General features: G+C 58.9%; 99 protein-coding genes, 2 tRNA genes and 1 pseudogene (1 of these 102 running past the window's edge). 45 read left to right on the top strand and 57 right to left on the bottom strand.

All coding sequences use genetic code 11. The features are described 5' to 3' along the window. From D0N36_RS09430 to D0N36_RS09455, 6 genes are all read left to right on the top strand, one after another. Nucleotides 1-233 (top strand): hypothetical protein (locus tag D0N36_RS09430; RefSeq protein WP_190242598.1); only part of this gene is annotated, 233 nt, incomplete at its 5' end. A gap of 6 nt (nt 234-239) precedes the next feature. Then, on the top strand, nt 240-506 hold the full coding sequence (locus tag D0N36_RS09435; RefSeq protein ID WP_116941148.1) for a hypothetical protein: 267 nt from the start codon (nt 240-242) through the stop codon (nt 504-506). Then, complete coding sequence (locus D0N36_RS09440; RefSeq protein ID WP_116941149.1) at nt 503-955, top strand: N-acetylmuramoyl-L-alanine amidase; 453 nt, start codon at nt 503-505, stop codon at nt 953-955. Before D0N36_RS09435 ends, D0N36_RS09440 begins: the two co-directional genes overlap by 4 nt. Before the next feature lie 27 nt (nt 956-982). After that, nucleotides 983-1,300: a hypothetical protein gene (locus D0N36_RS09445; RefSeq protein WP_116941150.1), complete on the top strand. Its 318-nt coding sequence runs from the start codon at nt 983-985 to the stop codon at nt 1,298-1,300. A gap of 31 nt (nt 1,301-1,331) precedes the next feature. Continuing rightward, on the top strand, nt 1,332-2,015 hold the full coding sequence (locus D0N36_RS09450) for a hypothetical protein (RefSeq protein WP_147320818.1): 684 nt from the start codon (nt 1,332-1,334) through the stop codon (nt 2,013-2,015). Further along, nucleotides 2,016-2,261 (top strand): hypothetical protein, encoded by a 246-nt coding sequence (locus D0N36_RS09455; protein WP_116941152.1) that lies wholly within the window; start codon nt 2,016-2,018, stop codon nt 2,259-2,261. A 110-nt stretch (nt 2,262-2,371) separates the two neighbouring features. On the opposite strand, the gene D0N36_RS09460 is transcribed toward D0N36_RS09455, so the two are convergent. The 6 genes from D0N36_RS09460 to mltG all read right to left on the bottom strand — a co-directional run bounded on the left by D0N36_RS09460 (nt 2,372) and on the right by mltG (nt 7,050). Beyond that, the gene (locus D0N36_RS09460) at nt 2,372-3,670 is read right to left on the bottom strand and encodes a site-specific integrase (protein WP_116941153.1); all 1,299 of its coding nucleotides are present in this window, start codon (nt 3,668-3,670) and stop codon (nt 2,372-2,374) included. A 227-nt stretch (nt 3,671-3,897) separates the two neighbouring features. Beyond that, a tRNA-Ser gene (locus D0N36_RS09465) sits at nt 3,898-3,982 on the bottom strand. A 113-nt stretch (nt 3,983-4,095) separates the two neighbouring features. Next, nucleotides 4,096-4,182, bottom strand: a tRNA-Ser gene (locus D0N36_RS09470). 108 nt (nt 4,183-4,290) lie between these two features. After that, complete coding sequence (locus tag D0N36_RS09475; protein ID WP_116941154.1) at nt 4,291-5,280, bottom strand: YihY/virulence factor BrkB family protein; 990 nt, start codon at nt 5,278-5,280, stop codon at nt 4,291-4,293. A gap of 112 nt (nt 5,281-5,392) precedes the next feature. Further along, nucleotides 5,393-5,878, bottom strand: coding sequence for an acyl-CoA thioesterase (locus D0N36_RS09480; protein ID WP_116941155.1), 486 nt, complete (start codon nt 5,876-5,878; stop codon nt 5,393-5,395). Nucleotides 5,879-5,970: 92 nt separating this feature from the next. Beyond that, nucleotides 5,971-7,050, bottom strand: a complete 1,080-nt coding sequence (gene mltG / locus D0N36_RS09485; protein WP_116941156.1) for an endolytic transglycosylase MltG — start codon at nt 7,048-7,050, stop codon at nt 5,971-5,973. A 133-nt stretch (nt 7,051-7,183) separates the two neighbouring features. On the opposite strand from mltG, the gene D0N36_RS09490 reads away from it, so the two are divergent. Then, nucleotides 7,184-8,164 (top strand): T9SS type A sorting domain-containing protein, encoded by a 981-nt coding sequence (locus tag D0N36_RS09490; protein WP_116941157.1) that lies wholly within the window; start codon nt 7,184-7,186, stop codon nt 8,162-8,164. Nucleotides 8,165-8,432: 268 nt separating this feature from the next. Further along, nucleotides 8,433-9,065, top strand: a complete 633-nt coding sequence (locus D0N36_RS09495) for an L-threonylcarbamoyladenylate synthase (RefSeq protein WP_116941158.1) — start codon at nt 8,433-8,435, stop codon at nt 9,063-9,065. Between the two features lie 108 nt (nt 9,066-9,173). Here D0N36_RS09495 and D0N36_RS09500 read toward each other — a convergent pair whose 3' ends face one another. Further along, nucleotides 9,174-10,088, bottom strand: a complete 915-nt coding sequence (locus D0N36_RS09500) for a lysophospholipid acyltransferase family protein (protein ID WP_242478861.1) — start codon at nt 10,086-10,088, stop codon at nt 9,174-9,176. Next, nucleotides 10,085-10,969, bottom strand: a complete 885-nt coding sequence (locus D0N36_RS09505; protein WP_116941159.1) for a hypothetical protein — start codon at nt 10,967-10,969, stop codon at nt 10,085-10,087. The genes D0N36_RS09500 and D0N36_RS09505 overlap by 4 nt, the downstream gene beginning before the upstream one ends. A gap of 233 nt (nt 10,970-11,202) precedes the next feature. Between D0N36_RS09505 and D0N36_RS09510 the strand changes: the two genes are divergently transcribed. From D0N36_RS09510 to D0N36_RS09535, 6 genes are all read left to right on the top strand, one after another. Then, nucleotides 11,203-11,862 carry a WbqC family protein gene (locus D0N36_RS09510; protein WP_116941160.1) on the top strand — a complete coding sequence of 220 codons (660 nt, stop codon included), beginning with the start codon at nt 11,203-11,205 and terminating at the stop codon, nt 11,860-11,862. A 119-nt stretch (nt 11,863-11,981) separates the two neighbouring features. Continuing rightward, nucleotides 11,982-14,615: an ATP-dependent Clp protease ATP-binding subunit gene (locus tag D0N36_RS09515; RefSeq protein WP_116941161.1), complete on the top strand. Its 2,634-nt coding sequence runs from the start codon at nt 11,982-11,984 to the stop codon at nt 14,613-14,615. A gap of 668 nt (nt 14,616-15,283) precedes the next feature. Continuing rightward, nucleotides 15,284-16,852 carry an acyl-CoA carboxylase subunit beta gene (locus D0N36_RS09520; RefSeq protein ID WP_190242599.1) on the top strand — a complete coding sequence of 523 codons (1,569 nt, stop codon included), beginning with the start codon at nt 15,284-15,286 and terminating at the stop codon, nt 16,850-16,852. A 21-nt stretch (nt 16,853-16,873) separates the two neighbouring features. After that, a complete protein-coding gene (locus tag D0N36_RS09525) occupies nt 16,874-17,194 on the top strand; it encodes a hypothetical protein (protein ID WP_147320819.1) in 321 nt (106 codons plus the stop codon). Between the two features lie 19 nt (nt 17,195-17,213). Next, nucleotides 17,214-18,284, top strand: coding sequence for a M42 family metallopeptidase (locus D0N36_RS09530; RefSeq protein ID WP_116941163.1), 1,071 nt, complete (start codon nt 17,214-17,216; stop codon nt 18,282-18,284). A 180-nt stretch (nt 18,285-18,464) separates the two neighbouring features. After that, on the top strand, nt 18,465-19,274 hold the full coding sequence (locus D0N36_RS09535; protein WP_116941164.1) for a helical backbone metal receptor: 810 nt from the start codon (nt 18,465-18,467) through the stop codon (nt 19,272-19,274). Nucleotides 19,275-19,313: 39 nt separating this feature from the next. On the opposite strand, the gene D0N36_RS09540 is transcribed toward D0N36_RS09535, so the two are convergent. Continuing rightward, nucleotides 19,314-20,516, bottom strand: a complete 1,203-nt coding sequence (locus D0N36_RS09540) for a 3-phosphoshikimate 1-carboxyvinyltransferase (protein WP_242478862.1) — start codon at nt 20,514-20,516, stop codon at nt 19,314-19,316. A 122-nt stretch (nt 20,517-20,638) separates the two neighbouring features. Next, nucleotides 20,639-21,685, bottom strand: coding sequence for a 3-dehydroquinate synthase (aroB, locus tag D0N36_RS09545; RefSeq protein WP_116941166.1), 1,047 nt, complete (start codon nt 21,683-21,685; stop codon nt 20,639-20,641). A 304-nt stretch (nt 21,686-21,989) separates the two neighbouring features. On the opposite strand from aroB, the gene D0N36_RS09550 reads away from it, so the two are divergent. The 7 genes from D0N36_RS09550 to lysS all read left to right on the top strand — a co-directional run bounded on the left by D0N36_RS09550 (nt 21,990) and on the right by lysS (nt 30,618). Beyond that, entirely contained in the window at nt 21,990-22,262 is a 273-nt protein-coding gene (locus tag D0N36_RS09550) for a hypothetical protein (RefSeq protein WP_116941167.1), read from the top strand. Between the two features lie 250 nt (nt 22,263-22,512). Then, on the top strand, nt 22,513-23,700 hold the full coding sequence (locus D0N36_RS09555) for a proline dehydrogenase family protein (protein WP_116941168.1): 1,188 nt from the start codon (nt 22,513-22,515) through the stop codon (nt 23,698-23,700). A gap of 110 nt (nt 23,701-23,810) precedes the next feature. Continuing rightward, on the top strand, nt 23,811-24,191 hold the full coding sequence (locus D0N36_RS09560) for a hypothetical protein (protein ID WP_116941169.1): 381 nt from the start codon (nt 23,811-23,813) through the stop codon (nt 24,189-24,191). Nucleotides 24,192-24,375: 184 nt separating this feature from the next. Continuing rightward, entirely contained in the window at nt 24,376-25,071 is a 696-nt protein-coding gene (locus D0N36_RS09565) for a hypothetical protein (protein WP_317191453.1), read from the top strand. A 315-nt stretch (nt 25,072-25,386) separates the two neighbouring features. Further along, complete coding sequence (locus D0N36_RS09570) at nt 25,387-27,534, top strand: carboxy terminal-processing peptidase (RefSeq protein WP_116941170.1); 2,148 nt, start codon at nt 25,387-25,389, stop codon at nt 27,532-27,534. Nucleotides 27,535-27,771: 237 nt separating this feature from the next. Further along, nucleotides 27,772-28,812: a hypothetical protein gene (locus tag D0N36_RS09575; protein ID WP_242478863.1), complete on the top strand. Its 1,041-nt coding sequence runs from the start codon at nt 27,772-27,774 to the stop codon at nt 28,810-28,812. Between the two features lie 249 nt (nt 28,813-29,061). Next, on the top strand, nt 29,062-30,618 hold the full coding sequence (lysS, locus tag D0N36_RS09580) for a lysine--tRNA ligase (RefSeq protein WP_116941172.1): 1,557 nt from the start codon (nt 29,062-29,064) through the stop codon (nt 30,616-30,618). A 322-nt stretch (nt 30,619-30,940) separates the two neighbouring features. Here the strand turns inward: lysS and D0N36_RS09585 are convergent, their stop codons facing one another. After that, entirely contained in the window at nt 30,941-31,237 is a 297-nt protein-coding gene (locus D0N36_RS09585; RefSeq protein WP_116941173.1) for a YtxH domain-containing protein, read from the bottom strand. A gap of 134 nt (nt 31,238-31,371) precedes the next feature. Continuing rightward, nucleotides 31,372-31,806 (bottom strand): YtxH domain-containing protein, encoded by a 435-nt coding sequence (locus D0N36_RS09590; RefSeq protein WP_116941174.1) that lies wholly within the window; start codon nt 31,804-31,806, stop codon nt 31,372-31,374. A 213-nt stretch (nt 31,807-32,019) separates the two neighbouring features. Here D0N36_RS09590 and D0N36_RS09595 point away from each other — a divergent pair, with 213 nt between their 5' ends. Both D0N36_RS09595 and D0N36_RS09600 read left to right on the top strand, forming a co-directional pair. Then, nucleotides 32,020-32,268 carry a Kazal-type serine protease inhibitor domain-containing protein gene (locus D0N36_RS09595; protein ID WP_116941175.1) on the top strand — a complete coding sequence of 83 codons (249 nt, stop codon included), beginning with the start codon at nt 32,020-32,022 and terminating at the stop codon, nt 32,266-32,268. A 20-nt stretch (nt 32,269-32,288) separates the two neighbouring features. After that, on the top strand, nt 32,289-32,660 hold the full coding sequence (locus D0N36_RS09600; protein ID WP_116941176.1) for a cupin domain-containing protein: 372 nt from the start codon (nt 32,289-32,291) through the stop codon (nt 32,658-32,660). A 12-nt stretch (nt 32,661-32,672) separates the two neighbouring features. Here the strand turns inward: D0N36_RS09600 and D0N36_RS09605 are convergent, their stop codons facing one another. Genes D0N36_RS09605 through D0N36_RS09615 form a run of 3 tightly spaced genes read right to left on the bottom strand, consistent with a single transcriptional unit; the run spans nt 32,673 to nt 35,345 of the window. Then, on the bottom strand, nt 32,673-33,449 hold the full coding sequence (locus D0N36_RS09605; RefSeq protein WP_116941177.1) for a LytR/AlgR family response regulator transcription factor: 777 nt from the start codon (nt 33,447-33,449) through the stop codon (nt 32,673-32,675). Between the two features lie 34 nt (nt 33,450-33,483). Further along, nucleotides 33,484-34,536 carry a sensor histidine kinase gene (locus tag D0N36_RS09610; protein WP_116941178.1) on the bottom strand — a complete coding sequence of 351 codons (1,053 nt, stop codon included), beginning with the start codon at nt 34,534-34,536 and terminating at the stop codon, nt 33,484-33,486. A 29-nt stretch (nt 34,537-34,565) separates the two neighbouring features. Beyond that, nucleotides 34,566-35,345, bottom strand: coding sequence for a hypothetical protein (locus D0N36_RS09615; protein ID WP_116941179.1), 780 nt, complete (start codon nt 35,343-35,345; stop codon nt 34,566-34,568). 177 nt (nt 35,346-35,522) lie between these two features. Here D0N36_RS09615 and D0N36_RS09620 point away from each other — a divergent pair, with 177 nt between their 5' ends. The 5 genes from D0N36_RS09620 to D0N36_RS09640 all read left to right on the top strand — a co-directional run bounded on the left by D0N36_RS09620 (nt 35,523) and on the right by D0N36_RS09640 (nt 46,464). Then, the gene (locus tag D0N36_RS09620) at nt 35,523-36,386 is read left to right on the top strand and encodes a dienelactone hydrolase family protein (RefSeq protein WP_116941180.1); all 864 of its coding nucleotides are present in this window, start codon (nt 35,523-35,525) and stop codon (nt 36,384-36,386) included. 236 nt (nt 36,387-36,622) lie between these two features. After that, complete coding sequence (locus tag D0N36_RS09625; protein ID WP_116941181.1) at nt 36,623-39,799, top strand: SusC/RagA family TonB-linked outer membrane protein; 3,177 nt, start codon at nt 36,623-36,625, stop codon at nt 39,797-39,799. Nucleotides 39,800-39,820: 21 nt separating this feature from the next. After that, complete coding sequence (locus tag D0N36_RS09630) at nt 39,821-41,257, top strand: RagB/SusD family nutrient uptake outer membrane protein (RefSeq protein ID WP_116941182.1); 1,437 nt, start codon at nt 39,821-39,823, stop codon at nt 41,255-41,257. Between the two features lie 407 nt (nt 41,258-41,664). Continuing rightward, complete coding sequence (locus D0N36_RS09635) at nt 41,665-44,799, top strand: SusC/RagA family TonB-linked outer membrane protein (RefSeq protein ID WP_242478864.1); 3,135 nt, start codon at nt 41,665-41,667, stop codon at nt 44,797-44,799. Between the two features lie 12 nt (nt 44,800-44,811). Next, the gene (locus tag D0N36_RS09640) at nt 44,812-46,464 is read left to right on the top strand and encodes a RagB/SusD family nutrient uptake outer membrane protein (protein ID WP_116941184.1); all 1,653 of its coding nucleotides are present in this window, start codon (nt 44,812-44,814) and stop codon (nt 46,462-46,464) included. 264 nt (nt 46,465-46,728) lie between these two features. Here the strand turns inward: D0N36_RS09640 and D0N36_RS09645 are convergent, their stop codons facing one another. The 4 genes from D0N36_RS09645 to lon all read right to left on the bottom strand — a co-directional run bounded on the left by D0N36_RS09645 (nt 46,729) and on the right by lon (nt 52,885). Further along, a complete protein-coding gene (locus tag D0N36_RS09645) occupies nt 46,729-47,454 on the bottom strand; it encodes an SDR family NAD(P)-dependent oxidoreductase (RefSeq protein WP_116941185.1) in 726 nt (241 codons plus the stop codon). Nucleotides 47,455-47,619: 165 nt separating this feature from the next. After that, nucleotides 47,620-49,035 (bottom strand): ATP-dependent protease ATPase subunit HslU, encoded by a 1,416-nt coding sequence (gene hslU / locus D0N36_RS09650; RefSeq protein ID WP_116941186.1) that lies wholly within the window; start codon nt 49,033-49,035, stop codon nt 47,620-47,622. A gap of 117 nt (nt 49,036-49,152) precedes the next feature. Continuing rightward, nucleotides 49,153-50,205, bottom strand: coding sequence for a type IX secretion system protein PorQ (porQ, locus tag D0N36_RS09655; protein WP_116941187.1), 1,053 nt, complete (start codon nt 50,203-50,205; stop codon nt 49,153-49,155). 223 nt (nt 50,206-50,428) lie between these two features. Next, a complete protein-coding gene (lon, locus tag D0N36_RS09660; protein ID WP_116941188.1) occupies nt 50,429-52,885 on the bottom strand; it encodes an endopeptidase La in 2,457 nt (818 codons plus the stop codon). Between the two features lie 353 nt (nt 52,886-53,238). Between lon and D0N36_RS09665 the strand changes: the two genes are divergently transcribed. After that, a complete protein-coding gene (locus D0N36_RS09665) occupies nt 53,239-55,293 on the top strand; it encodes an OmpA family protein (RefSeq protein ID WP_242478866.1) in 2,055 nt (684 codons plus the stop codon). Between the two features lie 163 nt (nt 55,294-55,456). Here the strand turns inward: D0N36_RS09665 and D0N36_RS09670 are convergent, their stop codons facing one another. From D0N36_RS09670 to D0N36_RS09685, 4 genes are all read right to left on the bottom strand, one after another. After that, nucleotides 55,457-55,954 carry a DUF6702 family protein gene (locus D0N36_RS09670; protein ID WP_116941189.1) on the bottom strand — a complete coding sequence of 166 codons (498 nt, stop codon included), beginning with the start codon at nt 55,952-55,954 and terminating at the stop codon, nt 55,457-55,459. Nucleotides 55,955-56,114: 160 nt separating this feature from the next. Next, the gene (gene rseP / locus D0N36_RS09675) at nt 56,115-57,461 is read right to left on the bottom strand and encodes an RIP metalloprotease RseP (protein WP_116941190.1); all 1,347 of its coding nucleotides are present in this window, start codon (nt 57,459-57,461) and stop codon (nt 56,115-56,117) included. A gap of 239 nt (nt 57,462-57,700) precedes the next feature. Further along, nucleotides 57,701-58,879, bottom strand: coding sequence for a 1-deoxy-D-xylulose-5-phosphate reductoisomerase (locus tag D0N36_RS09680; RefSeq protein WP_116941191.1), 1,179 nt, complete (start codon nt 58,877-58,879; stop codon nt 57,701-57,703). A 55-nt stretch (nt 58,880-58,934) separates the two neighbouring features. Next, the gene (locus D0N36_RS09685; protein ID WP_147320820.1) at nt 58,935-59,573 is read right to left on the bottom strand and encodes a hypothetical protein; all 639 of its coding nucleotides are present in this window, start codon (nt 59,571-59,573) and stop codon (nt 58,935-58,937) included. A gap of 141 nt (nt 59,574-59,714) precedes the next feature. Here D0N36_RS09685 and D0N36_RS09690 point away from each other — a divergent pair, with 141 nt between their 5' ends. Next, nucleotides 59,715-60,203, top strand: coding sequence for a hypothetical protein (locus tag D0N36_RS09690; RefSeq protein WP_116941193.1), 489 nt, complete (start codon nt 59,715-59,717; stop codon nt 60,201-60,203). Between the two features lie 105 nt (nt 60,204-60,308). On the opposite strand, the gene D0N36_RS09695 is transcribed toward D0N36_RS09690, so the two are convergent. From D0N36_RS09695 to D0N36_RS09705, 3 genes are all read right to left on the bottom strand, one after another. Continuing rightward, nucleotides 60,309-60,764, bottom strand: a complete 456-nt coding sequence (locus tag D0N36_RS09695; RefSeq protein ID WP_116941194.1) for a 3-oxoacyl-ACP synthase — start codon at nt 60,762-60,764, stop codon at nt 60,309-60,311. Nucleotides 60,765-60,944: 180 nt separating this feature from the next. Beyond that, on the bottom strand, nt 60,945-61,289 hold the full coding sequence (locus D0N36_RS09700; RefSeq protein ID WP_116941195.1) for a hypothetical protein: 345 nt from the start codon (nt 61,287-61,289) through the stop codon (nt 60,945-60,947). A gap of 203 nt (nt 61,290-61,492) precedes the next feature. Beyond that, nucleotides 61,493-63,079, bottom strand: coding sequence for a M28 family metallopeptidase (locus D0N36_RS09705; RefSeq protein ID WP_116941196.1), 1,587 nt, complete (start codon nt 63,077-63,079; stop codon nt 61,493-61,495). 182 nt (nt 63,080-63,261) lie between these two features. Between D0N36_RS09705 and D0N36_RS09710 the strand changes: the two genes are divergently transcribed. The 3 genes from D0N36_RS09710 to D0N36_RS09720 all read left to right on the top strand — a co-directional run bounded on the left by D0N36_RS09710 (nt 63,262) and on the right by D0N36_RS09720 (nt 66,912). Next, nucleotides 63,262-65,073 carry an ABC transporter ATP-binding protein gene (locus D0N36_RS09710; protein WP_116941197.1) on the top strand — a complete coding sequence of 604 codons (1,812 nt, stop codon included), beginning with the start codon at nt 63,262-63,264 and terminating at the stop codon, nt 65,071-65,073. 122 nt (nt 65,074-65,195) lie between these two features. Continuing rightward, on the top strand, nt 65,196-66,197 hold the full coding sequence (locus D0N36_RS09715; RefSeq protein WP_116941198.1) for an SdiA-regulated/phytase-like domain-containing protein: 1,002 nt from the start codon (nt 65,196-65,198) through the stop codon (nt 66,195-66,197). A gap of 70 nt (nt 66,198-66,267) precedes the next feature. Continuing rightward, entirely contained in the window at nt 66,268-66,912 is a 645-nt protein-coding gene (locus D0N36_RS09720) for a DUF3885 domain-containing protein (protein WP_116941199.1), read from the top strand. A gap of 57 nt (nt 66,913-66,969) precedes the next feature. Here D0N36_RS09720 and D0N36_RS09725 read toward each other — a convergent pair. Beyond that, a pseudogene (locus D0N36_RS09725) lies at nt 66,970-67,197 on the bottom strand (SDR family oxidoreductase); the annotation flags it as partial. 145 nt (nt 67,198-67,342) lie between these two features. Between D0N36_RS09725 and D0N36_RS09730 the strand changes: the two are divergent. Beyond that, the gene (locus D0N36_RS09730; protein ID WP_242478869.1) at nt 67,343-68,104 is read left to right on the top strand and encodes an alpha/beta fold hydrolase; all 762 of its coding nucleotides are present in this window, start codon (nt 67,343-67,345) and stop codon (nt 68,102-68,104) included. 99 nt (nt 68,105-68,203) lie between these two features. Here D0N36_RS09730 and D0N36_RS09735 read toward each other — a convergent pair whose 3' ends face one another. From D0N36_RS09735 to D0N36_RS09770, 8 genes are all read right to left on the bottom strand, one after another. Beyond that, nucleotides 68,204-69,025 (bottom strand): enoyl-ACP reductase FabI, encoded by an 822-nt coding sequence (locus tag D0N36_RS09735; RefSeq protein WP_116941201.1) that lies wholly within the window; start codon nt 69,023-69,025, stop codon nt 68,204-68,206. A gap of 263 nt (nt 69,026-69,288) precedes the next feature. Beyond that, entirely contained in the window at nt 69,289-71,025 is a 1,737-nt protein-coding gene (gene recN, locus D0N36_RS09740; RefSeq protein ID WP_317191454.1) for a DNA repair protein RecN, read from the bottom strand. Between the two features lie 277 nt (nt 71,026-71,302). Then, the gene (gene porD, locus D0N36_RS09745) at nt 71,303-72,223 is read right to left on the bottom strand and encodes a type IX secretion system protein PorD (protein WP_116941202.1); all 921 of its coding nucleotides are present in this window, start codon (nt 72,221-72,223) and stop codon (nt 71,303-71,305) included. Then, the gene (locus D0N36_RS20100; protein WP_116941203.1) at nt 72,216-72,869 is read right to left on the bottom strand and encodes a phosphopantothenoylcysteine decarboxylase domain-containing protein; all 654 of its coding nucleotides are present in this window, start codon (nt 72,867-72,869) and stop codon (nt 72,216-72,218) included. The genes porD and D0N36_RS20100 overlap by 8 nt, the downstream gene beginning before the upstream one ends. Nucleotides 72,870-72,952: 83 nt before the next feature. Beyond that, on the bottom strand, nt 72,953-73,510 hold the full coding sequence (locus D0N36_RS20105; RefSeq protein WP_116941204.1) for a flavoprotein: 558 nt from the start codon (nt 73,508-73,510) through the stop codon (nt 72,953-72,955). 152 nt (nt 73,511-73,662) lie between these two features. Further along, on the bottom strand, nt 73,663-73,995 hold the full coding sequence (locus D0N36_RS09760) for a DNA-directed RNA polymerase subunit omega (protein WP_116941205.1): 333 nt from the start codon (nt 73,993-73,995) through the stop codon (nt 73,663-73,665). A 46-nt stretch (nt 73,996-74,041) separates the two neighbouring features. After that, nucleotides 74,042-74,869 carry an outer membrane protein assembly factor BamD gene (locus D0N36_RS09765; RefSeq protein WP_116941206.1) on the bottom strand — a complete coding sequence of 276 codons (828 nt, stop codon included), beginning with the start codon at nt 74,867-74,869 and terminating at the stop codon, nt 74,042-74,044. A gap of 193 nt (nt 74,870-75,062) precedes the next feature. After that, the gene (locus D0N36_RS09770) at nt 75,063-76,688 is read right to left on the bottom strand and encodes an OstA-like protein (protein ID WP_116941207.1); all 1,626 of its coding nucleotides are present in this window, start codon (nt 76,686-76,688) and stop codon (nt 75,063-75,065) included. A gap of 233 nt (nt 76,689-76,921) precedes the next feature. Between D0N36_RS09770 and tilS the strand changes: the two genes are divergently transcribed. Continuing rightward, complete coding sequence (gene tilS, locus D0N36_RS09775; RefSeq protein WP_116941208.1) at nt 76,922-78,250, top strand: tRNA lysidine(34) synthetase TilS; 1,329 nt, start codon at nt 76,922-76,924, stop codon at nt 78,248-78,250. Nucleotides 78,251-78,528: 278 nt separating this feature from the next. Then, complete coding sequence (mdh, locus tag D0N36_RS09780; RefSeq protein ID WP_116941209.1) at nt 78,529-79,470, top strand: malate dehydrogenase; 942 nt, start codon at nt 78,529-78,531, stop codon at nt 79,468-79,470. A gap of 245 nt (nt 79,471-79,715) precedes the next feature. On the opposite strand, the gene D0N36_RS09785 is transcribed toward mdh, so the two are convergent. From D0N36_RS09785 to mutL, 3 genes are all read right to left on the bottom strand, one after another. Further along, a complete protein-coding gene (locus D0N36_RS09785; RefSeq protein WP_116941210.1) occupies nt 79,716-80,630 on the bottom strand; it encodes a rhomboid family intramembrane serine protease in 915 nt (304 codons plus the stop codon). Nucleotides 80,631-80,748: 118 nt separating this feature from the next. Further along, nucleotides 80,749-81,534: a rhomboid family intramembrane serine protease gene (locus tag D0N36_RS09790; protein WP_116941211.1), complete on the bottom strand. Its 786-nt coding sequence runs from the start codon at nt 81,532-81,534 to the stop codon at nt 80,749-80,751. A gap of 231 nt (nt 81,535-81,765) precedes the next feature. After that, nucleotides 81,766-83,838: a DNA mismatch repair endonuclease MutL gene (mutL, locus tag D0N36_RS09795; protein WP_116941212.1), complete on the bottom strand. Its 2,073-nt coding sequence runs from the start codon at nt 83,836-83,838 to the stop codon at nt 81,766-81,768. Nucleotides 83,839-84,283: 445 nt separating this feature from the next. Here mutL and D0N36_RS09800 point away from each other — a divergent pair, with 445 nt between their 5' ends. Together D0N36_RS09800 and bshA are read left to right on the top strand one after the other, a co-directional pair. After that, entirely contained in the window at nt 84,284-87,208 is a 2,925-nt protein-coding gene (locus tag D0N36_RS09800) for a glycoside hydrolase family 3 N-terminal domain-containing protein (RefSeq protein ID WP_242478867.1), read from the top strand. A gap of 140 nt (nt 87,209-87,348) precedes the next feature. Next, entirely contained in the window at nt 87,349-88,485 is a 1,137-nt protein-coding gene (bshA, locus tag D0N36_RS09805; RefSeq protein WP_116941214.1) for an N-acetyl-alpha-D-glucosaminyl L-malate synthase BshA, read from the top strand. A 149-nt stretch (nt 88,486-88,634) separates the two neighbouring features. Here the strand turns inward: bshA and D0N36_RS09810 are convergent, their stop codons facing one another. Together D0N36_RS09810 and D0N36_RS09815 are read right to left on the bottom strand one after the other, a co-directional pair. Next, nucleotides 88,635-89,015 carry a hypothetical protein gene (locus D0N36_RS09810; protein ID WP_116941215.1) on the bottom strand — a complete coding sequence of 127 codons (381 nt, stop codon included), beginning with the start codon at nt 89,013-89,015 and terminating at the stop codon, nt 88,635-88,637. Next, nucleotides 89,015-89,554, bottom strand: coding sequence for a DUF7935 family protein (locus D0N36_RS09815; protein WP_116941216.1), 540 nt, complete (start codon nt 89,552-89,554; stop codon nt 89,015-89,017). Before D0N36_RS09815 ends, D0N36_RS09810 begins: the two co-directional genes overlap by 1 nt. A gap of 222 nt (nt 89,555-89,776) precedes the next feature. Here D0N36_RS09815 and D0N36_RS09820 point away from each other — a divergent pair, with 222 nt between their 5' ends. After that, nucleotides 89,777-90,130 carry a HesB/IscA family protein gene (locus D0N36_RS09820; protein ID WP_116941217.1) on the top strand — a complete coding sequence of 118 codons (354 nt, stop codon included), beginning with the start codon at nt 89,777-89,779 and terminating at the stop codon, nt 90,128-90,130. A gap of 141 nt (nt 90,131-90,271) precedes the next feature. On the opposite strand, the gene D0N36_RS09825 is transcribed toward D0N36_RS09820, so the two are convergent. Genes D0N36_RS09825 through D0N36_RS09835 form a run of 3 tightly spaced genes read right to left on the bottom strand, consistent with a single transcriptional unit; the run spans nt 90,272 to nt 93,156 of the window. Then, nucleotides 90,272-91,621 carry a DUF2254 domain-containing protein gene (locus D0N36_RS09825; RefSeq protein WP_116941218.1) on the bottom strand — a complete coding sequence of 450 codons (1,350 nt, stop codon included), beginning with the start codon at nt 91,619-91,621 and terminating at the stop codon, nt 90,272-90,274. Between the two features lie 17 nt (nt 91,622-91,638). Beyond that, on the bottom strand, nt 91,639-92,175 hold the full coding sequence (locus D0N36_RS09830) for a DUF421 domain-containing protein (RefSeq protein ID WP_116941219.1): 537 nt from the start codon (nt 92,173-92,175) through the stop codon (nt 91,639-91,641). Between the two features lie 24 nt (nt 92,176-92,199). Beyond that, entirely contained in the window at nt 92,200-93,156 is a 957-nt protein-coding gene (locus tag D0N36_RS09835) for a mechanosensitive ion channel family protein (protein ID WP_116941220.1), read from the bottom strand. Between the two features lie 154 nt (nt 93,157-93,310). Here D0N36_RS09835 and D0N36_RS09840 point away from each other — a divergent pair, with 154 nt between their 5' ends. Then, nucleotides 93,311-95,545: a penicillin acylase family protein gene (locus tag D0N36_RS09840; protein ID WP_116941221.1), complete on the top strand. Its 2,235-nt coding sequence runs from the start codon at nt 93,311-93,313 to the stop codon at nt 95,543-95,545. Between the two features lie 216 nt (nt 95,546-95,761). After that, a complete protein-coding gene (locus D0N36_RS09845) occupies nt 95,762-97,330 on the top strand; it encodes a glycerol-3-phosphate dehydrogenase/oxidase (protein ID WP_116941222.1) in 1,569 nt (522 codons plus the stop codon). A gap of 49 nt (nt 97,331-97,379) precedes the next feature. Here the strand turns inward: D0N36_RS09845 and D0N36_RS09850 are convergent, their stop codons facing one another. Next, complete coding sequence (locus D0N36_RS09850; protein WP_116941223.1) at nt 97,380-97,742, bottom strand: winged helix-turn-helix transcriptional regulator; 363 nt, start codon at nt 97,740-97,742, stop codon at nt 97,380-97,382. A gap of 83 nt (nt 97,743-97,825) precedes the next feature. Between D0N36_RS09850 and D0N36_RS09855 the strand changes: the two genes are divergently transcribed. Continuing rightward, a complete protein-coding gene (locus tag D0N36_RS09855) occupies nt 97,826-98,458 on the top strand; it encodes an NAD(P)-dependent oxidoreductase (RefSeq protein ID WP_116941224.1) in 633 nt (210 codons plus the stop codon). A 62-nt stretch (nt 98,459-98,520) separates the two neighbouring features. Here the strand turns inward: D0N36_RS09855 and D0N36_RS09860 are convergent, their stop codons facing one another. The 6 genes from D0N36_RS09860 to D0N36_RS09885 form a co-directional block, all read right to left on the bottom strand. Beyond that, nucleotides 98,521-99,165: a hypothetical protein gene (locus D0N36_RS09860; RefSeq protein ID WP_116941225.1), complete on the bottom strand. Its 645-nt coding sequence runs from the start codon at nt 99,163-99,165 to the stop codon at nt 98,521-98,523. 129 nt (nt 99,166-99,294) lie between these two features. Beyond that, nucleotides 99,295-100,167, bottom strand: a complete 873-nt coding sequence (locus tag D0N36_RS09865) for a ChaN family lipoprotein (RefSeq protein ID WP_116941226.1) — start codon at nt 100,165-100,167, stop codon at nt 99,295-99,297. A 147-nt stretch (nt 100,168-100,314) separates the two neighbouring features. Continuing rightward, entirely contained in the window at nt 100,315-101,700 is a 1,386-nt protein-coding gene (locus tag D0N36_RS09870; protein WP_116941227.1) for an ABC transporter permease, read from the bottom strand. 192 nt (nt 101,701-101,892) lie between these two features. Beyond that, complete coding sequence (locus D0N36_RS09875) at nt 101,893-102,834, bottom strand: ABC transporter ATP-binding protein (RefSeq protein WP_116941228.1); 942 nt, start codon at nt 102,832-102,834, stop codon at nt 101,893-101,895. An 81-nt stretch (nt 102,835-102,915) separates the two neighbouring features. Continuing rightward, nucleotides 102,916-103,530 (bottom strand): hypothetical protein, encoded by a 615-nt coding sequence (locus D0N36_RS09880; protein WP_116941229.1) that lies wholly within the window; start codon nt 103,528-103,530, stop codon nt 102,916-102,918. Continuing rightward, entirely contained in the window at nt 103,530-104,045 is a 516-nt protein-coding gene (locus tag D0N36_RS09885; RefSeq protein ID WP_116941230.1) for an RNA polymerase sigma factor, read from the bottom strand. Before D0N36_RS09885 ends, D0N36_RS09880 begins: the two co-directional genes overlap by 1 nt. A gap of 239 nt (nt 104,046-104,284) precedes the next feature. Between D0N36_RS09885 and D0N36_RS09890 the strand changes: the two genes are divergently transcribed. Beyond that, nucleotides 104,285-105,463 carry a zinc metalloprotease gene (locus tag D0N36_RS09890; RefSeq protein WP_116941231.1) on the top strand — a complete coding sequence of 393 codons (1,179 nt, stop codon included), beginning with the start codon at nt 104,285-104,287 and terminating at the stop codon, nt 105,461-105,463. Nucleotides 105,464-105,932: 469 nt separating this feature from the next. Beyond that, nucleotides 105,933-106,832: a TraB/GumN family protein gene (locus D0N36_RS09895; protein WP_116941232.1), complete on the top strand. Its 900-nt coding sequence runs from the start codon at nt 105,933-105,935 to the stop codon at nt 106,830-106,832. A gap of 110 nt (nt 106,833-106,942) precedes the next feature. Here D0N36_RS09895 and dnaJ read toward each other — a convergent pair whose 3' ends face one another. The 7 genes from dnaJ to D0N36_RS09930 all read right to left on the bottom strand — a co-directional run bounded on the left by dnaJ (nt 106,943) and on the right by D0N36_RS09930 (nt 115,009). Beyond that, complete coding sequence (gene dnaJ, locus D0N36_RS09900) at nt 106,943-108,085, bottom strand: molecular chaperone DnaJ (protein WP_116941233.1); 1,143 nt, start codon at nt 108,083-108,085, stop codon at nt 106,943-106,945. 184 nt (nt 108,086-108,269) lie between these two features. Beyond that, complete coding sequence (locus D0N36_RS09905; protein WP_116941234.1) at nt 108,270-108,812, bottom strand: nucleotide exchange factor GrpE; 543 nt, start codon at nt 108,810-108,812, stop codon at nt 108,270-108,272. A 161-nt stretch (nt 108,813-108,973) separates the two neighbouring features. Then, nucleotides 108,974-109,969 carry a GTPase ObgE gene (obgE, locus tag D0N36_RS09910; RefSeq protein ID WP_116941235.1) on the bottom strand — a complete coding sequence of 332 codons (996 nt, stop codon included), beginning with the start codon at nt 109,967-109,969 and terminating at the stop codon, nt 108,974-108,976. 154 nt (nt 109,970-110,123) lie between these two features. Further along, entirely contained in the window at nt 110,124-110,747 is a 624-nt protein-coding gene (locus tag D0N36_RS09915) for an adenylate kinase (RefSeq protein ID WP_116941236.1), read from the bottom strand. A gap of 121 nt (nt 110,748-110,868) precedes the next feature. Continuing rightward, on the bottom strand, nt 110,869-111,462 hold the full coding sequence (gene hpt / locus D0N36_RS09920; protein ID WP_317191455.1) for a hypoxanthine phosphoribosyltransferase: 594 nt from the start codon (nt 111,460-111,462) through the stop codon (nt 110,869-110,871). Between the two features lie 158 nt (nt 111,463-111,620). Further along, a complete protein-coding gene (locus D0N36_RS09925; protein WP_116941237.1) occupies nt 111,621-113,828 on the bottom strand; it encodes a sodium-translocating pyrophosphatase in 2,208 nt (735 codons plus the stop codon). A gap of 266 nt (nt 113,829-114,094) precedes the next feature. Continuing rightward, nucleotides 114,095-115,009: a M20/M25/M40 family metallo-hydrolase gene (locus D0N36_RS09930; protein ID WP_190242600.1), complete on the bottom strand. Its 915-nt coding sequence runs from the start codon at nt 115,007-115,009 to the stop codon at nt 114,095-114,097. Nucleotides 115,010-115,120: 111 nt separating this feature from the next. Between D0N36_RS09930 and D0N36_RS09935 the strand changes: the two genes are divergently transcribed. Beyond that, on the top strand, nt 115,121-115,343 hold the 5' portion of the coding sequence (locus tag D0N36_RS09935; protein WP_116941239.1) for a tetratricopeptide repeat protein. 1,091 nt of this gene lie beyond the right edge of the window; only the first 223 of its 1,314 coding nucleotides appear in the window; it begins with the start codon at nt 115,121-115,123; the stop codon falls past the right edge of the window.

Raw genomic sequence — 115,343 nt, forward strand, 5'->3', positions numbered from 1 at the left:
GCGACGACTGGAAGGCCAACAAGCTGATGGCCGAACGCGGCTACCAGAGTGCGCTGGCCGTGTTCGTGCGCCGGCCCGGGGGCGTCATTGGCCTGTACGTGCTGAGCTGGCGGGAAATGGAGCTGGTACGGGCTGACCAGACACCCGACCCCGACGTGCCGGTGCGCCCGCTGGATGGGGTGCTGGAGCAGCGCCTGAATCTATACGCCACCGAGCTAAGCTACCTGATGTAACGGCCTATGTTCTCCTTCAAAAACTTCTACAAGTCCGCTACCGCTACCGTGCAGCGCGCGGCCGCCCTGCTCAAAATAGGCGGGGGCGCCCTCTCTACCGCATCCGCTTCGGAGCTGGTACCGGCGCGCTACAAGCTGCTGGCCTTTCTCTGCGGGCTGGTGGTGTGCGCGGTTGCCGAGGGACTGGAAAAGCTCAGCGCCGCCCCGCCACCGGCGTCCGGCCCGGATCCGGCCACTGATTCAACCATGTCACCTCAAGCCCCCGTCGAATGAGAAAGATCAAATACCTCGTCGTTCACTGTACTGCCGGCCACGCTACGCAGTCGCTAGATAGTATCAAGGCCTGGTGGAAAACCCCACCGTCGAAAGGCGGGCCGGGCTTTGGCAGCACGCCCGGTTACCACATCCTGATTGCCGCTGACGGCACCAGTCACCGGCTGCGGGAAGATGCCAGAGGCACCTACGGCGTCGGCGGGCACAACCACCACAGCCTGCACGTGTGCTGGATTGGCGGCCTGAACGGCAAGGACGGCCGAACCACGCAGCAGAAATCAGAGCTGTTGCGCGTACTGCGTCGCTGGAAAGAGGCCCACCCCGACGCGCAAATCGTGGGCCACCGCGACCTGAGTCCGGATAAAAACCAGGATGGCGTCATCACCTCCAACGAGTGGCTGAAGACCTGTCCGAATTTCGACGCCAAGACCGACTACGCCTGCCTGTAACTCACCTCACTTCATTCCATACCTGCCATGAAATCGTTCTTCTCTGTTCAAGTGCTGCTGTTCCTGGCCTGGGTGGCCATCACCACGGCCGTGTTCTACGCCGCCATTCACTTCGGTTTCAGCCGGGGGTGGATATTCGTTCCCCTCGTAGGCGGGCTGGCCTACCTGCTCTGGCCTGCCAAGCGCAAGCCGCTAGTTGCCGTGCTGGCCCTGTTACTGCTGGCCAGCGCTGCCAGCTGCACCCGCGCCACCGTGGCCGATGCGCCCACGCGCACCTACACCGACGCGGAAGGCTTCGAGATACCGGTGCAAACTACCGCCGATTCAGTTCGCGCCCGATGGTAGCTACCTATCTTCCCGGCGCGCTGGCCTTATTGTGCGTGCTACTGAGCACCTTCTTATTGGCCGATATCGGGGCCGGCTCCGGAGCGACGAAATCCGCCGTGGTGAAGATGTGAGCCACCTGTGGGAAGCCCGCACCCGGGCTGCGGCCATCGGCGGCTGCGTGCTGAGCGCCTACGTGATGCTGCTCTTCTACAAGATTCGGCTCACCGACTGGCATTGTTACCTGGTGCTGGCCCCGGTGGCCGCGGCTGGAGCCTGCCTCTGTCTATTCGGGCTGCGCTTCGATATCCGGCTCAATCTTCGCCGCCTACTCGATAGGTTCTACCTGGGCACCGACCCCGAAACGGCGGCTACCGACAGGGCGCTGACGGCACGCGGCATGAGTGGCCGCACCTTCGCCCGGCTGAAGCTACTGGGCACAGTGGTGGGTGCCGTACTGGCTGTGGTGCTGAGCGGGTGCAAGGTCAGCCAGCCCGAACGGCCGGCACCAAATGTGGCAAGCTCCGGCCAAAATGTAGCAAGCTCGGGGCAAAATGTGGTAAGCTCCGACCGAAATGCGGTAAGCTCCCATGGCTTACCTTATAAGCTAACCCCACCCGCGCCCGACGCCCCGGCCAAGCAACACCGGCAGTACCGCCGTAACCTCAGAGCCCAGCCCCGCACCGTGCCGCTGGTGCAGGGCCGCGCCGCCGTGAATGCCCCGGCCGCTACGTAGGTGGCCACCAGCTACAAGAACGAGGCCCCCGTAACGCTGGCCACTGACAGCGCCGTGGTCAACGTAGCCACGGCCGCCAAGAACGGCCAGGCGGCAGCCGGGCCGGGCATCGTGCAGACGCGCACCGACGCCCCGAAGCCCAGCATCTGGCAACGGGTGCTAAGCTACTGGCCCTGGTTGGTTGGTGCCGGGCTGGTGTGGTTCTTCTGGCCGCCTATCCTGGCGTTGCTACGGCGGCTGGTGTAGCTACTTGGCCAAAAATAAAAGCAACACGAAAGAAAGACGAAAGAAAAGCCCCGTCCGGTATCGGTGCGGGGCTTTTTGGAGGCACTGGTGACGAAACAACACGAAAGAAATCACGAGAATATCCCCCAGTCCGCTGCACTCCCATCGGTGCCCGTAGCCAGGTAGTCATTGAACTCCGAGAGAAACGGCCGCGCCACGGCCCCGCTCACCCCCATCGTGGCCATGCCTAGCGCCCGCCCCATTTCGGTGGTAATCGTATCGGCCAAAACGTGCGCGTAATATTTCTCGGTAATGCTGATGGACCGATGGCCCAACACCCGGCTCACGATGGTCATGCTCACCCCGTCCTGCAGCAATATCATGCCGGCCGTCTTACGCCCGACGTGGGTGGTCAGGTGCTTATCGAGGCCCACCAGGTAGGCCACCTGTTTTAAGATGCGGTTGTAGTACTGGTTGCTCGGCACCGGCAGCTGCTGCCCGCCGTAGTTGGCCAGTATCTCGCGCGCCGGCCTCAGTAGCGTAATCATGGCCCGGCTGCCGGTCTTCTGCCGGTCGAGCACCAGCAGCACGCTCCCATCCGGCCGGGGCGCCAGGTGCTCCGAGGCGCGGAAGGCCAGTAGGTCCGCCCACGCCAAACCCGTAAAGCGCTGAAACAGGAACAGGTCGGCCACCTTGCGCAGCGGCTCACTCTGAAACTTATAGAACCAGAGCCGCACCAGCTCCAGCGGGGTCAGGAATACCGGCAGCTCGGGTTGGTCGAACCGAAACTGAAACCCCTCCATCGGATTGGTATCGAGCAGCTCCTGGCGCACGCACCAGCTGAGCACCGACTTAAAGGTCTGGGCCACTTTGAGCGCGTAGTTCTTCTTGCGCTTGCCGGCCCGAAGCCACTGCACGAACTGCTCCACCCGCGCCGCACGTAGCTCCTGGGGCCGCATCTCACTCAGCCCTTGTTCAGCCAGCCACTTTTCGAGCAGATTAAGACGCACCTTATCCGCCTCGATAGAAGCGGCTGGCAGCTGGCCAGCCTCGACTAACTCCTCGCGCTGTTTGATGTAGAGGCCGAACACGCTCAGCAGCGACTGCGTGCGGGCCTGCGGCTTCTGGTAGCAGGCCACCACCCGCTCGGGCGTGATGTAGGTACCCTCGCGTTCTAAGATATTGAAGGCCTCGCGCAAGCCATCGGCCAGCTGCTGGAGCTGCTGGTTGGAAATCCTAGCCTCATCGGAGCGGCCCTTCACTTTTTGGGTTTGGGCATCCCATTCCAGTTTATGCACCCGGACGCTGGTGGCGAAGTTGTAGTCTACCTTATCGACCGTGACGCGGCAGTAGACGGTACCGGGGCGCTCCAGGGCGCGCGTGTTTTTCCGAAACCAGAACAGGACACTCATGTAGTGGCGTAAGAGCATAGGCGTTATAGGCTAAGTAATTTAGCATCAATAACGGCTAATATTGCTAGTTTGGTTGGGATCGGTTACACGAAAAGCGGGTGTGTAACCCCAAGTAGTTTCGGGCGGGCAAATGGGCGACCGGCTTCTTTGGGCCTCTGCTGGCTGTAAGGCGCTGAGGGGCAACAAAAAAGCCCACCGATTTGCATCGGTGGGCTGCTTTCTATCGGGCCTTTGGGGCCATGTTGCAGAGGAGGAGGGATTCGAACCCCCGGAGGTGTAACCCTCAACGGTTTTCAAGACCGTCGCAATCGACCACTCTGCCACTCCTCTAAAAAACAACTGAAAACCAAAAGTGAAGAACTAAAAATATCGTGTCGGAGGCTGCATAAGCACTTACTCCGGAATTTTTAATTCTTCACTTTCAATTTCTACCTTCAAAAAAGCAGAGAAGGGGGGATTCGAACCCCCGATACCGTTGCCGGTATAACGGTTTTCGAAACCGTCGCATTCGACCACTCTGCCACCTCTCTGTAAAGGCCCAAATATGGTGGTTTGGGATGGCAAAAGTAAAGACGATTTGGAAATGAACAAGGTGTAGCGCGAAATTTTTCTTTCAGCGGGCCCTACTCAACTCACAATCAAGCCTTAATTGTTTTGGTATCCGGCCGGCGACGGCGCGAAAAAAAGCCCGGTCGGCTGACGCCCCCCGTTACGGCATCAATGCTCACGTTCACCTCGAAGCCCAGAATCAGGGTCATGCACACGAAATCGAGCCACACCATAAAGCCCACGAGCGTACCCACCGAGCCGTAGAAATGATTATAGCTGTCGAAAATTTTGACGTAGAGGATAAACAGAAACGACACCAGGAAAATGAGCAGCGTGGCAACAATGGCCCCCACCGACACGAACGGCCATTTGTCGTGCACCGGCGGCACATAGTAGTAAATCAGGCTGGTTGTCAGCAAGAACAGAAACACCACCGAGCCGTAGCGTAGCACGGCCGTCATCTGGTCGTTGAGCGCCTCGGGCACAATTTCCTTATATACCAGTGTATCAATGATGTAGGTGCCAAAAAAAATACCCGTAACGGCCACCAGCAGCACCGCCGCCAGCACTATTGTAAGCAGGGTGGCAATTACGCGCTTACGGATGTAGGTGCGCTTCTTGAAGCTGGGGTACTTCTTTTCGAAGGCGTCGAGCAAGGCCATAAGGCCATTGGAACTGAGCACCAGGGCCGTGGCGAAGCCGAATGAGAGCAGGCCGCCTTGCTGAATGGTTACCACATCCTCAATGGTACCCGAAACGGCCTGGTACATCTCCTTCGGAATCAGGTCGGAAAGAAACTGCAGAATGTCTTCGTCGAGGTGGGGTACCGGAATCCAGGGGATGAGCGTGAACAGAAAAATGATGGTGGGAAAGATGGCGATGGTGAAGTTGAAGGCCATGTAGCTGGCCCGCTTGGCAATGCCATCCAGCTTGATTTCCTGCAGCAGCTGCACCACCACGTCGTAGACCGAAGCACGGCCGCGGGCAAACCGCAGCCGCTTCAGCCACACAATGAAGCGGCGGTACGAGCGGCGGCGCTGCACATCGGGCAAATGATACCGGCGCACGGGAGACCTCATGGGCAGAAAAAGGCGGTGATAGATGAGAAAGTTAGGGAAAATCGGCTGTCCTCCCCTTTCCGGCATACTGCGCTTTGTACAAGGAGCTCAGAGTAGCAAACGGGCGCTCACTTCAGCTCAGAAATGCGGCCGGTGCCGGTGCGTCGGTGGGAGCTTCGGAGGGTGTAAGCGGGCCGGCGGTTTCGTCGTCGGAGAAATAAGGGGCCAGCCTGGCGGCGATATCGGCCGGAATGGGCACGGGGCGGCCGGTGGCCATGCTCGCGAATACCATCAGCGTGTGCCCTTCGGTCAGCAATACCTGGGCCTCGTTATAAATTTCGTACTCGAACAGAATCCGCGTACCCTCGGGCGGCTGGCGCAACAGCAGGCGCACAGTCAGCAGGTCGTCGTAGCGGGCGGGGCGGCGGAAGCGGGTCCGGATTTCGCCTACCGGCATGCCCACCCCCTCGGCCTCCAGGGCTTTGTAGCTGATGCCCAGCTGCCGGAAGGCCTCGGTGCGACACACTTCGAAATAGGCCGCGTAGTTACCATGGTACACGTAGCCCATCTGGTCGGTTTCGGCGTACCGTACGCGGATGTGGGTGTCGGAAGAGTACATATTTGGTTGTCATTTGGTAATTCTCAGTTGATAGTCTGTTCCAATAGCCACGGCCATAACAACCTGACAACTAGCAACTGACAACTGGTAGCTTATTTCATAATGCCGGCGCGGCTGAGGGCAGCCTGGTAGCGGCGGGCGTTTAGCAAGTGCTCCTGCTCGTTGCGGGCGAAGGCGTGGTAGCCGCTGAAGTCTTCCTTGGCGCAGAAATACAGGTAGCTGTGCTCCTCGGGGTTGAGCACGGCATCGATGCTGGCAATGCTGGGCAGGTTGATGGGGCCGGGCGGCAGGCCCCCGTACTTGTAGGTATTGTAGGGCGAATCCTTGACCAGATGCTTATTGAGCACGCGCTTAATGGTGAAATCCTGGTTGGCAAACACCACCGTGGGGTCGGCCTGCAGCTTCATACCACGCTTGAGACGGTTAAGGTACACGCCTGCGACCCGGGGCCGCTCGTCGGCGTGCTGCTGCTGCTCGGCCTCCACAATGGAGGCCAGGACGCTCACTTCAGACCGGCTCAGGCCCAGCGCCTGGCGCTTGGCGTCGCGGGTCGGGGTCCAGAACTTTTCGTGCTCCTTCTTCATGCGCTGCATGAGGTTTTCGGCCGAGGTATTCCAGGCCAGGTCGTAGGTATTCGGAATGAACATGGTGAGAATGCTCAGCGTGTCCAAGCCCAGACTTTTAGTGTAGGCCGGCGAGCTGAGCAGCGAGTCGAAGCGGGCGGAGGGGGCATCGATGGCTTCGCCCAGCCGGCGGGCAAGGTCCTGGCGCAGGCGCAGGCTCTGGAAGGTGAGGCGCAGCGGCAGGCGGTTGCGGCCAGTGCGCAGGTCGCCGATGAGCTGGCGGTTGGTGTAGCCGTCTTTAAGCTCGTAGCGGCCGGGCTTTACCAGTTGGTCGTACTTCATCAGCCGGGCCACAAAGCGCAGGCTCAGCCGGTCGATTACCACACCGCGGGCCTCAATCGAGTCGAGCACCTGCCGGCTGGTGTAGCCGGGGCGCACCGTTACATAAGTGGGCCGGCCCTTGGTTTCAATATTGGCCTCGAAGAAAACCTGGTAGAAATAATAGGAAAAAGTGATGAGAATGAGGCCGAAGAAACCGGTCAGGTAAGCAAAACGCTGGCGTCGGCGGTCAGCGGCGGCTTTATACTCTTCAATGCGGGAGGTAGCCATGTAGCGAAACGGGGATTAAATCAATGGTAACATATCCGGGGCCGTTTACGTGTTGCAACCTACGCCTCGAAACTGATACCTTTAGGATTCAAAAGTACGCGTTCTGTTTCTTCACCCTTCAATTTATTGTCCCATGCAACACACTTACACTTCCTCTACCCGGTTCCGCTCGCTTCTGGGCCTGGCACTGGGTCTGGCTGCTACCGCCGCCACTGCTCAAACCGTTACGCCCGTTAGCTTCAACGGCACGGCGCCCTACACCCAGAACTTCGACGTTATGGGCCCGAACGGCGTTGCTTACCCTGCCGGCTGGGGTGCCGTACGCCTTAGCGGCACCGGTGCCGCCAATACGCCCCTCGACCTCACTACCACCACGGGCGACGCCGTTTCGGGTGGTGTATACAACGTAGGTGCCGCCAACGACCCCGACCGGGCATTCGGCTCTATTGCTTCCGGCAGCACGGTACCCGCGTTCGGCGCCGCCTTCACCAACAGCAGCAGCGCAACTATCAGCAGCCTCACGCTTGCTTTCCGCACCGAGCAGTGGAAGTCGGGCTCGAACGTTGACGTTGTTGAAGTACTGGCATTCGAGTATAGCCTCGACGCGACCAACCTGTTCACCGGAACCTGGACGGCCGTGCCCGCCCTTAACGTAGTGGAAGTGGCCAATGCCAACATCTCGGGCACTCCGCTCGATGGCAATCTGGCGGCCAACTCGGCCAACGTAACAGCCGGCATTACGGGCCTGAGCTGGGCTGCCGGCAAAACCATGTGGATCCGCTACAAGGACGCCAACGACTTTGGAACCGATGCGCTGCTGGCCATCGACAACTTCTCGCTGCGCAGCGGAACGGCTACCGGCGTGAGCTCGGCCAAACTGACCGGCAACGTACTGGTGTACCCTAACCCTGCTACCGACCAGCTTACGATTCGGGTGGCCGGCCGCGCTACCAAGGCAGCCGTAACGGTAACCGACCTGCTGGGCCGCACCGTGCTCAAGGGCACGGCCGACGCCGCTGGCAACTTCAGCCTGCGTAGCCTGCCAGCCGGCAACTACGTGGTACTGGTGCAGGATGGCGAAACCCTGACCTCGCACAAAGTAAGCAAGCAGTAAAGCGTTTACCTGTTGCCGTATAGCTCCGTATCCAGCCGGATGCCGGCAATAGGCCACTGCTGACTGATTTTCAAAAACGAGCCCCGGCCCAACAGCCGGGGTTCGTTGGCTTTGTAAGGGAGTACTATTTGGCAGCCAGACAACAAAACCCCTGCTTTTACCGAAAACAGTAGCACCTTACCGCCTTGGCTGTTACCTTGGCAAGTCCATCTGGCCGGTTAGCCAAACCGGCTCCGCTGCTCATTTTTCATTCCCTTACACTCTGCCTATGTCTGCCACGCTGCTCCGCATCCATCCCGACAATCCGCCCATCAGCCGTATTCAGCAGGCGGTGGAAGTCATCCGCAAGGGGGGCGTTATCATTTACCCCACCGACACGGTGTATGGCATTGGGTGCGACATTCATAATGCCAAAGCAGTAGAAAGGGTGTGCCGCATTAAGGGGCTAAACCCCGATAAAGCAAACCTCAGCTTTATCTGTCACGACTTATCCCACATCAGCGACTACGCCCACGGCATCACCACGCCCATCTACAAGGTGCTGAAGCGGGCCCTGCCAGGGCCATTTACTTTCCTGTTCGAGGCCAGCTCAAAAGCACCCCGACATGGCGGCCGGCAGCGCAAAACCGTGGGCATCCGCATACCCGACAACCCCATCATTCTGCAGCTGGTGCGGGAGTTGGGTAATCCGATTATGAGTACTTCGGTGCGCGAAGACGAGAACACGCTGGACGAATACGTTACCGACCCCGATTTGATCTATGAGAAATACCGCTCTATGGTAGACCTCGTTATTGATGGCGGTTTTGGCAACAACATCCCCAGCACCATCATCGACTGCACCAATGATGACTTCGAGTTGATTCGGCAGGGCGCCGGCGACATCGAACAGTATCTGTAGATAATATAGGGGTAAGAGCAGAAAAGCGAGCGGGGAGACTTTTGTGCTGATGGCACCCTGAAAAGCAGGGCCGTCAGTACGAAAGTCTCCCCGCTTACTTCTCTGTCCTTATTTCTGAATTCGTTTGTGCTTCCAGCGCCGATGGCTCCAGAGGTAGTCGGAAGGGCTGGCTTGAATGTCGCGTTCCAGCAGGCGGGCAAAGGCCTCGGTAAGCTGGTGCTCCTCGGGCGGTAGCGTGGTCTGGCCGTTGTGCAGCTCGGTAAGGATGATGCGGTAATAACCGCGCCGGACGCGCCGAATGGTTACATACACGGCCGCGCAGCCAAACTGGGCCGCCAGCTTGTCGGCGCCGGTGTAAAAGGGCGTGTCCTGATGCAGGAAGTTCGTCCAGTAGGGCTGGTCTTCGGGGCCGGCGGCCTGGTCGGAGAGCATGCTGAGGGCGCGGCCCTGGCCCCGGTGGCGCAGCAAATCGCGCAGCGTGCTTTTCATTGGCAGCAGTTTCGGCCCCAATCGGGTGCGCAGCTTCAGCAGGAAGGCCTCGAAGAAGGGGTTCATCAGCGGCTTGTACACGCCCGTCACCCGTCCCGGAAACAGTACTGCCCCCGAGGGCAGAATCCACTCCCAGTTGCCGGTATGCGAGCCAAGCGTGAGCACCTGCCTGTTTTCGGCGAAAAGCCGCTCCAGCACCTCCGGGTTCTCAATCAGCACCCGCTCCCGCATCTCGGCCGCCGAAAGCGTACGCAGCTTCAGAATTTCGACCATAACCTGGGCAAAATGCCAGTAGAAGCCCTTCGCTATCTGGTCGATTTGCGGGCCAGACTTTTCGGGGAATGAGTTACGCAGGTTTTCCAGCACCACCCGCCGCCGATAGCGCAGGCCGTAGGCCATCAGCCAGTACAGCAGCCGGGCAACACCATGGAGCACCGCCAGCGGCAGGCTCGACAGGCCTACCAGGAGCCAGTTGAGGGGCTGGAAATACCAGGGATAAGCGGGAAAAACGGTCGGACTTACTGGGGCGCTCATCGGGGCATAGTAGCCCCGGCGGGGGCGTAATCGGTGGGGTTGCGTTGCACAGAGGCAGTTTGGGTACTCAGAACGCGGTTTTTGGCATCCCGCACTTCCAGCGTGAGGCTGTAGCTGCCGGCCGGCACCTTGCTCAGGTCCAGCTCGCCGGTGAGTACTGTGGGGCGGCCCTCGGCGCCCTGGGCCAGCCCTTTGCCGCTGGCCACGCTGGTTTTGCCAAACGCCGGCCGTAGGCGGTAAAGCACTACCAGCGGCTGGCCCGCCGTGGCGTTGTACAGCTCGGCGTAAAAAAACAGCTTTTCCTGGCCGCGGGCATACAGGCCGCCGGGGGCCCGGGTCAGGCTCAGGCCCTGGCGGATGAAGTTATTGGCCTCGATGCCCGACCGGCTGGCGGGCCGGGCCAGCAGCACCAGAGTACTAAGCTGAGGTTTGGTGGCCTCGAACTCCACTATCAGCGGCTGCTCCACGATAACCGTCGAGGCGGCCCGGTTCTGGTCGCGCAGCTGGCCCCGCAGGGTGTAGCGGCCGGCCGGCAGCAACAGGCGTTTCTGGAAGCTGACAGGATTTTTGATGGCCGCCGTCGTGTCGCGCAGCACCGGGGGCTTCAGCGTAATGGTTTCTTGGTAAGCAGCCGTGCCATCGGGCCGGATGGCTTCGAGCGTAACTAGGGCGGCGGCCTGAAATACTTTCGGCGCGCGCCGCTTATAAGTTAGGTGCTGGCCCGAAACGGTGGCGTACACCTCCACCACACCGCCCTTCACCGCCACATCATCGTTGCGGAAGCTGGCCGCGTCGAGCAGCAGCTGGGCGGCGGCCGGGGCGGCAGCCATGGCCGACAGCAGAAGCAGCAGCGGCAGAAGAAGGCGGAGGCGAACGGGCATTATGTCAGTTTGGCGGTACGGACAGCAGAGTTGGCAGTGGGTTTGCAACGGGCCGCCACAGGTATCGGTAGCAAAATTGCGACTTTTCTAGCGGTGTATCAGGAGCGCGACCAACTACCGTTCAACGACGAGACGCAAAATATTGCGTCTCGTCGTTGAACGGTTATGCCGAATGCTCAACAGCAGCAACACCAAGAAGCAAAATATTGCTTCTCCACGCCGTTCTTTCGCTAATGCCCGACATTCTTTTCGAAACCCAGTACCACCCACCCATTGCCTTTTTTGCTGCGCTGGCCGGGGCCGATGCGCTGTGGCTGGAGGCCCACGACCATTACCGCAAGCAAACCTACCGCAACCGCTGCCTCATCCTCACGGCCCAGGGCGTAAAACCGCTTTCGGTGCCCGTTATCGATGGCAACCGCAGCGAGAAGGTCCTCAGCTCGCTTATAAAAATTGACTACCGCCAGAACTGGCGACACCAGCATCTGCATACGCTGCAAACCGCCTATGGCGGCACGCCGTATTTCGAGTACTACATCGATTACCTGCGCGACATGTACCAGCAAAAGCCGGCCCGCCTCTTCGACCTGAATCTGGCGCTGTTACGCTTCTACTGCCGCTGCCTCCGCTTGCCCCTGCCTATTCACCTCACCACCGAATACCAGTCCCCCGCAACCGACGGAGGACTGCTGCCAGCTCCCGGGTTCCCCTCCTCCTCCCCGCTCGATTTGCGCGACACTCTCTCGCCCAAACACTCCGTAGCGGCCGCCGGACCTGACAGAGCGTCGGTACCGGCTTACGGGCAGCATTTTGGTAAAGATTTTGCACCCGGACTCAGCATCTTAGACCTGCTCTTTATGCAGGGTCCGGCCGCCGGCAGTTTTCTTGCGTAGTGCCTACCAGTGCCCGAACCAACGCCCGACTCAAGCTGTTTCAGTTTACATCGGCCAAATCTGCTCTGTGAACCATTTTTATTGGGCAGCAATCCGTTTTTCTTTTCTACCTTATCTGCATGGAAGCTAAATTCTCAAACAGAGTCAAGGAGGTCATCTCCCTGAGCCGGGAAGAGGCCATCCGGCTGGGGCACGACTATATCGGGACCGAACACCTGCTGCTGGGCATGATCCGCGAAGGGGAAGGTACTGCTTTGGGCTTGCTCAAAAAGCTGGGCGTGTCCATCGATGAGCTCAAGTATGCGCTCGAGCAGGCCACCCGCAACACGGCCACTCAGGGCACCAGCATTACCGGCTCTATTCCCCTGACCAAACAGACCGAAAAGGTCCTCAAGATTACCTATCTGGAGGCCAAAATCTTCAAGAGCGAAATTATCGGCACCGAGCACCTGCTCCTCTCGATTCTGCGCGATGAAGACAATATTTCGTCCCAAATTCTGAGCAAATTCAACGTGAACTACGAATCTGTGCGCGACTCGCTCGACTACCACGGTAACACGGCGAACAACCCAACCTCCGGCCCTGAGGCCGACGACGACGACAACGACCGCCTCTTCGGGGGTGGCGGAGCCGGCCGCGGCGCTGCGGGCGCAACGCCCAAAAAGGGCAACGACAAGTCGCGCACCCCGGTGCTCGACAACTTCGGCCGCGACCTGACCAAGATGGCCGAGGACGACAAGCTCGACCCTATTGTGGGCCGCGAGAAGGAAATCGAGCGTGTGGCCCAGATTCTGAGCCGCCGCAAGAAGAACAACCCGATTCTCATCGGTGAGCCCGGCGTGGGTAAAACTGCTATTGCCGAGGGCCTGGCCCTGCGCATTGTGCAGAAGAAGGTGTCGCGGGTGCTGTTCGGCAAGCGCGTAGTTACGCTCGACCTCGCTTCGCTGGTGGCCGGTACCAAGTACCGCGGCCAGTTCGAGGAGCGCATGAAGGCTGTGATGAACGAGCTGGAGAAGTCGCCCGACGTGATTCTGTTCATCGACGAGCTACACACGATTGTGGGTGCCGGCGGGGCTTCGGGCTCGCTCGACGCTTCCAACATGTTCAAGCCCGCTTTGTCGCGCGGTGAGATTCAGTGTATCGGTGCTACCACTCTCGACGAGTACCGCCAGTACATTGAGAAGGATGGCGCACTGGCCCGTCGTTTCCAGATGGTGATGGTGGACCCCACCACGCCCGAGGAGACGATTGAAATCCTGAACAACATCAAGGACAAGTACCAGGACCACCACCACGTGGTGTACACCGACAAGGCCATCGAGGCCTGCGTAAAGCTGTCGGACCGCTACATGTCGGACCGTTTCCTGCCCGACAAGGCCATTGACATTCTCGATGAGGCCGGCGCCCGCGTGCACATCAACAACATCGTGGTGCCCGAGGATATTCTCAAGCTTGAAGAGCAGATTGAGAACATCAAAGGCGAGAAAAACCGCGTGGTGAAGAGCCAGAAGTACGAAGAAGCCGCCAAGCTCCGCGATACGGAAAAGAAGCTCATCGACCAGCTCGAAACCGCCAAGAAGGACTGGGAGGAGGACACCAAGAAGAAGCGCTACACCGTGAAGGAGGAGAACGTGGCCGAGGTAATTGCCATGATGACCGGCATCCCCGTTTCGCGTGTCGCTCAGAAGGAAAGTGCCAAGCTACTCAACATGGGTGAGGAGCTTCGCGGCAAGGTGATTGGCCAGGATAAGGCCATTCAGCAGCTCGTGAAAGCCATCCAGCGCACCCGGGTAGGCCTCAAAGACCCCAAGAAGCCAATCGGCTCCTTCGTGTTCCTGGGCCCGACCGGCGTGGGCAAGACCGAGCTGGCCAAGGTGCTGGCTACCTACCTCTTCGACAAGGAAGATTCGCTCGTGCGGATTGATATGTCGGAGTATATGGAGAAGTTCAGCATCTCGCGCCTGGTAGGCGCACCTCCCGGCTACGTGGGCTACGAAGAGGGCGGCCAGCTGACGGAGAAAATCCGCCGCAAGCCGTATTCGGTAATTCTGCTCGACGAAATCGAGAAGGCCCACCCCGACGTGTACAATATCCTGCTGCAGGTGCTGGACGACGGTATTCTCACCGACGGCCTCGGCCGCAAGGTGGACTTCCGCAACACCATCATCATCATGACCTCCAACATCGGAGCGCGTGACTTGCAGGACTTCGGCGCCGGTATCGGTTTCGGTACCAAGTCGCGGCAGGAGAACATGGACGAGTTGACGAAGGGCACCATCACCAATGCCCTGAAGAAGACCTTCTCGCCCGAGTTCCTGAACCGCTTGGACGATGTGGTTATATTCAACTCGCTGGAGAAGTCGGATATCCACAAGATTATCGACATCAGCCTGAGCAAGTTGCTCAACCGCATCCAGACGCTGGGCTACAAGGTGGAGCTGACCGATGCCGCCAAGGACTTTGTGGCCGAGAAGGGCTACGACCCCAAGTACGGCGCGCGTCCGCTCAACCGGGCCATCCAGAAGTATATCGAAGACCCGATTGCCGAGGAAATCCTGAAGGCTGAAATTGCCCAGGGCGACGTTATCACCGCCGACTACACCAAAGGCGCGGAGGAACTCGTTTTTGCGACCAGCAAAGGCGGCGGCGTAGCCATCCCAATGGCCAGCGACGAGCGCCCCGAGGAAGCCCCGGAAGAAGCTCCCGAAGCCTCCGACGACGAGCCCACCGATGCCAAGAGCAAAGGCGAGTAAGTATGTTCGATTTGTAAGCAGAACGGCCGGCTCCCACAGTGGGGGCTGGCCGTTCTACTTATATCATAGCGGTTTCTCGAACTTCATACCTCTATTGCAGAAACATAATAGGTACGCTGTCCACTGAAACGCTATATATTTATTCAACCTATATTCTTTTTGTATGCGTCTAAGATTAATTCTACCATTGCTCGCATTATTAGTAAGCATTGGGTTTATAAAGTGTTCTACTCCAAATTATCCTTACAACCCCAAGCTCATTACTACGCAAAATGAAATCAATTTTTCCTTCACTGCTAATAGAGGCATCAGAGCATCTGATGGGACTGTTTACTTTATTCCCTCCTCTGACGAATCTGCCGTTGCTGCTTACCGCAACAACAAAGTGGTATGGCAAATAAATGCGCCCAGCGAGTGTGGTTCAGACATTTTCGATCAATCCATACGTCACCTTAGAATTACTTCCACCAATTTGGAGGTTGTTTATGGAAAGCATAGCTATTTAACTATTACTCGCAATACGGGCCAAGTTACCTGCAAAGGGAGAGACTAAGATTGCTATGAGAGCAGAAAAGCCGCGCCCGAATCTTGGGCGCGGCTTTTCTGGGCTTGGGCCTTACCTTTGGCTACCTAACACTGGCTACACCATTCGACTATTCCCACCCCGCATGTCCGACCCGCACGCCGACGCCCAAATGAGCCCGCTTGAAGTTCTCGCCCACAAAAATGCCGAAGCCCTGCTCGGCGGTGGCCAAGCCCGCATCGATGCCCAGCACAAAAAGGGCAAGCTCACCGCCCGCGAACGAATCGATTTGCTGTTTGATGAGGGCTCGTTCGAGGAAATCGGCAAGTTCGTGATGCACCGCTCCAAGGACTTTGGCCTCGATAAGGAGTACTACCTCGGCGACGGCGTAGTAACGGGCTACGGCACCGTGCAGGGCCGGCTGGTGTACGCCTTCTCCCAAGATTTCACGGTGTTCGGCGGCTCGCTGAGCGAAACCCACGCCGAGAAAATCGTCAAAATCATGGACCTCGCCATGAAAAACGGCGCCCCCGTTATCGGCCTCAACGACTCGGGCGGAGCGCGCATTCAGGAGGGCGTGGTGAGCCTGGGCGGCTACGCCGATATCTTCTACAAGAATACACTGGCCTCAGGCGTGGTGCCTCAGTTGTCGGCCATTATGGGCCCCTGCGCGGGCGGCGCGGTATATTCGCCCGCCATCACCGACTTCATCCTGATGGTGGAGGACACGAGCTACATGTTCGTGACCGGTCCCAACGTGGTGAAAACCGTGACCCACGAAACCGTCACCAGCGAGGAACTGGGCGGCGCCAGCACCCACTCGGCCAAGAGCGGCGTTACGCACTTTAGCTGCGCCAACGAAGTGGCCTGCATCACCCGGGTGAAGCAGCTGCTGAGCTACATGCCCCAGAACTGCGAGGAAACTGCCCCGATGTCGCCCTACGAGGCCGGCCAGAACGAAAGCCGCCCGGTGCTCGACAACATCATGCCCGAGAACCCCAACCAGCCGTACGACATGCGCGAGGTTATCGAGGGTATTATTGATGCCGACTCGTTTCTAGAAGTCCACCAAAACTTCGGCGAGAACATCGTGGTGGGCTTTGCCCGCCTCGGCGGCCGGAGCATCGGCATCGTGGGCAACCAGCCGGCCGTACTGGCCGGCGTGCTCGACATCAACGCCAGCACCAAAGCCGCCCGGTTCGTGCGTTTCTGCGACTCGTTCAATATTCCGTTGCTGGTGCTGGAAGACGTGCCTGGCTTCCTGCCCGGCACCGACCAGGAGTGGCGCGGCATCATCACCAACGGCGCCAAGCTGCTCTACGCCTTCTGCGAAGCCACCGTGCCGCGCATCACCGTCATCACCCGCAAAGCCTACGGCGGGGCGTATGATGTAATGAACTCCAAGCACATCGGGGCCGACATGAACTACGCCTGGCCCACCGCCGAAATTGCGGTAATGGGCGCCAAGGGTGCGGCCGAAATCATCTTCAAGCGTGAAATAGCCGCTGCCGAAAACCCCGAAGCCAAGCTTCAGGAGAAGGTGGATGAGTACCAGCAGAAGTTCGCCACGCCCTACCGCGCCGCCCACCGCGGCTTTGTGGATGAGGTCATCCTGCCCTCCCAGACCCGCCAGAAGCTCATCCGCGCCTTTAAGATGCTGGAAAACAAGGTGGCCACGCTGCCACGTAAGAAGCACGGCAACATTCCGCTGTAGCATAGCCTACAGAATCGATTTATGAATCCAGCAAGCCCATACATCGCGCCGCTTGTTTTTCTGTCCGGCGGATTGTTCACTTTTCTCTTAGCGCAACTCTTTAAGTCCAAAACTATTCTCGGCCTCATTCCTGATTTTCTGCTGGCAATTTTTCAGCATAAAACAGTAGATGAAAATCCATTTTTACAAGCAATTCCAACCCATATCCGCGCTGTTGGAATTGCAACGATGTTGGGTGCACCCATCTCATTGCTGAGTTTGATAGGGGCCGTGATATTTGTCAATCTCGCTGCTATCATCATACTAATCAAGCTAACAATTATATTTTTCAAGGCACTTTAATAGTGACCATCACTTCGCCATGCGTCAAGAATCGTTCGATTTTCTTCAGAAATACCTCAACAACCCCTCTCCTACCGGCTTTGAGAAGGAGGGCCAGCAGATTTGGCTGGAGTACCTCAAGCCCTACATCGACGAGTACTTCGTGGACACTTACGGCACGGTGGTGGGCGTTATCAACCCTGAGGCCGAGTACAAGGTGGTGATTGAGGCCCACGCCGACGAAATCAGCTACTTCGTCAATTTTATCACCGAATCGGGTTTCCTGTACCTGCGCAAAAACGGCGGCTCCGACCCGCTCGTGGCCCCGAGCAAGCGCGTGAACATCCACACCAAGAAGGGCATCGTGAAAGCGGTGTTCGGCTGGCCCGCCATCCATGTCCGCAAGCCCGACCAGGATAAGGCTCCGACCATCGAAACGGTGTTCCTCGACTGCGGCGCTGCCAGCAAAGAGGAAGTGGAGGAAATGGGCATCCATGTGGGTTCGGTCGTCACGTTTGAGGACGAGTTCATGGTGCTCAACGACAAGTTCTACGTGGGCCGGGCGCTCGACAACCGCATCGGCGGCTTCATGATTGCCGAGGTGGCCCGCCGCCTGAAGGAAGAAGGCAAAAAGCTGCCCTTCGGCCTCTACATCGTCAATGCCGTGCAGGAGGAAATCGGCCTGCGCGGGGCCGAGATGATTGCCCACCGCATCAAGCCCGACGTGGCCATCATTACGGATGTCACGCACGACACCCAGTCGCCGATGTACGAGAAGAAAACCTCGGGTGACCTGTTCTGCGGCAAAGGCCCGGTAATCACCTATGGCCCGGCCGTGCAGAACAACCTGCGCGAGCTCATCATTGAAACTGCCCTGAGTTCCGAAATTCCGTTCCAGCGGGCAGCCGCCACCCGCGCCACCGGCACCGACACCGACGCCTTCGCCTACTCCCACTCCGGCGTAGCGGCGGCCCTGATTTCGCTGCCCCTCAAGTACATGCACACAACAGTAGAGACGGTACATAAGGACGATGTACAGAACGTCATCAACCTGATTTACGAAACCTTGCTCCGCATCGAGGACAAGCACGATTTCCGCTACTTCAGCTAATCACGATGTATAGGCGGGCTTATCCCCGCCGTTGGACGAATCCCGTTTTAACCGTTTAACGGCGGGCGGGGACAAGCCCCGCCCCTACTCCGTTTAGCATTACAAAGGAGCCGTCCGGCGCGGGCGGCTCCTTTTTGTTGTTACGGAAAATACCTGGCTCTTCCCTCATACCTCAGTCCTATGGAATTACCGCTCATCCAGCCCCCGCTAACCGTAACCGACCAGATGGGCCGGCGGGTGGCCGTGCCGTTTCCGCCGCAGCGCATCGTGTCACTGGTACCCTCGCAAACCGAGTTGCTGTTTGATTTAGGGCTGGGCGAGCGGGTGGTGGGCGTGACCAAGTTCTGCGTGCATCCGGCCGGAGCCCGGCAGTTGGCGGCCATCATCGGGGGCACCAAAAACTTCGATTTCGAGAAGATTGCCGCGTTGCGGCCCGACCTCATCATCGGCAACAAGGAGGAAAACTACCAGGAAGGCATCGAGCAACTGGCGGCGCGCCACCCGGTCTGGATGAGCGACATTACTACCTTGGACGAATCGCTCGACATGATTCGGCGGGTGGGCCTGATTACCGGCCGCAAGGAAGCGGGCGACACGCTGGCCGCCGATATAACCGCTTCGTTCGCCGCCCTGCCCCCGCCCGCATCCGAGCCGGTACCGGCCGCCTATTTCATCTGGCGCAAGCCGTATATGGTGGCGGCCGGCGGCACGTTCATTGATGAGATGCTGGCCCGCGCCGGCTTCCGCAACGTGTTCGGCGGCCTGGGCCGCTACCCCGAAATCACGCCCGAGCAGCTGCAGGCCGCCGCGCCCAGCCAGATTCTGCTTTCTTCGGAGCCCTACCCCTTCGCCGACAAGCACGTGGGCGAGTTCCGGCAGCTTTGCCCCGCGGCCCGCATCCGCATCGTCGATGGCGAGCTGTTCAGCTGGTACGGCAGCCGCCTGCGCCTGACGGCCGCTTACCTTAAATCACTGATTTCCGCTGATTAATCGTGATTTCGCTGATTTTTTAATCAGTGGAAGCGGAAGTCAGATGGATGGGGGCGGAATACTAAAGCCTGCCTTCTCCAACTCCTGCCAGAACTGCGGATAGGATTTGCGCACCACCTGCGGGGCTTCGATATGGATTTCACCGTGTAGCGCCAGCGGGGCGAAAGCCATAGCCATGCGGTGGTCGTGGTAGGTGGCCACTGTCTGGCCCGTTACCTGGAAGTTTTCGGCCGACACTTCGAACCGGCCCTCGCCTGCGTCCGTCAGGGCGCCGCCGAACTTGGCCAGCTCGGTTTGCAGGGCTGCAATGCGGTCGGTTTCCTTGATGCGCAGGCTTTCGAGGCCCGTGAAGGTGGCTGGCACGCCCAACGCGGCCGCTACAACGGCCACGGTCTGGGCCAGGTCGGGACAGTCGGTGAAATCCTGGGTGAGGCGGGCGGCGGGGGCCGTTTTGGTCAGACGCAGGGTTTCATCGGCCAGAAACTCGGTGTGCACGCCCAGCTGGGCCATAATGCCCGCAATGGCCTGGTCGCCCTGCCAAGAGTAGCGGCGCAGAGTAGGCAGCGTCAGGTACGAGCCTTCGGGGGCCAGCGCCACCATGGCGTACCAGTAGCTGGCCGCCGACCAGTCGCCTTCCACGGTGTAATCGGTAGGCTGGTAAGGCTGGGGGCGCACTTCCAGCACCGTGCCCAAGTCACGGCAGGCCGCTCCAAAATGCTGCATCAGCGCCTGCGTCATCCGGATGTAAGGGCGTGAGCCTACTTTGCCCGTGAGCCAGATGCGCAGGCCGGCCGGCAACGTGGTCGCAATCATCAGCAGGGCCGAAATATACTGGCTGCTGATGTCGCCGCGCACCGTCAACTCGATGGGTTCAGTTTCTTCGGCCGTAGCGGGCTGGGGCGTGCGGCCCAGCAGCCGCAGCGGCGGGTAGCCCTCCCGGCCCACGTACTCGATGCGGGCACCCAGCTCGCGTAACGCATCCACGAGCACCGCGATAGGTCGCTCCTGCATGCGGGCCGTACCGGTCAGCTCCGTCTGTCGGCCCGTCATAGCCAGGTAGGCCGTTAGGAAGCGCATGACGGTGCCGGCATCTTCGGCATCAAACATTGGGGCGGCAGGGTTCTGCAACAGCCGCTGCATTAGCTGGGTGTCGTTGGCGTCGGAGAGGTTGTGGAGCTGCCCACCGCCGGCCAGCGCCTGGATAATCAGGGCCCGGTTGCTTTCACTTTTGGAAGCTGGCACTTGGGCTATACCCCGCAGTGGGCCGCCCGGCCAGGTAAGCGTGAGGAATGAGTTGATAACGGTAGCAAAATGCAGGGCGAAACGGTGCTTCGCCCCTGGTAAAACAATGCCCGGCAGGGCCGCTAGCCCGGCAGCCGGTGGTAGTAGCGCAGGGCCTCGGAAATTTCGGCCAGCGTTACCGGCTGGTCGTACACACCGCGGCCGAGGCCTTCGAGCAGCGTGCAGTTGATGATGGAGCCGGTGTTTTTCTTGTCCTGAAGCGCGTAATCGGCAATGGCTTCGGTTTCGAGGAGCACAAACTGCACCTTCTCGAAGATGGAGAACAGAAACGTCTCAATTTTGTCCAGCTCGGCCGCGCTCAGGAGGCCTCGGTGGTAGCTCAGCCAGGTTTCGCACACCATACCGGCTGCCACTGCCTCGCCGTGCAGAATCTCGCGACCCGGCTGCTGGAGCAGGTAGCTTTCCAGCGCGTGGCCCACGGTATGGCCGAAGTTGAGCAGCTTGCGCAGCCCGGTTTCCAGCGGGTCCTGCTCGACAATGTGCTGCTTGAGCGCCACCGACTCTTCAACAATCGGCGTCCAGTCGTCGACCATAATGCCCACGTAGCGGTTGCGGTCGAAGGCCTCGGCGTCGGCAATCAGCCAGTGCTTCACCACTTCGGCGTACCCCGATTTCAGCTGACGCGGGTCGAGGGTGCGCAGAAACCGCGGCTCGATACAAACAGCTGCCGCCGCCTGAAACACGCCCAGCTGGTTTTTGAAGCCCATAAAATCGACGCCTGTTTTGCCGCCCACGCTGGCATCTACCTGGGCCAGCAGCGTAGTGGGCACCTGCACGAAGCGCACTCCACGCTTGTACACGGCCGCCGCGAAGCCGCCCAAATCGGTTACCACCCCGCCACCCAGGTTCACTACCACAGCGTAGCGGTCGGCGCGCAGCTCCGTCAGCTCAGCCCAGAGTAGCTGGCAGGTTTCGAGCGTCTTGTACTCCTCGCCGGCGGGCATTTCTACGAGTCGGTAGCCAGCCGGCAGATGCGGTTCCACTATTGGCAGGCACTCACGGACGGTATTCTCATCGGCCAGCACCACTACTTGGCTTACGGCCGAGGTATGCAGCAGTTCGGCCAGCTTTACCAGCGCTGTCGGGCCTATTTGTACGGTCTGAGACATTTTATATGATTTTTCGATGTTTATTCAAAATTACAATGATGATACAAACAATTAATGCTTATTTCGATGCAAATATTATACGTGTCATAGTATGCACCCGCAACTTACATCCCATTTTGCCATACGCGCACTAGCGCGCCTTGCCTGCTGGCTGTTAGCAGTAGGCAGTATCGACCTGTTAGCCTCCTGCAGCCGGCAAGCCCTGCTTCCAGCCACCGAGGCTGGCCTGGTAGGAAATTGGGAGTGGAAGCAGACAAACAATGGCAGTTATACGGCCCTTACTCCGGCCAACACTGGCCATAATATGAGTATTCGCTTCGACCGCCGGGGCCGGGCGCGCTTTTACCAGGATGATGTGCTGGTAAGCGCCGCCAACTTCACGGTGCGCCGCGATGGGCTAGGTTGGTGGGGGCCGATGCGCTACATCATTACGTATCACGGCTACCAGCGCCGGCAAACCTACTCTTTAGCCGGTAATCAGCTGCACTTACAAGATGTGACCAATGAGCCGTCTACCCACCTGTTTCAGCGCACCGAGCGAGCCGTCATGACGTCGGCGGTGCATCTTGTCCGATAAGGCCAAGCTTAATTGAATCCTTTTTCCGCCTTTACCACTGTGTCAGCAGGCACCTGTAATGGCAAATTGCCTATAGAAGGCTTCATCGTAGCTGATGGAGCCTTTTTTTGCATACGGGCCTTTACCTATTGAAGCCGGCGGGACGTAGCTCTCCAGCGGCCCGATGCGGAGATACTAGGTTGGCGGCTTATCTTTACTTATTCTTATTGCTACGCGCCCGTTTTGCGGCCGCCACCACCCGCTGCTCTTTATGTCTCAACTACAAGCTCCCCCCATTTCCTTCGAGGATACGGCCGTTGCATTTGCCTCCCGCTCAAATGGCGAGTTGCGTAAAATGTACGCGCTGTTTGCGTCCATGAACAACCCTACACTGGTGAAAACCGGTGGCGGGTTGATGAAAATGGCGCTTAAGTGGCATCTGCCCGGCACCAAGTTTCTCATTAAGAAGTCTATTTTCGAGCATTTCTGCGGGGGTGAAACCATTCAGGAGTGCCTACCCGTGATTGACGAGCTGGGCCGCTACGACATCGGCACCATCCTCGACTATTCGGTAGAGGGAGAGGGCAACGACCAGAGCTTCGACGCCACGACCACCGAAATTCTGGCCACGCTTGACCTCGCGCACCGCTCCAAGCACATTCCCTTCTCGGTGTTTAAGGTAACCGGCGTGGGCGAAGTTGCCATTCTGGAGAAAGTACAGGCCGGCCAGAAGCTGAGCACGGCCGAGCAGGCCAGCTACGACAGAACGGCGCTGCGGGTGAATGCCATCTGCGCCCGCGCCCACCAGTACGGGGTACGTGTGTTCATCGATGCCGAGGAAAGCTGGTTTCAGGATACCATCGACCAGCTGGCCTACCAGATGATGCGGCGCTACAACCACGAGTCGGCCATTGTCTGGAACACCTACCAGCTTTACCGCCACGACCGGCTGGCAGCCCTCGAAGAAGCCACTGCCGAGGCCAAAGCCGGCCATTACCAGATTGGGGCCAAGCTGGTGCGCGGTGCCTATATGGAAAAGGAAACCCGGGTGGCAACGGCCCAAAGCCGCCTTACCCCCATTAACTCCACCAAGCAAGCCACCGACGCACTTTACGATGAGGCACTGGCTTTCTGCATCAGCCACATCGACCACATAAGTGTGTGCGCCGGCACGCACAATGAGGCCAGCTCGCTACTGCTTACCCAGCTCATGCAGCACCACGGTTTGCGGCCCAACGACCCACGCGTGTGGTTTGCCCAGCTTTATGGCATGAGCGACAACCTGAGCTATAACTTAGCCAATGCAGGCTTCAATACAGCTAAGTACGTACCCTATGGCCCTGTAGAAGCGGTTATGCCCTACCTGCTGCGCCGCGCCGACGAGAATACCGCCATTGCCGGCCAGACCAGTCGCGAGTTTCGCCTCATTCAGAAAGAGATGCAGCGGCGCAAGCTGTAGCCGCACAACCCGCTTGGGCCTACCGGAGCTAAACGGCATAGTTTTGGCACCGGTAGGCCTTTTGCCCTTTTATGGGCCCGCATTTATTCACTCTCCCTCTTCTCCCGCCCATGATTGGTCGAGTACGCTCTCACCTCATCCGCTTTTCCCGCAACCAAATTGGCACCACCAGCTACCTGAACCTGATTCAGGAAGCTGAGTTAGGCCTCAACTTGGAAATCACGCACGAAAAGGCCCGGCTCAACGAAATCCTGACGGAGATTTCGGAGCACGAGTTTCAGGCTGGCCGGCCGGTTCTAAGTTGCCTGGTGAAAGTAAAGGGTTCGAAAGGACAGGGCGACAACTTCTTCAAGATGTGCGAGCGGCTGGGACTGGGCGAATGGCGGACGCTTAAGCAGGACGAAAACTTCCTGAAGGATCTGCGCCAGCAATGCCGTGAATTTTGGCAGGATGATGCCAATTTTGAAAAATTTGCGAAGGCAAAAAGCTAAGTCAAAAAATGGCCTATGGGGGCTTAAAGCAGGATTGTGGGGAGGCAAAAAGGTTGCGTACATCATTTTGGCGCAACTTCGTTTTGGAGGCTGCGTTAAAAGTCTCGAAACCTCCGTTACTCTCTTCCTTTCCACTGGAGCACGGAAATCACTTTTTCTATTTCCATCTTAAACCTCCCATTCCATGAACAACGATTCGATGAACCGCGACAACAATCCTAATCACGATTTCAGTGCTACCCAGAAAGGTGCTGCTGCTGCCGGTTCGGTAGGTGCTGCCGTAGGTGCTGGCATTGACGCCACCCAGAATGCCGCCGGCGACGCCGCTCGTGCTGTAACAGGTAGCAACGAAACTTATGGATCGGGCAACTCTTACACGGCAGGTTCGTTCCGCGACCGTGACAGCGCTGAGCGTGCCTACCAGTCGCTTGCTTCGCGTGGCTACCATAAGGATGACGTGAACCTCGTAATGTCGGATGATACGCGCAAGCAGCACTTCGGCGACGACACAGTTGACACCGAGCTTGGCGACAAGGCCATGGAAGGTGCCGGCGTAGGTTCGGCCATTGGCGGCACTGCTGGTGCAATCATTGGTGCTATTGCCGCCATCGGTACTTCGGTAGCGCTGCCCGGCTTGGGCCTCGTAATTGCCGGCCCTATTGCCGCTGCTCTTGCTGGTGCTGGTGCCGGTGGCCTGACCGGTGGCTTGGTAGGTGCTTTGGTAGGCTCGGGTATCCCCGAGGAGCATGCTGCCGAGTACGAAAGCGACGTAAAAAATGGCAACATCGTGATGGGCGTACGTCCCCGCAACGAAGAAGATGCTCGTTACTTCGAAGAGGAGTTCCGTCGTCACAACGGAGACAAAGTACGTCGCTACTAAGTAAATACGCCTCTGGCGTATCTGAGTAAGTAAAAAGGTTCTTCCCTACATGGGAAGAACCTTTTTTTTGTAAGCTAATCGCCAAGAAAAGTAACTTTAAGTCCGTTTTGGGCTTCTATTTGCTGACCTGTTATATTCACAGCCGACAAGCTTTGATGGGCCTTCGGGTCCTATATGCTTCGGTGAGGGCTGGCTGGCGGGCGGGGTCAGGCACTTATTTCATCACCCGGTGCGTTACCTGTCTGAACTGCGCCCGCAGCCCGCAGCCATAGACGGCTTAAACTGCTTGTTTTTCATTTCCTCTTCTTCTGCTCTATGCCAGCTACCCGTATTAAAATAGGTCTTTACATTTCGGTCCTGCTGGCCGTTTTCGTACTGGCTTCTTACAAGCTCTACCGGCGCAACGATACGCAGCCGCTTCAGAAAGATGAGGTGTTGATAAAGGCAATGGTACAGGGTCTGTCGCAGGCTCACTACCAACCAGAGCGCCTGGATGACGCTTTTTCCAAGCGCGTATTCGACCTCTACCTTAAGCGCGTTGATGGTAGCAAGAAGTTTTTGCTGGCTACCGACGTGCAACAGCTACGGCAGTACCAGAACGACATCGATAACCAGATTATCCGCGGCACTCACGAGTATCTTGACTTGAGCACCAAGCTCATGGGCCAGCGCGTAAAGGACGTACAGGGGATTTACCGTGACATTCTGGCCAAGCCTTTCGACTTCACGGTAGCCGAGTCGTTCGAAACGGAAGCCGATAAGGTAACCTTCGCGGCTACCCCGGTTGCCCAGCGTGAGGAGTGGCGCAAGTTTTTGAAGTATCAGACCATGGTACGCCTGTCGGAGATAATGGATGAGCAGGCGAAAAAGAAGGACAAGCCCCTGGCCTCTACCAATGCGAAGCCCTCGGAAGCAACGGTATCAAGTCCGGTGCTAAATGCCGAACAAATGGAGGTAGAAGCCCGCAAGCGCGTGCTCAAATACTTCAACGACTATTTCCACGACCTGGAACAGACCGAAGCGGCCGACCGGCTGGCTATGTATGCCAACGTGATTGCCAACACCTACGACCCACACACGGAGTACTTCGCCCCACGCCAGAAAGACGACTTTGATATTGCCATGACCGGCCGTTTCGAAGGTATCGGCGCTACGCTGCAGGAGAAGGACGGCAACATCCGGGTAAATGACATCGTGCCCGGTTCAGCCTCGTACCGGCAGGGCGAATTGAAAGCCGGCGACATTATTCTGCGGGTTGCCCAGGGAGCCGACGAGCCTGTATCGGTAGAGGGCTGGCGCTTGGATAAGGCTATTACCCTGATTCGGGGACGTAAGAACACCGAGGTGCGCCTAACGGTGCGTAAGCCCGATAACAGCACCAAAATCATTCCTATCGTTCGCGATGTAGTCGTGATTGAGGAAACGTACGCCCAATCGGCTACTATCAACGACAACGGCAATAAGCTGGGCTACATCAAATTGCCCAACTTCTACGCCGACTTCAACGACAACGGCGGCCGTAGCTCGGCAGCCGATGTAAAGAAAGAGCTGGAAAAACTTAAGGCCGAAAACGTGAAGGGTATTGTGCTCGATCTGCGTTTCAATGGTGGTGGCTCGTTGCAGGACGCCGTAGAAATGGCGGGCCTGTTCATCGACAGCGGCCCGGTTGTGCAGGTGCGTGGCAGCCAGGGTGCTGCCACCGTACTCAACGACCGCGACCCGCGGGTGCAGTACAGCGGCCCGCTGATTGTGCTGGTGAACAAGTACAGTGCCTCGGCCTCCGAGATTCTGGCTGCCGCCATCCAGGACTACAAGCGCGGTGTGATAATGGGCTCAGCCAGCACTTACGGTAAAGGCACGGTGCAGCGCATTATCGATCTGGATGATGCGCTGCCCGCCGAGTTCAACAGCATCAAGCCTTTCGGCTCGCTCAAGCTCACGATCCAAAAATTTTACCGCATCAATGGCGGCTCGACGCAGTTCAAAGGCGTTGTGCCTGATATTATTCTGCCCGACGCTTACAGTTACCTCGATCAGGGCGAGAAGAGCCAGGAATACGCGCTGAAATGGGACGAGATTGCGCCGGCCCGCTACCGCCCCTGGGCTGGTAACCCTCCTATCGACAAGCTGCGGCAGGCCAGTCTGGCCCGCGTGAACAGCAACGCCAGCTTCAAGCAGCTCTCCGACATGGTGCAGCGGATGGTAAAGCGTAAGGATGATACCAAGGTGTCGTTGCAGCTAGCCAGCTACCGTACCGAACAGCAGTTGGCCAAAGTGGAAGCCGACAAGTATGAGGCCATCCAGAACGCGGCCCAGCCCATGACTATCGCCCCCCTGGCCTTCGACCTGCGCCAGATTGGAGCCGATACTATTAAGGTGAACCGCGCTGCGCGCTTTGTGAAGCCCCTGACCAAAGACATTACCCTACGCGAAGCCGTAGCCGTGCTTCACGACGAAATTTAAACAATCGGCCCCTGCGTTGGTCAGCTTACAAGCCTCCCGAAACTTGGTTCGGGAGGCTTTTTTGGGCCCCTATCTCAAGACCCATTTATATTAGTAAACGCCTTTTTGATATTACATCCAATCATCAACACTTATACTTTTGCATTATATTGATTAACAGCACTTTATATACTAAATATGACTGTCAATATTTTTAGTAAACAAGAACTTATATTTACGTCTGATGGTTTACTAATCATGACGACGACAGACATGGAAACTCCGATTATTCCCCTCGTAACCGAGGAGCAGAAGCAAGCCGAGGAAACCTGGCGCAAGTCGATTCCGGCCCAGGTATTTCTCAACTACTTCTTCGCTATCAACTACCACATTCAGGAGGCCGACAACGCTCAGGGGGGCTTGCGGCACCTTCCCTATTTTCGGGCGCACCAAGCCGAGCTGGCCGAGGACGACGTGCAGGCCGTAACCAAGATGTTGCACGCCTGCTGGAGCACCGAGTACGCCTTGCGGGCTACGGCCGAGCTGGGCGACGAGGACTACCTGCGCAACGCCCTGCACTGGACTTTCCCGCAGGCCTATCACACTATTATGGCCGGGCTGCAGGCTTTCCTGTACACTACTGGTGTGCGCGGCAACAACCCCGCACTCATCCGGCGCGAGGTGGGCCGGTTGGTAGTGCGCAACGCCTATCCGCGCGCCATCTCGTTCTACGCCGCTGGCGCCTACGGCGACTTCAGCATTCACCGCTTGCCGCTGGCTGGCTACAAGGCAGGCCTGCAGATTGCGGGCAAGGAAATAGATGCCCAGGCCCAAATCGGGCAGTTTCTGCGCACTACCCGCACCATTAAGGCCAAGGCCACGCGCCTGCAGGTGCAGGCCAACACCAACACAGCCCTACGCAGCCAGAAAACCGGCAAGGTGCTCGATAAGTGGACACCCTCGCACTGGCAGCAGATTACCTGGCGGCTGGGATATACCACGCTCTTCGACCTGCTGGGTCGCTTGCGCATCTCCCAGACCAGCCGTGAGATTGAGCGTTTTGTGGAAGCCGACATTGACTTCAGCCTGTTCCACCAGTCGCTGCTCGATATTGTGAGCTACCTCAATGGCCTGCACGAAACTTACGTGGCCAAGGCCCTGGGCCTGGAGCGCTACGAGCAGTTGGTTGCTGAGTTGCCCCGCCACCTGCAGAACTCGTTTGTGGAGGAGCGCCTGCGCACCCGTGTAACCCCGCAGCTAACCGACGACGAAACGCCGGTGCTGCGCATGGCTGCATAATTTCTGAGGCATTATATGCTAGCTGACAGCTGATAGCTGTCCTTCGTACCGCCCTACTCCATATATACCAAAGTGCCGGCCCCTTGGGTCGGCGCTTTTTGCGTTAGCCCTGTTCCATCTTGAAAGGATAGCAGCTAATGGCTGTCAGCTAATAGCCGAATGAAGGGTTAGGTTAGGCGGGCGGGCTGCGCTATTTTTGCGGCTTGACTTCGCTCCGCCCTATTGCGGGGCCGCTACCCCCCTCGTCCTATGCAGCACCTCAGCGAACAGGAGATTATCCGACGCAATAAACTAACGGAGCTCCAGCAGCTCGGCATCGAGCCTTACCCTTCGGAGCTGTTCGACGTGAGCTTCTACGCCCAGGAAATTCTCGATAATTATCACGTCGAGCTCAACAACTTTCAGGAGGTTAGTCTGGCGGGCCGGCTGATGTCTATGCGGGTGAAGGGCAAGGCCTCGTTTGCCGAGCTGCAGGACGCTTCGGGCCGCATTCAGCTTTACATCAACCGCGACGAAATCTGCCCCGGGGAGGATAAGGAGCTGTATAATACGGTGTTCAAGAAGCTGCTCGACTTGGGCGACTTCATCGGCGTAACCGGCCGGGTTTTTAAAACGATGGTGGGCGAAACTTCCGTGCATGTAACCGGCCTGACGGTGCTTAGCAAAGCCCTGCGCCCGTTGCCCGTAGTGAAGGAGCGTACCGACGAGGCCACGGGCGAGAAAATCACCTACGACGCCTTCACCGACCCCGAGCAGCGCTACCGCCAGCGTTACGTGGATTTGGTAGTGAACCCGCACGTGCGTGAGGCGTTCATCAAGCGTACCCAGCTGGTGCAGGCCATGCGCAACTACCTCAACGACAAAGGCTATTTGGAGGTAGAAACGCCCATTCTGCAGCCCCTGTACGGCGGCGCGGCGGCCCGGCCCTTCAAAACCCACCACAACACGCTGGACATGACGCTGTATTTGCGCATCGCCAACGAGCTGTACCTCAAGCGTCTGATTGTGGGCGGCTTCGACGGCGTGTACGAGTTCAGCAAGGACTTCCGCAACGAGGGCATGAGCCGTTTCCACAACCCCGAGTTCACCCAAATGGAGCTCTACGTAGCCTATAAGGACTACTACTGGATGATGGATTTGGTGGAGGAGATGGTGGAGAGCGTGGCCATGGCCCTGCACGGGAAAACCGAGGTGCAGGTGGGCAACAACCTCATCAACTTCCAACGCCCCTGGAAGCGCTACACCATGGCCGAATCCATCGAGCACTTTACCGGCTTCAACATTGAAGGCAAGAGCGAGGACGAGTTGCGCGCTGCGGCCAAAGACCTGAAAGTAGGCCTCGATGCTAGTATGGGCAAGGCCAAAATCATCGATGAGATTTTCGGGGAGCACGTCGAGCCCAAGCTGATTCAGCCCACGTTCATCACCGATTATCCGGTGGAGATGTCGCCGCTGGCCAAGAAGCACCGCAGCAAGCCGGGCCTGGTAGAACGGTTCGAGGCCATCTGTAACGGCAAGGAAATCTGCAACGCCTTCTCCGAGCTCAACGACCCCATCGACCAGCGCGCCCGTTTCGAGGAGCAGTTGGAGCTGGGCAAGCGCGGCGACACCGAGGCTATGGTGCTCGACGAAGACTTCCTGCGGGCCCTCGAGTACGGCATGCCGCCCACGGCCGGCCTGGGCATCGGCATCGACCGGCTGAGCATGATTATGACTAACTCTAACTCCATTCAGGACGTGCTCTTCTTCCCGCAGATGAAGCCGGAGTACACTAAGTCAGAAAACGCCCCGCACCCCGAGCAATAAACAGTAAAGTGGGGATTCAGGCCAAGCAATGCTCAGCTTGAATCCCCGTTTGCTTTAAACCTATAAAAGAAGAAAGCCTCCCGTCAATAAGGACGAGAGGCTTTCTTTATTTACAAACCGCCTACCATTTAAGGTAGGGCCGTAACAGAAGTGTGCGATGGGCAACGATTAATTTTGCTGTCAGGCTGTTTGACCAGATCCTGACAGAAGCTTAACGGCCGGCAATTTTACTGAAATAGCTTCTCTACCCCTCTTTCAGGCGGCTTGTACATTAGCATACGGCAGCAACGAACGTCTGGTTACGCGCAAGCAGAAAAATAATTTATATACCGGCGCCGGGTCCGGCAGGCTGATTCATGGAACTGAGCAGGTCGTCGGCGGCCGTACGGTCGGTAGACTGCTGCTCGGAGTTGGCGGGAGCCTTTCCGGTGAAGGAATCCAAGCGGGCCTTACCCTCTTTCAGTAGCTTCGCCAGGTCTTTGTTGAGCTTGCCGGCCGACTCTTTGATATCGGCGCGGGCTTCGTCGCCGGTTTCAGGAGCCAGCAACAGGCCGGCTACAATGCCGGCCGTAGCGCCAGCCAGCAGCGAGAAGAGTACTTTGCCTTTCGTGTCTTGCATGAGTAGTGGGATGTAGCATTAGGTGGCGGCCACTGCAGCCGGCCAGTTTTATAACGCGGTAAAGGCAGACGGGTTTACGCAAAAAGTCCCTGCCTTTCAGAAAGGCAGGGACTTTTGTTGCTATGAAACTCGACCTACAGATCGTTGAGCATCTTTACTACTTCGTTCTTGGCTTTGCCGAGCTTGTTCTGCAGACGGCCAATGAGTTCGTCGCCTTTGCCTTCGGCGTAGGTCAGGTCCTCATCGGTGAGCTGCGCGTACTGCTGCTTCAGCTTGCCCTTGAGGTCGTCCCAGTTGCCTTTCAGCTTCAGGCTACCGCCGGCACCGGTCAGGCCCATGTCTTCGAGCTTTTCGATGTAGCCTTTGAACTTCGAGTCGAGGTCTTCGCCGTACTTGGACAGCTGGTCGCCGAGCTGGCCGCTGTACTTGGTGGCAGCGCTGCCGATTTTATCGCGGGTAGCTTTGCCTTTATCGGGGGCCATCAGGAGGCCCGCAATGATACCAGCACCGGCACCAGCAATAACAGCGAGGAGAATTTTACCGGAGTTGTCTTCTTCGTGATACGACATGTTATGGAGAGAAAGGTTGGAAATAGAGATTCGGGAGGAACGGAAACGAGGTGCATAACTGCTGAGCCTAGCCTCCGGTTATGGCTCCCTATACGAAGCCGGGCGGGCGGGGTTATGTACATACCGGAAAATCGATTGGAAAGATACCAAAGCAACTATACTATCGTAGTACCTCTTTTACTGTCTCCAGGCCAACCCTCTTATATTCGCGCCATGCTTATCCGACTTTTCTGCTGTCTGCTGTTGCTACCGGCCTTTGTGGCCTGCCAGCGCAACTCGCCCCCCACCGCCGCCGATCCGCTCTGCATCGACCCGGCCAAAATTCGCCCCGAAGCGGCCTGCACTATGCAGTACGACCCGGTGTGCGGCTGCGACGGCAAAACCTACGGCAATGCCTGCCAGGCTACCAATGCCGGCGTAACCAGCTCTACCCCCGGCGAATGCCCCAGCCGGACTAACTAATCCTTCCCTAGCTTTTACTGATGTCTGAAAAACGCTATTTCCGCCAGCAGAATCCATTTGTAGTGCCCACCACCGATGGCAAGCTCATCGAGGAGCACATCGGCCAGGCCAGCACTGGCACCGGCAAGTACAGCGTGGCCCACATGGTGGCCCCGCCCCAATGGAGTGAGCCTCACCAGCGCCCCGAATTCGACGAGGTAACTATTGTGGTGCGCGGCCGCAAGCGGTTCGAGATTGACGGCGACGTGGTGGAATTGAGCGCCGGCGAATCGTTGCTGATTAAGGCCGGGGCGCGGGTGCGCTACTCCAACCCTTTTGACGCCGAGTGCGAGTACTGGTCCATCTGCGTGCCCGCTTTCAGCCCGGCCACCGTTAATCGGGAGGAGGAATAGAGCCAGCAGTTTTTACTTGAGGCCCACCCAGCGGCGCAAATCGGGCGTACGGTGGGTGCTGGCCGTGAGGGCCACCCCGGCGCTTTTCAGGTGCACCACCAGCGTATCGTTGAAATAGGGTTCGAGCCGCTCGATGGCACTGAGCTGCACCATTTCGGCGCGGTTGAGCCGGAAGAACTGGGCCGGATCGAGCTGGGCTTCGAGCTGGCTGAGGCTTTCATTGAGCACGAAGGTTTTGCCCTGGGCATCAAAGGCATGCGTCACGCCGTTGCGCAGCTGGAAGTAGCACAGCTCAGCCACATCCAGCAGGTACAGCCCCTGGCGGGTTTTGCTCACGAGGCGTTGTTTGTAGGCCGGGGCTGCCACGCTGGCCGTTACCCCGCTACTGAACGTGACGGCCAGCTGCTGCAGCGCGGCCCCCTGAAACGACTGGCGCAGCCGCTCGAACTTCTGCATGGCCGCCGCAAACTGCGCGTATTGCACCGGTTTGAGCACGTAGGCAATGCCGTTCTGCTCGAAGGCCTGCACCAGAAAAGAGTCGTAGGCCGTGACGAAAATGACGGGGCTGCTGACGGCCACCTGCCCGAACAGCTGGAACACGTTGCCGTCAAGCAACTCAATATCCGACAGAATTAAATCGGGCGCTGGGTGCTGGCGCAGGAAGTCGGCCGCCTCGCTTACCTGCTGGCACTCGCCCACGATGGTAGCCGCGGGGTCGTAGCGCAGGGCAAAGCGGCGGAGCTGGTCGAGGGCGGGTTCCTCGTCTTCAATCAACAGCAAACGGAGCATGGGCAGTAGCGGGGTTTTGGATTGAAAGCGGCCTTTACGCCGGCACCGGGGCCAGCCGGCTCAGCGGCAGCGTCACGCTAAACCACTCCGCCGACTCCTCCACCCGCACCGGCACATCGTGCAGTAAAGCGAGGCGGGCGCGTAGACCAGATAAGCCGCTGCCTTCGCCCGGCGCGGGCACGGGCCGGGGCTGGCGGGCGTTGCGCACCTCCAGGCTGGTGGCCGTTATAATAAGCTGCACCCGCAACGGCCGGGCGCGGCTGCCCAGGTTGTGCTTGAGGGCATTGGTGAGCAGCTCCTGCCCCACCCCGGGCGGAATCAGCAGGTTTTCCAGCTCGGCGGTAGGCACCCGTATATCTTCCTCGAACACATAAGCGGCCCCAAACCGACGCTGCAGCAGAAACTGGTAGTCTTGCAGGAAGGCCAGTTCTTCAGTCAATGGCACGGCATCGAGCTGGCGGGTGCGCACCAGGTAGCGGTAAAGGCTGGCCAGGTGCGTCACGTAATCGTGGGCGGCAGTGTTTTCCGGCTCGATGATGGCGGCCAGGATGTTGAGGTTATTGAACAGAAAGTGCGGGTCGACGTGCTGCTGCAGGGCCCGCAGCCGGGCCTGGGTGGCCTCTTTTTCCAGCTGCTCCAGCTCCAGCCGCAGCCGGGCCGCGTGCTGCTGGTAGAGGAACGGCAGGTAAATGCCGCCCACCAGCAGATAGAAGAACAAATCCAGAAACAGCCCCCGGCCCAAGCGGTACCAGTCCCACTCAAAGGGCCGGCCCACCGGCAGCCAGCTAAAGCCGAAGCTCACGGCCAGGCTTAGTACCTGAATCAGCAGCGCATACAGCAGTCCGCCGCCCAGCAGCAGCCGTAAGTAGTAGCTCGCTCCTTCTACCGCCTGCTGGCGTTGCCGGGCCCGCTGGTCCAGCTTATCGAGCAGATAAACGATGAGCAGCGTTTGCAGAAACAGCCAGAAAGGCGCGTCGGGATACAGGTGGAATTCCTCAGCACGGCCGGCCAGCGTCAGGCGCGTGAACAGCGCCAGCAACGTGGCCAGCCCCAGCAGAAACCCGTAAAACCAGATGGACTTGCGCATAACCGGCCGAAAAGATACGCCTCGCGCCGCTATTTGGCTGCCGTGGCCGGCTTCACTTCCTGGCCCTGCTCATCGAGGAAACGCAGCACCGGCTGGTTGTTTTTATCGACCCCAATGCTGAGGCGGGTGCGGCCCTGGCTGTCCTTGAAGTCGAGTAGCGACTGGTCGTTGTTGGCCACCAGCATCAGGCGGGTTTCGCCCCGCTGGTCGGCCATTACCAGCGCCGACGAGCGGCCCATGGTAGTGCCCACGAACATGCGGCGTTGCAGCCCCAGCTTGCCCTCGCGCTGCGCCTGCTTCTTTTCCTCGGGCGTGGCGTTCTTATACTTCGCTTCCGTTACCGCCATCGACTCCTCGGGGGCATCACTGAAAGTGAGGCCGGCCTGGTAGCCGCTGCCCTGTTGCTGGTAGTTGAGCGCAATTACCTGGTCCTGCCCGAACCGGTCGAACGACAGGTGGCCGCCAGCCGACACTTTACCGTCCTTATCCTTATTACCACCGAAAATAAGGCCGCCGCACTCCTCGCCCTTCTCATTATAGAAGAGCATGCCGGGGTTGGTGCGGGCGTAGTCGATGTGCTGGCCGTCGATGGTCACGCCCTGCGGAAACCGCTCCTTATTACTCATAATCATCTTCACGGTACCGTCGCGCTCCACCAAGTTGATGCGCTCCACATTAATCTCGCCGAAGCGCACGGGCTTATCGGGCTTGCCGAACGCGCACAGCAGCGCTACAACCGGCAGCAGGGTAGCGCCCAGGGCGTAGGTTTTCAGGAATTTCACGTCGCGGGCTAGCTTCTGAGTATTCATGGGAAGTGGGCTTTGGGTTGATGATGTTCCAAAGGTGCGGGCCGCCGGGGCCGGAAGCAGGCCTTTTCGCGCGAGTGCCGGAAAAATCGCGCGAGTGCCGAAAATCCGGGCGCGAGCGTGCGAAAGACCGTTCTCGAATTCGTTACCTTTCCTTCTCCCCTCCTTTACATCCGTCCCATGGACCAACGTATTATCACGCTCTTCGATGAGTACACCCACGCTCCACTCAGCCGCCGCGACTTCCTCGACCGGCTTCAGAAGCTAGCCGGCAGCACGGCTCTGGCGGCAGCCGCGCTGGCCGTGCTGGAACCTGGCTATGCCAGTGCCGCCACCGTGCCGGCCGTTGCCGCCAGTCTGCGCGAAGAGAATGTAACCTGGCCGGGAGCGGCCGGTGTTACCATGCAGGGCTATCTGGTGCACCCCGAGGGCCGGAAGAAGCGCGGCGCTGTGGTCGTCATCCACGAAAACCGGGGCCTCACGCCACACATTAAGGATATAACCCGGCGCGTGGCAGAGGCGGGCTATCTGGCCCTGGGCGTCGATGGGCTGTCGGAGTTCGGCGGCACGCCAGCCAACGAGGATGAGGGCCGCACCCTCATCGGCAAGCTGGACAAAGACCAGACGCTGGCCAACTATCTGGCAGCCCTCAACTACCTGCGCCAGCACCCCGACAGCAATGGCCGCACTGGCTGCGTGGGTTTCTGCTGGGGCGGAGCGCTGGCCAACCGCCTCGCCGTGCATGATGCCCAGCTAAATGCCGCCGTGGCCTATTACGGCACTCAGCCGCCCGCCGCAGAAGCTGCCAATATCAAAGCGCACCTGGTGCTGCACTACGCCGGCCTCGATGAGCGGGTGAATGCCGGTAAAGACGCCTGGCAAGCCGCTCTGCAGGCCGCAGGCACCAAGTATGAGCAGTTTGTATATGAGGAGGTAAACCACGCCTTCAACAACGATACTTCGCCCGCCCGCTACAATGCCCAAGCGGCGGCTCAGGCCTGGGGCAGGACCCTGGCGCTGTTCAGGGAGCAGCTACGTGGGTAAATAGGTGGCTGATCTAGCTTGGCAACTTATAGCTTAATGTTTCGGACTTTTTGGTGGCCCTGTAAAGGCCGTTCACTTGGCCATTAGGGAGACTCGTCTAAATTTTATCATTTAGCACCAAAACATTGACATACTCACCGTATTCCTCCATATATTAGCATCCTGATAAAATAAAGCGCTTTTGCTTTTCACATCCGTTGGCTTCTCCGTTCTTCTTTTAATAATTTTTCATTTCCATGAAAAAAATTCTATTCTCTGTCTTACCACTTGTGGCTTTCTCGGCCACGCAGGTAGCAGCACAAACCAGAACAGTCTCTGGTCGGGTTACTGACCGTGGCACCGGGCAAGGCCTGCCAGGAGTTACAGTATTGCTGAAAGGCACCACCAACGGCGTCTCCACTAATTCGGACGGTAGCTACACACTGTCGGTACCAGCCAGCGGTGGTACGCTCATTTTCAGCTCTATCGGCTTTATAGCCATGGAGCAACCTATTGGTACTACCGCTCAGGTGGATGCTTCTTTATCGACTGACGCCAAGGTGCTCAGCGAAGTGGTAGTAACTGGTTATGGTGGCTCACAGGAAGTGAAAGACATCACGGGTTCAGTAGCTCAGTTGAAAGAGGAAAAAATCCTGCTTCAGCCTGTAACCAGCGTCGACCAAGCCATGCAAGGTCGTATGGCCGGCGTGAACGTAAACACGACGAGCGGCACATTGGGTGACCAAGCCGCCGTGCGGATTCGTGGTGCAAACTCTATTTCGGGCAGTTCGCAGCCTTTGTACGTTGTCGATGGTGTTCCTATCAATACAAACGACCAGAGCAACGTCCTCGGCAGCCGCTACAACCCACTGACCGACATCAACCCGAACGACATTCAGTCGATTGATGTACTGAAGGACGCTTCGGCTGCCGCCATCTACGGTTCGCGTGCCGCCAACGGCGTTATCGTCATCACCACTAAGCGGGGCCTGCAGGGCAAACCAAAACTATCGGTTAACTCCTTCTTTGGTGTGCAAAATGCAGTTAGAACGCCGGATGTGCTGAACGGCGCGGACTTTACCGCTATTTCAAACGAAAAGGCTGCTAATGCCCGTGCAGGCAGCAGCATAGAAACCGGAGCAGGACGTGGCATTGGCAATACGGGCGTCCCAGCCATCATCGCAGCTCCCATTGATGTAAACGGCGATGGTATCCCGGACGAAACGAACTGGATCAACGAAATTTTCCGCCAGGGCACTCAGCAGAACTATCAGGTAGCCCTTTCCGGTGGCACCGAATTGGCCAGCTACTACGCCTCGGCTGACTGGAATGACCAGAAAGGTATCATAACCAATAACCGCCTGCGCCGGGGCTCGGGCCGCCTCAACCTCGACCTGACGCCAAAAAAATGGCTGAAGAGTGGCCTGAGCCTGAGCTACAGTAAAACCTACAACCAAGGCGTAAACGGCGAAAATGCGCTGGCCGGTGCCACCGTATCGGGCTACACTGCCCCCTCGAACATTCCGGCTTACAACCCGGATGGCACCTACTACCTGAACAACCTAGGTAACCTGGGCAACGGCAACAACCTGATTCCCGGCTCATTCTCGCCTAACGCCTACTTTCACATTCCCGGCAACCTGAGAGAAAACCGCAACGATAACACCTCGCAGCGGATTCTGGGCAACGGTTACCTCACGGTGGAACCGGTTAAAGGCCTGCAGCTGACTTCACGCTACGGTATCGACTACACCAACAACTTCGAAGACCAGTACAGCAGCCCCATCCTGGGTGGCCTGGGCCGGCAGGTTGGTCAGGGTCTGGTCCAGAACTACACCACTACCCTCACACAGTTCAACTGGCAGAACTACGCTAACTACGACCGTACTTTCGCTGAGAAACACACCGTCGGAGTGTCGGCGGGCGTGGAATACCAGGAAACCAAAACGAAGCGGATTTACAGCGTCGCTAACGACTTCGCCGACAATAAATTCCAGTCCATCTTGGATGGCTTGTATTCGGGGATACTGACTGGCGGTGGCCAGGAGTTCGCCAATGGCTTCCAGTCGTATTTTGCGCGGGCGAGCTACAGCTTCGATGACCGCTACTACGCCAGCTTCTCTGTCCGGGCTGATGAGGCCTCTACCTTTGGCGTGGACAACCGGCGGGGCTACTTCCCGGGCGGCTCGGTGGGCTGGCGGATTTCCAAGGAAAGCTTCATGCAGGGCCTGTCGTTCCTGAACGACCTGAAACTACGGGCCAGCTACGGCTCGGTAGGTAACTCCAACGGCATTGGTTCGTACGCTTCGCGCACACTGATTGGAGGTGGCCAGTATGCCGAAGTCAACGGTTTCTCCATCTCTCAGGTGGGTAACCCAGCGCTACAGTGGGAGAAATCCAACAAGCTTGACATCGGTCTGGATGCCTCGTTCCTGGATAGCCGGGTAAACATGGTATTCGACTACTTCAACAACGATATCAGTGGGCTCTTGTTGTTTGCGCCGGTATTGCGTACTACTGGTATCCCAGGTGCTTCGGTGAGCCGCAACATTGGTGGCATGTACAACCGTGGGGTGGAGCTTACCCTGAATACGGTGAATGTGCGGGCTGACAACGGCTTCTCCTGGACCTCGTCCATCAACGGTACTATCATCAAGAACCGCGTAACCGAACTGGCAACACCTAATGATATCATCTCTGGAGTACAGCGGGCCAGCGTTAGCCGCAGCCTGGGGGTATATTTTCTGCCCGAGTGGGCCGGCGTGAACCCCGAGAACGGCAACGCTCAGTTCTTCGACAAGGATGGCAATATCAAGCAGTACGATGCGGCCTATACGACCAATGCCAACGCTACCCAAGGACGCTGGTTGACCGCAACTGGTGAGACGACTACCCCTATCGGGCCGGCTGACTTCAAGTACCAGGACAAAGGCGGTTATCCAACCTTCTTCGGAGGCTTCGATAACACATTTAGCTTCAAAGGCGTCGAACTAGGCGTGTTCCTGCAGTACAGCGGAGGTAATCAAATCTTCAATGGCTACCGCCAAGCGTTGCTAAGCACCAACTTCCAGAATAACATCGAGGAAATCAAAGACCGTTGGACGACGCCAGGTCAGCAAACCGATATTCAGAAGCTCGTATTGCGTGACCCATTGTCCAATCAGGCTTCCACACGCTGGCTGGAGAGGGGCGACTTCCTGCGGATTCGTCAGGTAAGCCTAGGATACAACCTGCCGCAGTCGCTCGTTCAGCGTCTAGGCATCTCAAATGCCCGTGTTTACGGCTTGGTGCAGAACCTCTACAATTTCACCAGCTATTCGGGCCTCGACCCGGAGGTAAATACCAACCGTACCAGCAACATTGCCTACGGTACAGATGGCCGCTCGCTGCCGCCGCCGCGTAGCTTCACCTTCGGTATCAATCTGGGTATTTAATTTTTGCTTTTTCGCACTCTCATGATACGTAATTTCATTTCTTTACGGCAGGCAGCCGTAGGAGCCGCGCTACTCACTACCATTACCAGCTGCGACGTCGTGGACCAAGATCCGCCCGCGGCCCTGACGACTGCTCAGGCCTTCGCCAATCCCGATCGGATTGCCAAGTCGGCTGTTGGCATGTACGATCAACTGCAGGACGCTAATTTCATGGGCGGCCGGGCATTGATTTACAGCGACGTCCGGAGCGATGATACCAACCCAGCACCTTTCTTCGGCGGCATCAGTACGTTCACGGCCATTGCCAACGACGGTACCGTTACTGCCGCCTGGACGGGGGGCTACCGGACGCTCTACGGAGCTAATTTCTTTCTGCAACAGATTGAGGCCAACACGGGTAAAACCAGCCCAGCTCTGGAGGCGCAGTATATCGGAGAAGCCAAGTTTATCCGTGCCGTTGTGTACTTCCAGCTGGTCAACCTATTCGCCCAGCCGTACAACTTCACCGCCGATGCATCACACTTAGGTGTACCATTGCAGCTGGTTGCTCCCGATGTAACCACCGCTTTCGACCCGTCGCAGAATCTGCCGCGTTCTACCGTGAAGCAGGTGTATGACCAAATCGAGCAAGACCTGTTGGAAGCCATTACTGCGCTGCCTGAAACGTACACTACATCGTTTGACAAGACCGCCCGGGCGACGAAAGATGCCGCCCGCAGCTTGTTGTCGCGCGTGTATCTGTACAAAGGGCAATACGCCGATGCCGCCCGCCTAGCAGGAGAAGTAATTACCGGCGGCCGCCACGCGCTCAACCCGAGCCCGGCAACACCGTTCAATGCCACTTCTTATCAGACGTCGGAGTCCATCTTTTCGGTAGCCATGAACACGGCCGACAACCCCAACACTAACAATGCGCTGGGGCAGCATTATGGACGACAACGCCGGGCCGACATCATTGTCACGCCTTATGCCCGCATCGATACGAACCAGTTCCGCGGTAAAGACCGCCGGCGGACCTTGTTACTGGATCCTGCAACCTTCCCCGCCACTACAACAACCAACGTATTCACGCTAAAGTACAATAATGCTTCTTTCGACTATGTACCTGTTGTACGGTATTCGGAGACGCTATTGAACCGGGCAGAGGGCTTGGCCCAGACGAACGCCGGGATTAGCACAGATGCCATTGCGCTCCTTAATCAGGTTCGCAACCGCTCCAAGCCCGGCTATGCGCCGGCTTTCACTGCCACAAGCTTCGCCTCCAAGCAGGCGCTGATTGATGCCATATTGTTTGAGCGTCGTCTGGAATTGGCCTTCGAAGGCCACCGCTACTACGACCTGATGCGCTACAAGCGGAACTCGAGCCGGGTAAACTATGGCGCTCCACTCGCCGTTTTGCCTATCCCGTTGGTTGACTTGCAGCAGAATCCGAACTTGGTTCAGAACCCAGGGTACTAGGCTTTCTGTAGCTTACCTAGAAGAAGTAAAAAGGCCTGCTCTCAATAGAGAGCAGGCCTTTTTCTGTAATTCCGTTCACATAATTGTATTGTCCCAACCCAAACTACCGCCAATTCACATCAGACTGACGCTCACTTGACCAATCTGAATGACATCTTCAAGCCCACAAACCCTTACTGGCTTCCATTTTGATCGGGCTAACCTAACAATAAGCATTAGACAACCTCACAATTCATCTGAATTTCACAATTCATTACCTAAGGGCTGGTTTATTATCTTTATTCCTCCATATATTAGCACCCTCACAGAAAACAGTTCACCCCAATCTCATCTCACTCTACGCTTCTTAGTACTTTCTTAATTTTTCATTTTCCATGAAGAAATTTCTATTCTCTGTCTTACCGCTTGTGGCTTTCTCCGCCACGCAGGTAGCAGCGCAGACCAGAACAGTTTCGGGCCGGGTTACCGACCGTAATAGTGGTGAAGGCCTGCCAGGGGTCACGGTCCTGCTGAAAGGAACCAGCAATGGAGTATCCACCAATTCAGATGGATCCTTTACGCTTGACGTTCCAACGGCTGGTGGTACTCTCGTATTCAGCTCTATTGGGTATAACTCGGTTGAACGTGCCATTGGCACCGACAACCAAGTAAACATTGGACTGGCTGCCGACTCACGGCAACTTAGCGAAGTAGTAGTAACTGGTTACGGCACGCAGGAGCGTCGGGATGTAACCGGCTCGATTGCTTCTGTAAAAGGAGAAACGATTGCCCAGCTGGCTACTCCAAGCTTTGACCAGCAGCTGGCAGGTCGGGCTGCAGGCGTACAGGTAACCACTCCTTCGGGTATTCTGGGCCAGGCCCCGCGTATCCGGATTCGTGGTACGAACTCCATTTCCTCGGCCGGCGACCCGCTGATTGTTGTTGATGGCGTACCAGTTGTTACCGGTAACCAAAGCGGTGTAACACCCAACAACCCGTTGGGCGACATCAACCCCAACGATATTGAGTCGTACGAAATTCTTAAGGATGGCTCGGCTACCGCTATTTACGGCTCGCGAGCAGGTAATGGCGTAATACTGATTACGACCAAGAAGGGCAAGTTGGGTAAGGCTAAAGTCACCTACGACACTTGGATGGGTGTGGCCACAACCCTCAAGCGTTACGACGTACTGAACGCAGACCAGTTCATTGAGATTTCGAACGAAAAGTACCGTAACTCAGTCCCCGAAGCAGACTACACGCCCATCGCAAAAGCAGGCGAAAATAACGTCAGCACTGATTGGCAGGACCTCATTTTCCAGTCCGGTTTCCAGCAGAACCATGCGGTTTCCGTATCGGGCGCTACCGACAAAACCCGTTACTTCTTCTCGGGTGGCTATACCGATCAGCAAGGCGTAATCAAAACCAACTCGTTGAAGCGGGCTACTTTCCGGGCCAACGTAGATCAGGAAGTAGCGAAGTGGCTGCGCGTAGGTGCCAATGTAGGCCTGACCCGCACCCAGAACTTCGGCCTCAACACAAGCCGTAACGGCTTGTCGGGCAACGTAACTAACGCACTTTCGCTGTTCCCCAACGTTGCGCCACGCAATGCCGATGGCACGCCCAACATCAGCACCACCAACCCGGCTGTAGTAAGCGAAGGCAACAACGCCACAACTATCGACTTCAACTATACCAACATTCTCTTCCCGCTGGAGAACAATAAGTACGAGGCTACCAACTACCGGATTCTGGGCAACGTGTTTGCCGAGATTGAGCCCGTAGCTGGCCTGCGTCTTCGTACCCAGTACGGCACCGACTTCTTCCTCAACGAAGACTTCCAGTACCTCGACCCCCGTCACGGTGACGGACGTGGCTCGAATGGCCTAGTGTATCAGCAGTACCTGCCAACCTTCCGTTGGAACTGGCAGAACACGGTTTCTTACAACAAGACGCTGGCCGAGATTCATAAGATTGCCTTCGTAGGCGGTGTGGAATACCAGCAGACTACGTCCCAGTTCTTCAATGCCCAGGCCACCGGTTTGTCGGACCGGTACTTCGGCACCAACAACATTATTACGGGCACCTTCGCTACCCCCAACGTGGGCGGCGGCTACGGCCAGGAAGGATTCGACTCGTACTTCGGCCGGATCAACTACTCGCTGAAGGATCGGTACCTGATCAGCCTATCGGCGCGTAATGACGCTATTTCGCGTCTGCCGAAGGCCAACCGGCGCGGCTGGTTCCCTGGTGGCTCCATCGGCTGGCGCGTGTCGGAAGAAGCCTTCCTGCGCGAGTCGTCCATTCGGGAGGTGTTGTCTGAGCTGAAACTGCGGGCCAGCTACGCTGAAGTAGGCAACACGGCCATTGGCGGTAGCTTCTTCCCGTATGCCAGCCTGTTCGGCGCTGGTAAGTACGGTACCCAAAATGGTATTGCCTACAACCGTAACGGCCAGTTTGGCAACCAGAACCTGAAGTGGGAGTCGTCTAAGAAGTTTGACGTAGGCGCTGACTTCGGCTTCCTTGACAACCGCTTCACGCTGGGAGTTGACTATTACCGGAACGATATTGATGATTTGGTTCTGTTTGTGCGGGTACCGGTTTCGCTGGGTATTCCTGGCAACGGCTACAATGCCAACATCGGTAAAATGCGCAACGAGGGTTTCGAACTTAACTTCACCTCGCAGAACATCAACCGCGCCGATTTCACTTGGTCGACTAACTTAAACTTCTCGACCAACAAGAACGAGGTACTGGAGCTCAACCAAGGTGAGGACATCCTCAACACCTACAACATCACCCGTGTGGGCGAGTCGATTGGCTCTATCTACGGCTACGATTATGTAGGCGTAAACCCGGCCTTCGGTTACCCGATTTACCGCAAAGGTGATGGCAGTTTGGTGCAGGCCAACGTAGACAACAACACCTACTACCCCTACGACCCAAACAACGCCGGTGCCATTCTGGGCCCATCCTCTGGTGCAACTCCTGCCGGCCAAGTGGCTCGTACCACGCCGCTTCAGGCTGATGCCGACCGCAAAATTCTGGGTAATTCCAACCCAACTTGGTTTGGTGGTATCGACAACAACTTCACGTTCAAAGGCTTCGATCTGAATATTTTCGCCCGTTTCTCGGGAGGAAACAAGATTATGAACGTGTCGCGTCAGCAGTTGCTGCGGATGGATTTTGTGAATAACGGCACGGAAATTCTGGACCGCTGGACTCCGACTAACACCAACACGGATGTCCCAAAGCTCAAGTTCCGGAACTCCGACTTCATTAACCTGAATAACTCCTCTGTTTCCCGCTTTGTAGAAAAGGGTGATTTCTTCCGCCTACAAAACGTAACGCTCGGCTACACGCTGCCTTCTAACATTGGTGGCGGCTTACTGAGCCGGGTAAGAGTGTTTGCTCAGGCACAGAATATCTTCACTATCACGAAGTACTCAGGACTTGACCCAGAAGTAAACTCGAACGGCGAAACCAACCAGCAGTTCGGCGTTGACTTCAACAGCAACCCGCAGCAGCGGGTCTTCACGGGTGGTCTAAACGTTGCTTTTTAATCCTTTCTCAGCATGAATACTCGTTTCATATTTACTCCTCGTCCGGCTCGTCGACTGGCTCTGCTAGCGCTGTTGTCGATAGGAATTGCGTCCTGTGATGTAACGGACGTTTCGCCTCAGGATGCCCTGCCAGAAAGCTCCGCTTTTGAGGATGCAGCCAAGGCTAACCTGTCGGTAGCCGGCATGTACGACGCAGCGCAGTCTGGCTTCTACGACCCACTCAACGGAACGGCTATTGCCGTTCGCGGCTATCCTTTCGGGGCGGCCGCCAACGAGTTGGGCGACATTCGCGGTGCAGACGTTACAGATCTGGCCGGCTTCTTCGGCATTGTGTATCAGAACAACGTTACCGCGAGCAGCCCCAACATTGTTAACATGTGGTCTACTCTTTACTCGCTCATCAACCAGGCCAACGTGGTTATTGAGGGTGTTCAGGGAGCAGGACAGCGCGGCGCACTCACGCCTGCTGACGCGGCAGCTTTCGAAGGCGAAGCACGCTTTCTGCGGGCATTGGCTTACCACGAGTTGTTGCAGCATTTTGCCCGGCCGTTCGCCGATGGTGCGGGCAGCAAGCCCGGTGTGCCGTACCGTGATTTCGCTATCAATACCATTGAAACCGTTGATAAGGCACGCAGCCAGGGCCGTAACACAGTAGCAGAGGTATACGCGAAAATGCTCGAGGACCTGAAGTTTTCGGAAGATAACCTTCCGGCAACACGTAGCGGTTCGGCAACTGTAACCCGTGCTACCAAAGCGGCCGCTATTGCGCTTAAGCAGCGTATTCATCTGCACATGGGCAACTGGGCAGCGGTAGTAACAGAAGGCAACAAGCTTATCTCTGCTGCTGCTCCCTTCACTAGCCCGATTGGTGGTCGCGCACTTGCTACTACTCCCGGAGCAGCCTTCCCCGGTGGAATTGCCGTCACGACCGAGAATATTTTCTCGATTGAAAACAGCTCCGACGACAACCCAGGCGTAAATGGTGCTTTGCCTTCTATCTATGGCTCGCCCAACCCACCAAGCAACGCGCTTCCCGGTGTACAAGGACGGGGCCTGATTGCCATCAGCCCGAACCTGTTTAACGCATCCTTCTGGACCTGCTCCGACCTGCGCCGGACCCAGTTGCTGCAAAACACCACAGCACGCTACTTCAGCTCCAAGTACAAGGATGCCCCGAACAACTCGGACTTCGCTCCTATTATTCGCTATGCTGAAGTGCTGCTCAATCAGGCAGAAGCTGAGTCGCGTCTGGGCAACTCAGTTCGTGCTCTGGCGCTGCTGAATGCTGTACGTAACCGGGCAGTTGTGAATGCCGCCGATCAGTTCTCGGTAGCTAATGGCAACGTGCCGGCAGGTATATCCCTCACCCGCGCGATTCTCAACGAACGTCGGATTGAGTTTGTAGCCGAAGGTTTCCGTTGGGATGACATTCACCGCTTGGCACTGGACCCCAACTTTGGCACGAACGGTATTCCGAGCAAGCTCACGGCTACTCAGACGGTACTAGCCAACTACAAGTGCCCTACCCCGGGTAACCCGGCCCCGACCCTTAACGGCGGATTCGCTGCCATTGCCTACGATGACTTCCGGTTCCTGTGGCCTATTCCTTCTATTGAAGTGGCCAACAACCCAACCCTGCGGTCACAGCAAAACCCAGGTTACTAAACTGGTTCCAAGCCGTGCTTAAGAGCAAAAGCACGGTACCACTTAGTCATCAGACTACGTAAAAAGAGAAGGCCCTGACCAAATTGGTCAGGGCCTTCTCTTTTTAACCAAGAGTTCTATTGGCGCTTTTAAGGCATGATGGTGACGACGCGCAATATCCGGCATGTTCATAAATCCTTTCGACAGTTTCCCCGCCTTCGAAGAATCGCCTGCTCTGCTGCCTGCAACTTCTGCGCTCTATATGGTCCCTTTACGCCAAACGGTCTACAAGTCGTCTACCCGCAGCACTACCTCCAACCCCATATCCGGCTGTTGCAGCCACGCCATAATCTGCTCGGCCACTTCGGCGGGCTGGCGCAGCTGGCCCTGCTGATAGAAGTCGGTGAATTTGGCGGCTTCGCTGAAATGGTGGGCGTCGGCCGAGCGGATTTGCTCCTGCATGGGCGTATCGAGAATACCGGGCGCGAGGCTGCGGATACGTACGCCGCTACCGCGCAGCTGCTGCTCGAGTTGGGCCGTGCGCGAGAGAGCATCGAGAGCGGCTTTGGAGGCCGAGTAGGCTCCCCAACCATCAATGGGGCGCTGGGCGGCACCGCTGCTGATATTGAGGATGGTACGCGGCAGCTCGCGGTCCTGATAGGCACTCAGGAAAGTATTCATCAGCATGGCCGGGGCCAGCAGATTTATGTCGAACACGAACTCGAAGTGCTCGTTGGGCTGCTCGCCCAGGTAGCCGATTTCGCCCAGCACGGCAGCGTTGTTGATGAGCGTGAGCCTGGTAGCATCGGGGAAATGGGCAAATACCTTGTGCAGGTTGTGCTGCACGGCGGCCAAATCCGACAGATCGAGGGGCTGGTGCTGGTAGCGCTCATGCTTGATGGTGGCATGGCGGCAGATGCCGATAACGGTCGTGTCGGGCCGCGTCAGGGCGGCTTCGGCCATTGCCCGGCCCAAGCCCCGGCTGGCCCCGGTGATGAGGTAGTAATGCATGTTTGTTGAGGTCAAGGAGAAAAAGTAAAAGCCCACTCTATTCGGAGTACAGCGAGGAGAATCTACAACTGGTACGACCGTAACAACGAATCGTTCCAATGTGGTAGTGCTGCTTGCTATGCTCCGAATAGAGCGGGCCTTGACTTTTGACTCTTTCTCTTCGATTTACAGAATATACTGGCTCAGGTCGCGGTTGCGGACCATGTCGTTGAGGCGCTCTTCGACCAGGGCGCGGTCGATGAGGATGCGGGCGTTGGCGCCTATTTTGTCGGGCACGTCGAAGAGGATATCGTTGAGCAAACGACTCATGACGGTATGCAGGCGCCGGGCGCCGATATTCTCCACTTCACTGTTCACTTCGAAAGCAATTTCGGCCAGGCGCTCCAAGGCAGCGTCCTCGAAGGTCAACTCCACGTCTTCGGCCTTCAGAAGCGCCTCGTACTGCTTAGTTAGGGCATTTTTGGGGTCCTTGAGAATCTGGTAGAAGTCGTTCTTGGTCAGGCTCTGCAGCTCAACGCGGATGGGGAAGCGGCCCTGCAGCTCGGGGATGAGGTCGGAGGGCTTGGCGACGTGGAAGGCGCCGGCGGCAATGAACAGGATGTGGTCGGTGTGGACGATGCCGTATTTGGTGCTCACGGCCGAGCCCTCCACGATGGGCAGCAGGTCGCGCTGCACGCCTTCGCGGCTTACATCGGGGCCGCCGCCTCCTTTGCTGCTCTTGCTGGCTACTTTATCAATTTCGTCGATGAAGATGATGCCGGAGTTTTCGGCGTGGCGCACGGCCTCGTCCTTCACCTCGTCCATGTCGATGAGCTTGGCGGCTTCCTCATCGAGCAGCAGCTTGCGGGCCTCGGCCACGGTTACCTTGCGCTTGCGGGTTTTTTTGGGCATCATCGAGCCCAGCATGTCTTGGATGCCGGCCATGCTGGCCTCGTCCATGCCGCCGGGCGCGCCGCCCATTACGCTGATGCCTCCGCCGCCCTGCTGCACCTGAATCTCAATTTTGCGGTCATCCATTTCCCCGTTGCGGATTTTCTCGCGGAACCGTTCGCGGGTACGCTCGTTGAGCTCCTGGTCGGAGTCGGGTACCTCACCGGAAGTGGTGGTGGGGAAGCCCAGGGCCGGCTTGGGAGCCGCGCCAGACGCGCCGGTTACGGGCGGAATCAGGATGTCGAGGATGACTTCCTCCACGATTTGCGCGGCCCGCGCTTTCACTTCCTCCTTGCGGCGGGTTTTCACCATGTTCACCGACTGCTCCACCAAGTCGCGCACCATGCTCTCCACATCGCGCCCCACATAGCCGACTTCCGTGAACTTGGAGGCCTCCACCTTCACGAACGGCGAGCCGGAAATACCGGCCAGGCGGCGGGCAATCTCGGTTTTGCCCACGCCGGTCGAGCCAATCATGAGGATATTGTTGGGCACGATTTCGTCGCGCATTTCGGGAGCGGCGCGCAGGCGGCGCCAGCGGTTGCGCAGGGCAATGGCCACGTGGCGCTTGGCCTCGTGCTGGCCGATGATGTATTTATCGAGTTCGGCCACAATCTGGGCCGGGGTCAGAAATTCCGCGGATTCAAGCATGAAAAGTTAATGTGCTGAATGTGTCAAATGTGATAAGGCGCGCAGGGACCATAAGTTTATGTAGGGAGGCAGTGGAACGGCCACATTTTCATATTTTTCACACCTTTCACATTCCAATTACGGTTGTTTTTTGAACAGCGAATCGAGGTTACGAGAAACGGTAAAGTAATTGGCGCCGCCCGAGGCATGATAGCCGGCATGCGTATAATCGAGTTGAAACTGGCTGATGCGCAGCATTACACCGAACGAAAAGCCGGCCCCGCCCGCAGTATTATCAAGGCGCAGCTCGCGACGCTGGAGGTGGTTGTAACCCACGCGCACGTTCAGGTTTTTACTCAGCAGCAACTCGCCACCCACCGCGAAATGTCGCGCAATTTTATCGCCCAGGGTTTTTTCGGGCTTTACTTCGTCGCCGTTCTCATCTATTTGGCCGCGCTGGCTGGGGTCGAGGTATACAATATCGAGCTGCTGGAGATTATGGGCCGTGAGCGAGAACCGGAACGGCAGGTACTCGGGCTTAATAGAAGCGCCCAACTGCACATCGAATGGCATCGGCTCCCGGTCGGCTCCGTCGTAAGCCTTCAGTTGAATTCCCGCGTTTCGCACCACCAGGCCCACGGTAAAATCGGCGGTGGGGTGCTTGAACAGGCCGCCCACATCGGCCAGCGCGGCATAGGAGTGGTTGCCGGCAATGCCCGAGCCGGCCAGCTTCAGGGTGCCGCCCAACGTGAATACGCCCGAGGTGTAAGAATCGGACAGACTCAGGGCGTACTCGTTCACCGAAAACCGACCCAGCGAGTTACCCGCCGGGTCGAACTGCTCAAAGTCGCCGTAGTTAAGGTACGTGAGGCCCACTCCTATCCGGCCGGCTTTGGCCGTATTGAACACGTACACGGCAGTGCTCTGCTTGATGTCGGCCAGGTAATCGACGAAACCCAGCGCCAGCCGGCCATCCATATCGGCGTTGAGCAAAGCCGGGTTGGCATAAAGCATGGTGCCATCAGCATCGCGCGACGACGTGTTGACGCCGCCCAGTCCGGCGAGCTTGGCGCTGGTGGGCAGGTTCAGGAACGAGAAGGCCCGTTGCCCCCCAATCTGGGCCCGCGCCGCGCCCAGCGTAAGGCCCGAAATGGCAAAAACAACGGCAGTGCAACGTAGGAGTTGGTTCATCAACGGTAAGATAAAGCAGTTCCCGGACAGGACGTTGCGGCGGGCGGATTTATTGTGTGGAATAGGTGGCTTGTTGCTTAAAGAATGGTCATGCTAAGCGCAACCGCAGGCGAAGCATTCTACTGCAACGGTAGTCAGACGGCAGGTTTACCGTTGCAGTAGAGATGCTTCGACTGCGCGGACGCCAGATGGAGCATGACGTTCTTTTTCTATTGCACTTTCCCTACTGCACCTCCACGCTCGGCCCTAACGGCGCCGGGGCCTCGTCGCGAACCACCAGCTTCATGGGGTGGGCCACTTTCTCATCGAGCAAAGCCACGCGCAGCACGTCGTCTACGCGGTCGGCATAGTGGATGGTAAGGCCCTGGAGGTAGTGAGGGGCTATTTCGTCGATGTCTTTGCGGTTTTTGGGGCAGAGGATGATATCCTTGATGCCGGCACGGCGGGCGGCCAGGATTTTCTCCTTGATACCGCCCACCGGCAGCACTTTGCCGCGCAGGGTGATTTCGCCCGTCATGGCCAAGTGGCTGCGGATTTTACGCTGGGTGAATACCGAGGCAATGCTGGTGAAGATGGCAATGCCGGCACTAGGGCCATCTTTGGGCACGGCGCCTTCGGGGAAGTGAATGTGCAGGTCGTACTGGTCGAAGAGGCGGTAATCGATGCCCAGTTCGTCGGCGCGGCTGCGCAGGTAGCTCAGTGCCGTTACGGCCGATTCCTTCATCACGTCGCCGAGCTGGCCCGAGAGCGTGAGCTTGCCCCGGCCGCGGCTCAGCAGGCTTTCAATGAACAGAATGTCGCCGCCCACACTGGTCCAGGCCAGGCCCGTTACCACGCCGGCCGTTTCGTTGTCCTGGTACTGGTCGCGGTCGAAGATGGGGGCGCCCAGGATGCGGAGCACGTCGGCGGGACCCAGCGTGGCGGGGTAGCTTTCGTCCATGGCCTTGCTCTTGGCCACGTTGCGCACCAGCCCGCCGAGCTTGCGCTCCAGGCTCCGCACGCCGCTTTCGCGGGTGTAGTCATCAATCACGCGCTGCATAGCGGCAGTACTCACGGCGGCATCTTTGGGACCGAGGCCGTGCTCTTCGAGCAGCTTGGGCCAGAGGTGCTTCTTGGCAATCTGGCTTTTCTCTTCCAGCGTGTAGCCCGTCAGGTCAATGATTTCCATCCGGTCGCGCAGGGCGGGCTGGATGGTATCGAGCGAGTTGGCGGTGGCAATGAACAGCACCCGGCTCAGGTCGTACTCCACCTCCAGGTAGTTGTCGGTGAAGGTCGAGTTCTGCTCGGGGTCGAGCACTTCAAGCAGCGCCGAGCTAGGGTCGCCGCGAAAATCAGAGGCCAGCTTGTCGATTTCGTCAAGCACGATAACCGGGTTGGCGGCCCCGGCCTTTTTAATCTGGGCGATAATGCGGCCGGGCATGGCTCCTACGTAGGTTTTGCGGTGACCTCGAATTTCGGCCTCGTCGCGCACGCCGCCCAGGCTCAGGCGCGCGTACTTGCGGCCCAGGGCTTTGGCAATGGAGCGGCCGAGGCTGGTTTTGCCCACGCCGGGCGGGCCGTACAGGCACAGAATCGGTGCTTTCAAGTCGTTTTTCAGCTTCAGCACTGCCAGGTACTCAATGATGCGAGCCTTCACCTTCTCCATGCCGTAGTGGTCCTGGTCGAGGATGCGCTGGGTCCGTTTCAGGTTAAAATTATCCTTGGTGTACTCGCCCCAGGGCAAATCGAGCAGGTACTCCACGTAGTTCACGCTGATGGGGTACTCGGCGGCCTGGGGATTGAGCCGGCCGAGCTTGTCGAGCTCCTTGTCGAAGTGCTTGGCCACGGCCGCGGGCCACTTTTTGCCCTTGGCCCGCTGGCGCAGCTTGTCGGCGTCCTGCTCGGGACCGTCGAAGCCCAGCTCGTCCTGAAGCACTTTTATCTGCTGGCGCAGGAAGTAGTCGCGTTGCTGCTGGTCGATGTCGGTGTGGACTTTGGTGTGGATTTCGCGCTTGAGCTCTAGCATCTGGATTTCCTTGAGCATCAATTCCAGCAGCTTGGTGCCGCGCTCCACGCCGTCGTTGGTTTCGAGCAGCTGCTGCTTCACGCTCACCTCCACATTCAGGTTCGAGGACAGAAAATGCGTCAGGAAGGCCGGCGACTCAATGTTATCTAGCGCCACTTGGGCTTCCTGCGGAATTTCGGGGTTGAGCTTGAGCATCCGCGAAGCCGCCTCCTTGAGCGACGACACCAGCGCCTTGAGGCCTTTGGAATTCTTACCCGGAAAGGCTTCCGGCGCGTAGCTGACGCGGGCCGTGATATATGGCGTGCTCTGCACTTCCTCCTCGATGCGGAAGCGCGACTGACCCTGGATGATGATGGTCGTGTTGCCGTCGGGCAGCACCAGCATCTTCAGAATGCGGGCCAGCGTGCCCACTTCGTACATATCGGCCAGCATGGGGTCGTCGGACTGTCCGTTTTTCTGGGCCACTACGCCAATCAGCTTTTTGCCCTTGTAGGCCTTGCGCACCAGCCGGATGCTCTTTTTGCGCGTTACGGTAACCGGCAGCACCACACCCGGAAACAGCACCGTGTTGCGCACCGGCAGCAACGACAGCACCGCCGGCTGCTCGCCGGGAGCCATTGGCTGATCGGGGTCGGCGGCCACAATGGAGACCATTTCGGTAGAATCGTCGGTCATCAGCAGTAACGAGGATAGAGAAGCGTTAGGCGGAATGGAATAACTCATGCGAGGCAGTAAGACGGGCAAAAAAGGAAATCCGGGTGCCACAATGACAGGCGTTTTCCCGGACTAAAGCGCCAGCCCGGTGGCGCCGGGCTGAAGGTACGGGTTGGGCAAGCGCCGTGCCACGGCCACCTTTTGCCACATCGGCAGGCGGTGAGGTGCTGAATACGTGACTCGGTGAATGCGGGATTGGGGATATGAGAACGTTATTTCATTCTCAACTCAGTCCCCCCGACCTTACCATTCACATCTAAATTTTCCTATTTTTGACCCCGGTCCGCTGACTATTGCCGGAGCCCGCCTTACTCATGCTTCGATTCGCCATTTTACTATTCTTCGGCGGGCTGCTGCTGGGCCTGGGCCGGCCGCTGCCGGTAGCTGCTCAACAGAAGAAGCCGACCTACGCCCAGCGGCCGCTGTCGGCCAAAGTTATCCGCCAGCTGCGGGCCCGGCCTGACGCCACGCCGCTGTTTCCGAACGTAAACCGGCTGGCGTATTTCCGCGACAAAAAGGCCCTGCGCGCTATTCAGCAGGCCGAAAAGCGCAAGAACTGGCCGGCGGCCCGCAACCTGCTCGAAACCTACGTGGGCCAGTTTGGCACCGAGAACTTCTACCGCGACACGCAGCTACTGTGGCGGCTGGGCCAGCTCTGGGACAAGGCCGGCGACGAGCAGCGGGCCCGTGCGTATTTCCGCCTCGCCCTTAAGCACCGCCGCCAGAGCCTGACTAAGGTGCAGCAGTACTACGACTCGCTCGAACAGAAGGAGACGGAGCTATACGTACCCCTCAAAAAGTACTATGAGCTGGTAGAGTACCGCAAGAGCATTGCCACGTTCCAGCCGCCCAAGGGCGTGTACACCAGCATGGGCGAGGCCATCAACTCGAAAAAGGAGGATTACGGCCCTACGCTCAATACCGATGCCAACCTGCTATATTTCACCTCGAAGCGCAAAAGCCGCGGCCGGCTGCAGGAAGTTTCTGATGAAGATATTTACCAGTCGCGCCGCGAAAACGGACTCTGGACCGAAGCCGAGGCACTGCCCAAACCCATCAACTCGGCTTACAACGAAGGCTCGGCCTGCATCAGCAAGGATGGCAAAACGCTGTACTTCGCCCGCTGCGAGTGCCCCACCTGCCAGGGCAACTGCGACCTGTACGAGGCGACCTTTCAGGACGGCAAATGGAGCATGCCCAAAAGCCTGGGTCCGAACGTAAACTCGCCATCCTGGGACTCGCAGCCAACCCTTTCGCCGGGTGAAGACACGCTTTACTTCGCCTCCGACCGGCTCGGCGGCTTCGGGCTGTCGGATATCTGGTTTACCGTGAAAGGCAAGGGCGGGCAGTGGACGGCGGCCCAGAATATGGGCCCGGTCGTGAACACGCGCGAGAGTGAGGTGAGCCCGTTTTATCATCCGCTTTACCACGTACTGTACTTCAGCTCCCGGGGGCAGCTGCTCAATTTCGGCGACTTCGACATCTACAAAACCTACCGCACGCGGGGCCGCTGGCAGGAGCCCATCAACATCGGGCCGCTGGTGAACGGCAAGGGTTCGGAGTACTACTTCACCATCGATGCCGACTCGAAAGACCTCTATTACGCCCGCTCCGAGCAGGCCGACATGAAGAACCTGGACCTCTACTCCTTCCCGCTGCCGATGGAGGCCCAGCCCACCGCCACCACGCACGTCGAGGGCTCGCTCATCGATTCGGTCAGCCGCAAGCCCCTCAACGGCCTCGTCAGCATCATCGACACCGACAACGGCATTGAGGTGGCCAGCAAGTACCTGCGCGACGACGGCAGCTTCGATTTCGACCTCATGGAAGGCTCGCACTACGTGATGCTGATTCAGAGCCCCGACTTTTTCAGTGTCGAAAAAAGCTTCGCCCTGACGAACGACACGGTGTTTCAGCTGATGACCAACGCCATCGACTACCAGCTGCCGATGGTATTCCAGAACATCGAGTTCGACCAGGACAAGGCCACGATCCGGCAGGCCATGTACCCCACTCTCGACCGGATTACCACTTTTCTCGTCGACCACCCCACGTTCCGGCTCAACATTGCGGGCCACACCGACAGCCGCGGCGACATTGATTTCAACCTGAAACTGTCGCAGGACCGGGCCGAGGCTATCCGCCGCTATATCGAGCAGAAGGGCAAGCTGCCGCCCAACCGCGTGGAGAGCATGGGCTATGGCAGCGAAAAGCCCCTTAAAGAGGAAAAAACCAAGGAAGATGCCCGCACCAACCGCCGGGTGGAGTTCCGCGTCGTCAAACCCGCCGGCGACGAGCAGTTTAAAGCCGACCCCGCCCCGACCGCCAAACCCGAACCCAAGCCCACTGGCGGAGATGATGGATGGTAGGTAGACGTTGCGCCTCACCCCCTAACCCCCTCTCCGAAAAAGGAGAGGAGGGACTAACGGCTAATTTCTAGAACTAAAGCAGCCACTTCTAAACTAATGCTAAAGCCTGGTTCCCCCTCTCCTTTTTCGGAGATGGGGCTAGGGGGTGAGGCGTAACATCAGACTACCACTTCAACTCCTGCTCCTCGTTGCCGCTTCGGAACAGGAAGCTTTCTTTCTGCTTGCCAGCGGTGAGGTTGACGAGGTTCATCTGGTCAGGAAAGACAGCAAGCAGCAGGCCTTGGCGAAGCATAACGCTCGTGGCGTTGGCCGGCAGCGGAGCCGTGAAAAACAGCCAGTGCGAGTCGGTTTCCTTTTGCAGGCCTACCAGCGTGAGCGGCAGCACCCGGCCGGGCTGGGTACTGAGCTGCACCTCGCGCCGCAGCAGATTCAGCAGCAACGGGTCGAGTTGGGCACGGGAGAGCCGGTCGATGGTGTAGGGAGCAGGCTGGCCCTGCGAAAGCGCGTTTTCCAGGTCGTCGGTGAAGACTTTGAGGGCTATTTCGAGTCGCTTCTTTTCGGGGTTAAAGCGCACCTCCATCAGGCTGGCGTGGTAGGTGTGCGCCCAGGCCGCGAGGCTGATGAGCAGCAGGAGCGGCAGGATTCGGAGGAGTTTGGGCATGAGTTGGGAACGTTATTTCACGCAGTGTCTCGCGGTGGATGACGCAGTGTTTCGGGGTGGTTGTTCGTTGCGAAACGCTGCGCAAAAGCTAACAGAACCTCTTGAAAAAGCCGTGCCACCTCAACAGGCAGCACGGCTTTTTCAGTCCATTCACTCAAATCTAGTCTCCGAAGGCCTTGATGAGCGGGTTGATGATGAGCGTGAAGGCCATCAGGCCCAGGATAATCATCATGCCTACTTTCTGGGCGTTTTCCATGAAGGCGTCGGAAGGCTTGCGGCCGGCCACCATTTCGTAGAGCAGGAATACCACGTGGCCGCCGTCGAGGGCCGGGATAGGCAGCAGGTTCATGAAGGCCAGCACCATCGAGAGCAGGCCCGTTAGCGTCCAGAACCGCAGCCAGTCCCAGGTACCGCCATACTGCTGGGCAATTTCGATGGGCCCGCCCACCGACTTACGGAACGAGGCCTCCCCACGGAAAATCTTGCCAAACGCCTTCATCTGGGTCGTTACGACGCCGAAAGCCTGCTTAGTGCCCACCGGAATAGCCTCAATCAAACCATACTCGCGGGTTTCAAACTTGAGCAGTGATTTGGGCAGAAAACCGATTTTTCCGTCGTCGTCAACTTTTACGTTCAGGGCTACGGGCTGACCGGCGCGCTCTACGCGCACAGCTACCGGCTTGCCAGCCTGGTCCTTAAGAGCCTTCTGCAGCTCGGGGAAGAAGCGAATGCTCTGCTGACCTACCGTCAGGATGCGGTCCTGGGGCTGGAGGCCGGCCTTGGCGGCCGGGCTGCCAGGCACTACCTGGTCGACTACGAACGGGTCGAGCGGCTGCACGAAGCGTTGCTCACCCTCATCGGCGAGGCGGTCCATGAAGTCGATGGGCACCGGCACATCCACCAGCTGACCGGCGCGGTCGACGGTGTAGTAGGCGCTGGAGCCCAGAATCACGTCGGGGCTGTACACGTCGCTGAAATCGTCGAAGGGACGGCCGTTGATTTTCACGATTTTGTCGCCCTCGCGGAAGCCCATTTCCTTGCCCAACTCGCTCGGCACGATGCCGTAGCGTACCTCCGAAGCCGGTAGGTAGCTCTGGCCGTAGCTGAAGGTGAGCAGCGTGAAAATGACGATGCCGGTAATCACGTTCATGATAATACCGCCCAGCATCACAATCAGGCGCTGCCAGGCCGGCTTCGAACGGAACTCGTCGGGGGCCGGCTCGGCGGCGAGGCTGGCGGCGTCCTGGGTTTCATCCACCATGCCGTGGATGGCCACGTAGCCGCCCAGCGGGAACCAGCCCAGGCCGTATTCCGTCTCGCCGATTTTCTTTTTGAACAGGGCGAAGTTCATCACCCCGGGCAACGGAAACAGGAAGTCGAAGAAGATGTAAAACTTATCGACCCGGATTTTAAAGTATTTGGCGGCCGCGAAGTGTCCGAACTCGTGCAGGCCCACCAGGAGCGAAAGGCCCAGCAACAGGTTGCCGGCCATGATTAATCCTTCCAAAGGGGGTGATTTAGTTGGGTGATGAGGTGATTTCGGTGCTGGGGTGGAGAGTCTAAAAGGACGATGTCATGCTGAGCGAAGTCGAAGTATCTCTACTGCAATGCTAAATCCATTAATTACAACGAAGCGGTAGAGATGCTTCGGCTTCGCTCAGCATGACGTCCTCTTTTCGCTCTCCTACTTACGAGCAAACAAACAACGCGCCGCGGCTCGGGGTTTGCCGGATTCCGGCCAGCCTGTCAGGCGCGCACGGTACTGAGCAGTTCGGTGGCCACGCGGCGCGTTTCCTGGTCGGTGGCCACGTAGTCGTCGAGGGTTGGAGCGGCAAGGTACGAAACCCGCGCGAGGCTGGTTTCTACCACGTCCGACATCTGCAGAAAGCCGATTTCGTCGCGCAGGAAAGCGGCCACGGCTATTTCGTTGGCCGCGTTGAGGATGCAGGGTGCATTACCGCCCCGGCGCATGGCCTCGAAAGCCAGTCCCAGGTTGCGGAAGGCGGCAATATCAGCCTGCTCAAACGTCAGCTGGGGGTAGTCGAGGAAGCTGAAGCGCGGAAATTCGTTGGGCAGCCGCGCGGGGTAGCCCAGCGCGTATTGAATGGGCAGCTTCATGTCGGGCAGACCGAGCTGGGCTTTCAGCGAGCCATCTTCGAACTGCACCAGCGAGTGGACGATGCTCTGCGGATGCACGATGACTTCCACCTGCTCGTCGCGCAGGCCGAACAGCCACTTGGCCTCAATCACTTCGAGGCCCTTGTTCATGAGCGAGGCCGAGTCGATGGTGATTTTGGCGCCCATGTCCCAGTTGGGGTGCTTGAGGGCCTGGGCGCGGGTTACCTGGGCCAGCTGCTCGCGGCTGCGGCCCCGGAACGGCCCGCCCGAGGCCGTGAGGATGATTTTCTCAATGGGGTTCTGCTCCTCCCCTACCAGGCACTGAAAAATGGCCGAGTGCTCCGAATCGACGGGCAGCAGGCGCACCTGGTGCTCGCGCACCAGCTCGGTTATCAGCTGGCCGGCCACCACCAGCGTTTCCTTGTTGGCCAGGGCAATATCGTGGCCGGCACGGATGGCGGCCACCGTGGGCAGCAGCCCGGCGTAGCCCACCATGGCCGTCAGCACCACGTCGGTATCGGGCCGTCCTGCCACCTCGACCAGGGCCGCCGCACCGGCCAGCACCTCCGTTTCGGGCTGATTGGCCAGGGCGTCGCGCACGGCGGCATAGCGGCTTTCGTCGCCGATGACTACGACGGCGGGCCGGAACTCGCGGGCCTGGGCCACCAGCAAATCGGCGTTGGACTGGGCCGAGAGGGCCGACACAACGAAGCGGCCCGGCTGGGCACGGAGCACGTCGAGGGCCTGGGTACCGATGGAACCGGTGGAGCCGAGCAGGGCGACGCGCTTAGGGGATTCGAGGGACATGGAACGGGGGTGGGTTGCGGCTACTGGCAAAGGTAGCGCAAGCCTGCACAGTTGCTCACAGTTGTCCTGGCACTCCCGATCGGCGGTAGCGGCGCTGATATGCTTGTTTACGCAACTCTTGAAACTGCTCTTTTTTCAAGGCATAGTCGGTTACAACCGAATCAACCTTATAGTGCGTGAGGGCGCCAATGTCGGTGCCTTGTTCATCCCGGAACACCTTCCGAAGACGATTAGGAGTTTCAAACCAGCTAATTTCCGTGCTTACTTGCATCCCGTCCGCGCCGAAAGCCGCTACTTTCTGACGGCTGATAAGTTGGTGGCGGGCATCATACACTAGCCGCCATAAATTCGACATATATTCCCCATCGTACATAAGCACCGTTATTTCCTGGCGATTGGGGGTGTTTTGCTGCAACGAATAGAAATAAGCGGGGGTGTCTTCACGGTGCGGTTTGGCCGTCTTCTGGAAATAGCATTGTTCTTCCGCTGGCGTCAGTTCCCGCAGTCTAGAATGCTTACTGGCCACTGAAAATGTATCTAACCGGGCCATTTTAAACCAGGTAGAATCTAAAAAGTCATCTGTCATTGAAGCTCCCGAAGCAATGGACGGCGAACCGATAGGTGATTCCGGTGTGCTACAAGCTCCAGTTACCAGCAGCAGAGAGATTATCGCGAGACGATTAGCAAATAACATGTATGTGGTCTATCTAAAATGTAGTTTGTTTAAGATGCCTGTAACCTACAAAAAATCCAGTAGAGTAAAAGAGGTTTATTTAGAGTTGGCCTTTTGTTATCTAAACACCGTAATATAAGTCTACTCCCTCATTCCCATACTTTGAGCACTCCTGCCCCCGCCGCCCCCGATTCCGCCGCCTTCGATAAAGCCCGCGCCGGCCTCTGGGCCAGCCTACAAAAACACCTGGCCTCCATCTACGCCGCCGAAACCGACTACCGCGCCGCCACCCGCTTCACCGATACGTTCCCGTTCCTAAACTCGGCCGCCACGCCCCAGCAGCTCCTCGACTACCAGCACCAGCGGGCCGTATTGCGCGACCTGTTCGTGGACGAAACCTCCCAGCTCGACACGCTGGTAAAGGCCATCCGCACTAAGGGCTACGCCGAAGACGACAAGAAGCTGCTGCTGCTCATGATTCTGGGCTACCTCGACCTGGCCGAAACCGTCTTCGCCCTACTCGATACCCAGCGCCCCAGCCAGCTGGAGCCCGACGAGGAGCTGGACGAAGCCCGCGGCCGCTTCGAGCGCATCCGCAACTTCGTGCGCCTCAACATCCGGGGCATAGCCGGCCTGCTGAAAGGAATGTAATAGGCTAGACGTCATTCAGAGCGAAGCGAAGAATCTCGCGTGCTGACGTTGATATACTATTGCAACATCAGCACGCGAGATCCTTCGCTTCGCTCTGAATGACGTTTAGCTAACAGCTATTACCCTCACTGATTTCCCGTTGAACATCACCGAGTCGCCGGGGCGTTTGCCGGCCAGCACCGCCGCAACGGGCGCGGCGGCCGATACGGCGAAATAATCCATGCCATCTAGCGGTAGTTTGCCGGCGCTGATGCCGAGGTAGAACCAGCCCATAGAGGTGTGCACCAGCGCCCCGGGCCGCACCGCGTCGCAGGGTAAGTCGGGGTTGATGCGCTGCAACTCCGCTAGTAGCAGGCGGGCCTGCTGCAGCTGCACTAGGTTCCGGTCGCGCTCATTTTGGGCCATGGCGCGGCCGGTTTCGTACTTGTCGCCGGCGCTGCTCTTGGTTTCGGAGTTGGCCGATTCCTGCGCCGCATTTATGGCGGCCTGGATGGCATCCATACGTTCCTGCACGTAGGCCAGGCACAGGGCGTGGAGACGGGGTTTCGTAGCAACGGTCATACTCAGGCACTAAAGCCCCATTCAAGAAGCAGAAAATTCTCAGGCTGCAGACCTACCTGCAAGCCGGCTTCCATCCAAGCTATTTGTGTGGACCGAAGTTGGTCCTTTTTTCGACGTTTGAGTTCGGCAAATATTACCGTGCCGTTGTACCAACCCAGTACATTCCAGCAGCCAGCGTAGCTACTGCCGTTGCGCGCGGCAATTTCGGCTAGCAAAGAGATAGAGCCCCTCATTGGGTAATGGCTGGTCCTGTTGCTGCCCTTGTAGCACGTCCTCCCAAGCAGTGAATAATTTAGGGCCCTTGGCATTAGCTCCGAAGGTTTGCACCCAACGCGCATCCCAACCCGACAACAGAAATAACTCGTATCCGCACAGCTCGGCAAATAATGGCCGGCCGCCAAAATCAATTAGCGGCTTGTTACCAAACTTATACGCAGTGGGTTCGCCGGCCCAGCGCCGCAACTCCAACTCGACCTTAGGAACCGCAATATAACCAGCGGTACCAAATATAATTTCGGTAGCCATTGGGTGCAGTAAGCAGGGATACTGCACAGACATCTAAGTGAAAAAGCGAAACTAAAAAGTCTTTAAAACCTGGTGTTGAAAGTACAAAATGGCTTGTCATTCATACGTTTCATAAATGAAGCCAGCCCTGCAAAGGACTCGCTCTCCTAATTGCCTTAATTCATAATCATGAGGAAGAATCACAGTTTTTCAGGGTCACCGGCCTACAACTGGCCAACGGTCTTAACAACCGGCAGGGCTTTGCGGGGTAGCTTTTGGTCGCGCATGGCGGCTTGGTACACGAACGAGGCGACGACCACTGCGGCTTGTTTGAGGTCGTCGGCGGGCAGGCGCTCGTAGGTGTCCATGTTGGTGTGGTGGGTGCGGGTGCCGTAGTCGAGCGGGTCCTGGATGAACTGGAAGCCCGGCAGGCCCACGGCGTCGAAGGCCAAGTGGTCGGTGCCGCCGGTGTTGCGCAGCGTGACAGTAGTAGCGCCGAGGTCGGCGAAGGGCGCGAGCCAGTCGCGGAAGATGGGCGCGGCGGCCTCGTTGCCCTGGGCATAGATGCCGCGGATTTTACCGGCCCCATTGTCAAGGTTGAAGTAGGCAGCCAGCTTTTCGTGGTCGGGCAGCAGCTTCATGGTGGCGGGGTCGGCGAAGTGGTTTTTCACGTAGCCCCGCGAGCCGAATAGGCCCTGCTCCTCCTCGCCCCACAGCGCAATACGAATGGTGCGGCGCGGCTGCACACCGGCCGCTTTCAGCAGGCGCATGGCCTCCATCATCACGGCCACGCCGGCGGCGTTATCGGTGGCGCCGGTAGCGGCGTGCCACGAGTCGAGGTGGGCGCCCAGCATCACCACTTCGCTCTTGAGCTTGCGGTCGGTGCCGGCAATTTCGGCCACCACGTTGTAGCCCTGCAGGTCTTTGTCCTGGAAGCGGGTGCGGGTTTCCATCTCCACTTCTACCGGCAGGCCGGCTTCGGAAAGGCGGATGAGGCGCAGCAGGTCCTCAGGCGCCATTTCTATTTCGGGCAGCACGGGCTTGGCGTCGGCGGCGTAGGGGGCGCCGTTGGAGGTGAAGAACGTGCCGTCGGAGCCCCCGCGGGAACTCAGGATGGCAGCGGCCCCTTCGGCCTGCACCATTTCCAGCAGTTTGGCGCGCAGGGCAAGCTGGGCCCGACGGTTCTTCAGCTGCTCATCGGCCTTGGGGTCGGTGGGCTTGGGCGCGGCGGTCGGGGCTTCCAGCTTGAACTCGGCCATTTTCTGCAGTGCCTCATCGGTGTGGCGGCGGGCATCGGGCTCGAAAGAGGGCTTGGGCGGGTTGGCAACTTCCAGCAGCACAATTTTGTCGCGCAGCTGGCCCTTGTACTTGTCGAGGTCGGCCTCGGAGGCGGCTTTCACCACCATCACCTGCTTTTTGAGCGCGCCGTTGGTGCTCGGCGTCCAGGCCTTGGGAGCCCCAATGAGGGCGTGGTAGTAGGGGGCCGTCATGGCCAGATACGACTTATCGATGTTCCAGCCGCGGCCGAACACGCCCCAGGGCTCGATGTTGGCCTTGGTCATGCCCCAGTCGGCGAGCTGCTTGCGGCTCCACTCGTTGGCGCGGGCCAGGCCCTCGGAGCCGGCCAGGCGCGGGCCGCTTACGTCGGTCAGGTAGAAAGCCGTTTCCATCACTTTGGAGCGGTTCAGGCCTTCATCTTTGATTTTGGCGAGTACGGCCGGGTCGGCCTTGGTGCCGCCCGACTGGGCCAGCGCGGGTGCGGAAACAGCCAGCGAGCCGGCCAGAATGACGAAACGGAAGGTATTCAGCATACGGAAAAGTGGAGATGGGATAGTCGGGAAGCAGCTCAAAAACCCCGAAAAAATGCCGGAGTTGCAGCGGCACTGCTTCCGGATGCCGGATGAAGCCCGCACACGCTACTTAATCAATTTACCCCCCAGCAACTCCCGCCCCATTGCCGCCGTCTAATCGGGTTCACGCTTCCTACCGCACTATGAGCCTCTGGGAAATTATCCGGCGCCTGTACCCCTACGTGCGGCCCTATCGCGGGCTGGTGCTGGGCACACTGCTGCTCACGCTGGTCGGTTCGCTGGCGGCCCAGGTGAACCCGTTCGTGCTGCGCTACACCGTAGACACGGTGCAGGATTTGCTCGACCGCAACCAGGGGCTGGCCCAGGGCATGGATTTGCTGCTGCTGGTGAGCGGGGTGCTGCTGGGCAAGGAAATCATTTACACCTGCATCCAGTTCGGGCAGCGGTATTTTGGCGAGAAAATCCGCATCAGCGTGTCGGGCCGCCTGATGCACGAGGCCGTGCAGCGCGTGGTGAGCTACCAGCTGGGATTTTACGCCGACACCGGCAACCAGACCGGCAAACTCCAGACCCGCATCGACCGGGGCGTGGAGAGCCTGATGAAGCTGGTGCAGAATTTCTTCATCGACATCCTGCCGCTGTTTGCCAACTCGCTGGTGGCGCTGGTCGTCATGTTCGCAGCCAACCTGTACGTGGGGCTGGTGGCGGTGGCGGTGCTGCCGGTGTACTTCTGGCTGAGCTTTCGGCAGGCCGACCGCCTCAACGGCACCCGCCGGGCGCTGCGCGGTTTGCGCGAGGCCCGCAGCCAGGGTCTGGTCAACCTGATTGATTCGGCCATTGTCATCAAAAGCTTCGTGCGCGAAGACTACGAGGCCACCAAGCAGACCCAGCTCCAAGACGAGCTGCAGGCCGCCCAGCTCCAGACGCGCCGCATCAGCTTCCGCTACGACGGCCTGAAAACCTTCACCGAGCAGATTGGCGTGGTGCTCATCATCATCCTGACGGCCTACCTAGTGCTCGACCGGCAGATGTCCATTGGGGCCATCATGTTCCACATCCTGCTGTTCAACAATGTATCGGCCCCCATCCGGCAGCTGCACCGCATTTACGACGAGATGAACGATGCCCTCACTTACTCCGAGGGCTTCTTCGACATTCTGGACGCCGAGGACGCCGTGGAGCCCACCGGCCCGTTGCGGCCGGCGCACCTGCACGGCACCTTCGACATCTGCAACGTCGATTTCACGTACCCCAGCGGCACCCAGGCCCTGCACGACGTCTGCCTCACGATTGAAGCCGGCAAAACCACCGCCCTGGTGGGCCTGAGCGGGGCCGGCAAGAGTACCATCATCAACCTACTCTGCAAGTTCTACGCCCCCGACCGCGGCCAGATGCTACTCGACGGCGAGCCGCTGGCCGACTACGACACCCACGACCTGCGCCGGCAAATCGGGCTGGTGCTCCAGAAAAACCACATTTTTAAAGGCACCATCGAGGAGAACATCCGCTACGGCCTCATGGATGCCACGCTGGCCCAGATCGAGCACGCCGCCCGCCAGGCCTACCTGCACGAGCAGATTATGGAACTGCAGAAAGGCTATCAGAGCGACGCCCAGCAGCTGTCGGGGGGGCAGCAGCAGCGCATCGCCATTGCCCGGCTGTTCCTCAAAAACCCGCCCATTATCCTCCTCGACGAGCCCACAGCCTCACTCGACGCCATTGCCACCGAGCAAATCAAGAACTCACTCGACGCCATCAAGCAGGGCCGCACGGTGGTCATCATCTCCCACAGCCTCGCCCAGATTGTGGACGCCGACTGTATCTACGTGATGAAACAGGGACGCATGGTGGAAAGCGGCACCCACGAGCACCTATACGACCTGCGCGGCACCTACCGCGAAATTTTCGACGCCTCGGCCCGCAGCCTCAACATCGAGAAGCTGGCCCGGGTGCTGGTGGATGATGGGGATGATGTGGGCGACACGGCGGGATAACCATCTATTCAGTTTGAAGCCTATTACCAACCACGCGCATTTCCACACGGCTGGCTGCCTACCTTTGCCGCCACCTCGGACAAGCGGCTCCCAAAGCCGCCTTTTTTCACGCGGCATTGCTCATGAATTGGTTTTTTGCTTTCTGCTCGCTTCTGCTGCCCAGCACGGTTGCCTACGCCCAGCAGACTCTCGCGCCGCTGGCCCAGGTTATCCCGCTACCCGCTGAACTGGTCGAGCGCGAAAACCAGTTTTCCGGGCTCTGCACCTACCGCGGCCAGCTGCTGCTCATGTCGGAGAGCCGCCTGCAGGAGCAGGCCGAAGCAAAAGTATACGGTCTGGCCCTTGCCGACCTCGACCAGCAGCTGGCAGGCCAAACCGGTGAGCTGCCCTTCCGCAAATACCCCATTCGGGGCCTCGACAAAGCCCGGGCCCGGATTGATGGCGCCGCGCCCATCTATGAGGGCCTGGAGGCTATGGCGGTACTGCGCGACACGCTTTATTTTTCTATCGAAACCGTTACGTCGGCTCTCAATTGCTACCTCGTGCGGGGGGTGCTAAACGAAAGCCAGCGCATTATTCAACTCGACAGCAGCTACTTGGTGGCCCTGCCTAAGCCCCTGCTGACTACTGGCACGCCGGCTTACAACGCGGGTTTTGAAGCTATGGCCAGCAACCGCAACCGCGAGCTACTGCTGCTGTTCGAGTACAACTACCTGGCCCGCGGTAACCAGGCCCTTGCCCTCCGCCACCACAGCCCCCGAAGCATCGCGCTGCCCCCACTGCCCTTCCGGGTAACGGATATGGAGCCCGCCGGCAGCCGGCGCTTCACGGCCATCAACTACTTCTTCAACGGTCCCTCCGACCGGGTGTACCGCATGTCGCTCCCCGACCCCAACGCCCGCCTGATTCAGGACAGCACCGCCAGCTACCAGCACTACAGCCGCCTCATCAGCCTGCGCTACAAGCGCAACCGCATCAAGTGGAAGCCGCTATTGGAGCTACCGACCGAGTACCAGACCTACAACTGGGAAGGCCTGGCGGCTTATAAAAGCGGCTATTTCCTGATCAACGACAAGTACGGGTCCTCGGGCCAGTCGACGCTGCTGTATCTGCGGCGGCGGTAGTGGCAAGCATTTCTAACAGCACTATCCATTCTCAGTGCTCACTGAAGCTGTGGGTCATCTGACCATAAATATGCTTTCACCGCTTACCCAGTTTTTTAGCCAATACGCTACCAATCGCCCCAGCCCACGCGAGTTGGCTTATCATCTCCCGTACTGGTTGCGGTTCGATTTATCAGGACAACTTCCGTCCGATGATGTCGGCTATTTTCCCATGGTGCTACACCGGGCGGCCACACTGTTCGAGGCGGCTTTCCAGCCTACTGATGAAGTGCTGGTGGTGTATCAGGATCACCGTTACAAGCGTCATCGTATTCATAGCACTAGCTACCTGTTCCGGCAGTTAGGTATTCGTAAGCACGATGTCGTGTTTGAGAAGCGACGTGCCATAGCCAACCCTGATGCCTACCACGAAGGCCGCTGGGTTCGAATGTTACTCCCAACTACTGCAGCGCAAATCCCGCACCGGGCACTGCTGGCCGCCATCAGCCGCCAAGATTTTCCTTCACCGGGAGTGCAGACCCTGCGCGGCCAACTGTTCTTTTTCAACCAAACCAGCGGCATCATTTTTTACATGTACGATGACCGTGGACTAGTTATATCCAGTGACAGTGCCGCCAGCTCACGCCCCTTCTACCAGCGCTACCAGGAGTGGATTCTTGACTATGACCGCCCGATTATAGACGCTTTGTTTGCTCCAAGTGAGCTAAATCGGTAAACAATAACGCCCGACCACATTGGCCGGGCGTTGTTCTTTATCAGAAAGAGAGCCGGATTACTGCTTGGCGGTCGTAATCAGCTCCACGATTTCCTCCGAAATGCCGGTGGTGCTGAATCCGTCGTCGTGCATGAGATTCTGCATGGTTACGTAGCGGGTCAGGTCTGAGAACAGGCTCACCACGTAGTCGGCGCAGGCTTCGGCCGGGGCGTTGCCCAGCGGCGAAAGGCGGTCGGCGTACTCGTAGAACGCATCGAAGCAGTAGCACCCGCTGGCGCCACGGCCTATACCGACGCACGCAGCACTCATCAGTTAATCTACTTGCTATTTTGGTGAATATTTGTTATCTATAATAGATATTTTATTGTCTTATTTATTTAAATCCTTTAGTCTAATGAGCAGCGCGCTGAAACGTAATAATGTCCATATAATGGGCACTGGGCCTCGAACGCTACTTTTTGTCAATGGATTTGGATGTGACCAAAGCATCTGGCGGTTCATTACGCCCAGTTTTTCTTCCCGCTTTCAGTTAGTACTCTTCGATCATGTTGGGGCCGGCTTATCCGAATCCTCGGCCTACGACCCGGACAAACACGGCTCGCTACAGGGGTATGCCCAGGACCTACTCGACATTTGCCAGGAACTCAACCTAACCGACATTACCCTGATCGGCCACTCTGTAGGAGCTATGATTGGAATGCTGGCTGCCATTGAAGCCCCGGAGTATTTTCGCCAACTGCAGTTACTGTGCCTTTCGCCCTGCTACCTGAACAAAACGAATTACCACGGCGGCTTCGATCAGCAGGATCTGGAGCAGATGCTGGCCTTTATGGATCAGGATTTCATGGGCTGGGTCGATACTTTCGCCCCATTTGTGATGGGCAACCCCGACCAACCTTCGCTGGCCGAGGAGCTGTTGCATAGCCTGTGCCAGAATGACCCGACCATTGCCAAGCGCTTCGCCCGCGTCATTTTCCTTTCCGACAACCGCCCCGATGTAAGCCTTTGCAAGGTTCCATGCTTATTCATCCAATGCGCCCGCGACATGGTTGCACCCGTAGAAGTGGGCGATTTTCTGCAGGCCACCCTGCCAACTTCGGAATTAGTGACGCTGCCTGTTAGCGGCCATTGCCCGCATGTGAGCGCCCCGGCCCTCACCCGAGAGGTAATGGAAACCTTCCTGGCAGCCTAACCCCGAACCGGCCGGTCGTTCGGTTTGCCCCCCCCCTGAACGCCACAACGCCCGACCAAACTGGCCGGGGCGTTGTTCTTTCTTAGAAAGAGCGCCTGATTACTGCTTGGCGCCCGTCACCAATTCCACGATTTCCTCCGAGATGCCGGTGGTGCTGAAGCCGCCGTCGTGCATGAGATTTTGCATGGTCACGTAGCGGGTCAGGTCTGAAAACAGGCTCACCACGTAGTCGGCGCAGGCTTCGGCCGGGGCGTTGCCCAGGGGCGAAAGGCGGTCGGCGTACTCGTAGAAGGCGTCGAAACCGCTGATGCCGGTGCCGGCCGTAGTTTTGGTGGGCGACTGCGAGATGGTGTTCACGCGCACTTTCTTAAGCTTGCCGAGGCGCTGGCCATAGCTGCGGGCAATGCTTTCGAGCATGGCCTTAGCCTGCGACATGTCGGTGTAGTCGAGGAAAGCGCGCTGGGCAGCAATGTAGCTCAGGGCTACGGCCGAGCCCCATTCGTTGAAGGCGTCCTGCTTCTCAGCCACAGCCAGCATCTTATGGAACGAGAGGGCCGACACGTCGAGCGTCTTCTGGTACCACTCGTAGTTGAGCTCGCCGTAGTGCTTGCCCTTGCGGATGTTGGCGCTCATGCCAATGCTGTGCAGCACGAAGTCGAGCTTGCCACCAAGCTGCTCCTGCGCACCCGAAAACAGGTTCTCCAGGTCCTCCATCGACGTAGCATCGGCCGGGATGATAGGCGCGTTGCACTGCTCGGCGAGCTTGTTGATTTCGCCCATACGCATGGCCAGCGGGGCATTGGTGAGCACGAAGCGGGCGCCCTCGGCGTGGCACTTCAGCGCCACTTTCCAGGCAATAGATTCTTCATTGAGCGCGCCGGAAATGATACCGACTTTGCCCGCGAGCAGGTTACTGGCCATATGGGGAGGTGAGTAGGGTGTAGATTGGAACTACAAAAAAGGCGAAAAAATAAGGAATGGTCATACTGAAAAAAGTAGAACCGTCATGCTGAGCGAAGGCGGAGCCGAAGCTGAAGCATCTCTACCGCAATAGTAATCCTGACGTTGGATTCGATTGTTGCGGTAGAGATGCTTCGACTTCGGCTCGCCTTCGCTCAGCATGACGGTTTCTTCATCCATCCACCAACCACTCTTCTATCCAGCCATTTCCACGCCGCGCAACGCTAGCAGCTCGCGGGCGCTCTGGGTGGCGTGCAGCGTGGGGTTGCGCCGGAAATCATCTGGGCAATTTCGTGGATGCGCTCATCCTGGCTGAGCAGGCGGATGCGGCTCACGGTGCGGTCGGCGCGGTCTTCCTTGTACACGAAGTAATGGGCGTCGCCGGCAGCGGCCATCTGGGGCAGGTGGCTGATGGCGATGAGTTGGTGCTTCTTGGCCATCTGCTGCATCATGCGGCCCACTTTCAGCGCAATTTCGCCGCTGATACCGGTATCGATTTCGTCGAATACGATTGTCGGCAGCGCCGTTTTATCGGCCAGCATATACTTGATGCACAGCATGAGGCGCGAGAATTCGCCGCCCGAAGCGGACTTGCTCAACGTCTGGGGCGCGGCGCCTTTGTTGGCCGTGAACAGGATGCTCACGACGTCGATGCCGCTAACGGCTGGGGCTCCGGCCTCGTGGCTTACCACAATGCGGGCGTGCGGCATGCCCAGGTCGGTGAGGAGCGTGGCCAGTTCCTTCTCGAACTTGGGAAACGTTTTGCGGCGGGCTTCGGAGAGGCGCAGGGCCTGCTTCTGCACGGTGGCCAGGGTGGCTTCCACATCGCGGCGCAGGCGGCTGATTTGCTTGTCGAGGTTGAGCACCGAGCTGACCTTGTCGCGCAGGTCGGCGCGCACGGCCAGCAGGTCCACCACGTCGCGCACCTGGTGCTTGCGCTGCAGGCTGTAGAGCACGTTCAGGCGGCTTTGCAGCTCATCGATGCGGGCCGGGTCGCCCTCGGTGCGGCGCTCCACCTGCTCAATTTCGTCGGTGATGTCGCGCAGCTCAATCAGGCAGCTGTCGAGGCGGTGGCGCAGGTCTTTCACGGGCTCCGAGTAGGGTGCAATCTGGCCCAGCAGCACCGCGGCGTCTTTCAGGGCGCCGGTGGCGCAATACTCGCCCTCGCTCAGGCTCTGCAGGGCGTGGGTGAGCTTGTACTTGATTTCCTCGGCGTGCTCCAGCCCCTTCACCTCCTGCTCCAGCTCGTCCTGGTGCTCATTGTCCAGGCTGGCTTCTTCCAGCTCATTCAGCAGGAAGCTGTGGTAATCGAGCTCCTTATTGGCTTGGGCCACCTGGCCTTCGAGGGCCTGCAGGTCGGTTTCGAGCTTGCGGTACTGGCGGTAGGCGCTGCTGTATTGGGTGCGGGTAGGCACTAGGTTGGCGTACAAATCCAGCAGGTTAAGCTGAAACACTGCGTCGCCGAGCAGCAGCGTATCGTGCTGGGAATGGATATCCATGAGGTTGGCCCCGATGTTCCGCAGGGTTTCCAGCGTCACGGGCGTATCGTTCACGAACGCCCGGCTCTTACCATTGGGGCTCAGCTCGCGCCGCAGAATGCACTGCTGGTCGTAATCCACGTCCTCGGCCTCGAAAATGTCGCGCAGCTGGTAGCTACTGATGTCGAAATGGCCCTCCAGCACGCACTTTTTGCTTGTGTCGAATAGCATGCGCGAGTCGGCGCGGTTGCCGAGCAACAGCCCAATGGCCCCCAGCATAATGGACTTGCCGGCGCCCGTTTCGCCGGTAATTATGTTGAGCAGCGCCGAAGGTTTCAGCTCCAGCTTCTCAATCAGGGCGTAATTCTGAATTCGCAAATCAACCAGCATACCGAAAGGCGTGAAGGCCGGAGCGCCGACCGTGGCTACCAAAAGTGCAGCTAAGGCCCCGTGTTCTACGGCCAGGCCTAGCAGCGTTAGCAAAGCTACTAGTTCGGTTAGTCAGATGCTAGTTATTTTCGCAACAAGCGGCAGCATTAGTCGTTACGGCCCACCATAGAGGCTTTTCTGCTCAAACTTTTCGTTTGCCCCAACCATCCACAAAATGATTTGCAAGAACAGCGTAGGGTGCGGGGCTTGCCCCCGCCCGCCAATAGAACGGGGATGCCGGAATAATCCGGACGACTTGGTTCCGCATCGTTCAACGGCGGGCGGGGACAAGCCCCGCCCCTACTGCGCTAACAGCCAACTGCCACCAGACCTACGGCTGGCGCAGAATCGTCTCGTACTTCGACGTGTTGGTGGGGTCAGCTTCGGTGAGCAGGGTTACGAGGCTGGTTTTCTGCTGCTGGTCGGTGCTGGTGCGAAAGACGTTGGAAATTTCGTCGGCCTTGGTCTGGAAGAACGAACGGGCGAACAGGGTACCGGGGCGGCGCTGCACGGCTTTCTGCACGTCTTGCAGGGCCGTGTACATATTGGTGCGGGCCTCGTCGGGCTGGGTGATGAAGATGTCGAGGCCCTGGCGGTAGTAGGCATACATGCCGCTGCGGAAGGCCTGCAGCTGGGGATCCTGCAGGTTGTTGAGCAGCCAGTAGCGGTTGCCGCTGTTCTCATCCTTCCAGCCGGGGTCCGATTCGTTGGTGATATTCTGGGAGGCCGCGTTGGTCAGAATCTGCCGGGCCCGGTCGTAATATGGGCCGCCACTCAACGATGCAAAACTATCCTGGTCCAGCCCAATCATCATGTAGGCATAAAAGGACAGCAGCGACGAGAGGTTGCCGACGAACGTATTTTCGGAATACTCCAGCGGGTTCTGGGGCGAGTAGTTGAAAATCCAGCCCCGGTCGGCGAAGCTCAGCACGTTGCTCTCGTAGCCGGTGCCATACACCGGCCGGGTGCTCACGATGCGCACCGTAGCCCGGTACGTGCCGTTCTGCGGAATTTCGGTGATGCCCACGAACAACCGGCATTTGATGCGCTCCTCAGGCCGGTACGCCCGATTGGTGAAGGCCCGGCTATTGAGGAAGTTCTGCATATCGTTGCGCAACTGCTGCACCAGCTGCGGGTCCGAAATCGTCACGTTTTCGGTCGAAACGGTTACCTCAGCCTGCAGCTCCTGGGCCCGGGCAGGGCGCAGCAGTACCAATAGCGGCAGCAAAAACAGCAACTGAAACTTAGACATGGCGGGCAGCTAAACGGTCGAGTACGACGCCCATAATATCGAGGGCGACGCTGGTTTTGGATTTCAGCCCGAACGCCGTAACACGGCCGTCGGCTTCGAGCAAAGTTACCTGGTTCGTGTCGTGGCGGAAGCCGGCCCCGGCGTCGCGCAGCGAGTTAAGCACAATCAGGTCGAAGTTCTTGCGTTCGAGCTTGCCCAGCGCGTGGGCCTGCTCGTTCTCCGTTTCCAACGCAAAGCCCACCGAAAATTGTTCGGGCCGTTTGGTTTTTCCGAGTTCGAAGGCAATATCCACGTTTTTCACCAGCTCCAGCGTCAGCCGTTCGCCACTTTTCTTTATTTTCTGGGTGGCTACTTCGGCCGGCCGGTAATCGGCCACGGCGGCGGCAAATATCCACACATCGGCCAGCCGGGCGGCATCAGCGGCGGCCTCGTACATCTCGGCCGCGGTCTGCACCCGCGTCGTCAGAATGTGCGGGGAGGCCGGGTCGGGCAGGTTGGTGGGGCCGCTGATGAGGGCCACCTCGGCGCCAGCCGCGGCAAAGGCTTCGGCCAGCGCGTAGCCCATTTTGCCGGTGCTGTGGTTGCCCAGAAACCGCACCGGGTCCAGGGGTTCATGGGTCGGGCCGGCCGTTATCAGAACGCGCATTATACTAATTAAGAATTAAAAACCAGGAATTCCGTCCATACGGCCATCCCATCCCCAATTACCAATCCAAGGAAGTCGGTAAGTTATTTCCTACTTCTCACTTCTTTTTCCAGCTCGCGCACAATGTCCTCGGGCTCCAGCATGCGGCCGGGGCCGCTCAGGCCGCTGGCTAGTTCGCCGGCCGGCGAGTCCCACACGGTGTTGCCGTAGCTGCGCAGGCGCGCCAGATTGGCTTGGGTGGCCGGGTGCTGGTACATATCGAGGTCCATGGCCGGGGCTACGAACACGGGGCAGCGGGCCGAAAGGTACACCGCGTCGAGCAGCGTGTCGCAGAGGCCCAAGGCGAGATGAGCCAGCGTATTGGCCGAGGCCGGAGCCACCACCAGCGCATCGGCCCACAGGCCTAGCTCCACGTGGTTGTGCCACTCGCCGGCCCGCTCGTCTTTCAGGAAACCCTGCAGAACCGGATTTTTGGAAAGCGTGGCCAGCGTGAGCGGCGTAACGAAGGCCACGGCGGCGGGCGTCAGCACCACGCGCACCACGGCACCGGCCTTCACCAGCAGGCGCACCAGCGGCGCGGCTTTATAGGCGGCAATGCTGCCACTAACACCCAGCACAATATTTCGACCTGTTAGCGGCATACCTGGCAGTTGGCGAAGCACGGCTTCATTTTCAAGTACAGAGTTAGGGCTGGCCGGCAACCCGGCAACGCGTTGCCTTACACGCCGCAGCCTCCCCGTCGCCCGGGTTGGTCCGGGTGGCGGGGAGGCTGCGGCCGACCGGAAAGGTCAACTTACGCGTTCTTCTCGGCTTCCTGCTCGGGCGTGCTGTAGTGTATCTTGCCCTCCAGGAATTCTTCGATAGCCAGGTTGGTGGGCTTGGGCAGGCGCTCGTAATGCTTGGAAATCTCGATTTGCTCGCGGTTCTCAAACACCTCCTCCAGGTTGTCGACGGTGGTGGCAAATTCGGCCAGCTTGCCGTTGAGCTCCTCTTTCAGCTTGATGGAGAGCTGGTTGGCGCGCTTCGAGATAATAGCAATGCTCTCGTACACGTTGCCGGTTTCGGGAGTGAAGTCCGACATGTTGCGCGTAACGATGGAAGCGGAAGTGTTGTTGGGCGTCTTCATATGATGAGTTTTCGAGGTTCCTAAGTGATACCGGGCGCGAAAGCCCTTACTTAACAGCAGCCGTATCGGCCGCTTTCAGCTTGTCGGCGGCGCCACGGGCGTTATCGTACATTTTCTCGGCGTCTTTCAGCTGCTTGCTCTGCGGAAAGGTGTCGATGAAGCTCTGATAAAACGCCAGCGTTTCGTTGTAGCGTTCCAATTGTTTCTCCGCTACCGATTCGGTAGCCAGGTCGAACTGGGCGCTGAGCTTGAGGAAAGCAGCCTGCTCGCCGTAGGCCGAAGCCGGGTACTGCTGCTGGAAGTTGGTTAAAGCCGTAACGGCCGACTGGTAATAGCGCAAATCGTAGTAGAGCTTAGCCGACAGAAAGGCCTTGTTCTCCAGCTTCTTCTGCAGCTCCTGCGACATTCCCTCTACCTCGGACCGGAACTTGCTTTCGGGGTAGCGGTTCAGAAACTCCTGAATTACTTCCAGGGCCGTGTACGTATTGGTCTGGTCGAGCTGGAACTCGGGCGAATCCTTGAACAACGACTTTGCCTGCATGAAGTAGGCCTCCTGGGCGAACTCCGAGTTGGGGTAGGTGTCGTGGAAAGTCTTGAAATAGTAGGCGCTCAGCGTATAATTGCGCTGGCGGTAGTTGGTGTTGGCAAAGTAGAACTGCGCCTTCTCGGCTTCGGGCCGGCCTCTGAGCAGCGGAATCAGCTCTTCGAGCAGCGTACCTGCCTTGAAGAAGTCCTCCTTTTCGTAATACTGGATGGCAGCTTCATACTTCTTGTTCACATCGGTGCTCTTGAGCAGCTTCTGATAGCCGGAGCAGGAACCCAACAGCAGCGTGCTGAGGAACAGAACAAAGAAAGCAGGACGGAATGACAGCATAAGGGCGCAAAGGTACGAATTAGTAGTTGGTAATAAATTGCTGGTATGAGAGAACGTCATGCTGAGCGAAGCGGAGCGGAGTCGAAGCATCTCTACCGCTTCGTTGCCGCCGAGGAGGTTAGCATTGCGGTAGAGATACTTCGACTCCGCTCCGCTTCGCTCAGCATGACACCGTTCTTTTGCCAACCATACGCTACTTCCTAGCCGGGGTCCTTTTACTGGATTTAACCGGCGGCTTACGGGCTGGGGCAGGCTTCTTTTTGGGCTTTACGGGCAGGGCGAAGTGCTTGCCGAGCGTCTGACGGCGGGTGGGCCGGTCGTCGGGTCGCCACCGGAAGTCCTTGAGCTTGGCTTCCTCGGGTTTCAGCTCGTTGGGCGGGATGAACTTGGCTTCGGGGTTGGTGATGAAACTGATGGTCTGCAGCTCGTCGTCGGTGAAGCGCAGGGCCATGGTGGCCGAGAGCGACTTGTTGACGCCCGAAACGGCCGTGTCGCCCTCAAGAGCATAGTAGAGGCTCTCGGCGTTGCCAACCACATCAATTTTTTTTATGGCCTTCTCCCCGAAGTAAGCCACCATCGTGCGGCCCTTCACCTGGTTGTAGTTGCCAATGGTGTCGAGCCCGATGCTGAAAGCGTGGCCATAGAGCCGCATCTGGTCGATTTTGCCCCGGCGCTGCCGGATTTCCATCGAGTCGGCCGTCAGCTGGTTTTTCTTGGTCCACAGCACCGGGTCGTGGCTGAGGTAGATGATGGAGTCCTGCCGGTCGTAGGTCAGCGAGTCGGCCCGGCCCTGCAAATCGGAGCGGAAAATGCGGGCTTTGCGGTAGGCATATATCACGGCGCCCTTGTTCAGCGGGGGCTTCCCCTCAATGCTGACCAGCGTATCAGCGGTCAGATACAGCGTGTCTTTGCCCGAGATGTTGCGCATTACGGGGCGGCTGCCGTACACCTTGGCGCGGCCCTGGGCCCGCCAGTAGCGCCCCACATCGCCCCGTATTTCGAGGTTATCCTTCTTGGAAATCATCGACACCCGGCCCGTGGCCACGCCGTACTGGGTCAACTCGTTGTAGAAAAGCTTGTCGCCGCCGAGCAGATAAGTGGGCGTTTCTATTTTGGCGTTGCGGCCGAAGTTGGCCTCCTTGGTAGCGGTGTTGTAAGTGCCGTTCTCGGCGTACAGGTTCTGGTTTTTACCCTTGATGCGTGTCGGCCCGAAGAAGTAAGCCACTTTGCTGATGGTGTTGTACTGCAGCGTATCGGTGTCGATGGTATTTTCGGGCGTTACCAGCTTCACGTTACGCTTGAAGCTGAACACTTTGCTGACGGTGTTGTAGTAGCCGAACTGGCTGTCGAGCGTGTTTTTAGGGTCCTGGAGGTGGCCGCCGGTGCTGTAGTAGGCGAGGTTGTTAGCCAAGTCGTAGTCGAGCAGCTGGGTGGTGAGCGTCATGCGCGGGTCGCGCAGCGTTACGTTGCCCGTCATGCGGGCCTTGCGGGTGTCGCCGTCGTAGGTGCCGCGGTTGCCGGTAATCGTGATGGTGTCGTTCTGGATGATGCGCACATTGCTGAACGCCTCGATGGCGTTGCGCTCCAGATACTGGTACATCGAGTCGGCGTAGAGCAGCGTGGTACCCTGGCGCAGGCTAACGTTACCCAGCAGCTTGCGGATTTCGATGCCATTGAAGGTGCCGCCTTCCAGCGAACTGGCCGTCAGCAGCTCAATCGGCTGGCCTTTAACCGGCGCGGCCGCGGGCCTGGCCTGCGACCACCCCAGCAGCGGCAGCACAAGCAGTAAAACAAGAAAAACAGACTTAGGAAGCGACATTTCGGCGCAAAGGTAGGCAAGCGGGGTGGCTAACGTGTTTCTTTGCGGAATATTGGATGAAGCGGCTGTTGAAAGAACGATGTAGGGTGCGGGGCTTGCCCCCGCCCGCCGTTAAACGACTGTTCAAACGATAGTTCCACCTATACCTAACGGCGGGCGGGGGCAAGCCCCGCCCCTACCACGTGCGGGCAGAATACGCCGCAATTTGCATTAGCTAACCGCTTTTTACCCCCATGCTCGACCAGATTCAACAGTTCATTCAGGAGCACCAGCTCTTCTCCCCCGCCGACACCCTGCTGCTGGCCGTCAGCGGCGGGCTCGATTCGGTGGTACTGGCCGACGTACTTCACCGGCTGGAGCAGCCGTTTGCCGTGGCGCACTGCCATTTCGGACTGCGCGGTGAGGAGGCCGACGCCGATGAGGAGTTCGTGCGCCGGCTGGCCCAGCAGTACAAGGTGCCCTACTTCGGGGAGTTCTTCCAGACCAAGAAATTCGCCGAGCAGGAAGGCATCTCGACCCAGATGGCCGCCCGGGCATTGCGCTACGAGTGGTTCGAGCGGGTGCGGGCCGAGCAGGGCTACGCCTACATCGCCACGGCCCACCACCAGCGCGACGCAGCCGAAACCATGCTGCTCAACCTTACCCACGGTACCGGCTTGGCGGGTTTGCACGGCATTCGGGCCAAAACCGGCCACCTCGTGCGCCCCCTGCTGGCCGTAAGCAAGCCCGATTTGTTCGATTACGTAGTGGAAAACCGCCTCATCTGGCGTGAGGATGCCAGCAACGACTCGCCGGTGTACCAGCGCAACCGCCTGCGGCTGGAGGTACTGCCGGTACTGCGCGACATCAACCCCAACCTCGACCAGACCATGAGCACCACGGCCGAGCGGGTAGGCGGGGCCGAGGAAATCGTACGCCGCTACGTGGCCGACACCGCCGCCCAGGCCCAGCGCACCGAGCCCGAGGCCACCTACCTCGACATCCGGCTGCTGCAGAAAACCGCCGCCACGGCCCTGGTGCTGCACGAGCTGCTGCGGCCCTTCGGCTTCGCCTACCCGGTGGTAAAGGACATCGTGCGCAGCTTCGGGGCCGAGCCGGGCCGCCGCTTCGAGTCGCCGACGCACCTGCTGGTGAAGGACCGCGAGCAGCTCGTCATCACGCCGCGCCGGCTCAGCCAGTTCGGCACCTACCAGCTGCAGGCGGGCCAGGTAGTGCTTAAAATTGATGGGCTGCACCTGCGCACCGAGCTGCTCGAAGTGCCGGAAGGCTACGAGCCGCCCCGCGGCAAGGCTCTGGCCGCCCTCGACGCCGACGCGCTCAAATTCCCGCTCACGGTGCGCCCCTGGCAGGAAGGCGACTGGTTTATGCCCATCGGCATGAAGGGCAAAAAGCTGCTTTCCGACTTTCTCATCGACCAGAAGGTGCCTCTCAACCTGAAAGAAAACGTGTGGGTGCTGGTATCGGCCGACGGCAAAATTGTCTGGGTTATCGGCCACCGCCCCGACGACCGGTTCAAGGTGACGGAAGAAACCGAACGGGTGCTGCTGGTGCGGCGGATGTAAGTTGGAGAAGTGAGGGGTTGGAAGTGAGAAGTGAGAAAAGGGACGTCATTCTGAGCGAAGCCGGAGGCGAAGTCGAAGAATCTCTACCGCTTCGTTGCAGCCGATAGGATTACCATTGCAGTAGAGATTCTTCGACTTCGCCTCCGGCTTCGCTCAGAATGACAGTTCCTTTGTTCCTCCCTCCTCCTACTCACCTCTCATTCCTTCCAACTCACTTCTAAACTCTATGCCGTAGCTTTACGCGTATCCCAATATCCACACCCAAATTCCACCGCTCAATGAAAGTTACCGTAGTTGGAGCCGGCAATGTAGGCGCGACCTGCGCTGATGTACTGGCCACCCGCGAAATTGCCAACGAGATTGTTCTGGTTGACATTAAGGAAGGTTTCGCCGAAGGCAAAGCCCTCGATATCTGGCAGAAAGCCCCCATTATCGGCTACGACTCGCGCACCGTGGGCGTAACCAACGACTACTCTCGCACCGCTGGTTCGGAGGTGGTCGTGATTACCTCGGGCCTGCCCCGCAAGCCCGGCATGAGCCGCGACGACCTGATTTCGACCAACGCCGGCATCGTGAAATCGGTGACTGAGCAGGTGGTGAAGCACTCGCCCAACGCCATCATCATCATCGTCAGCAACCCGCTCGATGTGATGACCTACCAGGCCCACCTCACCTCCGGCCTCGACCGGACCAAGGTGTTCGGCATGGCCGGCATCCTCGACACGGCCCGCTACCGCGCTTTCCTGGCCGAGGCGCTCAACGTGAGCCCCAAAGACATTCAGGCGGTCCTCATGGGCGGCCACGGCGACACCATGGTGCCCCTGCCCCGCTACACCACCGTGGGTGGCATTCCCGTTACCGAGCTCATCGGCAAAGAGGAGCTTGACGCCATCGTGCAGCGCACGGCCGTAGGCGGCGGCGAGCTGGTGAAACTGATGGGCACTTCGGCCTGGTACGCTCCTGGCGCCGCTGCGGCCCAAATGGTGGAAGCCATTGTGCGCGACCAGCGCCGGGTGTTCCCGGTGTGCGTGAAGCTCGAAGGCGAGTACGGCATGGACGGCGTATACCTCGGCGCCCCGGTTATCCTGGGCAAAAACGGCATCGAGAAAGTCATCGAGCTGCAGCTCAACGACGACGAGAAAGCCCTGCTCGAAACCTCCCGCGGCCACGTGAAAGAGGTAATGGAAGCGCTGGACAAAATGAACCAGGCCAACGCTTAGAGATTAGAGATTAAAGCTTAGAGGCATACCGGATTTTCGGTTTTCCAGTTCTCCGCAAAGCCAAACGGCCGCCCTGCATAGTGCAGGGGCGCGTTTGGCTTTTTTAGTATAGTTCAGTTGAAGGCATTTTCAACTGAAATCCTGTGCTCCTATCAACCCGAAAATTCATGAGAACACAACCAATCAGCACAAATCAACATCCAGAACGAATCTGCGTTATCTGTATCATCTGCAACATCTGTGATTTATTGTTGGCTGGCTTTGAACAGCTTCTGCTTTTCTTCCTTGGAGAGGCTTTCGTAGCCGGAGTGGGAGATTTTGTCGAGGATGAGGTCGATTTCGTCTTCGGCGGGTTGGGCGGCGCTGGCTTTGCGGGTGGCAGCGGGGGCTGAGCCTTTGGTAGTGGAAACGGCGGCCGTGGCAGGGCGGCGGTGCGTGACGCGCAGGTTAGGGCGGCTGGAAAACACCCGGCCCACCCAGTCGCCCACGGCCTGCACCGGGCGGCCCAGGTCGCGGCCGGCGCGCAGCTGCTTGATGAACAGATAGCCCAGCACCGCCCCGCCAATGTGGGCAATACCGCCGCCGGGGTTACCCTGATTGATGGCTACCACCGACAGCACAATCACTACGGCGGCAATGTACTTGATGCGCACCGGTCCGAGCAGAATCAGGTTGAACTGATACTCCGGCATGAGCGTGGCGGCGGCCATAATAATGGCCGTGACGCCCGCTGAGGCCCCAATCAGCGGAATGCCTAAGGCAGGACGTAGCGCCGGAATGAGGTTGTAGGAGAGCACGAAAAACAGCGCCCCCGCCAATGCGCCTAAAATATACACGCTCACCAGACGCCGGTCGCCGAGGTACTCACGCAACAAGGCCCCAAACCAGTAGAGGTTGATGAGATTGAAGAGGATGTGCAGGAAGCCTTCGTGGGTGAAGGCGTAGGTGAGGACCGTCCAGGGGTGGCGCAGTAAGTCCGGCAGGTCAGAGGGCAATTGGAACTGGCGGATGATATTGATGTAATACTGCCCCCCAGTGAAAAACATGATAGCCTTCGTGAATACCAGAAACACGAACACCAACACGTTGATGAGCAGCAACTGGTTAAGCGCATTATCGCGGCGGCTGAACGCGGTGCGGATGTCATTAATAACACTCATTTCGTTTTCCGTTTCTCGTTGTTCGTTTCTCGCTGCCTGTGGCTCGCTGGCCGTTGCTGCTTCTCGTTGAATTCTTTAAACAACGAAAGGCAAAAAACGAGCACCGAAAAACGAAATACTAATAAAACTGCTTGCGGTTCCGTTCCCAGAGCATCACCAGCACAAAGCCCACCAACAAACCGGCCACGTGGGCGAAGTGGGCCACATTGTCGCCGGGGGCTTGGTAGATGCCGCTGTAGAGCTCGTAGAGGCCATAGACCGGCACCAGGTACTTGGCCTTGACGGGTACGGGCAGCGGGAAAATAAAGAGCGTGGTATTCGGAAACAGGTAGGCAAAAGCGAACAGCACCCCGAACAGCGCGCCCGAAGCCCCCACCATCGGCCCATTGAGGCTACCGTTGTATAACTCCTGCATCGAATTTAGTGCGCTCTGCACCAGGCCAGGGTCGTTGGGCGTGGCGTGCAGCTGGCGCACTACCGGCGCGAAGGCCGGCGCGTATTGCTCAGCGTGTTTCTCTACAAAATCCTGCAGATGCACATCCGACGGGTCCTGCTGGAAAACCTCGATGTCGTGGCGCATCTTGTTGACTTCGTAGTAGCGCAGGCCCGAGTAAAGCATACCCGAGCCGAGCCCGCAAATCAGCCAGAAGATGAGGAACCGTTGCCCGCCCCAGCGCTGCTCCAGCAGCGGCCCGAACACCATCAGACCAAACATATTGGAGAAAATATGCCCAATGCCGGCGTGCATGAACATATACGTCAGGAACTGCCAGGGCTGAAAGAACCCGGAGCCTACCGGGTAGAGCGCCAGCAAACCCAGCCCACCCGGCAGGGTGTTGGCCAGCAGAAAAAATACCACGTTGGCGATGAGCAGGTTGCGGACCGTCGGCGTGAGTTGAAACATATAGAAGGAGCTAGAAGCGAGAAATAAGGAACTGCAAGCAAGAAACGGAGAGCGAGCAGCAGAGAGCAAGAATACAAAGGAACGTCATGCTGAGCGAAGCGGACTCGAAGCATCTCTACCGCTTCGTTGAGCCGTTGTTTCCAGTTGAGGCGTTGTTTCCAACGAAACGGTAGAGATGCTTCGACTTCGCGGACGCCAGATGAAGCATGACCTCGCCTTTTTGCCACGCCTCTACCCGAACAACTCCCGTAGCTGGCCCAGCTCCAGCAGTACGAGGGTGCGGCGGCCGTCGGGGGTGTAGTTGGGCACGGTGCAGGCGAAGAGCTTATCGACAATAGTCGTCATTTCGCGCTCCGAGAGGCGGGCACCCGCGGCGCTGGCGGCCACGCGGCGGGCCAGGGCGCGGGCCATCTGCTCGCGCCGGTCAAGCTTCATGGAGCCGCCGTTGCGAAACTGCTCAATCAGGCCCTCCAGCAGCTCCTTTTCGTCGCGGGCCGGCACATCGGCCGGAATACCCTCGACGGCAATGGTGTGGCGGCCGAAATCGGTGAAGCGGAAACCCAGGGCCCGCAGCGCGTCCTCGACTTCGCGGAGCACGGCAAAATCCTGGGGCGTGAAGGTGATGGTCCGCGGAAACAGTAGCGTTTGGGAGGCACTGACGTCGCGCTCCAGGGCCTGGGCGTACTGCTCGAACAGGATTCGCTCGCGGGCCGCCACCTGGTCAATCAGCATCACGCCCGACTTCACCGGCACTAGCAAATACTGCTGATGCAGCTGCAACACCTTGTTGCCCGGCCCGGTACTCGACTCGCGCAACGGCAGCTCAGGCGCGGCGGCCGTACCGGGCAATATAGCCACCTGTTGCGACGCAGTTTCCGGAGCTTCCGGGGTAGTTTCGGCCGGCTTGGCAGTCAGCACTTCGCCGGTTTCGGGGTCGACGGTTTCAGTGGTTGGCAAAGCGGCAGCGGGCGGTGGGGCCACGGGCACTTTGGGCACGGCTACGCCGGCGGCGGTGGCCTCGTGCTCCACGTCGGGCAGGTTCACGCGGCTCAGGCTGCGGTAAAAATCCTCCAGCTCCTGCTTGGCCTGCTCGGTGGGCCGGGGCGTGAGCGGCCGCTCAAAGTTGCTGGCATTACCGGCCCGGCCGGAGCGCGGGTTAGCCAGGTTGTTAGCGGCACTGGCGGCAGCGGCCAGCGCATCGGGCCGGCCGCTGCCGGTGCCGTCGTCGAAGGGGTTTTTCTCGGTGCCCGACAGCTGCAACGGCCGAATGGCGCCGAAATTCACGTCGCCCGCAAAATCGAGCGAGGGCGCCATGTTGTGCAGGCCCAGGCTCTGCTTCAGGGCCGAGCGCACAATAGCATACACCGTTTTCTCGTCCTCAAACTTGATTTCGGTTTTGGTCGGGTGCACGTTGATGTCGATGCTCTTGGGGTCGAGGTCCAGAAACAGCACGTAGAACGGATGAGTGTCCTTGGGCAGCAGGCCCTCGTAGGCCGTGAGCACGGCGTGGTTGAGGTAGGCTGAGCGGATGAAGCGGTTGTTGACGAAGAAGAACTGGTCGCCCCGGCTTTTCTTGGCCGATTCGGGCTTGCCAATAAAGCCGCGCACCGTCAGAAACGGCGTTTCTTCCTCCACCTGCGCCAGCTGCTCCTTGTAGCCGTTGCCCAGTAGCGCCACAATGCGCTGGCCCAGCTTGCCGGCCGGCAGATTGAACACCTCCAGATCGTTCTGAAACAGCGAAAACGCAATGCCCGGGTTGGCCAGCGCTACGTGCTGAAACTCGTCGAGAATGTGCCGCATCTCCACGGCATTGCTCTTGAGGAAGTTGCGACGAGCGGGCACATTGAAAAACAGGTTTTTCATGCTGATGCTCGTGCCGTCGGGGCAGGCCACGGGCTGCTGGCTCGTAATCTGCGAGCCTTCCACCAACAGCAGCGTGCCCGTATCCTGGTCGCGGGTTTTGGTGCGCAATTCCACCTGGGCCACGGCGGCAATGGAGGCCAGCGCCTCGCCCCGGAAACCCAGCGTGCGGATGCGGAACAGATCCTCCGTCGTGCGGATTTTACTCGTGGCGTGGCGTTCCAGACTCATGCGCGCATCGGTCGGGCTCATGCCGGCGCCGTTGTCCACCACCTGCACCAGCTGCTTGCCGGCATCCTTCACGATGAGCTGCACCTGGGTGGCGCCGGCGTCCACGGCATTTTCGAGCAGTTCCTTCACGGCCGAAGCCGGGCGCTGCACCACTTCGCCGGCCGCAATCTGGTTGGCCAGGTACTCGGGCAGCAGTTGAATGATATCGGGCATTTTTAGAGGAAGCGAGGAGTTGGGAGCTAGAATATAGGAGATGGCCGGGTGGCAGGCAGGAGATAGAAGGATTGTAGGACATTGTCATGCTTCATCTGGTGTCCGCGCAGCGGAGCGTAGCCGAAGCATAACACGTTATTTTTCCCTCTTTTTACGGTGGGCATTTTGATTCTATCCGCCTGATAACAACCGGCGTCGGGAATTTCTCCGTAAGTTTGCAGCCAACTTTGGCAGGCCGCGCCGACACCAATCGGCTAGCTTCGGCGTTGGGCGGGGTGAGCGGCCGGGTTGTAAAGGCGGCGGCGGTGGCGTAACACGCGGCCAACTATTGTCCAGACCTTGGTTGAAGGAGCAAAATTACTGTTTTTCGGCTCGTCATCCGCTAGTACCAATTTAGTCAGAATCACCGGGGCCGATGCGCAAAGAATTTAGGATTGGGCTTTTTTTGCTGGTCCTGGCCCTCACCGGCCTATTTGTTTCTTCCTCCGCTCCACCGGCGGCCGACATGGGCCGGCCCATGACAGCCGCCGAGCAACAGTGGGTCGACAGCGTGTTCAGTGGCCTTACGCCCGAACAGCGCCTGGGCCAGCTGTTTATGGTGGCCGCCTACTCCAACAAAGACCGTAAGCACGTTCAGTACACCGAGTTTCTGGTAAAGAACTATGGCATTGGCGGGCTCATGTTTCTGCAGGGCGGGCCGCGCCGGCAGGCCAACCTGACCAACCGCTACCAGGCCGCTTCCAAGGTACCGCTGCTCATTGCCATGGATGCCGAGTGGGGCCTCGATATGCGCCTCGATTCGAGCATGCACTTTGCCAAGGGCATGACCCTGGGCGCCATGGACGACGACGAGTACGTGTACCAGATGGGCCGCGAAATTGCGCTCAATCTCAAAACGCTGGGCGTCCACGTCAGCTTCTCGCCCGTTATCGACGTCAACTCCAACCCCAGCAATCCGGTTATCGGCAACCGCTCGTTCGGCGAGGATAAGGAGCAGGTGGCGGCCCGCGGCGTGCGCTACATCCGGGGCCTGCAGGACCACGGCGTGATGGCCGTCGTCAAGCACTTCCCCGGTCACGGCGACACCGACGTGGACTCGCACGTGGCCCTGCCGGTTATCAACTCCGACCTGGCCCGGCTCACCAACATCGACCTCTACCCCTTCCGCCGCGCTATTTCCGAGGGCGTAATGGGCGTGATGGTGGGCCACCTGTTCGTGCCGCTGCTCGACACGAGCCGCACGCTGTCGGCCACCATCTCGCCCAACTTAGTTACCGGCCTGCTCAAGGATAAAATGGGTTTCCGGGGGCTGGTGTTCACCGATGCACTCAATATGAAGAGCGTATCGAACCTGTACAAGGGCGGCGAGCTGGATGCGCTGGCCCTGCTGGCCGGCAACGATGTGCTGCTGTTTTCGGAGGATGTGCCCATGGCCATTCAGAAGATAAGGGAGGCCATTGCGGACGGTAAAATCGCTCAGGCCGACGTGGATTCGCGGGTGCGGAAGATATTGCGGGCCAAGTTCTGGGCCGGCCTCAACCACTATCGTCCGGTAGATGTGCCCAACCTGATGGCCAACCTGAACCGGCCCTTGAGCCGCATGGTGCAGCAGCAGATTTATGAGCACGCCGTAACGGTAGTTAAGAACGACGACGACATTCTGCCCTTCCAGCGCCTCGATACGCTGCGCATTGCCTCCATTACCATTGGCTCGCAGGCCGATACCTACCGCGAAACGATGGGCAAATACCAGAGCGGCCCAGTGTACGCCGTGCCCAACCGCTACGCCCCCGATTCCACCTTCAGCCGCATTGGCCGGCAGCTGGCGCCCTACAACGTAGTGGTGGTGAGCCTGCACAACATGAACAACACGCCGGCCCACAACTACGGGCTCGGCGACGGGGCCCTGAAGTTTCTGAAAACGCTGCAGGCCAACCCGCGCCTGAAAACGGTAGTGGTGATGTTCGGCAACGCCTACGCCCTGAAAAATGTGGAAGCCAGCCGCAACCTGGTTTGCGGCTACGAAGACAATTTCGCTTCGCAGCTGGTTGTGCCACAGGTGCTGTTCGGGGCGCTGCCGGCCAAGGGCCGCCTACCGGTTACGGTATCAGAAACCTTAAAAGCCGGCCAGGGCCTGCCCACCCCCGATTTCCGCCGCCTGCGCTACGGTACACCCGAGGAAGTAGGCCTCGACTCGCGTATTCTGGCCCAGATTGATAATGTGGCCCTGGAAGCTGTGGCCTACGCCGCCGCCCCCGGCTGCCAGGTGCTGGTAGCCAAAGACGGTATGGTGGTGTTCGATAAAAGCTACGGCTTCTATACCTACGACAAAAGCCAGGCGGTCAATAACGGTACGCTCTACGATCTGGCTTCGATAACCAAAGTGGCCGGCACACTCCAGGCCATTATGTGGCTCAAAGATGAGGGCCTGCTTAGTCTCGATGAAAAGGTAGCCACCTACCTCACTGAGCTGAAGACGACCAACAAAAAGGACATGACGGTGCGCGACGTGCTTATGCACCACGCCGGCCTCAAGCCCGGTATTGCCACCTGGGAGCGAACCATCACCAGCAGCGGCCCTAAGCCCGAGTTCTATGCCAGCACCGAGTCGCCGAAGTTCTCGCGCGAGGTAACGCCCAACCTGTTCAGCGCCACTTCCTCCGACGACGCGGTGTGGGGCTGGGTGCAGGAGTCGGCGCTGCTGCCCAAGGTGAAGGGCAAATACCCGGTCGAATATTCCGATCTGAGCTTTATCGTGATGAAGCGGCTGGCCGAAAAGCTGTTGAAGCAGCCCATCGAGCAATTTCTGGCCCGGCAGTTCTACCGTCCGCTGGGCCTGAACTCGATGACCTACAACCCGCTCGCCAAGTTCCCGAAGTCGTGCATCGCGCCCACCGAAAACGACACCTACTACCGCCGCACCCTGCTGCAGGGCAGCGTGCACGACCAGACGGCGGCCCTGGTAGGCGGCGTAGGCGGCCACGCCGGCCTGTTTGCCAATGCCAACGACCTGGCCGTGCTCATGCAGATGAACCTGCAGAACGGCCGCTACGGCGGGCAGCGGTTCTTCCAGACGCCTGTGGTAGCCGAGTTTGCTCGTGGCACCGAGGCGGGCAGCCGCCGCGGTCTGGGTTGGGACCGGGGCGACCCAAGCAAGCCCGAAGGTCCCACCAGCAGCCTGTCGCCGGCCAGCACGTTCGGCCACACCGGCTTTACCGGCACCTGCGTCTGGATGGACCCGGAAAACAAAATCATGTACATATTTCTTTCTAACCGCGTGTACCCTGACGCCGGCAATAAGAAGCTGGTGCAGTACAACATCCGCACCCGCATCCACGACGTGATTTACAAGGCACTGCAAAAGTCATGACCTGTTGCCCGGCATTTCCGTTTATTTGATTCCGCAACCGGCGGTGAGGCGCTCCAGCAGGGAGCAACTCGCCGCCGGTTTTTTTGTCCCTCTCTTTTTGTCCCTTCGCGTAGCGCTACGCCTATCTGGCCCTTTCCTGTATGAACATCGGCATCGTTTGTTATCCCACTTTTGGCGGCTCGGGCGTCGTGGCCACCGAGTTGGGCAAGGCGCTGGCCCAGCGTGGACACCGCGTCCACTTCATCACCTACAGCCAGCCGGTACGCCTGGATTTCTTCAACGAGAACCTGTTCTACCACGAGGTGTATATTCCGCCTTACCCACTGTTTCAGTTTCCGCCTTACGAGCTGGCGCTGGCCAGCAAAATGGTGGATATTGCCCAGAACGAGAAGCTCGACGTACTGCACGTGCATTATGCCATTCCGCACGCCTCGGCCGCTTTTATGGCCAAGCAGATTCTGCTCACCCGCGGCATCCGCATTCCGGTAGTAACCACGCTGCACGGCACCGATATTACACTGGTAGGCAAGGATGCCAGCTACGAGCCGGTCGTCACGTTCAGCATCAACCAGAGTGATGGCGTAACGGCCGTATCGGCCGATTTGCGCCGCGAAACCTACGAGTATTTCGCCATCGAGAAGGAAATTGAGGTGATTCCCAACTTCATCAATCTGGAGCGCTTTCAGAAGCAGGCCAAAAACCATTTTAAGGCCGCCATTGCTCCCGAGGGCGAAAAGCTGCTGGTCCACACCAGCAATTTCCGCTCGGTGAAGCGGGTGGATGACGTGGTGAACATCTTTTCCGGCGTACGCGCCCAGATGCCCGCCAAGCTGCTGCTGGTCGGCGACGGGCCCGACCGACCGCGCATCGAAAAGCTCTGCCGCGACATCGGCCTGTGCCAGGATATCCGCTTCCTGGGCAAGCTCGAAGCCGTGGAGGAAGTGCTCAGTATTGCCGATTTGTTTCTGATGCCTTCCGAAAAGGAAAGCTTCGGCTTGGCGGCTTTGGAGGCTATGGCCTGCGAGGTGCCGGTTATCAGCACCAACGCCGGCGGCATCCCCGAGTTGAATGAGCACGGCGTAACGGGCATGGTCAGCAACGTGGGCGACGTGGCCGACATGGTGAAGAACGCCCTGTATGTGCTCGACGACGAGAACCTGCCCCGCTTCAAAGCCGCCGCCCGCGTCCGCGCCGAAACCTTCGCCCTCGATACGGTAGTGCCCCTCTACGAAGCCTGCTACCAGCGTGCTATTGATGCGGTAGCGGTGGGTGTATAGCTTTTGTCATTGCGAGCGGAGCGAAGTAATATACCCTTTACACAGCACTAAGCTCAGACCCACGCAAAAGCCCCTGACGCCAGCACGGACTTCAGGGGCTTTTGCGTGGGTCTGAGCCAATAGGCCGGCAGTTGCACTTGAGGCGCTATTTACTGCGTAGGTTCATCTGAATCAGTGAAAAAAGTGCTCATGTAAGCCATACCGGCAGATAGCACCGCTGTCCAGAATACTATCCATAGTTCATTGAATTCCTGAGCCGGATTTCTATCCTGCATGGCAATATGTATCCCTAACCACCAGCTAAGCAATGCTGTCAATACGGTAACAGCACGCTTGGGGCGTTTGCCTGTAATACGCGCCAGCAGCCAGCAGATAACCAGCCCCATAATACCCGGAATAACTGCCGTAATCAGAAATACTCCCCAGATAAAGGGAGCCATTGAGTCACCCTTGTGCATTTCGGCGTGCGCGGGGCCGCTGGTGAGCAGCCAAAGTATGCCGCTGGCAAACGTATAGGTAAACTTGCGCATCAGAACATGGCTACGGCCTCGCGCTTTACGGCCAGAATGGCAGCGGCGGTGGGGTCGGGCAACTCGTCGTTCATCATGGTTTCTAGAATGCGGCGCGCCAGCTCGGAGCCACGGGCTTCGGCGGGGTTAGACAGCTTCTGAAACTGGCTGCTGATGAGGTTGCTGACGCTGTTTTGGGCGAGCCGAACGGCCGCCCAGGTTTCGGGCTGCATATAGAGCTGCTGGCTGAGGTTGTGCTCCACTTCGGCCCGAATTTCCTGCAGCAGCAGCCGGTGGTAGTCGGCGGCCGATTGGTTGGCGCTGCTCACCCGGATCAGCAGGTTTTGGGGGCTGAGGCGCTCCAGCAGCAGTATTACGCGCTCCAAGGCCTGCAGGCGTAGCGGCAAGGTGGTTTTGCTGGCTTCCAGGCGCATCTCAATCAGACGGCGCTGCTGCTCGCGTTCCAGAAACTGCTGGAACAGGAAGTAAATAGCGGCGGCCACGATAAGGGCCGGCAGAATGATTTTGAGCAGGTCGAAGATGTATGCGGTAGTGTCCATGCGGGCAGATAAGTGGAACCGACGCCGGGCCCGGCCCGGAAGGCCGGGGGCTCGTTGTGCAGGTAAAGATAGGCGGTGAACCGGCGGGGCCAAGCCGTTGTTGTATCCCCAAACGCCAAGCTGCCGCATGGTAGTGTGCCTGGCAGGGGCCAGCAGGGCCTTGTTCTGCCGACTACCGGCGGCGTTGTATCTTTGCGCTACTTCTTCTAAATCGAACTCACTATGGCAACGGCCGTTTCCACCAAGCTTGCTCCTATCAGCCTCACTCCCCGCGCCCTGGAGGAGGTTCGCAATATTCTCGTTGAAAAAGCGGTTCCCGGCGAGTACGGCCTGCGCGTAGGCGTGCAGGGCGGCGGTTGCTCGGGCATGAGCTACCTGCTGGGCTTCGACAAGCCCAAGGAGCAGGACGAAACCTTCGACGTCGACGGCGTGCTGCTCATCATGGATAAAAAGCACGCCATGTACGTGCTGGGCATGGAAGTCGATTTCCAGGATGGCCTCAACGCCCGCGGCTTCATTTTCAGCAACCCGCAGGCCAAAAGCACCTGCGGCTGCGGCTCCTCGTTCTCAGCCTGATTTGAGCTTTTAACTGCTCGCTTAGCCTTAAAACGTTGCTTTACCAATTTTAAAAGCCTCCACCGATCTATCGGCGGAGGCTTTTACTTTTTCCTGTGTGCCTGTGCAGAACAAATGGCAGCGCACCGGCGCTGTACCTACCTACGCTACCTGAGGCACCGCAGGCAGCAGCGGCTTCACCAGAAACGCCCGTACCTCCATTAGGCGGTAGCGCACCTGATTTTGTTCGTACTCGCGGGCGAGGGTTGTTTCGGTGGCCTTTTCAATCAGGTCGCACTGCTTGCGCAGGCTCTGGCGACGGATGTAGGAGCCGGTGCGGCGGGCCACGGTTTGAATGGCCGACAGTAAGCGCAGCAGAACGGCCACGTTGGCGTCGCCGCTACTGCGAATCTGGTCGAAGGCCAGGCACACGAAGTCGTCGAAGCTGCGGGTGCGGGCAATGGCGCGCACCTGGCCGTCCTGGGCGCGGAGGGGCTGGTGCAGCTCGCGGCTGGCCAGAAACGCCAGCATAGACCCCAGCCGATCAACACACATGACGGCCGTAGTAGTGTCGTTGATGCCCGGCGAGAGGGCCTTTAGGGCAATATCTACAATCTGGCGGAAGCCGAACGCTACGTCCTGCTGGTCGATGCTGCGTTGGGTATCGATGGTGAAGTAGCATTTGAGCTGTGCTTGCTCCTTCTCAGTAGGCGGGCGGGCGGCGGCATAATAGGCCACCGATACCAGGGGCGTGTCCTGGGTAACGAAGTCGCCGAGGCGGTGTTCGAGGCGCACCACAGCATCGGTTCCGTCGGCGAAATCGAGCAGCGCCTGGCTGGCTACGCCCTGTAGGTAACCGGTAGTGGCGGCTGGCACCACATACCAGTTTAAATCGGCCGTACGCAGGTCTTCTTCCTCCTCCTTATCGGCCTCCTCCCCCACTTGCTTGGGGAAGATTTTGGTCATGCCGGCAATTGTTTCGGTGGCGGCCTCGGCAATAATGTTGGCCGCCTGAATAGATGTGGCGATGTGGTGAATGAAAAAAATCAGCATTCCGATGCTTACCAGCGCCATGAGCAGGGCAAACGACACGGCCAGCGGCGGAATAAAACTGCCTTCGTCGCCGCCCCGAATCGTGCGCAGCACCACCAGGCAGTACACGAAAATACTCACGAAGAAGCCCATCACCACCTGGTTGGCCCGGTCGCGCATGAAGTTGCGCAGGATGCGGGAGGTGTACAGCCCCGATACAGTGGCCAGCGTGGATAGGGTGAGCGAGAAGATAAGCGCCGCCACCGTAATGGCCGAGCTGGCAATGGCCGAAAGCATGCCCCGGGCTCCATCGGCCCCGGCCCCGAACAGCAGCGGGTAGTCGCGGGTCCATTTGTTGCTGGTGCCCGCATCGAGCAGTACCAGCCCGTAGGCCAACACCAGCGACGCTACCACCATAAGCGTGGGAACAAACCACAGGCTCGCATTGAGGTTGAGCCACCAGCTTTTAAGCTTATTCATGAACAGCTAGCAATTGGTTATTTGTCGGTTAGTTCTTTACTTCCCGGCACATTACCCAGGGCTGATTGAGAGCCTTGGCCGGTGCTCTTGAGGGCCGTGAGCGAGCCGTCGTTTTCAAGCACCACCGCGGCGGCCTTGTCGAGCGAGTCGACGCCCCGTTCGCGCAGGGAGGTCAGGATCTCTCCTTCCGTGACGCGCTGAGCTTTCATTAAGTCGTGCAGAAACCGGCCCTGGTACACGAGCAGCGTGGGCTCGGCCTTCACCAGCTTGTCCACGGCCCGATAGCGCACCGACAGCCAAGTGATAACGTACTGAAGGCCAATGAGCACGCCCATACCCAGGAGTCCATCGAACAAGGCCACGCTTTTACTGAGTATGGTGGAAGCCAGCATGGAGCCCAGGGCCACGGTCACGATGAGGTCGAAGGCGTTCATCTTCGAAAGCGTGCGCTTGCCCGAGGTCCGCAGCAGCCCGATGAGGCCCACGTAAACCATCGCCCCGACCACGACGATAGGGCCCAGGCTGGCCCAACTGGTGAAGAGAATCTGTTCCATAGGTGGCTAGCTGAACGTATTGCGTTAGCTGGCCCCCAGGCCGGTGCCCAAGTCGGCCGACGGTTTCGAGGCGAGCTTTTTGGGGTCAGCGGGCGGGTCGGCGAGGGTGCCGGGCTCGGCCATCGCCACCTGAATGGGTATGGCCGGCATTTTGGTGGGCAGCCGCAGTTCCAGAATATCGGGCGGCAGGGCGTAGCCGCCGGACATAAGCGCAATTTTCACCCGGTTCATCACCCGGCTCCGCAGCTCGAGCGTAGCCCGGCGGTAATCGTCGGTATCGGTCCAGAAAAACACTTTCAGGTTCACGGTGCTGGCAGCCAGCTCATCGACTATGGCGAAGGGCTCGCGGTCAGTCAGCACTTCCGGCTCCTTGCGCACCTGCTCCAGAATCAGGGCAATGGCGGCGGCAACGTCGTCGTAATCCACCCCCACCACAAACTCCTGGCGGATGAAGCCGTCGCGGGTGTAGTTGATGAGCGGCTCCTTGAGCACGATGGCATTGGGAATGGAGATGTCGCGGCCGTCGAAGGTGTTCATTTCGGTGGTGCGCAGGTTGAGCTTGGTTATCTGCCCGAACATCTCCTGGATTTTCACCGTGTCGTTGACGCCAAAGGGGCGGTTGAAAGCCAGGATGATACCGGCCAGAAAATTCTCGGCAATATCCTTGAAAGCAAAGCCCACCACGAAGGCCGACACGCCCACCGCGCCCAGAATGCCACCCACCACGCCCGAGAAGCCCAGGATATTGAGGGCGACAACCAGTCCCACCAGCACCAGCACCCAGCGGCCTACCTGAGTCAGGAAATCGGTCAGCAGCGGATCGTCGGAGTGGGCGCTGAGCTTGGTCGCCAGCCAGGTACGCAGCCGGCTGGCACCCACCCACACCACGCCCATCACTACGGCCGCTACCAACAGCCGCGGCAACATATAGAGGAACTGCTCCCAATAGTCGTGAAGCACAGTCGTAAAATCTCCGAACATATGGTTGAGTTTGGCGGAAGATTCCTGTTGTACGGTGGGGGAAAGCCGGAGTTATTAGGCGCTACAGGCCGTTAGCTCGTGGCAAGACAGCTGGCTGTTCGCTCGATACCCCGGGCTGGCCAGAAGAGTAGAGTCAGCTTACTTACCTTGCAGTATGCGTTTTCTACTTCCACTCTTCCTGAGCCTGCTCGGAATGGCCTTCGGGGCGCAGGCCCAGGCGTTTCAGCCCGCCGAAATTGCTCGCTGGCAGCGCCAGGCCCGGCAGGTAACCATCACCCGCGACACCTGGGGCGTGCCCCACGTCAGCGGCCAGACCGATGCCGATGCCGTGTTCGGCTTGCTCTACGCGCAGTGCGAGGACGACTTTGCGCGCGTGGAAGCTAACTACCTCGACGCGCTGGGCCGCCGGGCCGAAGTGGAAGGTGAAAGCGCCCTTTACCACGACCTGCGCGCCCGCCTGTTCATGGACAGCACCCAGGCCATTGCGCTCTACCAGAAAAGCTCCGGCTGGATGCGGCAGCTGCTGCAGGCCTTCGCCGACGGCACCAACTACTACCTTCACACCCACCCCCAGGCTAAGCCGAAACTCCTGCGCCGCTTCCAGCCCTGGATGCCGCTGCTGTTCTCGGAGGGCAGCATCGGCGGCAATATCAGCGTAGTGCCGGTGGAGCGCCTGAAAGCCTTCTACAGCCGCCAAATAGCCCCCGGCACCGGCTGGCAGCCCCCGCAGCTGCCCGCCAAGGAAGACCTGCTGGACCGTTCCTCGCTGGGTTCCAACGGCTTTGCCATCAGCCCGCAGCTCAGCGCCAGCGGCTACCCGCTGCTGCTTATCAACCCGCACACTTCGTTCTACTTCCGGCCCGAGGTGCAGATGACCAGCCGCGCCGGCCTGAACGCCTACGGGGCCGTTACCTGGGGCCAGTTTTTCATCTACCAAGGGTTCAATGAGCACTGCGGCTGGATGCATACCTCCAGCTACGCCGACTCGATGGACGAATACCTTGAAACCGTGGCCCAGCAGCCCGACGGCCGCTATACCTACCGCTACGGCTCCGAGCAGCGGCCAATGCGCCAGCAGCCCGTGCGCGTGGCCTACCGCGCCGCCGATGGCACCACCAAGTTCCGTGAGTTCACGACCTACCACACCCATCACGGCCCGGTGGTGGGCGAGCAGGCAGATGGCAAATGGCTGGCGGTACGCATGATGGACACGCCGGCAGCGGCCCTGGAGCAGTCGTACCTGCGCACCAAAGCCACCGACTACGCCAGCTTTCAGCAGGTGATGAAGCTGAACGGCAACGCCTCGAACAACACGGTGTTTGCCGACAGCAAGGGAACTATTGCTTACTGGCACGGCAACTTCATGCCAAAGCGCGACCCGCAGTTTGATTGGAACCAGCCGGTGGACGGTAGCAACCCGAAAACCGAGTGGCAGGGCCTGCATAAGGTGGAAGACATTGTGCAGGTGAAAAACCCGGCCAGTGGCTGGCTGCAGAACTGCAACGCCACGCCCTTTACGGTGGCCGGCCCCGGCAGCAGCCCCGCGCCCGCCGCCTACCCCGCCTACATGGCCCCCGATGCCGAAAACTACCGCGGCCTGAATGCCGTGCGGGTACTCAGCCAGATGTCCAGGTCAAAATTCACACTCGATACGCTGCTGTCCGCCGCCCGCGACCCGCACCTGACAGCCTTCGACGAGCTATTGCCGGCCCTGGCTGACGCCTACCAGACCGTAGCCGACGGCCCGGATGCCCCCCAGGGCGACATCCGGGAGGGCATGGCCCTGCTGCGGGCCTGGGACCACAACTACGCTGCTACCTCGGTGGCCCAGACCGTGGCCACCTACTGGGCCGAGCGGCTGTTGCGCCTGGCGCGTCCCCGCGCCCAGCCCGGCCAGCCCCTCGACCAGATGGCCCTGATCCGCTTCGCTATTAAAAGCACCACAGCCCCCGAAAAGGTAAACGCCCTGCAGGAAACCCTCGATGAGCTGACCACCGCATTCGGCAACTGGCGGCAGCCCTGGGGCGAAATTAACCGCTTCCAGCGCCTCACCGGCCGCATCGACGAGGTGTATGACGACAAGAAGCCCAGCCTGCCAGTGGCCTTCACATCCTCAGCCTGGGGGTCGTTGGCGGCCTTTGGCTCGCGCGCCCGCCCCGGCACCCAGAAGCGCTACGGCGACGTAGGCAACAGCTTCGTGGCCTTAGTCGAGTTTGGCCCCCGCGTACGGGCCCGCTCGGTGCTGGCCGGCGGCGTCAGCGGCAACCCCGCTTCGCCCCATTTCACCGACCAGGCCGGCCGCTACGTGCAGCAGCAGTTCAAAGATATCTGGTTCTACCCCGAAGACATCCGCCAGCACGCCGAGCGCACCTATTCGCCAGGGCAGTAAGATTAGGTTTGGGGTGAATGTGGAGTAAACAGAACGTCATGCTGAGCGCAGGCGGAGTCGAAGCATCTCTACCGCCAAAGTAATCATATACTATTGCGGTAAAGATGCTTCGGCTCCGCTGCGCTCAGCATGACATTCGTTTCGCGGTAGAGATGCTTCGGCAAGCTCAGCATGACCGTTTTTTTGCCTCATAGCCACCCACACCCCACTTTTTCCATGGCCCGTTTCCACCGCCCTACCCTGCTGGCCCGGCTCACCAGCCAGCCCGAATGGGATGTGCTCGTTATTGGGGGCGGGGCCACGGGGCTGGGCGTGGCCCTCGACGCCCTGAGCCGGGGCTACCGCACGCTGCTGCTCGAGCGCGACGATTTTGCTAAGGGCACCAGCAGCCGCAGCACCAAACTCGTGCACGGGGGCGTGCGCTACCTGGCCCAGGGCGACGTGGGGCTGGTACGCGAGGCCCTGCACGAACGGGGCCTGCTATTGCAGAACGCGCCTCACCTCGTCCGAAATCAGGATTTCATCATTCCCAACTACAACTGGTGGGGTGGGCCCTTTTATACTATTGGCCTGAAACTTTATGACTGGCTGGCCGGCCGCCGCAGCTTCGGCGACTCCCGGCACCTGAGCCGCACCGAAACGCTACGCCGGCTCGGCAACCTGAGCCGTGCCGGGCTGCGCGGGGGTGTACTCTACCACGACGGACAGTTCGACGATGCCCGCCTGGCCGTGAACCTGGCCCAGACCATCCTCGAAACCGGCGGCACAGCGCTCAACCATTGCGCCGTAACCGACCTGCGCAAAGACACGGCCGGCCGCCTGAACGGCGTGCAGGCTACCGACCAGGAAACCGGCCGCGCCTACGAGCTGCGGGCCAAAGTGGTGGTGAATGCCACCGGCGTGTTCGTTGATGAAGTGCTCCACCTTGATGAGCCCACGGCCCGCCCGCTGGTGCAGCCCAGCCAGGGGGTGCACCTGGTGGTGAGCGCCGACTTCCTGCCCGGCCCCGACGCGCTGATGATTCCGAAAACCGACGACGGCCGGGTGCTGTTCGCCGTGCCCTGGCAGGGCCGGGTGTTGCTGGGCACCACCGACACGCCCCTGCCCGCGGCCAGCCCCGAACCCCGGGCCCAGGAAGCGGAAATCGACTTTATCCTACGCACGGCCGGCCGCTACCTCGTCCGCGTACCCAGCCGGGCCGACGTACTGAGCGTGTTTGCCGGCCTGCGCCCCCTGGCCGCCCCCACTGGCGGCGCAACCAGCACCAAAGAGATTTCGCGTAGCCATAAGATTATCGTGTCTGCCAGTGGCCTGCTCACCGTTGTGGGTGGCAAATGGACTACCTACCGCCGCATGGGCGAGGATGTGGTAGACCGCGCCATAACGCTGGGCGCGCTATCATCCGCCCCCAGCCGCACCGCCCACCAGCCCATCCACGGGGCCCGGCCCACGCCCAGCCACCACGCCCCCCTGGCCGCCTACGGCACCGATGCGCCGGCCCTGCGCCAACTCATGCGCGAGCAGCCCGCTTTGGCCGAAAAGCTCGTGCCGGATTTCGCCTTCACGCGGGCCGAGGTTGTGTGGGCCGCTCGCTACGAGCTGGCCCGCACCGTCGAGGACGTGCTGGCCCGCCGGGTGCGGCTGCTGTTTCTGGATGCCCGGGCTGCCAGCCGCGCCGCGCCGGTTGTGGCCAAACTGCTGGCCCACGAACTGGGCCACGATGTGGCCTGGCAGCAGCAGCAGGTGACGGAGTTTACGGAGCTGGCCCGGGGCTATGTACTCTAAGTCTGGGCAAGCAGAACGCACAGTTTGCCCGTAATGCCCAGCAAAACGCTTACGCCTGCGTGAGGCCAAGCCCTTTATGGCTCACCATTGTGCGCAGGTACTGCTGGCCGAAGCTGGCTACGGCTTCTACCAGCGGCAGGGCGACGCGGCCGGCTGCGGTCAGCTCGTATTCAACCCGGGGTGGTACTTCGCCGAAGTTATGGCGCACGAGCAGGCCGGCATCGGTGAGGTGGCGCAGTTCCTGCACCAGAATTTTCTCGCTGATGTCGGGCAGCAGCCGGCGCAGCTCGCCGAAGCGGAGTGCCCCGCCGCGGAGTTGATGCAAAATCAGGAGACGCCATTTGCCGCCAACCAGCTCCAACGTGGTGCGGATGGGGCAGCGAGCAGTGATGGATACGGGGGTTGGAGCCATTTCTTACCTTTAAGTCAGTACCTACCTTAGTGAAGGGTACAGGTAAGATATGGTTCTTTACGGAAACCAACACCTTATCGCGCATGAAAACTATTGCTCTTTTCGGCGGCTCCGGCCTCACAGGCCAGCAGTTTCTGACCCAGGCACTGGCCGCCGGTTATCAGGTCCGCGCCCTGGCCCGCGACCCGCAGAAAATTCCCCAGCGCTCTGCTAAGCTCGAAGTTATTCAGGGCGACGTGCTTGATGCTACCGATGTAGCCGCTACCATCGAAGGCGCCGACCTCGTGGTCAGCCTGTTCGGGCAGGTCAAAGGCTCGCCCAAGGACGTGCAAACCCGCGGTACGGCCCACATCGTAGCCGCCATGAAAGAGGCCGGCATCCGGCGCGTCATCAGCCTCTCGGGCGGCGGCCTCCCCTACGCCGAAGACCGCCCTAAACTGGCCGACAAGCTCATCAAAGGCATCATGCGCCTCGTGGTGCCCCACGTGCTCACCGACGCCCAAAACCACGCCGACGTACTCCGCCAAAGCGGCCTGGCCTGGGAAATCGTGCGCGGCCCGCGCCTGACCACCGAGCCCGCCCGCGGCCAGTATCGCGTAGGCTGGGTGGGCGTCGATGCCAGCACTAGCATCGGCCGCGCCGACCTGGCCAGTTTCATCCTCACCCAGATTGAAGCCGAGGGCTTCGTGCACAAAATGCCGTTCGTGAGCTACTGATTTTTTTAGCTGTTAGCCGTTGGCTTTTGTTCGAGTGAACGGAAGCTAACGGCTAACAGCTCTCAGCTAACAGCTAAATCACTCGGGTAGCCGATTTGCTCGGCGTCGGCGGCTAGCTGGGGCCAGTCGATAATCTCGGCATTAAGGGCCTGGGCGGTGGCTGGTGTCAGGGGCTCGTGCTGGTAAAAGCGGGCCACATCGGCAGCTTCGATGGGTTCGCGCTCGGTTTCGTCGAGGTAGTAGCCGTTGGCCCAATCGGCGTAGGTTTCGGGGTTTTGGTCGAAGATAGCCAGCAAATCTTCCGAGCCGTCGTCCTCGTCCGGCTCAACGATGCCGGTTTGCCAGCCGTGGGCGGGCGTGTACCACAGGCAGAAGGTAGTACCGACGGAATTTACCGGTTCGCCAAACATGAACTCCTCGAAGACCGCCGGTAGCCCCCGGGTGAGCTGGTTTTTATCGGCCGGCTCGTGGCCGGAGAGGGAGCCGTTGATGCAGCAGCCTTCGGGCCGGAACAGCACAAACAGCTGGTCGCCCTCGCCATCGTTCATCTCCAGCAGCTGCTCGTTGGTGTCCCATTGCGGGTCGTAGGTATAGTAGCGGTACTCGGGGTCGGGCGAGTTGATGGCGTCGAGCATGGCCAGGGCCTGGCCGAGGCGTTGCAAGTCGGCAGCGGGTGGCAGGCCGGCGGGGCTGAGGGTGGAAAGCATTTTCTGAAGCTTTTAGCTGACAGCGCTTAGCCGTTAGCTGATGGTCTACTAAAACAGGATTTACGTCCGCATTGGGCGTTTACCCACGGACGGAACTAGCGTTTCAAGCCACAACCGGCAACCGGCTACTCAATAGGTCTTGGTCATATCGGCCGGCACCACCACCACGAAATCAGCTTTCTGCTGATTGTCCTGCTCCAGCTTCGCCAGCTGCTCCTGCGAAACGGTGCTGATGGTGAGCACCTTCAGCTGCGGGTTTTGCTGGCGTAGATAAGCCAGGATGCCGTCGTGGTTGTCGGAGTGGTAGCTGCCGTTGAGGTGCAGCAGCAAGTGGCCGGTGGGGCGGGCTTGGTTGAGGAAGAACGCCATCGTGGCATCCTTGAGGGCCTGGGCCTGGATGATGTTCTGCACGCCGGCGGCATGGGCCCCGTCGCCCCCGAACATTTTCACCATGTTCTTGTAGCCGGGCAGCTCGTAATCCACCGTCAGCGGTAGCGAAGGCAGCCAGGCTTTGGTAATGGCGCTCAGCGTGTCGAGAGCCGCGAGGCTGCCTTTGGCCACCAGCGAGGCGTAGCGCCGCGGCACGTTGGTGCCCACCACCCGAAACTTCTGCTTTCGCGCCAACTGCAGTAGCGGCTTGTAATCGGTGCCATAGTTGGGCCAGGGGCGGCTGCCGGCCTCAAAAGCCTGGTCGTCCAGCTCGCCGGTTATGTATTGGTCGACCAGCGGCTGCACGTCGCGCTCAAACATCTCCAGGCCCAGCACCAGCTGGCCCTGTTTCAGGCGGAGTAAGTCTTTGGTTAGCTGCAGCTGCAACCAATGCGCGATGGGGTCGTTGTGCTGCTCGCCGAAGAAAACGACATCGGCGGCGGCCAGCTTCTTCAGCATGGCCACGTAGCCCACCGGCTTACCGGCGGCCGTAAACAGGCGGTAGGCCGGCCGGTCCTGGGCTTTGGCCAGGGCGGGGCCGATGAGTAGTAGCAGGAAGAGGAGGATGCGCATAGTTCAAAGATAACAGCTGGCGCGAGCCCAATCTGCCTGTCATCCTGAGCAGGCGAAGGACCTATACGGAAACCAACCCAACGAGTGGATTTGCTTCTGCATAGGTCCTTCGCCTGCTCAGGATGACGGGCAGAATTTACCGTTCTATCAACCCTTATAAAACAGCCACTTCGACAGCTCGCGGTAAGTAATTTTCTTGCCGTACATGAGCACGCCCACGCGGTAAATGCGCGCCGCCACCCAGACGGTGCCGATGAAGCCCACAATCAGCAGCGTAATGGACAGGGCCAGCTGCCACACCGGCACGCCGAACGGCAGCCGGATAACCATGGCAATGGGCGAGGTGAACGGAATCATCGACATCCAGAAAGCCACTGGGCCATCGGGGTTGCGCAGAATCACGCTCACCCCGATGATGTAGCTCAGAATCAGCGGCATGGTAATCGGGAACATGAACTGCTGGGTATCGGTCTGGTCATCCACGGCCGCCCCGATGGCCCCGAACAGCGCCCCGTAGAGCAGGTAGCCGCCCAGAAAGTAAATCACGAAGCCAAATACAATCATGCCCAGCGGCAGCCCGCGCAGGGCCTTGAACACGCTGAACCGCTCCGATACGGCCGCCGCCGGGTCGGGAGCAGCCGCAGCATCGGCCGACGCCACTTCGGCGCCGCCGCTAACCCCGGCGGCCCGCTCGGTGCCGCCGGGGTTGGCAGCGGTTTCGGTTTTGGCCGTGGCGGCCAGCTTATCGGCAAACAGGGCCGTTACGGCCGTGGTGGCGCCCACCGATAGAATTCCCCAGAGCAGAAACTGGGTGAGGCCCACGGCCGCAATGCCCACAATTTTGCCCATCATCAAGTCAAACGGCTTCACCGACGACAGCATCACCTCCATAATCCGGCTCGACTTCTCCTCGCCCACGCCGCGCATAATCTGCACGCCGTACATGAAAATGAACAGGTAAATCAGCAGGGCCAGCGCGTAGGCAATGCCCGAAGTGGCCAGCGCATTATTACTTTTCTCCTTACCGGTTTCGTCGAGGTTGATGCCGGCGACGTCGATGTTGGTTTTCAGCGCATCCAGCTTCTCTTGCGACAGGCCCGAGGCCCGCATCTTATCCTCCGAAAACAGCTTGTCGAGGGCGGTTTCCACGGCTTGCTGCTTGCGGATGCTCACGTTGCCCTTGGCGAAGAGTTGCACGCCGCGCGGGGCCTCCAGGCTCAGGCCGGCCGGCAGGTGCAGCAGCCCATCGTCCTCCGACTTGAGGTAGTCCTTCTTCACCGTTTCCAGCGGGCCCTGCACGGGTTTGAACTGCATTTGCTTCGTCGATATGAGCCGGGCTCCTAAATTCTGCCCGCTCATATCGAGCACCTGCACTACATCCTGCGTATCGTTGTCGGAAGTGGCAATCTTGACGATGAAAAAGCCGAACGCGGCCACAATCAGCGGCACGAGCAGCGTCATAATCAGGAAGCTGCGCTTTTTTACCCGGGTCAGGTATTCGCGCTGCGCGATAAGCCAGAAGTTGGAAGGCATTGGTTGGGATATTAGGGTCTGGGATGGACGTTTGGAAGGGGCTACCAGGTAAGAACGTGTCATGCTGAGCGGAGCCGAAGCATCTCTACCGCAGTAGTAAATACTAACGCCTGATTACTATCGCAACGAAGCGGTAGAGATGCTTCGACTTCGCTCAGCATGACGTTCTTTCTGGCAACTGGCAACTGATTACTACGCCACCGGCTCTTCTATCAGCGTTTCGGGCATGGTTTCGCGTACCCGGCGGATGAAGATTTCGTTGATGCTCGGAATCAGTTCACGAAAGGCGTGCACCTCGATGTTGCCGATGAGGTAGCGCAGCAAATCGTTGGGCGTGGTGCCGGCGTGCAGGCGAATGATGTCGTGGAAATGGTCGTTTTCCCGCTCATGATGCTCCAGCACCTCAAAATCGGGATGCACCACCATCAGCCGGCCCTTGCCCTCCACCGAGTAGGTCTGGGTTCGGAAGGTGTCCTTCACGGCGCTTACCGGCCCGTCGAGCACCTTGCGCGAGCGGTTGATGAGGGCGATGTTGTCGCACATTTCCTCCACCGATTCCATGCGGTGCGTTGCCAGGATAATCGTCGCGCCCTTATCGCGCAAGGCCAGAATTTCGTCCTTGATGAGGTTGGCGTTGATGGGGTCGAAGCCCGAAAACGGCTCATCGAGAATAATAATGCTGGGTTCGTGGAGCACGGTGGCAATAAACTGCACCTTCTGTTGCATGCCTTTGCTCAGGTCCTCCACGTTCTTTTCTACCCAGGGCGTCAGGTCGAAGCGCTGAATCCAGGCCTTGATGCGCTGGGTGGCGTCGGTACGGCTCAGGCCTTTGAGGCGGGCCAGGTACAGCAGCTGCTCGCCCACTTTCATCTTCTTGTAGAGGCCGCGCTCCTCGGGCAAATAGCCAATCTGGCCAATGTGGCGCGGGGCCAGCTTCTCGCCCCGGATGCGGATTTCGCCCGCGTCGGCCCCGGTTATCTGGGTGATGATGCGGATGAGCGAGGTTTTACCCGCGCCGTTGGGCCCGAGCAAACCGTAAATACTCCGGTCCGGAATTTCCAGGCTCACATCATTCAGGGCGACGTGCTCGCCGTAGGTTTTACGCACGTTCAGGACTTCAAGGGCAGGTTGCACAGCTGGGAACAGGAAGGTTGAGCGTTTAAATGTAGCGTTTTCTGAATTCTTAGTTGGACGATTTTCAACCAACCGGCCGCCTCAGTCCCGCAACTCGCGCAAAGCTCCTTCCAGCTGGTCGAGATGGCGGCCATAGAGGCGCTGCAGGTACCAGCGGGTAATGGCTCGGATAATGAAGGTGCCGACTACGCCCACAATAAGTAGAACGCCCGCCAGCATCAATAGGTAGTTGGTACGCAACGGCTCGGGTTGGGCGAACTCATACCCAAACTTGTAGCAAAAACCCAGAAGGAGCGTGAACGGCAGGGTTATCAAGGTGGCCCAATAGTACCCTTTCAACATCCGCCGCACTTGGGTCGTCAGCTTCTCCAGATGCCTACGCACATGTCCTTCTACTTCGGCCATTCGGCGCAACAGGCCTAACTTATGGTAGTAATAGTAAAGCTGTGCCAGACACAGAAACAGCAATAGCATCCCCCCAAACTGGAAGCGGGCGTCGCTGCTTGTGAAGCATATCCAGCCAACAATTAGCATCAAGCCGGCGGTTAGCCCGGCTTCCGAGCGCGCACTAGAACGCATTTTTTCTACGAGTCCGGGCTTTTTAGTCAGTAGCAGCTGCATTTGCGCGTCAGTAAGTGGTAAATCGTTGTCGGCAGTTTGCGCCTGCCATTGTCCCTTCAAGTCATCGAGTTCCATCAGGCGGGTTGGGTTAGCAGTTGGCGAAGCTTGTCCTGCACGCGGTGCATTTTCACGCGCACGTTGTTGGGGGTGATACCGAGGATATCGGCCATTTCGGCGTAGGTTTTTTCTTCGAGGTAGAGCAGCACGAAGGCTCTTTCGACGTCGGAAAGCCGCTCAATAGCCCGGTAGAGTTCGGCCAAGGCGTCGGGGTCGGGGCCTTCGGGCGGGGGCGCGGGTAGTTCGGGCAGGCCATCGGGGCCGGGCAGGGGGTCCGCGGCAGGGCGGCGGCCGCGGCGACGCAGGTCCGATATGGCCACATTCAGCGCCACCCGATACAGCCAGGTGCCCACCTGCACGTCGGGCCGGGCCTCGTAGCGCGGCCATGCCCGCCACAGCTGCAGCACGATTTCCTGGTACAAGTCCTGCCGGTCATCGGCATCGGCGCAGTACAGGCGCGCCACCCGCCGCAGCCGGGGCTGGTGGGCATTCAGCATTTCCAGGAACTCAGGCGCAAGTACAGCAGATGCCATCAGGAGAACATTTGCAGCCTATATCGGCCGTTTTCGGTTGGCATTACAGGATTAGGCTATTTTATTTCCCCGCCGGGCAACACACCAGGGTAGCAGGTGAGAAATCTGTTCTGCCAGACTTGCCAACGGCCCGGCAGAGCATGGCAAGAACATGTATTCACACTTATATTTCACTGGCCATAGCAAGCTGCTCCGGATGCTCACCGTTTGCTGTATCGCCATCTACAATTAGCCGCCACATGAAAAAAGCTCGTCTCCTACTCATCATCGTAGGCTCTGCGCTAATTGGGGTAGTGATTGGCCGGAGTATCGCTAAGCTGATTCCGGCGTCCGACCTGCACCCACTCTTCGGTCATGCCGTTGGATGGGCCGAAAACCTGCTCAAGGGGGGAGCCGTGCTGCTGGCAGCGTGGGCCGCGCTGGCCGCGCACGAACTGGGCCACCTGCTGATGGGCTTAGGCCAGGGGTTTCGCTTTGTCCTCTTCGTAGCGGGGCTGCTGGGCGTCCGCCGCCACCCGCGTACCGACCGGGTGGAAGTGTACCTCAATCGTGACCTGGCCTTGGCGGGGGGCGTGGCGGCCACCGTGCATACCCGCCGCGGCCCCCGGCTACGGCAGCAGCTGGCGGCCGTCTGTGCGGCGGGCCCGTTTACCAGCCTGCTTACCGGCGCGGTAGCATTGGCCACGGGCTGGCACCTGCTGCACTCGCCCACCACCACGCTCCTGAGCACGGTCGCCGGGCGGGCCGGAGTGGTTTTCCTGCTGGTGTTCGGACTGATGTCGGTGATGCTGTTTCTGGTCACTACGCTACCCAACCGCACGGGGCCGTTCTTTACCGATCGGGCCCGGTTTTTCCGGCTGCTGGGCGGCGGAGCCGCCGCCGCCACCGAGCAGGCGCAGTTGGAACTGATGGCTCACACCCAGTCGGGCCAGCCCTACGCGACCCTCAACCCTGACCAATTGGAGGTGTTGTTCACTGATGAGGAACCGTTCGTGCGTTGTTTCGCTCATTTTATGGCTTACTACCGCAGCCTCGACCGGGCTGAGCCACTGGTGGCGCTAACCCATATCCGCGCTGCCGACGAGCTGGCCGCCAACCAACCACAGCTATTCCGGGACGAAATCAGCAAAGAACGCACCTTCGCCGAAGCCTTTGTAGCCCGTGACGCCGCCGCCGCCGAGCAGGCCTGGGATAGCATCAAACCGGCCTTGCGCCAAACGCCGACCGCTCAGCACTACCTCGTGCAAGCAGCCTTGGCGCTGGCTCATCAAAATACCGCCGAGGCCCGTCGCCTTGCCCACGAAGGTCAGCAGGCACTGCCTACCACGCCCACCAAAAGCGAAGATGCGCTACGGGCCAAGCTACTTCGTCGGATTGTAGAAGCCTTACCCGCTGAGGCCCTGCAAACAACGCCGTAGCACGCCGCGCGCAGTAGCCTTCTGCGAACCGGAACGCTACACCGTAAAAAGCGCCTGCCTCTTTTGGGGCGGGCGCTTTTGTTTTCTCGCGGAGGTCCGCAGAGGTAAAGGGAGGACCTTATTTTAGCCTCCGCGCATCCCTCCGCGGACCTCCGTGAGAAAAATTTTACCAAATCGTGTAATGTCCGCCGAAAACCGCCGATATAGATGACGAATCTCCTCCCCGTGGCTTCTGCTCCGCTCACACCGGAATTACTAGAACCGTTGAACGCCCGCTTCGGAACAGCCGGGTATTTCCATTCGAGGAATCAGCCCTGGTTCCAACATACAAGGACGTGATTTGAGCAGCAGGCGCTTTTGCTACGCCTGTTCTGCCCGCTATACCACGCTACACAACAGCCGATGGCTGGCGCAAAAACCAAAGAGTCAGTTCAAAACCATCATCTTTTTCACCCTTTTCCTGCAAACAATGCGCCTTCTTACCCTCTCACTCGCCGCTGCTTTATTATTGGCCAGTCCGCTTGCCCAGGCCCAAAAGGCGGCGAAGGCTCCCAAAGCAGCCGCTACTCCGGCAACCACCAAAGCCCTGCTCTGGGAAATTTCGGGCAACAAGCTCGCTAAGCCTTCCTACGTATTTGGCACTATTCACATACTCTGCGCCGACGACCTGAAGGTGAGCGAGGCCGTGAAAAAAGCGGTTGACAACTCCCAGCAAATTGCCCTTGAGCTGGATATGGATAGCCCCACCATGGCGCAGGAGATGCGCGGCCAGATGATGCTGCCGGCCGGCCAGACCGTGCAAGGCTGCATGACGAAGGAGGAGTACGCCGCCGTGAGCGACTATTACACCAACGAGCTGAAAATGCCCTTCGCCCAGATGGGCACCATGAAACCCTTCATCCTATCGTCCCTGATGTACCCCAAAATGCTGGACTGCCCGATGGGAAGCTACGAGATGACGCTGGTGGGAATGGCTAAGGCAAAGCAACTGGAGGTTGTCGGCCTCGAAACAGTAGCCGAACAAATGGGCATATTCGATAAAATCCCCTGCGACAAACAAGCGCGCATGTTATCGGATATGGTGGCCAAGCGAAGTGAAGCTCAGCAGGAATTTCGGGCCCTGTTTCAGCTCTATCAGGCCCAGGACGTAGAAGGTCTTCTGAAAATGTCGATGGGCAGCCTGTTCGGCATGCAGGAATATGAAGACCTGATCCTCACCAGCCGCAACAAGCGCTGGATACCGCTAATGGCGCAGCAAGCCACCAGCAAGCCGACCTTTTTTGCCGTGGGCGCCGCCCACCTGGGCGGCCCGAACGGCGTACTGGCGCTGCTCCGGCAGCAAGGTTACCAGGTGAAACCCATGTTGTAGGCCTGACTAAGGTTGCGTTATCAAAAAAAAGCCCGCCTTCCAATTTAGGAAGGCGGGCTTTTTTGTAAAGGCGCCATACCGGCGAGTCCTTCCATGTACGGAAGCGGCAGCTATGCGAAGTACTCCTTCACTTTCTCGAAGAAGCCTTTGTCGTTCTTGCCAGGGCTAGGCATAAAGTTGCGCGAGTCGCGTAGCTTTTCGAGTAGCTCGCGCTCCTCGCTACTTACGCTCTTGGGCGTCCAGACGTTGAGGTGGATGAGCTGGTCGCCACGGCCGTAGCCGTTGATATCCTTGATGCCCTTACCGCGCAGGCGCAGGATTTTGCCCGGCTGGGTGCCCGGCTCCACCTTAATCTTTACTTTACCCTCGATGGTGGGCACCTCAATATTGGAGCCCAAGGCGGCATCCACGAACGAGATGTACTGCTCGAACATGATGTTGTTGCCCTCGCGGCGCAACACCTCATGCGGCTCCTCCTCAATCTGGATAAGCAAGTCGCCGGGCACGCCGCCGCGCTCCGGGTAGTTGCCCTTACCGGTCATGCTCAGCTGCATACCCTCGGCCACGCCGGCCGGAATGTTGATGGGAATAACCTCCTCGTGGAGCTGGCGACCATCGCCCTTGCAAGTGTCGCAGGTGCTGGTAACCACCTTGCCTTCGCCCTCGCAGGTGGGGCAGGTGCTGGCGCTTACCATCTGGCCAAGCATAGTGTTCACCACCCGCTTCACCTGGCCCTGGCCTTGGCAGGTGCCGCAGGTTTTAAGGTCGGTGCCGTTTTTAGCGCCGGTGCCCGAGCATGGCTCGCAGGCCACGTAGCGCTTCACCTTGATCTTCTTCTCGACGCCGTTGGCAATTTCTTCCAAATCGAGCTTGAGCTTGATGCGCAGGTTGGAGCCCTTGCGCACGCGCCGCCCACCCTGCTGGCCCCGGCCGCCGCCAAAGAAGCTCTCGAAGCCACCGCCGCCGAAAATGTCGCCGAACTGGCTGAAGATATCCTCCATGTTGGGGCTGCCTCCCCCGTTGCCACCCATGCCCTGGTGGCCATACTGGTCGTAGCGGGCCCGCTTCTGCTCGTTGCTGAGCACCTCGTAGGCCTCGGCCGCCTCCTTGAACTTGTCCTCGGCCGTCGGGTCGTCGGGGTTTTTGTCGGGGTGATATTTGATGGCCACCTTGCGGTAGGCCTTCTTAATCTCGTCGCCCGCCGCGTTTTTGGCCACGCTCAGCACCTCGTAATAATCTCGCTTCGTTGCCATGGGTAAGGAGCTTTTAGCCTTGAGCTGATAGCTGTTAGCTTTTGTTTTGTCCGACTGATGATTACGCCGAAAACAAGGTGTATTTATTTGTGGGTAGGTGCTTCCCGTTGTTGGGCTTTGCGCGGTATTATGATAACCGGAAAGAAAGCTAACAGCTAGTAGCTGTCAGCTAAAAGCTCGGTACTTACTGGCCCAGCACCACTTTGGCGTGGCGCAGCACTTTATCACCGAGGTAGTAACCCTTCTCCACCTCGTCCACTATTTTGCCCTTCATCTCCTCCGACGGAGCCGGAATCTGGGTAATAGCTTCGTGTAGCTCGGGGTCGAAGGCTGTGCCTGCGGCATTCATCGGAGTCAGGCCTTTCTGCTCCAGAATTTTACCAAGCTTGTTCTGGATGATGTTCATGGCCTCGCGCACGGTGCCGGCATCTTCGGTTGTCTGGGTGTGGTGGCGGGCCCGTTCAAAGTCATCCAGCACGGGCAGCAACACAACCATCAGCTCCTGGTTGGCGCTCTTGAACAGGTCGATGCGCTCCTTGGAAGTGCGACGCTTGTAGTTCTCGAACTCGGCTGCCAGGCGCAGATACTTGTCCTTGAGGTCGGCCAGCTCGGTATCAGCCGCGGGCGCACCGGATTCGGGTGTCGGCTCGTCGGTCATTTCGCCAGCCGCAGTGGCGGCGGGGTCGGTCAAGTTGTCGTCCTGGGGCAGGTTCTGGTCGTCAGCCATAGTCGTAAAATATCGTCGAAAAGGGTTTTTCACTGGATTGGCCGAAAGGCAGAAGGCCGGGTGCAAGCAATAGGCCAAAGCGGTTTTGGCTGTCAGTTTGGCACAAACAACGGGCCGGGTGCAGGAGTCGTTCCCGCACCCGGCCCGTTGTTTATGGTGCTCTACTCCGCGTGCAGCGCCGTCCAGATCATATCCTTCAGCGGCTGGATGTTTTTGTTGGTCAGGCTGGAAATGAACACGGTGGGCAGCTCCGTGGGCAGCATGGCCCGAATTTCTTCCTCCAACTCCTCATCGAGCATATCCGACTTAGTGATGGCCAGCAGCCGCTTCTTATCCAGCAGCTCGGGGTTGAATTGCTCCAGCTCGCTGAGCAGCACCTGGTACTCGGCGTTGATGTCGGGCGAGTCGCAACTGATCATAAACAGCAGAATCGAGTTGCGCTCGACGTGGCGCAGGAAGCGGTGGCCCAAGCCTTTACCCTCGGCCGCGCCCTCAATAATACCCGGAATATCAGCCATCACGAACGACTTGTAGTCGCGGTAGGCCACCACGCCGAGGTTGGGCGTGAGGGTGGTAAAGGCGTAATCGGCAATTTTGGGCGTGGCGGCTGAAACCACCGAGAGCAGCGTGCTCTTGCCCGCGTTCGGGAAGCCCACCAAGCCCACGTCGGCCAGCAGCTTCAGCTCCAGAATCACCCACTCATCTATGCCCTCCTCGCCGGGCTGGGCATAGCTGGGGGCTTGGTTGGTGGCCGACTTAAAGTGGTCGTTGCCGAGGCCGCCGCGGCCGCCGGGCGTCAGAATCAGGCGCTGGCCGGCCTCCGTGATTTCGAGCTTTTTCTCGCCACTTTCGGCGTCGCGGGCCACCGTACCCAGGGGTACTTGGATGATAATATCCTGGCCCTGCTTGCCAGAACGAAGGTTTTCGCCGCCGCCTTCGCCCGCCTCGGCAATCAGGTGCTTCCTAAACTGCAGGTGCAGCAGCGTCCAGAGTTGGGAACTGCCCTCCAGGATGATGTGGCCGCCGCGGCCACCGTCGCCGCCGTCGGGGCCACCGTTGGGTAGTCCCTTGGCCCGGAAAAAGTGGTGCGAGCCCGCTCCGCCCCGGCCCGAGCGGCAGTTTATTTTAACGTAGTCGATGAAGTTATTGGAAGCCAATTTCGTTGAGAAGCTAGGAGTTGGAAGACAGGAGATAGAAGCCCTATCATCCCTAAAAAAGACTGTCATCCTGCCCATTCCGCTGGTTGAGCGGAGTACGCAGGATGACAGAAGAGATATTCTGCCGCAGCCCGAGCGGGCCGCAACGGCAAAGTTACGCTTTTACTTCCTGGGCAGCCTGCTGGCTGCCGCTGGGAGTGGCGGGCTGGTGCTGATCAAGGATGGCACAGATCTGGCCGAAAATGTCCTCGATTTCTCCTATGCCGTTCAGGGCGTGAAATTTATTCTGGGTGGCGTAATAGCCGGCTACCTGGGCCGTTTCGGTGTTGTATACCGTTACGCGGCGGCTGATTTTGGTCTCATCCTGGTCATCGGGGCGGCCCGAGGTTTTACCGCGTTCCAGCAGCCGCTTCACCAGCTCGTCCCCCTTTACTTCCAGCGCTACCATGCACGACACCTTAGTATCGTGGGCAGCCAGCAGCCGGTCGAGGCTTTCGGCCTGGGGCACGGTGCGCGGGAAGCCGTCGAAGATGAAGCCCGCCGCCTGCTCGTTCTCCTGCAGGGCCGAGCCGATCATGCCGATTACTACCTCATCGGGCACCAAAAGGCCTTCGTCCATGAGCTTTTTGGCTTTCAGGCCCAGTTCGGTACCGCGGGCAATCTGGGCCCGCAGCAGGTCGCCGGTGGAGAGATGAACCAGGTTGTAGCGGGCAATCAGCTTCTGACTTTGCGTGCCTTTACCGGCCCCGGGAGGGCCGAAGAGTACCAGATTAAGCATGAGCAGCGAGGAGTTACGCGGAAAGAATAAGTGGGGCGGGTTTGGGAAATATAAGCACGAAACGGCAAACGCCCCGCACAAAGCTACGGCCGGAATCCGGCACCAAGGGCGAATGTCTGGCTTATACGGCCTGATAGACGTCGGGGTAGTTGCGACCCAGACCGTCGAAATCGAGGCCGTAGCCCACAATGAAGTCGTTGGGAATGGGCAGGCCCACGTAGCGTAGCGGCAGTTCGTACTGCAGACACTCGGGCTTTAGAAACAGTGTGGCCACTTCCAGCGAGGCCGGCGCCTGGGCGCCAAGCGTGTCGAGGAGCATGCGCATGGTGTGGCCCGTATCTACGATATCTTCTACCAGCACCACATGACGGTCCTGCAGTTCCTCGGTCAGGCCCAGCACTTCTTTAATTTCGCCGGTGCTGCTGGTGCCCGTGTAGGAGGCCACCCGGATAAAGCACACTTCGCAGGTCAGGCTGATGTGCTTGAGCAAATCGGCAGCAAACATGAACGAGCCGTTGAGCACCACCACAAACAGCAGCTGCCGGCCGACATAATCCTGGTTGATACGGCCGGCGACGTCGGCAATGGCCGCCGTCAGCTCCCGGGCCGACAAATAGGGTTTAAACTCCTTGTCGTGCAGCGTAATATGGTCGGGGTTCATCCGCTTGAGGTTGGGCTCAAAGTCAATAGGCAGGTCAAAGGTAGAGTTTACCACTTAGATGGCAGTGAATAGATGGAGGGTTTGGGGAAAAAGCGAGGTAGGGTGCGGGGCTTGTCCCCGCCCGTCGTTGAACGCTGCGGGCACATACCGTTCAACGGCGGGCGGGGACAAGCCCCGCACCCTACACCGTTCATTTATAGCAAGCCGTTCCTCTATTTCCGCACCAGCGCTACCGTGGTTGCAGCCGCCACCACGGGTACTGCGGCCCGCACGTGCGTGGCCGGCACTTCGGGGGCCTGCACTACGCCGCGCGATGGTGCGGCAATATGAGGAGCAATGACGAGCGAAACGATGCTCATCAGCTTGATGAGGATGTTCATGCTGGGCCCCGAGGTATCCTTGAACGGGTCGCCCACCGTGTCGCCGGTGACGGAAGCCTTATGGGCGTCGGAGCCTTTGTACTGCATCACGCCATCAATCATCACGCCCTTTTCAAACGACTTTTTAGCGTTGTCCCAGGCGCCGCCAGCATTGCTCTGGAAGATGGCCATCAGCACGCCGCTCACCGTTACGCCAGCCAGTGTACCGCCCAGTACCTCGGGCCCGAAGGTGAAGCCCACCAGTACTGGTACCAGCAGGGCAATAGCACCCGGCAGCATCATTTCGCGGATGGCGGCGTCGGTGGAAATAGCCACGCACTTCTCGTACTCAGGCCGACCAGTGCCTTCCATGATACCCGGAATCTCACGGAACTGCCGGCGCACTTCCTGCACCATGGCCATAGCCGCCCGCCCCACAGCCGAAATAGCCAGGCCCGAGAAGATAAACGGAATCATGGCCCCCACAAACAGTCCCGCCAACACCCGGGCGTTGCTGATATCAATAGACGTGATGTTGGCCGTGCCCATGAAGGCGGCAAACAGGGCCAGGGAAGTAAGGGCGGCCGAGGCAATGGCGAAGCCTTTGCCCGTAGCGGCCGTGGTATTGCCCACGGCGTCCAGAATGTCGGTCCGCTCGCGCACTTCCTTGGGCAGGTCGCTCATTTCGGCAATGCCGCCGGCGTTGTCGGCAATGGGGCCGAAGGCATCGATAGCCAGCTGCATAGCGGTAGTAGCCATCATACCAGCCGCGGCAATGGCCACGCCGTAGAGGCCAGCAAACTCGTAGCTGAGGATGATACCCGCCGCCAGCACCAGAATCGGGAGCACCGTGCTTTCCATGCCCACGGCCAGCCCGCCGATAACGGTGGTGGCGTGGCCCGTGGAGCTTTGGCGCACGATGCTGAGCACCGGCCGCCGGCCCATGGCCGTGTAATACTCGGTGATGATGCTCATTAGCGTTCCTACTACCAGGCCCACAATTACGGCCCAGAACACGCTCATGGCATTGAACGTAACGCCGCGAATCACGAGGTCCTCGGTGGGCAGCATCCACTTAATAATGAAAAAAGAAGCTACCCCCGAAACGGCCACCGACACGTAGTTGCCGAAGTTGAGGGCCGCCTGCACGTTGCCGCCTTCTTTCACCCGCACCAGCAGAATGCCAATCAGCGAGGCCACAATGCCCATCCCGGCAATGACCATTGGCAGCAGAATCGGTGAGAGGCCCTGAAACTGGTCGCCGCGGGCAATTACCTCGCGGCCCAGCACCATGGTAGCCAGAATGGTGGCCACGTAAGAGCCGAACAGGTCGGCGCCCATGCCGGCCACGTCGCCCACGTTGTCGCCCACGTTGTCGGCAATGGTGGCAGGGTTACGGGGGTCGTCTTCGGGAATCCCGGCCTCGACTTTACCCACTAGGTCGGCCCCCACGTCGGCGGCCTTGGTATAGATACCGCCGCCCACGCGGGCAAACAGGGCAATGCTTTCGGCCCCCAGCGAGAAGCCGGTGAGCACCTCTAGGGCCGTTTCCATCTCGATGCCGTTGGCCGTGCCGCCCTTACTCACCACAAACAGCTGGTAGAAGACGATGAATAACGAGCCCAACCCCATCACGGCCAGCCCGGCCACGCCCATACCCATCACCGAGCCGCCCGAAAACGACACGTTCAGGGCCTTGCTCAGGCTGGTGCGGGCCGCCTGGGCCGTGCGCACGTTGGCTTTGGTGGCAATCTTCATCCCGATATAGCCCGCCAGCGCCGAAAGAAAGGCCCCTATAATGAAGGCAATAACAATCACCGGGCTCGACTTCTCTCCGGTGCTGCCCAGGTAAAACAGAAAGGCCGAAGCAATGAGCACGAAGATGAGCATCACCCGGTATTCGGCCCGCAGGAAGGCAATGGCCCCGTCGGCAATGTAGCCGGCAATGGTGCGCATCCGCTCGTCGCCAGCATCCTGCCGGCTCACCCAGCCCGAACGCACCCACGTGTATAAGAGCGCAAAAAGACCCAGTACGGGCACGGCGTAAAGAACAAGGGGCATAAGCAGTGGGAATTGGGAGTGAGGTTGGAGAAGTGTTTTGGTGGGGTAAAGTAGAGTTTATTCGCTAATACTCAATGCTTCTGATTTTTAGCTGTCAGCCGAGAGCGATTAGCTGTTAGCTCTCTTATGCACAAAAGGACGTCATCCAGGCTATGTAAGTCTTGCGCTACATAGCTTGAATGACGTCCTTTCTCCTCCAGAAGACGGTAACTTCTGTTTGAACGGAAGCTAACAGCCAGCAGCTCTCAGCTAATAGCTCAGAAATTCTACAGCTCTCGCATCAATACCCGATAAAGCGCCAGCATGCTCTCAATGTCGCGTTTGTCCACGATTTCATCGGGGGAGTGCACATTATCTTCAGGGGCTCCGATGAAGCACCAGTCCCAGGGCTGAGCGCCGTGCTGGAGCTCCTTGGCGTCGGAGCCGCCGCTACCTTCTACCTCCAGCTGATGCGGAATGCCCGAAGCCGCCGCTATCCGGCGGATGCGGTCCACGTAGGAGCGGCGCGGAATCAGCGAGTCGCGCAGGCTGATGGCTACGCCCTGCCCGGGCTGCACGCCTTCGGTTACCCAGGTGATATCGGAAATCAGGGCCTGGCGTACACCGTAGGTTTCGTAGATGTATTTGGCCAGATAAGCTACCGAGCCACCGCCATGCTCTTCCCAACATGAGAACACTATAATACCGTGCTCCAGTGTTTCGCACAGCCGCAGTGCATTCCAGACACCCAGACGATTGTCGAGGCAGCAACTTTGCACGGTGGTTTCGGTTTCACGGAAGTCGCAGTGGAATGTCAGTTCAGTACCACGGTCAATTTCTCGATGATAGTCGTAGCTCAGCGCGCCGGTGTCTTCGACCACTACCAGCGTGCAGTCAATCTTTCCCTGCGAGTCCTCCCCTACCAGCCGGTAGCCGGTTTCGGCCATCGGCCCGCCAATGCATACCAGTTGTCGGCCGTAGCGCACGGTAAAACCAATACTGTCGAGGTGAGCAAAAATAGCCGTTCGGGGACTACCAAACACCAGAATAATACAATCCTGAAATTCATCCCCATCTAGTATAGCAGGCATACTATGCCACTGGCCCTGGTTTTGCTGCACGTATCGGAGCACAAATTCAGCAAGTTGGGTTTCATGCCCGGCAGGGGCCGGAATATGGCACATAGTGCGTAGAAGCTCCATCCGGTATATATTTTTTGTCCAAAATAGCGCTAAAAGTTCTACTTTAGCCTTTCCGTCGGGCCGCGGCGGGCTCGTTTCCACTTCAGCCCGCCGCCGCGACTTGCCGAGCGTATGCACCAATTGTTACAATTATTATTCTTTCTGCTACTACTGCTTCCCTGGGTGGCCCGCGCCCAGCAGCCAGTGGGCACTCCTCCTCCACCGCCGCCCTCTGAGGCCACGCGTTCGGAAACCATGGTTCCCGACCCTACGCGCCCCGATCTGCTGCCCGACTCGACCCGGCAGGTGAAGCTGGCAAACGTTGATGTGGCTCCGGCGGCCGTTGACATTTCGG

The organism is Hymenobacter lapidiphilus (assembly GCF_003417065.2).
Lineage (GTDB): Bacteria > Bacteroidota > Bacteroidia > Cytophagales > Hymenobacteraceae > Hymenobacter.

Coding starts and splice junctions, on each gene's coding strand:
- D0N36_RS09435 (WP_116941148.1), top strand. CDS start 240: ATGTTCTCCTTCAAAAACTTCTACAAGTCCGCTACCGCTACCGTGCAG.
- D0N36_RS09440 (WP_116941149.1), top strand. CDS start 503: ATGAGAAAGATCAAATACCTCGTCGTTCACTGTACTGCCGGCCACGCT.
- D0N36_RS09445 (WP_116941150.1), top strand. CDS start 983: ATGAAATCGTTCTTCTCTGTTCAAGTGCTGCTGTTCCTGGCCTGGGTG.
- D0N36_RS09460 (WP_116941153.1), bottom strand. CDS start 3,670: ATGCTCTTACGCCACTACATGAGTGTCCTGTTCTGGTTTCGGAAAAAC.
- D0N36_RS09475 (WP_116941154.1), bottom strand. CDS start 5,280: ATGAGGTCTCCCGTGCGCCGGTATCATTTGCCCGATGTGCAGCGCCGC.
- D0N36_RS09480 (WP_116941155.1), bottom strand. CDS start 5,878: ATGTACTCTTCCGACACCCACATCCGCGTACGGTACGCCGAAACCGAC.
- mltG (WP_116941156.1), bottom strand. CDS start 7,050: ATGGCTACCTCCCGCATTGAAGAGTATAAAGCCGCCGCTGACCGCCGA.
- D0N36_RS09490 (WP_116941157.1), top strand. CDS start 7,184: ATGCAACACACTTACACTTCCTCTACCCGGTTCCGCTCGCTTCTGGGC.
- D0N36_RS09495 (WP_116941158.1), top strand. CDS start 8,433: ATGTCTGCCACGCTGCTCCGCATCCATCCCGACAATCCGCCCATCAGC.
- D0N36_RS09500 (WP_242478861.1), bottom strand. CDS start 10,088: ATGAGCGCCCCAGTAAGTCCGACCGTTTTTCCCGCTTATCCCTGGTAT.
- D0N36_RS09505 (WP_116941159.1), bottom strand. CDS start 10,969: ATGCCCGTTCGCCTCCGCCTTCTTCTGCCGCTGCTGCTTCTGCTGTCG.
- D0N36_RS09510 (WP_116941160.1), top strand. CDS start 11,203: ATGCCCGACATTCTTTTCGAAACCCAGTACCACCCACCCATTGCCTTT.
- D0N36_RS09515 (WP_116941161.1), top strand. CDS start 11,982: ATGGAAGCTAAATTCTCAAACAGAGTCAAGGAGGTCATCTCCCTGAGC.
- D0N36_RS09520 (WP_190242599.1), top strand. CDS start 15,284: ATGTCCGACCCGCACGCCGACGCCCAAATGAGCCCGCTTGAAGTTCTC.
- D0N36_RS09525 (WP_147320819.1), top strand. CDS start 16,874: ATGAATCCAGCAAGCCCATACATCGCGCCGCTTGTTTTTCTGTCCGGC.
- D0N36_RS09530 (WP_116941163.1), top strand. CDS start 17,214: ATGCGTCAAGAATCGTTCGATTTTCTTCAGAAATACCTCAACAACCCC.
- D0N36_RS09535 (WP_116941164.1), top strand. CDS start 18,465: ATGGAATTACCGCTCATCCAGCCCCCGCTAACCGTAACCGACCAGATG.
- aroB (WP_116941166.1), bottom strand. CDS start 21,685: ATGTCTCAGACCGTACAAATAGGCCCGACAGCGCTGGTAAAGCTGGCC.
- D0N36_RS09550 (WP_116941167.1), top strand. CDS start 21,990: ATGAGTATTCGCTTCGACCGCCGGGGCCGGGCGCGCTTTTACCAGGAT.
- D0N36_RS09555 (WP_116941168.1), top strand. CDS start 22,513: ATGTCTCAACTACAAGCTCCCCCCATTTCCTTCGAGGATACGGCCGTT.
- D0N36_RS09560 (WP_116941169.1), top strand. CDS start 23,811: ATGATTGGTCGAGTACGCTCTCACCTCATCCGCTTTTCCCGCAACCAA.
- D0N36_RS09565 (WP_317191453.1), top strand. CDS start 24,376: ATGAACAACGATTCGATGAACCGCGACAACAATCCTAATCACGATTTC.
- D0N36_RS09570 (WP_116941170.1), top strand. CDS start 25,387: ATGCCAGCTACCCGTATTAAAATAGGTCTTTACATTTCGGTCCTGCTG.
- D0N36_RS09575 (WP_242478863.1), top strand. CDS start 27,772: ATGACGACGACAGACATGGAAACTCCGATTATTCCCCTCGTAACCGAG.
- lysS (WP_116941172.1), top strand. CDS start 29,062: ATGCAGCACCTCAGCGAACAGGAGATTATCCGACGCAATAAACTAACG.
- D0N36_RS09585 (WP_116941173.1), bottom strand. CDS start 31,237: ATGCAAGACACGAAAGGCAAAGTACTCTTCTCGCTGCTGGCTGGCGCT.
- D0N36_RS09590 (WP_116941174.1), bottom strand. CDS start 31,806: ATGTCGTATCACGAAGAAGACAACTCCGGTAAAATTCTCCTCGCTGTT.
- D0N36_RS09595 (WP_116941175.1), top strand. CDS start 32,020: ATGCTTATCCGACTTTTCTGCTGTCTGCTGTTGCTACCGGCCTTTGTG.
- D0N36_RS09600 (WP_116941176.1), top strand. CDS start 32,289: ATGTCTGAAAAACGCTATTTCCGCCAGCAGAATCCATTTGTAGTGCCC.
- D0N36_RS09605 (WP_116941177.1), bottom strand. CDS start 33,449: ATGCTCCGTTTGCTGTTGATTGAAGACGAGGAACCCGCCCTCGACCAG.
- D0N36_RS09610 (WP_116941178.1), bottom strand. CDS start 34,536: ATGCGCAAGTCCATCTGGTTTTACGGGTTTCTGCTGGGGCTGGCCACG.
- D0N36_RS09615 (WP_116941179.1), bottom strand. CDS start 35,345: ATGAATACTCAGAAGCTAGCCCGCGACGTGAAATTCCTGAAAACCTAC.
- D0N36_RS09620 (WP_116941180.1), top strand. CDS start 35,523: ATGGACCAACGTATTATCACGCTCTTCGATGAGTACACCCACGCTCCA.
- D0N36_RS09625 (WP_116941181.1), top strand. CDS start 36,623: ATGAAAAAAATTCTATTCTCTGTCTTACCACTTGTGGCTTTCTCGGCC.
- D0N36_RS09630 (WP_116941182.1), top strand. CDS start 39,821: ATGATACGTAATTTCATTTCTTTACGGCAGGCAGCCGTAGGAGCCGCG.
- D0N36_RS09640 (WP_116941184.1), top strand. CDS start 44,812: ATGAATACTCGTTTCATATTTACTCCTCGTCCGGCTCGTCGACTGGCT.
- D0N36_RS09645 (WP_116941185.1), bottom strand. CDS start 47,454: ATGCATTACTACCTCATCACCGGGGCCAGCCGGGGCTTGGGCCGGGCA.
- hslU (WP_116941186.1), bottom strand. CDS start 49,035: ATGCTTGAATCCGCGGAATTTCTGACCCCGGCCCAGATTGTGGCCGAA.
- porQ (WP_116941187.1), bottom strand. CDS start 50,205: ATGAACCAACTCCTACGTTGCACTGCCGTTGTTTTTGCCATTTCGGGC.
- lon (WP_116941188.1), bottom strand. CDS start 52,885: ATGACCGACGATTCTACCGAAATGGTCTCCATTGTGGCCGCCGACCCC.
- D0N36_RS09665 (WP_242478866.1), top strand. CDS start 53,239: ATGCTTCGATTCGCCATTTTACTATTCTTCGGCGGGCTGCTGCTGGGC.
- D0N36_RS09670 (WP_116941189.1), bottom strand. CDS start 55,954: ATGCCCAAACTCCTCCGAATCCTGCCGCTCCTGCTGCTCATCAGCCTC.
- D0N36_RS09680 (WP_116941191.1), bottom strand. CDS start 58,879: ATGTCCCTCGAATCCCCTAAGCGCGTCGCCCTGCTCGGCTCCACCGGT.
- D0N36_RS09685 (WP_147320820.1), bottom strand. CDS start 59,573: ATGTTATTTGCTAATCGTCTCGCGATAATCTCTCTGCTGCTGGTAACT.
- D0N36_RS09695 (WP_116941194.1), bottom strand. CDS start 60,764: ATGACCGTTGCTACGAAACCCCGTCTCCACGCCCTGTGCCTGGCCTAC.
- D0N36_RS09700 (WP_116941195.1), bottom strand. CDS start 61,289: ATGGCTACCGAAATTATATTTGGTACCGCTGGTTATATTGCGGTTCCT.
- D0N36_RS09705 (WP_116941196.1), bottom strand. CDS start 63,079: ATGCTGAATACCTTCCGTTTCGTCATTCTGGCCGGCTCGCTGGCTGTT.
- D0N36_RS09710 (WP_116941197.1), top strand. CDS start 63,262: ATGAGCCTCTGGGAAATTATCCGGCGCCTGTACCCCTACGTGCGGCCC.
- D0N36_RS09715 (WP_116941198.1), top strand. CDS start 65,196: ATGAATTGGTTTTTTGCTTTCTGCTCGCTTCTGCTGCCCAGCACGGTT.
- D0N36_RS09720 (WP_116941199.1), top strand. CDS start 66,268: ATGCTTTCACCGCTTACCCAGTTTTTTAGCCAATACGCTACCAATCGC.
- D0N36_RS09730 (WP_242478869.1), top strand. CDS start 67,343: ATGGGCACTGGGCCTCGAACGCTACTTTTTGTCAATGGATTTGGATGT.
- D0N36_RS09735 (WP_116941201.1), bottom strand. CDS start 69,025: ATGGCCAGTAACCTGCTCGCGGGCAAAGTCGGTATCATTTCCGGCGCG.
- porD (WP_116941202.1), bottom strand. CDS start 72,223: ATGTCTAAGTTTCAGTTGCTGTTTTTGCTGCCGCTATTGGTACTGCTG.
- D0N36_RS20100 (WP_116941203.1), bottom strand. CDS start 72,869: ATGCGCGTTCTGATAACGGCCGGCCCGACCCATGAACCCCTGGACCCG.
- D0N36_RS20105 (WP_116941204.1), bottom strand. CDS start 73,510: ATGCCGCTAACAGGTCGAAATATTGTGCTGGGTGTTAGTGGCAGCATT.
- D0N36_RS09760 (WP_116941205.1), bottom strand. CDS start 73,995: ATGAAGACGCCCAACAACACTTCCGCTTCCATCGTTACGCGCAACATG.
- D0N36_RS09765 (WP_116941206.1), bottom strand. CDS start 74,869: ATGCTGTCATTCCGTCCTGCTTTCTTTGTTCTGTTCCTCAGCACGCTG.
- D0N36_RS09770 (WP_116941207.1), bottom strand. CDS start 76,688: ATGTCGCTTCCTAAGTCTGTTTTTCTTGTTTTACTGCTTGTGCTGCCG.
- tilS (WP_116941208.1), top strand. CDS start 76,922: ATGCTCGACCAGATTCAACAGTTCATTCAGGAGCACCAGCTCTTCTCC.
- mdh (WP_116941209.1), top strand. CDS start 78,529: ATGAAAGTTACCGTAGTTGGAGCCGGCAATGTAGGCGCGACCTGCGCT.
- D0N36_RS09785 (WP_116941210.1), bottom strand. CDS start 80,630: ATGAGTGTTATTAATGACATCCGCACCGCGTTCAGCCGCCGCGATAAT.
- D0N36_RS09790 (WP_116941211.1), bottom strand. CDS start 81,534: ATGTTTCAACTCACGCCGACGGTCCGCAACCTGCTCATCGCCAACGTG.
- mutL (WP_116941212.1), bottom strand. CDS start 83,838: ATGCCCGATATCATTCAACTGCTGCCCGAGTACCTGGCCAACCAGATT.
- bshA (WP_116941214.1), top strand. CDS start 87,349: ATGAACATCGGCATCGTTTGTTATCCCACTTTTGGCGGCTCGGGCGTC.
- D0N36_RS09810 (WP_116941215.1), bottom strand. CDS start 89,015: ATGCGCAAGTTTACCTATACGTTTGCCAGCGGCATACTTTGGCTGCTC.
- D0N36_RS09815 (WP_116941216.1), bottom strand. CDS start 89,554: ATGGACACTACCGCATACATCTTCGACCTGCTCAAAATCATTCTGCCG.
- D0N36_RS09820 (WP_116941217.1), top strand. CDS start 89,777: ATGGCAACGGCCGTTTCCACCAAGCTTGCTCCTATCAGCCTCACTCCC.
- D0N36_RS09825 (WP_116941218.1), bottom strand. CDS start 91,621: ATGAATAAGCTTAAAAGCTGGTGGCTCAACCTCAATGCGAGCCTGTGG.
- D0N36_RS09830 (WP_116941219.1), bottom strand. CDS start 92,175: ATGGAACAGATTCTCTTCACCAGTTGGGCCAGCCTGGGCCCTATCGTC.
- D0N36_RS09835 (WP_116941220.1), bottom strand. CDS start 93,156: ATGTTCGGAGATTTTACGACTGTGCTTCACGACTATTGGGAGCAGTTC.
- D0N36_RS09840 (WP_116941221.1), top strand. CDS start 93,311: ATGCGTTTTCTACTTCCACTCTTCCTGAGCCTGCTCGGAATGGCCTTC.
- D0N36_RS09845 (WP_116941222.1), top strand. CDS start 95,762: ATGGCCCGTTTCCACCGCCCTACCCTGCTGGCCCGGCTCACCAGCCAG.
- D0N36_RS09850 (WP_116941223.1), bottom strand. CDS start 97,742: ATGGCTCCAACCCCCGTATCCATCACTGCTCGCTGCCCCATCCGCACC.
- D0N36_RS09855 (WP_116941224.1), top strand. CDS start 97,826: ATGAAAACTATTGCTCTTTTCGGCGGCTCCGGCCTCACAGGCCAGCAG.
- D0N36_RS09860 (WP_116941225.1), bottom strand. CDS start 99,165: ATGCTTTCCACCCTCAGCCCCGCCGGCCTGCCACCCGCTGCCGACTTG.
- D0N36_RS09865 (WP_116941226.1), bottom strand. CDS start 100,167: ATGCGCATCCTCCTCTTCCTGCTACTACTCATCGGCCCCGCCCTGGCC.
- D0N36_RS09870 (WP_116941227.1), bottom strand. CDS start 101,700: ATGCCTTCCAACTTCTGGCTTATCGCGCAGCGCGAATACCTGACCCGG.
- D0N36_RS09880 (WP_116941229.1), bottom strand. CDS start 103,530: ATGGAACTCGATGACTTGAAGGGACAATGGCAGGCGCAAACTGCCGAC.
- D0N36_RS09885 (WP_116941230.1), bottom strand. CDS start 104,045: ATGGCATCTGCTGTACTTGCGCCTGAGTTCCTGGAAATGCTGAATGCC.
- D0N36_RS09890 (WP_116941231.1), top strand. CDS start 104,285: ATGAAAAAAGCTCGTCTCCTACTCATCATCGTAGGCTCTGCGCTAATT.
- D0N36_RS09895 (WP_116941232.1), top strand. CDS start 105,933: ATGCGCCTTCTTACCCTCTCACTCGCCGCTGCTTTATTATTGGCCAGT.
- dnaJ (WP_116941233.1), bottom strand. CDS start 108,085: ATGGCAACGAAGCGAGATTATTACGAGGTGCTGAGCGTGGCCAAAAAC.
- D0N36_RS09905 (WP_116941234.1), bottom strand. CDS start 108,812: ATGGCTGACGACCAGAACCTGCCCCAGGACGACAACTTGACCGACCCC.
- D0N36_RS09915 (WP_116941236.1), bottom strand. CDS start 110,747: ATGCTTAATCTGGTACTCTTCGGCCCTCCCGGGGCCGGTAAAGGCACG.
- D0N36_RS09925 (WP_116941237.1), bottom strand. CDS start 113,828: ATGCCCCTTGTTCTTTACGCCGTGCCCGTACTGGGTCTTTTTGCGCTC.
- D0N36_RS09930 (WP_190242600.1), bottom strand. CDS start 115,009: ATGGAGCTTCTACGCACTATGTGCCATATTCCGGCCCCTGCCGGGCAT.